A 112,869-nucleotide genomic window follows, 5' to 3' on the forward strand; every position below is an offset into this window, starting at 1 on the left:
ACGGGATGACCCTATGGTCGACACCGCTTGAGCCGCGTATTGCCATGTCGCCGGTAACGTGACTCCCACTCGCGAGAGAGGGGAGCTCGCCATGTCCGATGCCGAGACTGTCGTGGGCCGGATGATAAACGCGCTCAACGAACACGACCTCGACCGGGCCATGCGGTTCTTCAGTGGTGACGTCGTCGGCGTGGGCCCAGGAGGCCAGGCCGAGGGCCACGCGGAGGTCGCCTCCTACTACACCGCTTTCGTCGACGCCTTCCCCGACGTACGGATGACCGTCTGGAGCACCGTGGCCCGTGACGACCTCGTGGTGGTCGAAGGGATGTACACCGGGACCCATCGGGGACCCGTGCTGCTGCCCGGAGGCGGAAGCATCGAGGCGACCGGCCAGGGCATCAGCCTGCGCGCCTGCGTGGCCTTCACCGTGAAAGACGACCAGATCGTGAGCTACCAGAGCTACTACGACCAGTTGGAGCTGTTCGCCCGCCTCGGCGCGAAGCTCGTTCCCGCTATTGACGGACCCTGCTGCAACACTTCCCCGCATGGGAGTGTTCTGCGACTATTTCAGCGCCGCCGCCGATGAGGACGCCGCCGCTGTCCACGCCTGGCCCGCCGGTCCCACCTGCCCGCCCGACAACGTCGGCGCCAAGGACACCGTGGAGCTCAAAGGCATCGACCCGGTCGTCATGATGGGAACCCTTGAGGCGCTTCTCACCGGTCTCCCCTACGACCAACTCGTCGACCGGCCGAGACACGGCGCGGTGCTGAGAGACAACGAAGACGGTGGTGGCGGCATCCTGACCATCACCGACGAGTTCACCGCCGCTCTTGCCGCGGCGACCGATGAGCGAATCCGCACGGTAGCGGAGCCATGGTCCCAGACGGAGGAGTTCTGGGGGCGCGGCGATCCCGCCGAGCTGGCTGAGCTGCTCCAGGACCTGCGTGATCTGGCCGTACGGACCATCCGGGACGGCCACCGCCTGTACTGCTGGTGGTCCCTCTAAGACGGATCGCCGACGAGCGTCTCCCGCAGGTGGTCGGTCACCTCCGCAGCACGCGCCCGCGTGAATCCCCAGCGTATGACGTACGGCTCGGCGGGATGATTTCTAGCGGAGGGTGGCGAAAGCGACGGACGCGGCTGCGGCGATCATGGTGGAGAGGATGACCATCACGACCACGGTGGCCAGGGGGTTGCGCCGCCGTCGGACCGGGTGCGCCGCCTGAGGGGCGCGCAGGCGGTGGGCGGGCATGATCGACGGGGACGGCCGGTGCACCTCCATGGGCGGTCGGGGCTCGTGCCGGACCGGCGGGGCGGGCCGGGCCGACGGAGGAGGCGGCGCCGGGGGCCGTACGGGTTGCGGCGGCCGTGGCGCCCTGGGCGGCCGATGCGGCTTCGGGGGCGCCGCTTTCGGCGGCGGCACGGCCTTCGGAGGCGCGCAGAGCGGCCGGCAACCACAGGGACGGGCCCCGATGCCGATCCCGGCTTTGACGCCCACCAGCGTGGACAGGTCCACGCAGATGGTGATCTCCAGCCCGTGATCGTGGTCTCGGGGGCGCGCCTCCAGTGCGGCGTCAGCGGCGCCCGAGGCGGGCATGGCGATCCCCGCGCCGACGAGCGCGAACCCCGCGAGCGCTCCCGCCAGCAGCACGGCCATGCGTTGGACTGCCATGGTCATCGACCCTCGGGGATCCGCTGGAACTCCTGGAGAGCGCTCAGGAAGGCGTCGGGCTTGACCGCCAGGCCGCCCCTGAACACATGGGAGATGTCCCAGGTCAGGTAGATGCCGACGCCAAGAAGAGCCGCCATCGCCACCAGCGGCACGATGGCCTGCCCACGGGGCCGGGCTCCGGCCAGGAACGGGAAGACGAGCACGATGATCCCGGTCACGATGGTCAGGATCAGCACGCCCGGGGGCGGTGCGGCCGCGGCGTCCGCCGCTCGCTGGCGGCGGGCGGCCGACAGATCGGCCACCCGGTCGAGGACCGCGCTCTTGGCGCTCCGCGCGTCGTCACCGGTCACGCTCAGGGCGGTGACCTGCGTGCGCAAGGTGTCGAGGCGTGCGGAACCCTCCGGGCTGAGCCTGCCCGTCGCCATCACCGGCCATTCCTTGTCGAGCACGAAGCTGACGTAGTCGCGGAGTTCCCTCTGCACCTCGCCGCCCGCGGGGGCGGGAAGCTCGGCCGCCGACCAGTAGGTCTCGACGGCCGCCTGGCCCTCGGCGTAGGTGTTCTGCCGGGCGGAGTCGGCCGTCGTCCACGGAACGACGATCGCGATGGCGAAGACCAGCAGGAACAGGGAGGACAGCATCGCTCCCGAGTGCCCCGCCGAGGTGCCACGGGGCTCGCGGTCGTCGGTGCCGAAGTCCAGTTTCCGGAACAGGAAAGCGGCCAGGGCCACCAGGCCGATCGCCGCGGTAACAGCCAGTACGCAGACGAGCATGAACCATCCTCATGGACAAGTTGCGATATGGACAGAGTGCGAGATGGACAGAGTACGATCACTTACCGTCACATGACTATCACATAAGGTGAGCTTGAGGGGGGCGGTACGGAGAAGTGGAAGGATCGTCAGCGGGGGTGAGGCCACATGCGCGTGGTGATCGCGGGCGGGCACGGCAAGATCGCTCTGCTGCTGGAAAGGCTGCTCGCGGAGCGGGGCGACCAGCCGGTGGGCCTGGTCCGCAACACCGGCCACGAGGCGGACGTCCGGGCGACGGGCGCGGAGGCCGTGCTGTGCGATCTGGAGCGGGCCGCGGCCGGCGAGGTGGCGGAGATCCTCGTAGGGGCGGGGGCCGTGGTGTTCGCCGCGGGCGCCGGGGCCGGCAGCGGAGTGGCCCGTAAGTACACCGTCGATCAGGGGGCGTCGGTCCTGCTGGCCGACGCGGCCGAGCGGGCCGGGGTGCCGGGCTTCGTCCAGATCTCCTCCATGGGCGCGGGCTCCGTCCTGGTCTTCCGCTGACGCGCCCGGGGATGAGGCCGGCCATGGCTTTGGGGGAGGCGCGCCCCGGCGAGCAGCTTCGGCCTCGCCCGCGATGACGCTCGGTTAGGAAATCCTGACGGATTGGAGTGTTGACCGGGCGGTCAATCAGGCCGACCGTCGAGATCAAAGGTCACCTCTCCCTATGTCCGGAGGCACCGATGGATCTCACGAGATCGTTGTCCGACGTCGTCGCCCTGCTCGCGGGCCTGGTCGCGGTGCTCGCGCCGTTCTTCTGGGCCGGTGACGTCAACGCGGCCAACCTGCCGCTGCTCATCCTCGGGGCGCTCCTCGTCGTGTCCGCCCTGTGGGCGATCCTCGGCGCCGGGGGCGCCGGCTCCTGGGTCACCGCCGCGTTCGGGGCGCTGCTGTTCGTGTCGCCGTGGGCGTTCAACTTCGACGGTCACTCGTCCGCCGCGTGGACCGCGTGGATCGCCGGCGCCGTCACGGTCGTCGTCGGCCTGCTGACCACCCTCCAGGCACGCACCGCCGCACCCACGCGCGCCTGATCCGGCACACACTCATCGGTACGGCCCCGCCCGGCCCTCGCCCTCCGGCGACCGTCGGGCGGGGCCTTGACATTGGACACGTACAGGCCCAGGCTGTTGCGCATAGCGCTGCTCGTTCCGCCTGACGAAACCGGGTCTGCCGCATGATCCCTGCGTGCCCGCTGGCCGCCCTCCCCCGGGGCGAAGCCTTCCGCCTCGACGCCGTCGAACCCCCCATCGCGGTCTTCCACACCGACGACGGCGAGCTGTACGCGGTGGACGACACCTGCACCCACCAGGACGCCTCGCTCGCCGACGGCTGGCTGGAGGGCTGCGAGGTCGAGTGCCCGCTGCACGCCTCGCGGTTCGACCTGCGCACGGGGCAGGTCGACGCCCCACCGGCCAAGCTGCCCGTCCGGACGCACGGCGTGGTGGTCGAGGAGGGCACCGTCTACGTCGTGCCGTCGGGGGAGGCCGCGTGACCACGAGCAGCCTGCCCCCGAGCGTCATCGCGACCCTGCCCGGCGGCTACTACACCCATGAGAACATCTTCGCGCTGGAGCAGGCGCGGATCTTCGAGTCGATGTGGTTCTGCGTCGTCCGCGCCGCCGACCTGGCCAAGCCCGGCGCGTTCAGGACGGTGCAGGTCGGCCGGGAGAGCGTGCTCGTCACCCGGGCCAGGGACCAGTCGATCCGCGCCTTCCTCAACGTCTGCCGCCACCGCGGCGCCCGGATCAAGACGGAGGAGTCCGGCGAGGTCAGGCGGGCCTTCCAGTGCCCCTACCACGCGTGGACGTACGACCTCGAGGGCAAGCTGATCGCCGCGCCCAACCTCACGAAGATGCCCGACATCGACCGGGTGGAATACGGCCTGGTCAACGTGCACGTGCGGGAGTGGCTGGGCTACGTGTGGGTCTGCCTCGCCGACGAGCCCGAGCCCTTCGAGGAGGAGGTGCAGGGCCAGGTCGTGAGCCGCCTCGGCGACCTGGACTCGATCCACAACTACGGCATCGAGAGCCTGGAGGTCGCCCGCCGGATCGTCTACGACGTGAAGGCGAACTGGAAGCTCATCATTGAGAACTTCATGGAGTGCTACCACTGCGCGACGATCCACCCGGAGCTCGTCGAGGTGCTGCCGGAGTTCGCCGAGGGGCTCGCCACGCAGCTCTACGTCGGGCACGGCGCCGAGTTCGGCGAGGGCGTCGAGGGCTTCACGGTGGACGGCTCGCCGGGAGCGGACCGGATCCCCGGGGTCAGCGAGACGCAGGACCGCCGGTATTACGGCCTCACGGTCAGGCCGCTGATGTTCATCAACCTCGTGCCAGACCACGTCGTCATCCACCGGATCTTCCCGCTCGCAGCGGACCACACGGTCCTCGAGTGCGACTGGCTGTTCCGTGCGGACGTGGTGCGGAGCGGGCGCGACCTGGAGCCGTCGATCGAGCTGTTCCACCGGGTCAACGTGCAGGACTTCGAGGCCTGCGAGAGGTGCCAGCCCGCGATGAACTCCCGCGCGTACGCCAGGGGCGGGGTCCTCGTGCCGACGGAGCACCACATCGCCGGCTTCCACGAGTGGGTGCTCGACCGGCTCGGCACCGGTCAGCTCGGCACCGGTCAGCCGACGTAGCCCAGGCGGTGGCTGATGTCGTCGGCGCCCGCGATCAGGACGGGGGCGAGCTCGTGCATCCGCTTCTCGCCGAAGCGGTAGGCGGGGCCGGACGCGCTGACCGCGGCCACGACCTCGCCCTCGTAGGACCGGATGGGCGCGGCGATGGCGTTCAGCCCGATCTCGTACTCCTCGACGGTCACCGCGTACCCCCGCTGGCGGGCCTCGCCGAGCTGCACCCGGAGGACGTCGGCCGAGGTGATGGTGGCCGGTGTGTAGCTTTCGAGGCCCGCCGCGGCGATGAGCCGGTCGCGGTGGCGTTCGTCCAGGTAGGCCAAGAGGACCTTGCCGCTCGACGTGGCGTGCAGGGGCGTGAGCTGCCCGACCCAGTTGTGCGCGGTGACCGCCGAGGGACCGCGCACCTGGTCGAGGTTGACCGCGTAGTGCGAGCGGACGACCGCGAGGTTCACCGTCTCGCCGATCTCCTCGGCGAGACGGCGGCAGACGGGACGGCTCTGCTGGGTGAGGTCGAGCCGGGCGGCCACGCCGCCGGCCAGGCGGACGATGCCGAAGCTGAGCCGGTACTTGCCCCGGTCCTCGGCCTGCTCGACGAGGCCGCGGGACTCCAGCGCGCCGAGCAGCCGGAAGGCGGTCGACTTGTGCACCTCGATCTCGGCCGCGATCTCGCTCACGCCGGCCTCGCGTCGCCGCGAAAGGATCTCCAGGATGCTGATGGCCCGATCGACGGACTGGACGCCGCCGCCGGCGCTGGTGGAGTCATCGGCCATAGCGCGACTGTACAGGCCGACCTCACAGCCCTGATCAACATCATCCTGCGCGGGAGGCAGACATGTACGACTTTGTCATAGTCGGCGGTGGATCGGCCGGCAGTGCACTGGCGAACCGGCTGTCCGCCGACCCCGCCAACCGGGTGCTGGTGCTGGAGGCGGGCCGTCCCGACTATTTCTGGGACGTCTTCATCCACATGCCGGCGGCGCTGACCTTCCCCATCGGCAGCCGTTTCTATGACTGGAAGTACGAGTCCGAGCCGGAGCCGTGCATGAACGGCCGCCGGATCTACCACGCCCGGGGGAAGGTCCTGGGCGGGTCGAGCAGCATCAACGGGATGATCTTCCAGCGTGGCAACCCTCTCGACTACGAGCGCTGGGCGGCCGGCCCCGGCATGGAGACCTGGGACTTCGCGCACTGCCTGCCGTACTTCAAGCGGATGGAGACCTGTCTCGCGGCCGAGCCGGGCGACCCGATGCGCGGGCACGACGGGCCGTTGGTGCTGGAGCGCGGGCCGGGGGGAAATCCGCTGTTCACGGCGTTCTTCGAGGCCGTGCAGCAGGCCGGCTATCCGCTGACCGACGACGTGAACGGGTTCCAGCAGGAGGGCTTCGCCCGCTTCGACCGGAACATCCGCCGGGGGCGCCGCCTGTCCGCGGCCAGGGCGTACCTGCACCCGGTGAAGAAGCGCCCCAACCTGGAGATCAGGACGCGGGCGTTCGTCAGCAGGATCCTGTTCGAGGGGAAGCGGGCGGTCGGCGTCGAGTACAACGGCCGGACCGTCCGGGCGGGCGAGGTGATCCTCTGCGGCGGCGCGATCAACTCGCCGCAGGTGCTCCAGGTCTCGGGCGTCGGCGACGCCGCCGAGCTCAAGGCGCTCGGCGTGGACGTCGTCCACGACCTGCCCGGCGTCGGGGAGAACCTGCAGGACCACCTCGAGGTCTACATCCAGTACGGCTCGAAGCAGCCCGTCTCCCTCCAGCCGGCCATGAAGTGGCGCAACCGGCCATGGATCGGGGCGCGGTGGCTGTTCCTGCGCGAGGGCCCCGGAGCCACCAACCACTTCGAGGCGGGCGGCTTCACCCGGAGCAACGACGACGTGGCCTACCCGAACCTGATGTTCCACTTTCTGCCCCTGGCGGTCCGCTACGACGGCAGCTCGCCTGCTGGCGGGCACGGCTACCAGGTGCACATCGGGCCGATGTACTCCGACGCCCGCGGCTCGGTGAAGATCAAGAGCGCCGATCCCCGGGTGCGTCCCGCGCTGCGGTTCAACTACCTGTCCACCGCGCAGGACCGGCGCGAGTGGGTGGAAGCCGTCCGGGTCGCCCGCCGCATCCTCAACCAGCCCGCGATGGATCCGTACAACGCCGGAGAGCTGTCGCCGGGGCCGGGCGTGGAGACCGACCAGGAGATCCTCGACTGGGTGGCCAGGGACGGGGAGACCGCCCTGCATCCGTCGTGCACAGCGCGCATGGGCGTCGACGAGCTGTCCGTCGTTGATCCGCTGACCATGAGGGTGCACGGCCTCGAAGGGCTCCGGGTGGTCGACGCGTCGGTCATGCCGTACGTGACGAACGGCAACATCTACGCGCCGGTGATGATGATCGCGGAGAAGGCGGCCGACCTCATCCTGGGCAACACCCCCCTGCCCGCCGAGCGGGTCGAGTTCTACCGTCACCACAAATGAAGATCGCCATGCCCTCCGGATGTTCTTGACAGTGGGATGGGGCTGGGGGACGCTGTTGCGGAGAGCGCATACTGTTTCGGGATGCGCAACGACGGAGGTGTGCATGGCTGGCCCACGCGTCGTCATCATCGGGGCTGGTGTCGTCGGGGCCGCCCTCGCCGAGGAGCTCTCCGCCAGAGGCTGGAACGCCATCACCGTCGTCGACCAGGGTCCCGTGCCGGCCACGGGCGGCTCGTCGTCCCACGCCCCCGGGCTCGTGTTCCAGACCAACGCCTCGAAGACGATGACCGAGATGGCCCGCTACACGGTCGAGAAGCTCAGCGCGCTCGGCTGCTTCCTCCAGGTCGGCGGGCTCGAGGTGGCCACCACGCCGGAACGGCTCACGGAGCTGCGCCGCCGCCACGGCTGGGCGACCGCGTGGGGGGTCGAGGCCCACCTGCTCGGCCCCGAGGAGTGCGCGGCACGCCACTCGCTGCTGGGCCCCGTGCTCGGCGGCCTCTTCGTCCCGACCGACGGCCTCGCCAAGGCCGTGCGGGCCGTGGACGTCCAGCTCAGACGGGCACGGGACCGGGGCGTCCGCGTTCTGGAGCGGCACGAGGTCCTCGGCATCCTGGTGGTGGACGACCGGGTCGCCTCCGTCCTGACCAGCGGCGGCGAGATCCCCGCCGACATCGTCGTGTGCTGCGCGGGCATCTGGGGGCCCCGGATCGCGCGCATGGCCGGGATGACCCTGCCGCTCACGCCGCTGGCCCACCAGCTCGCCTGGACGGGGCCGGTCCCCGGGCTGGCCGGCCAGGCCGACGAGGCCGTCCGGCCGATCCTCCGCCACCAGGACGCCGACCTCTACTTCCGCGAACGGTTCGACCGGCTCGGCATCGGCTACTACGGCCACCGCCCCATGCCCATCAGCGCCGACGAGATCCTCTCGGTCGACGCCGCCGAGGTCATGCCGTCGGTCCTGCGATTCACCGAGGACGACTTCGCCCCCGCCTGGGCCGAGACCCGTTCGCTGCTGCCGTCCACCCGGGAGACGAAGATCGAGGAGGGCATCAACGGCCTCTTCTCGTTCACGACCGACAACATGCCGCTGCTCGGGGAGTCCGCCGAGGTCAAGGGCTTCTGGGTGGCCGAGGCCGTCTGGGTGACGCACTCGGCCGGCGTGGGCCGGGCCATGGCCGAGTGGCTGGCCGACGGACACTGCTCGTCGTTCGACCTGCACGAGTGCGACGTCAACCGGTTCGAGCCCCACCAGCTCGCGCCCGGCTACGTCCTGGCCCGCGACTGCCAGAACTACGCCGAGGTCTACGACGTCATCCACCCACTGGAGCCGCCGGCCGACCTGCGGCCGCTGCGGACCAGCCCGTTCTACGCCAGGGAGCGCGAGCTGGGGGCCTACTTCCTGGAGGCCGGCGGCTGGGAGCGGCCCCAGTGGTACGACGCGAACGCCCGCCTCCTGGAGGGCAGGGACATCCCGCATCCGGGCGACTGGGCGGCCCGCCACTGGTCGCCCATCGTCGGCGCGGAGGCCCAGGCGTCCCGCGAGTCGGTCGCGATGTACGACATGACGGCTCTCAAGCGCATCGAGGTCAGCGGGCCGGGGGCCACGGCCTTCCTCCAGCGGCTCTCGACCGGCGACGTGGACAAGCCCGTCGGCTCGGTGACCTACTGCCTGCTCCTCGGCGAGGACGGCGGCATCCGTAGCGACATCACCGTGGCGAGGCTCGGCCGGGATCTCTACCAGGTGGGCGCCAACGGCAACCTCGACCTCGACTGGTTCCACCGCCACGCGGGCGACGAGCCGGTCGTCATCCGCGACATCACGGCCGGGACGTGCTGCGTCGGCGTCTGGGGGCCGCGCGCCCGCGAGGTCCTGGAGCCGCTGGCCGGTCCCGGTTTCGGCGCGAACGGCTTCCGCTACTTCCGGGGGAAGAAGGCCCACGTCGGCACCGTGCCCGTCACCGCGCTCCGGCTCTCCTACATCGGTGAGCTCGGGTGGGAGCTCTACACGACGGCGGACCTGGGCGCCAAGCTCTGGGACACCGTGTGGGCCGCGGGCGAGCCGTACGGAATCATCGCGGGCGGCCGGGGGGCCTTCAACAGCCTGCGGCTGGAGAAGGGCTACCGGTCCTTCGGCACGGACATGACCTACGAGCACGACCCCTACGAGGCGGGCCTCGGCTTCGCCGTCAAGGGGGGCGCCTCATCGACCAAGGGCGACTTCATCGGCCGGGAGGCGCTGCTCGAACGCCGCCAGGCCGTACGGCGGCGCCTGACCTGCCTGACGATCGACGGCCCCGAGGCCGTGGTCATGGGCAAGGAGCCCGTCTACGACGGCGAGCACTGCGCCGGGTACGTCACCAGTGCGGCCTACGGCTACACCGTCGGCAGGGGCATCGCCTACGCCTGGCTTCCGGTGGAGCTGTCGGCGCCGGGTCAGGTGCTGCACATCGGATATTTCGACCGGCGAATCCGCGCGGTGGTCGCCGAAGAGCCGCTGTTCGACCCCGCCATGGAACGCCTGCGCGGCTAGCGAAGGATCGAGATGCGCGACTTCCCGGAGCATCCGGACTGGCTGTGGAGCAGCCCCCAGCCGAAACGGTCCTACGACGTGGTGATCGTCGGAGGCGGGGGCCACGGCCTGGCGACAGCCTACTACCTGGCCAAGAACCATGGGATCACCGACGTGGCCGTGCTGGAGCGCGGCTGGCTCGCGGGCGGCAACATGGCCCGCAACACGACGATCATCCGGTCCAACTACCTGTGGGACGAGAGCGCGGGCATCTACGAGCACGCGCTGAAGCTGTGGGAGGGACTGGAGGAGGACCTCGGCTACCCCATCCTGTTCAGCCGGCGCGGCGTGCTGAATCTCGCGCACAGCCTCCAGGACGTCCGCGAAAGCGTGCGCCGGGTTCACGCCAACCGGCTCAACGGTATCGACGCCGAATGGCTCGGCCCGGAGGAGGTCAAGGAGGTCTGCCCGATCGTCAACGTCTCGCCCGGCGTGCGCTATCCGGTGCTCGGCGCGACCTACCAGCCGCGCGCCGGGATCGCCAAGCACGACTACGTGGCGTGGGGCTACGCCCGCGCCGCGGCGGCGATGGGCGTCCATCTGGTCGAGAACTGCGAGGTCACCGGCATCGAGGTGACCGGCGGGCGGGTGCGGGCCGTGGAGACGGCCCAGGGCCGGATCGCGGCGGGCACGGTGGCGCTGTGCGCCGCCGGGCACTCGTCCGTGGTCGGCGCGATGGCCGGGGTGAAGCTGCCGCTGCAGAGCCACCCCCTCCAGGCGCTCGTCTCCGAACTGCTCGAGCCGGTGCACCCGACCGTCGTCATGTCGAACGCCGTACACGTCTACGTCAGCCAGGCCCACAAGGGCGAGCTCGTCATGGGCGCGGGCATCGACGCGTACAACTCCTACCGGCAGCGCGGCGCCTTCCACATCATCGAGCGGCAGATGTCGGCGGCCCTGGAGCTCTTCCCGATCTTCGCGCGGGCGCACGTCCTGCGGACATGGGGCGGGGTGGTGGACGTCAGCCCGGACGCCTCGCCCATCGTCGGGCCGACCCCCGTCGAGAACCTGTACGTCAACTGCGGCTGGGGCACCGGCGGCTTCAAGGCCACACCGGGAGTGGGGTGGTGCTACGCGCACACCATCGCCCACGGGGAGCCCCACCCGCTCAACGCCCCCTTCTCGCTCGAACGGTTCACCACCGGCGCGCTCGTGGACGAGCACGGCGCCGCCGCCGTCGCCCACTGAAACGGCCCACTGAAAACGGCCCACTGAAAACGGCCGACTGAAGGGAACGCCTCATCGATGCTGCTGATCCCCTGTCCCTGGTGCGGGCCGCGTGACGAGGCCGAGTTCCGTTACGGCGGGCAGGCGCACGTCGCCTACCCCGAGGACCCTGCGGCGCTCTCCGACGAGGAGTGGGCGCGGTACCTGTTCTTCCGCGACAACCCCAAGGGCCGGTTCGCCGAGCGGTGGAACCACACGGCGGGTTGCCGCCGCTGGTTCAACGTGGTCCGCGACACGGCCACCAACGAGTGGGTGAGCGCATGACGTCCCATCATCGGCGACATCGGCGGCCGGGGTTCGGGGGCGAGCCGCTGCGGTTCCGCTTCGACGGGCAGGACTACGAGGGCCTCCGCGGCGACACCCTGGCCTCCGCGCTCCTCGCCAACGGCGTGCGGACGGTCGCGACCAGCGCCGCGCTCGGCCGCCCAAGGGGGATCTACGCCTCCTGGACCGAGGAGCCGAACGCGATCGTCCAGATCGAGCACCCCTTCCCCGAGCCGATGCTGCAGGCCACGACCGTCGAGCTGTACGACGGGCTGGTGGCCACCGGCCTGACGGGGAGGGGCCGGCTGAGCGACCGGCCCGACCCGGCGCGCCACGACGCGGTCCACGCGCACTGCGACGTGCTGGTGGTCGGCGCCGGACCGGCCGGGCTGGCGGCCGCGCGGGCCGCTGCCGGCTCGGGCGCACGGGTGATCCTCGCCGACGACCGGCCCATCGCGGGCGGCAGCCTGCCGGACACGGCCGAGACCGTTGACGGCGTGCCCGGAGCGGCGTGGGCCTCGGCCGTGGCCGCCGACCTGGCGGGCCGTCCCGACGTGCGGGTGCTCAGCCGCACCAGCGTGTTCGGCTACTACGACGACAACTACCTGGTCGCGGTCGAACGCCGCGGCGAGTGGGGTGGTCAGGGACGGGCGCGGGAGCGGGTCTGGCGCATCAGGGCCGGTCGGGTCGTGCTGGCCACGGGAGCGCACGAGCGGCCGATCGCCTTCGCCGACAACGACCGGCCCGGTGTCATGCTCGCCGGGGCCGCCCGCGCCTACGCCAACCGCTACGGCGTCCTTCCGGGCCGCCGTGCGGTCGTGTTCACCGCCGGCGACAGCGCCTACGCCGCCGCCCGCGACCTCGCGTCCGCCGGCGTGGAGATCGCCGCCATCGTGGACGTACGGCAGGCGCCCGGCGCTCGCTGGGACGGTGCGGAGATCCTCTCCGGGCACGTCGTCACCGGCGTGGGCGGCGACGGGGCCGTCTCCTCGGTGAGCGTTTCGGACGGGCGGGAGATCCAGGCCGACCTGCTTCTCGTGTCGGGCGGCTGGAACCCGGTGGTCCACCTGTTCGGCCAGGCGGGCGGGGAACTGCGCTACGACGAGGGAATCGGCTCTTTCGTCCCCCGCTCCGCCCGGCAGGCCCTGGAGGTCGCCGGGGCCGCTCGCGGGGTGTTCAGCCTGTCCGGTTGTCTGGAGGACGGCGCCGCCGCCGGGGCGCGCGCCGCCGAGGCGGCCGGGTTCCGCGCACCGCCGCGGCACCCGGCCCCCCGCGCTTCAGACGACGGCGCCTCAGACAACGGCGCCTCAGACAACGGCGCCTCAGACAACGGCGCCCCGGATGCGGATGAGCCGGTCGCCTTCTGGCTGGTGCCCTCGGGTGACTACCGGAGCCACTTCGTGGATCTCCAGCGCGACGTGACCGTGGCCGACGTCGTCCGGGCGACAGGGGCCGGGCTGCGCTCGGTCGAGCACGTGAAGCGCTACACCACGGCCGGAACGGCACACGACCAGGGCAAACTCTCCGGCGTGCTCACCAGCGCGATCGTCGCCCATGCCATCGGGGCCGATATCGCGCAGCTCGGCACCACGACGTTCCGCGCGCCGTACATGCCGGTCAGCTTCGCGACGCTCGCCGGACGGGACAGAGGAGCGCTGCACGACCCGGTGCGGGTGACCTCGCTCCACGATTGGCACGTCGCGCACGGCGCGCTGTTCGAGAACGTCGGCCAGTGGAAACGGCCCTGGTACTACCCGCGTCCCGGCGAGGACATGGAGGCCGCGGTCCTCCGGGAGTGCCGGGCAGTACGGCAGAGCGTGGGCGCGATGGACGCCTCCACGCTCGGCAAGATCGACGTGCAGGGGCCCGATGCCGCCGAGTTCCTGGACCGGCTCTACACGAACATGATGAGCACCCTCAAGGTGGGCGCGATCCGCTACGGGGTCATGTGCCGGGCCGACGGGATGGTGTTCGACGACGGCACGGTGATCCGGCTGGCCGACGACCGCTTCCTGGTCACGACCACCACGGGCAACGCCGCCGCCGTCCTCGACTGGATGGAGGAGTGGCTGCAGACCGAGTGGCCCTCGCTGAGGGTCTACTGCACCTCGGTGACCGAGCACTGGGCGACCGTCGCGCTCGCCGGGCCGGGCTCCCGCGACGTGCTGGCCGGCCTCGCGCCGGGGCCGGCCGTGGACGCGGCGAGCTTCCCCTTCATGACCTGGCGGGACGCCGAGGTGGCGGGCATCGCGGCGCGGGTGTGCCGGATCAGCTTCTCCGGCGAACTGGCCTACGAGATCAACGTCAACGCGTGGGACGGCCTCGCCCTCTGGGAGGCGCTCCACGCCACCGGGGCGGTCACACCGTACGGAACCGAGACGATGCACGTGCTGCGGGCCGAGAAGGGTTATCCGATCGTCGGCCAGGACACCGACGGCACCGTCACCCCCGCCGACCTGGGCATGGACTGGGTGGTTTCCAAGAAGAAGGCCGGCTTCATCGGCAAGCGGTCCTTCGCCAGGTCCGACACCGCCAGGCCGGACCGCAGGCACCTGGTCGGCCTGCTGCCCGCCGACCCGGACTTCCTGCTGCCCGAAGGGGCCCACCTCGTGGAGTCGAGCACGCTGCCCGAGCCGCCCGTGCCGACCCTGGGCCACGTGACCTCCAGCTATCGCAGCGCCGCCCTCGGCCGCACCTTCGCGCTCGCCCTCGTCAGCGGCGGGCGCGAGCGGGTGGGCGAGCGGCTGTACGTCCCCCTTGGCGGCGAACCGGTCCCCGTGACCGTCACCCATCACGTCCTCTACGACCCCGAGGGAGCCCGCCGCGATGGCTGAGCGACTGAGCCCGCTGGCCCGGTTCGAGCCCGTCTCCACGGACGACCTGCGAATCGCGGAGATTCCCTTCCTCACCCAGGTCAACCTGCGGGTGGATCCGAAGAGCCGGGCCGCCGCCGACATCGGCCTCGCCCTCGGCGCGCCGCTCCCGACCGAGCCGAACACCTATGCGAGCGCGGATTCCGACGTCTTCTGGCTGGGCCCGGACGAATGGCTCATCGTCGGCGCGGGCGCCCGAGCCGACCTCGAACCCCGCCTCCGCGCCGCGGCGACGGGCGCGGTGGAAGCCGGCCGGGTACACGTCGGGATCACCGATGTCTCGGCGCAGCGCACGGCCCTGGTCGTGGGCGGGCCCAAGGCTCGCGACCTGCTGGCCCACGGCTGCGCACTCGACCTGCATCCTCGGACGTTCGGGCCGGGGCGGTGCGCGCAGACCATGCTGGCCCGGGCCCAGGTCCTGCTCGCCGCCAGGGAAGGTGGCGAGTTCCGGGTCTTCGTACGGTCGTCCTTCGCGGGCTACCTCGCCGCCTGGCTCCTCGACGCCGCCGTCGAGTACCTCCCCTGACCTCAGCGGCTGCTGGCATGCTGGATGCGTGGACAGGCGCGAGTTGTGCGTGCGCTTCGCGGCGGAGTTGTGGCTGTTCCTGCCGCCCCGCGACCGGCATGCCGATCTGCGTATCCCCTATGACGGCACGTCGTCGCTCGGGCACGTGGTCGAGTCGGCCGGCGTCCCGCTCCCGGAGGTCGGCTCACTCCTTGTGGACGGCCGGCCCGTCACGCCGTCGTACCGTCCTGTGACGGCAGACCCGATCCACGTGCTGGCGGTGCGGAGGCCACAGCAGGTCCCGTCGTCCCGGTTCGTCCTCGACGTCCACCTCGGCACGCTCGCCCGGCGGCTGCGGCTCGTGGGTGTCGACGTGGCCTATCGCAACGACCTCGACGACGACGCGCTGATCGCCCAGGCGAACACCGACGAGAGGGTCCTGCTGACCCAGGATCGCGGGCTGCTGCGCCGCAGAGGACTCTGGCTCGGCGCCTACGTCCGGGGCGCGCGCCCCGACGACCAGTTCCGCGACGTGCTCGACCGCTTCGCTCCACCCCTCGCGCCCTGGACCAGGTGTACGGCATGCAACGGCATGCTGTCCCCGGTCGGCAAGGCCGAGGTCGAGAAGCTCCTGCTGCCGGGGACCCGGCGCAGCTACGACACGTTCGCCCGCTGCCTCACCTGCGGGCGCGTCTACTGGCATGGCGCACACGGAAGCCATCTGGACGAGATCGTGGACAAGGCGTCAAGGATCGTCGCCGCTCAGTCAGAGAACGCGACCTGACCCGTGAGGCCGGGGGCCTCCTCCTGGCCGAAGGTGATCACGATGTACCTGCCGTTGGCGTAGCTGACCACAGGCCGCTGGAGCATGTCACCCACCCTGCGGGCGACCCTCTGGAACAACTCCACCATCTCCGGGGTGTCGGCGCTGACCCTGAACCGACCGCTGGCGGCGAGGTGCTCGGCGACGAGGGGAACGAAGCCCGCTTCGGCCCGGGCCTTCTCATCCGCGCTGAGAGGGGTGCGCCGGGGCGCGGGCTGCGTGCCGAGAGGGTGGTTCATCACTGATCTCCTCGTGATCGCCGTCCCCCTAGCATGCCATCCGCACCTCCCCGCTGGACCACTACCGAGCAGTCGTCCTGGGCCTCAATAGGCGTGATCGCGCTGACCACGACCCGGAAGTCGTTGTCCTGAGCTTCCCGGACGATGGCCGTGACCCTCTTGTCCGACCACGCATGCCGTACCGGCGGAGCCGGGTCAGGCGGGTCTTTCCGGCTCGTAAGGCATGCGGCGCTGGAGGAGGAACAGCCAGGCGATGGACGGGAGAACGAGGAGCGCCCCGACCGCCGCGACAGCGAGGGTCGTCGTGAGCACCACGGGCTGCGCGGCGGCGTCCAGGTAGGTGAGCGAGGGCGGCAGCATGGCCGGATACTGGGCGACCGGCCAGCCCCACATGACCGCGGCGACGGCCAGTACGGCGGTGCCGCGCACGAGCAGGTAGCGCCGCCACCAGAGCAGTGCGATGGAGACGAGCCCGAGAACGGCGCTGGCGACGATGAGCGGCAGCGCCCGGCCGGTCAGTCCGCGGAAGAGCAGCGGAGCGTCCCAGCGCAGTACGGCGATGCCGCCGAGCGCGACGGCGCCGACCAGGACGGCCGTGGCGAGCGCCCTCCGGCGGAAGCCCTCGGCCATGTCCGGTGACCGGGCCCGCACGGCGTCGTCGCACAGGTAGGTCGCCGCGAGATAGGCGCAGACGCCCACGGCGAGCACTCCGCCGAGCAGGGACGTCGGGTTGACCCAGCTCCTCACCAGGTCTCCCGCGGCCAGGCCGGGCGGGACGCGTCCCGAGGCGATGCCCCCGGCGACCGTGCCCAGGAAGAACGGCGTGAAGACCGACGACAGCGCGAAGGCGCCGCCGAAGAGGCGCTGCTGCCACAGCTCCGTGCTGGTCTTGCGGAAGGCGAAGGCGGCGCCTCTCGCGATGATGCCGAGCGCGGCCAGCGTGAGCGGGATGTAGAGCGTGGACATCACCGAGGCGAAGGCCAGCGGGAAGCCGGTCCACAGGACCACCAGCACGAAGATCAGCCAGACGTGGTTGGCCTCCCAGACCGGCCCGATCGAGTGCTCGATGAGCCGCCTCTGCGGCATGCCGGCACGGCTGCGGCCGGCCAGCAGATCCCAGACGCCGCCGCCGAAGTCCGCCCCGCCCAGCAGCGCGTAGAGGGTGAGCCCCAGCCACATGGCGGCGAGCAGGGCCTGCGCCGCGTCCATCACGTCACCACCGGTTCCTGGGGGGCGACCTGCCTGCCCCGGGTCATGTGCCGCAGCACGTAGACGGTGGCCACCGTGAGCACAACGTAGACGAGGGAGACGACCACGAACCCGGCCCACAGGCCCGGCACGGGGTTGACCGCCTGGAGAGTACGCATCCTGCCGTACACCACCCAGGGCTGCCGGCCGACCTCGGTCGCCGTCCAGCCGGCCTCGACCGCCACCACGGCGAGCACCCCGGCGATCGCCGCCAGCCGCAGGAACCACGGCGTGCGGGGCAGGTCGCGCCGCCGCCACCAGCTCCACGCCAGCCACGCCGACAGCAGCAGCAGGAGGAACCCGATGCCGACCATGGTCTCGAACGCCCAGTGGACGGGCGTGACCGGCGGCCGGTCCGCGGGGGGCGTGCGGTCCAGACCCTGGACGACCGCGCTCGGACGGTAGCCCACCAGCAGGGACAGCGCGCTGGGGATCTCCACGGCGTACCGCATCCGGTCGTCCACGAAGACCCCGCCGAGGCTCAGCGGCGCGTACGGGCCGGTCCGGTAGACCCCTTCGAAGGCGGCCAGCTTGGCCGGCTGATATTCGGACAGGAACCGCGCGGCGTAGTCGCCCACCACGATCTGCACCGGCGTGAGCACCGCCGCCATCGTGAACGGAACCACGAAACCGAGCCGGTGATAACGGTCGCGGTGTCCACGCAGCAGGGCCACCGCGTACACCCCCGCGGTGCCGAACCCGGACACCATGAAGGCGGCGAGGATCATGTGAAGGGTCTGCGGCGGCGTCGCGGGGTTGAACATCGCCGCCCAGGGCGACACATGCGTGATCCGGCCGCTCTCCAGGTCGAAGCCGCGCGGCTGGTTCATCCACGCGTTGGCCGAGACGATGAAGAACGCCGAGGCCACACCGGCCACCAGGATCGGCACGCCGCTGAGGAGGTGGGCGCGGGGAGACAGCCTGCCCCATGCGTAGAGCCAGATCCCGAGGAAGATGGCCTCGATGAAGAAGGCGATGCCCTCCAACGCGAACGGCAGCCCGACGACCTGGCCGTAGACGCCCATCAGCCCCGGCCACAGCAGGCCCATCTCGAAGCTGAGAATGGTGCCGGAGACGGCGCCCACGGCGAACAGCACGCCGACCGCCTTGGCCCACCGCCTGGCCAGTCGGTGAAAGTCCTCGTCTCCGGTCCGTACGGCCCGCCACTCCGCGAACAGCAGAAGGGCGGGCATGCCGACGCCCAGGCAGGCCAGCACGATGTGCCAGCCGAGGGACAGCGCCATCTGCATCCGGGCCGCGGCGAGGTCGGCCGGGCTCGCCGGACCCGCGAGGACGGTGAGCGACGTCATGGTCCGGACACCCCCGTGTGCAGGCCGGTCATGAGCAGGTCAGTGCCCCGGCCCCGATCGCGAGAACCGCGCGGAGAGGTATCGGGCTAGGAAACGACCGCGCGGTAAGAGGAGCCGTCGGCCGTGCCGAGCTCCTCCTCGAACCAGGCGATGGTGCGGCGGAGCCCGCTGACGGGGTCCACGCGAGGCCGCCAGCCGAGCCGCTCCGCGGCGAGCGAGGCATCCGGCCGCCGGACCGCCGGGTCATCGACGGGCCGCTCCACGAACGTGACGGGAGACGACGAGCCGGCCAGCCGGCGGATCGTCTCAGCCAGCTCGATCACGGACATCTCCGTGGGGTTGCCGATGTTGACCGGCCCCTCGAAGTCGCTCTCCGCCAGGGCCAGGACGCCCTCGACGGTGTCGGCGACGTAGCAGATCGACCGGGTCTGGCTGCCGTCGCCCGCGACGGTGATGGGCTCCCCGGTGAGGGCCTGCCGGATGAACGTCGGAATGGCCCGCCCGTCGTGCGGCCGCATCCGCGGGCCGTACGTGTTGAAGATCCGCACGATGCCCGTGTCCGTGCCGTGGGAGTTGCGGTAGGCCGTGGTGAGCGACTCGGCGAAGCGCTTGGCCTCGTCGTAGACGCTGCGCGGCCCGACCGGGTTGACGTTGCCCCAGTAGCTCTCCCGCTGCGGGTGCTCCAGCGGGTCGCCGTACACCTCGCTGGTGGAGGCGAGGACGAAACGCGCGCCCTTCTCCTTGGCGAGCCCGAGGGCGTGCAGCGTGCCGATGCTGCCGACCTTGAGCGTCTCGATCGGGTGCCGCAGGTAGTCGACCGGCGACGCGGCCGACGCGAAGTGGAGCACCAGGTCGACCTGCCCCGGCACATGGACGAACCCGGTGAGGTCGCACTCCAGCAGCCGGAAGGCCGGCCGTCCGATCAGGTGCTCGACGTTGCGGGGCGACCCGGTGAGGAAGTTGTCCATGCAGATCACCTCGGCGCCGCGGTCGAGGAGCCGCTCGCACAGGTACGAGCCGAGGAACCCGGCGCCGCCGGTGACCACCACGCGAAGACCGTTCACCGCACACTCACCTCCAGCAGCCCGCGGGCCGCGTCGAGAACCTCCGGGACGTCGATTTCGAGCAGCCCAGGGTCGGGCCGGTCACCGTGGGGGTCGCCCGTCCGTCCCGTCCAGAGCGCGACATGACGGGGACTGCGGGGTGGCCCCCAGAGCTCGGGCGACACCGGCCCGCAGAGCACGACCGACGGCGTGCCGAGCCCGGCGGCCAGGTGAGACATCCCGGTGTCGCCGCAGATGACCAGCGCGGCGCGGGAGACCAGCGCGGCGAGGTCGGGCAGGTCCGTCCGCCCCGCGAGCACGCACGCGTCCGGCAGGCCGGCGAGCGCGGCCGTCTGACGCGCCAGCGCGCCCTCGGCGGGGGTTCCCGTGATCACCACCTGATGGCCGAGGCGGCTCAGCTCGGCGGCCACCCGGGCGAACCGGTCCGGAGGCCACCGCCTGGCCTCGGAGGCGGCTCCCGGGTGGACCACCACCTCGCCCCCGCCGTACGCGCCGGGTCCCCGATCGCTCAGGGGTGCGTCGCGCAGATGGAGGTCCTCGGGGTCCGCGGCGATGCCGTACCACTCGAGGAGGGCGCACCACCGGCGCACCTCGTGCACGTCCGCGGGCCACGGCGGACCGTCCGCGCCGGGCACGGCGGGGTGCGCGTGGGTGAGCAGCCGCCCCGGCCGGATGCGGCGCAGCGCCATGATGCTCTGCGGGCCGCTCCCGTGCAGGTTGACCGCCACGTCGGGCGTCGAAAACGGCACCGGTCCCGGCCCGGACACGTCGAGCAGCTCGTCCACCGCGCCGATGAGTGGCAGCAGCCCGGCCAGATGCGCGGGCGTGGCAAGCACGATCCGGTGGTCCGGGTGGGCCCGGCGCAGCGCCCGCAGCGCCGGAACCCCGGTCAGCAGGTCGCCCAGCCCGAGCCCCCGGAGAACGAGCAGCACGGGTCTCGCTAGGGCCATGAGGTCTCCGTGGAGGGGCAGACGACGAGCTCCCGGACCTCGCACCCCTGGGGCTGGCTCAGCGCGAAGACGATCGTCGCGGCGACGTCCTCGGGCTGGTTGAGCCGGGCGTCCGGCCCCGGCTTGTACTGCTCGTCACGTCCCTCGAAGAAGTTCGTGTGCATGCCGCCCGGGATGAGCAGCGTCACCCCGACCTGGCCGGCGAGCTCCGCGGCGAGCGCCCGGGTGAAGCCGACCACGCCGAACTTGGCGGCGCAGTACGCCGTCGCGTCGCTCACGGCCCGGATACCCAGGGTGGAGGCGCAGGTCACGACCTTGCCCCCCGATGGGCCCCCCGCTGGGCCCCGCGATTCCCGCAGGTACGGCAGGGCCGCCCGGACCACGGAGGCGGTGCCGAGCAGGTTGACCTGGATCACCCGGTCCCAGGCGTCGGCGGGGACGTCCTCCAGCCGCCCGCAGGCGTCGATGCCGGCCGCCGTCACGACGCCGTCGAGGCCGCCCGCCCGCTCGGCCAGCTCGCGGACCGCCCGCTCGGCCTGCTCCCGGTCGGACAGGTCGGCCCGCGCGAAGTCCTTGACCTGGTCCGCGTCACCGTCCGGCGCGTTGACGTCGATCAGGAGGGGCCGTCCCCCCGCCTTGGCGACCGCGGCGGCGGTGGCCCGGCCGAGACCGGACGCGCCTCCGGTGATCAGGATGTTCCCGACCATGTGCTGTCTCCTGTCAGATTGTCGGATCATGAGGCCGCCTGGACGGCGGCGATGAGTCCGGTCGTCGAATAGCCCGGCACGCTCGGAAGGATGACGATCTCGCCACCGGCCCGGCGGACGGCCTCCGCCTCCGGCATCGCCCGGCCGGTGTAGTCGCCGCCCTTCACCCACACGTCGGGGCCGAGACGCTCGATCAGCCCCGAAGGGGTGTCCTCGTCGAAGACCGCCACGGCGTCCACGCAGCCGAGCGCGCGCAGCACCTCCACGCGGTCGCGCTCGCCGACGACCGGGCGGGCCGGCCCCTTCAGACGGCGGATCGAGTCGTCGCTGTTCAGGCAGACGATCAGCGCGTCGCCGAGCGCCCTGGCCCTGCGGAGAAGGCTCACGTGGCCGGCGTGGAGCAGGTCGAAGCAGCCTCCCGTGGCGATGAGCCGTCCGCCTGCGGCTCGGACGGCGGCGGTCACCTCGAAGGCCGAGCCCCCCGCCAGGGTCGGGGTCCTGGCCTCCGGCGCGGTCAGGCGGATCGCCGCCGCCCCGCCTTCCTCGACGAACCGGGTGGCCTCGCCGACCGCCGTCACGACCGCGTCCTCGGTGGACGCGCCCTCCGCCAGAGCGACCGTCGCCGCCGCGGCGAACCTGTCCCCCGCGCCGCACGCGTCCCGGCCGACGGCCACCTCGGGCGGCGGCATCCGCACGAAACGGCCGCCCCGGAACGCCAGCACCGCGCCGCGCTCCCCCAGCGTGACGGCCACGGCCTCGGCGCCGAGGTCGCGGACCAGGCGGCGGGCCGCCCGGTCCGGCGTCGTGTACGGCTCCGCGCACAGCAGCCGGGCCTCCGCCTCGCTGGGCGTGACGAGCGCGCAGCCCGGCACGGGCAGTGAGCCGCGCGGATGCGGATCCCAGACGATCGGCGTCCCACGATCAGCGCCGAGATGAGAGCGGTACGGCTCGGCCACGCCGCCGCCGTAGTCGGCCACCAGGATCGCGCTCGCGCTCCTCAGGGCGGCGACGGCCCGCGCCATCGCCGAGCCGTCGGGGCGGCCGTCTCCGGTGTCGATCCTGAGCAGGGTCTGCCCCTTCGCGCGGATCCGCGTCTTGCGGACGGTGGTGCCCCGCAGCGGCAGCCGTACCACCTCGACCGACGTCGAGAGCAGGCTCTCCAGGAGTCGTCCGGACGGGTCGTCGCCGATCGCGGTGATCAGGACCACCTCGGTGCCGTCCCGCGCGGCGAGGAGCGCGGCGAGGCCCGCGCCTCCCGGCCGGTGGTGTTCGGCCCGGCCGTCGACCACGGGCACGGGAGCGTCCGGGCACAGGCGGCTCGCGTCACCCTCGACGTCGACGTCGAGCAGCGAGTCCCCCAGAACGACGACGGGTCCGGTCACGCGCAGGCCTCCTCGATCACGTCGCAGAGCATGTGAATGATGGTGAGATGCACCTCCTGCACGGTCGCCGTGTCCCCGGCGGGCACGGCGAGGACCTCGTCGCAGAGGTCGGCCAGCGGGTTGGGCGCGGGACCGGTCAGCGCCCAGGTCGTGAGCCCGCACTCGCGCGCGGCCTCGGCCGCCGCCGTGACGTTGGGGCTCGCTCCGCTTGTCGACAAGCAGATGAGCACGTCCCCGGGGCGGCCGTGGGCGCGCACCTGCCGGGCGTACACCTCGTCCATGCCGAAGTCGTTGCCGATCGCGGTCATCGACGAGGTGTCGGCGTGTAACGGGATCGCCGCGTAGGGCCGCCTGTCGGTGCGGTAGCGCCCCACCAGCTCGGCCGTCAGGTGCTGCGCCTCCGCCGCCGAGCCCCCGTTGCCGCAGGCCAGCAGCCGTCCCCCGCCGGTCAGCACGGCGGCCAGCTTGAGGCCCCAGGCGTAGATCCTGGGCGTGTCCGGGTCCACCGCCGCCAGGGCGGTGCTCAGCCGGGCCAGATGAGGATGCATGGCTCAGCCTCCCGCTGCGGCGAGCCGGCCGAGCCGGCCGCGTGCCAGATTTCGGTAAACGGACTCGGTCTGGGCGGCCACCCTCGGCCAGCCGTACCTGGCCCGGGCTCTGCGGACGCCGGCCGCCGACATCGCGGCCCGCAGGTCCGGCCGGGCCAGGACGTCGCGGAGCGCCCGCGACAGGGCGCGCGGCTTACGGGGCGGGACGAGCAGCCCGCACCCGGCGACCGTGTCGAGATGGCCGCCGACGGCCGACGCGATCACCGGCACCCCGCACGCCAGGGCTTCGAGCGGCACCATGCCGAACGGCTCGTACCAGGGCACGGTCGCCAGCACGTCGGCGGACCGCATCAGCGCGGGCACCTCGGTCCGGCCCACGCTGCCGATCAGCCGCACCCGGCCGCCCAGGCCGTAGCCCGTCGCCAGCGTGCGCAGCCGTACGGTCTCCTCGTCGCCGGGCGCGCCGCCCGCGATGACCAGCTCGGCGTCCGGGACCTGGCGCATCGCGCGGACGACCGTGTCGACGCCCTTTCGGGGCACCATCCGGCCGATGCTGAGCACACGCGGCCGCCGTGACGTCCGGGGCGCGACCGGACCGTCGGGACGGAACAGGTCGAGGTCGACCCCGCACGGCACGACCGCCACCCGGTCACTGGACACGCCCATGGCCGCCAGCTCCCTCACCTCGTCGGCGCAGGTGGCGATGACCGCGTCCGCCCGCCGTCCCACGTCACGCTCGATGGCGATCCGCGTCGACGGGCTGGTGTCCGACGTGCCCTGCCAGCGCCGCTTGACCGTGCCGAGCGCGTGGAACGTCTGCACCACCGGGATGCCGAGGTCCTCGGCCGCCATCAGCGTGGCCAGCCCGCTCATCCAGAAGTGCGCGTGCGCGACTTCCGGCCTGCTCTCCGCCCATCTCCGCGCGAGGTGCTCGGCGAAGGCCGGCATGTACGGCAGGAGCTCATCCTTGGGCAGCGGCTCCGGGGGCCCGGCGGGCACGTGGTCCACCGTCACGCCGGGCGCCATGGCGACGGTGTCCGGCTGGTCCTCGCCGGTGCGCCTGGTGTGAACGACGACCTCGTTGCCCCGCTGGGCCAGGGCGACCGCGAGCGCCGCGACGTGGACGTTCTGCCCGCCCGCGTCGACGCCGCCGAGGGCCGCCAGCGGGCTCGCGTGCTCCGATATCAGGGCGATCCTCATGGAACTCCCTCCCTCACGACGGCGAGGCGGCGGACCGCTTCGACGACCTGTTCACCGGTGACCGAAGACAGGCAGGGGTGGCCGGGAACCGGGCAGTTCCTCGCCCTCGTCCCCCGGCACGGCGCGTCCTGGTCGCCCAGGAGCACGGACGGCACGCGGTACGGCGCCCAGCGCGCGGCGGGCACGACGGGGGCGAACAGGCTGACCACCGGAGCGCCCACCGCCGCCGCGAGATGCGCCGGACCGGTGTTGGCCACCACGACGGCGGACGCTCCCCCGAGCACCGCGGCCAGCTCCGCGAAGGTCGTCGCCCCGCCCAGGTCGGCCGCGTGCGATCCGGCCACCCGGGCGGTGAGCCCGCGCTCGCCGGGGCCGCCCGTGACGACGACCCGCTCGCCCGCCGCGGCGAGGTCGCCCACGGCGGCGGCCCAGTGGTCCGGCTGCCAGGCCCGCGCGGGGGCGGTGGTCCCCGGATGCACCACCACGTAGCCGGGCGGCCCGGTGAGGTGTTCCATGTCCGGCAGGGGTCGCCGCACGGCGAGCGACCCGTCGTCGCCCGGGGGAAGCTCGAATCCGGCGGCCCGGGCGAGGCCGAGCATCCGTTCGGCCTCGGGGACGTCCACGGTCTCGTCCACCACATGGCGCAGATCGAGGAGCGATCCCGGATAGTCGGCGCTGATCGCCGCGATCCTCGGCGTCCCCGCCAGCCGCAGCAGCAGCGCCGTCGGCAGGGCCGACTGGTGGAACGAGGTGAAGATCAACGCCATGTCCGGGGCGATCTCCCGCACGTCCTGGATCAGCCGTACGGCATGCGTGTTCGTCACCGGAAGCGGCTCGGCGTCGATCCACGGCGTCCGCCACTGCAGCACCCGGTCCACACCGGGAAGCAACTCGCCGGCGGCCCGCCCATGCGGCCCGGCCAGCAGCACGACCTCCCTCGACTGCGCGGCCACGGCACGGATCGCCGGGCCGGCGAGCAGGACGTCGCCCGCGTTGTCGGGTCGCACCACCAGCACGGTCCCGATCACAGGCGCCCCCGAACGCGCGCTTCGCCGCGGAGCCGGTGGGCGCACGCGACCGGTGGGATGACGACGCTCGTGACGGCCATGCGGGCGACCTCTTCCGGCGTATGCGGCCCCGGGGCGATCCGCGCCCAGGCGAACTCCGCGGTGAGGCCGAGCCACGCCAGACCCGCCGCGCAGGCCGCGCCCCGGAGTCCCACTGGCCATGCAGCCACCGTCAGGGACCCCAGCCCCGCGCGGGCTCTCTTCCCGGCTCTCTTGCCGGTGTGATCCCCCGGCCGTTGAGTGGCGGCGGCGAGGGCTATCGCAAGCAGGCCGGCGGCCGTGGTGAGGGCATGCCGTCTGAGGCGGCCGGGATGGCCTCCGATCAGGGCACGCCAGCCGGGGCCGTGCAGGTGGCGCATCAGCGCGTCGGCGGCGTTGCCCCTCTGGAAGCGGACGCTCGACCAGAACCCGTCGTCGCGGACCGGGTGACGGGTGACCCGCCGCCCTCTCACGAGCGAGAACCCCTCCCGCTCGACGCGTAAGGCGAGGTCGCCGTCCTCGCGGTAGGCGCCGGTGAACCGTTCGTCGAAGCCGCCCGTGGCCTCCAGCGCCGTCCGCCGGTAGGCCATGTCCGCGGTGATCCACCGGGCCCCGGCGAGGCCCGCCGTGTTGCGCTCGGCGTCGGTGGGCCGGCGGCCGGCCGGCAAGGGGACCTCCAGGCGGCCCTGGCTGCCGCCCACGTGCTCGGACAGGCCCGTGAGATCCTCCCTGAGGGTCTCCAGCCATCCGGCGCCCGGCACGACGTCGTCGTCCAGGAACGCGATCCAGGGCGTCGTCGCCGCCCTCCACCCGGCATTGCGGGCGGCGGCGGGCCCGCGACCCCCTGAGCGAAGCACGCGCACGCCTTCCGGGACGGCCAGCGTCGACAGCCCGGCGGAAGGCCCCGGTCTGTCGTCCACGACGACGATCTCGGGTCCCGGGCCGATGGCGGCGATCGTCGCGGCCAGGCTCGGACGGCCCACGGTCGGAATCACCACGGTGAACAGCCCCGTCGGTCTGAACTTCCGGACCCCGGACGCGAGATCAGGCCGGGCATGGGCCGTCGTGCTGCCCGCCACCAGGCCGTTCGCCGTCATGTCGTCCGTCATCCGGCGAACACCGCCCCTCGGCGGACCACGTACGGCCCGAGCACCAGGACGTCCACGGGGGCGGAGCCGAAGCACTCCAGGGCGTCCCGGGGGTCGTCCACCATGGGCCGGCCGGCCGTGTTGAGGCTCGTGTTGACCACCACCGGCAGTCCGGTCCTGGTCTCGAACTCCTCGAGCATCCGGGCCAGCAGAGGATCCCGGCCGCGCTCCACCGTCTGAACCCTGGCGGTGCCGTCCACGTGGACGACGGCGGGGATGCGGTCGCGCCAGCCGGGCCGTACGTCGTGGACGAACAGCATGTACGGGCTCGACATGGGTCCACGCTCGAAGATCTCGGGTGCCCGCTCCGCGAGCACCATCGGGGCGATCGGGCGGAACTGCTCGCGGCCCTTCACGTCGTTCAGCCGCTCGGTGTTGGCCGGCCTGCCGGGATGGGCGAGCAGCGAACGGCGGCCGAGGGCCCGCGGGCCATACTCGCTGCGTCCCTGGAACCAGGCCACGATGCGGTCGCCGGCCAGCTCGGCGGCGACGGTCGCGGCCAGGTCGGCGGGCCGCTCGTACGGCACGCGCGCGACGTCGAGCCACGCGGCCAGCTCCTCGTCGCTCCAGCCGCGCCCGAGGTCGGCGCCTGGCATGGGGGCGACCGTGTCACCGTGGGCCTGGGCCAGGTGGAGTGCGCCGCCGAGCGCGGTGCCGGAGTCCCCGGCGGCGGGCTGGATCCAGATGTCCTCGTAGGGCCCCTCGGCCAGCAGCCGCGTGTTGGCGACGCAGTTGAGCGCCACTCCGCCGGCCATCGTGAGGTAGCGCGCGGCCGTCCGCCCGTGCAGCCAGCGCGCGAGGTCCAGGAGGACCTCTTCCAGGCGGACCTGCACGCTCGCCGCGAGATCGGCGTGGTCGGCCGTCCACCGCTCGCCCTTGGCCAGGGCCTTGGCGTAGACACTCCAGTCGATGGGCTCGACGCGGAAGCCCCCGTCCCCGGTCGGGTAGATGAGCTCGCGCAGTTCCCTCAGAAATCGCGGCTCACCGTACGACGCGAGCGCCATGACCTTGTATTCGTCGCTGGACCGGAGGAAGCCCAGGTGCTGGGTGACCTCCTCGTACATGAGGCCCAGCGAGTGCGGCAGGCTCTGGCTGGCCAGGACGGTCAGCTCACCGTCGCGGTAGTGGCCGGCCAGGTGCGACACCGCCTCCCCGCGCCCGTCGCAGACCAGCACGGCCGACTCGCGGTACGGCGCGGCCAGGCCGGCCGAGGCCGCGTGGGCGATGTGGTGCGGCACGTACCGCACCTGGGCGGAGTCGAGCCCCGGAAGCGCCGTGGCGAGGAAGTTGGGCGCGCGCCGGGCGTAGGTGGTGCGCAAGTCCTCCCACCGCTCGTCGAGCCCTTCCCCGCCGACCAGATCGGGGTCGTAGGAGTAGGCGACGGCGTCAAGATCCTCGGGGCGCAGCCCCGCCTGCTCCAGACACCACGCGGCGGCCTGCTCGGGCAGCTCCCAGGCCGAGAAGGGCACCGGACGCTTGCCGTGCTTACGTCGGCTGAACCGCTCCTCCTCGGCGGCGGCGACCACCTCACCGTCCACAACCAAAGCAGCAGCTGGATCATGGAAGATCGCGTTTATCCCCAGGAATCGCATCGGTTTACCTCCGTTGCGCGTGGGTGTCTGGTTACCGAGAGAAGCGCTTCTAAACGCTCTTTTGCGGAGAAGTCAACGTGAATAGGGCACGTTCTCAACGATCGTCACGCTAGGTAATCAACCAGGGTGTTTGCCCTCGTACCCGGCGGGTAGCCGGGGCGGCGAAGCGAAAGAGAGGAAGGTGCCGTGTCACGCCACCTCGACCGCCCGGCCCGGCCCGCCGCCGTGCTGTTCGATCGTGACGGAACCTTGATCCACGACGTTCCGTACAACGCGGACCCCGGCAAGGTCGAGCCGGTGCCGGGGGCACGGGCGGCGCTGGACCGGCTCCGCCGGGCGGGCGTGCCGGTGGGCGTGGTCAGCAACCAGTCGGGCGTCGCCAAGGGCCTCATCAGCCCCGCCGCTCTGAACGAGGTCAACGCCCGCGTCGAGGAGTTGCTCGGCCGTTTCGACGTATGGGCCGTGTGCCCCCACGACGACGCGGACGGCTGCGACTGCCGCAAACCGGCCCCCGGACTGGTCCTCCGAGCCGCGGCGGCGCTCGGCGTGAGCCCCCGGGACTGCGTGGTGATCGGGGACATCGGCCGCGACATCGAGGCCGCGGGGGCGGCCGGGGCACGGGGCATCCTCGTGCCCACCCCCATGACGCTGCCCACGGAGGTGGCGGCGGCCCCCGAGGTGGCGCCGGACCTCGCCGCCGCGGTGGACCGGCTGATCGCCACGAGCTGAAACGTGCCGACACGATCACGGGGCATAAGGCCGCCGAACGAGGACAGAGGTCCTGGGGACAGGCGAAACACCGGGAGACGGGAATACGGGGAGATGGAACGGGGAGCGGTGATCCGATGAGAATCCTGGTCTGGCACGTTCACGGGTCGTGGACCACCTCGTTCGTGCAGGGGGGTCACGACTACCTCGTGCCCCTCACACCCGACCGTGGGCCCGACGGGCGGGGGCGTGCGCTGACCTACCCCTGGCCGGCCAACGTGCACGAGGTGCCCCACGACCGGTTGTCCGGCGAGGATGTGGACGTGGTGGTCTACCAGCGGCCCCACGAGATCGAGCTCGCGCGGCGCTGGCTCGGGCGTGACGTGCCCGGGGTCTACGTGGAGCACAACACCCCGGCCGGCGACGTCCCCAAGACCCGGCACCACCTTGCCGGCCGGGACGACATCCCGCTCGTTCACGTGACGAACTTCAACGAGCTGTTCTGGGACTCGGGACGGGCGCCGGCCCGGGTCATCGAGCACGGCGTCGTCGACCCCGGCTGCCTCTACACCGGCGAGCTGCCCAGGGCGGGCGTCGTCGTGAACGAGCCGATCCGGCGGTGGCGGGTCGCCGGGACCGACCTGCTTCCCGCGTTCGCCGCCGCCGCTCCTCTCGACGTGTACGGCATGCGGGTCGGCGGCCTGCCCGCGAAGCTGGGCGTGGTGGACCGGATGGACGCCTTCGAGGATCCGCCCCAGAGCGCGATGCACGCCGAGCTCGCCCGCCGGCGGGTCTACCTGCACCCGTATCGATGGACCTCGCTCGGGCTCGCGCTCATCGAGGCCATGATGCTCGGCATGCCGGTCGTGGCCCTGGCCACCACGGAGGCCGTGGAGGCGGTGCCGCCGGAGGCGGGCGTCGTGTCGACCAAGGTCACCACGCTGATCGATGCCCTGGGGGCCTTCGCGGCCGACCCCGAGCTGGCGGCCCGGGCCGGCAAGGCGGCACGGGCAGCGGCCCTCGCCCGCTACGACCTCGGCCGATTCCTCTCGGACTGGGACCGGCTGCTGCGCGACGTCGTGTGAGAGCCGCTCCGAGGTCGAGGTGAGGTGTTTACCCGAAACGTGCCAGGCTCGGGGGGCATCGACCATGAGGGGAGGGAATGTGTCCACCATGATGCGCAACCTGGTGAACGGCGCAGTCGGCGGCGCCCTCGGGACCGCCGTGATGAGCGCGGTGATGATGGCGGGAGACCGAGCCGGCGTGATGGGGACGCCCCCACCCAAACGGATCATGCGGGTGACGCTGCCCGGCCAGAAACACCGGCCCAAGCCAGGCGAGGACGTGCTGGCGACGATCGCCCACTACGCGTTCGGCAGCACGGCCGGCGCCGTGCTCGGCCTGGTGACGGGCGGCAGGCGGATCCCGCTCCCGCTCGGAGCGGCGTACGGCCTGGCGATCTACATCGCGAGCTACCAGGGCTGGGTGCCGCGCATGGGCGCCCTTCCGCCGGCGACCCGGGACAACTTCGGCCGCCAGGCGATCCTCGCCCTGGGGCACATCATGTACGGCACGTCGCTCGCGATCTCGATGAACCGGCTCAAGACCGAGAAGATCGCCGGTATGCGGATGCCGACCCGCGGTTACGAGGCCGAGCGCGTCGAGCGGGTGGCCCGGCGTCCCCAGCCCGCGTACTGAGCCCGCGTACTGAGCGCCGCCAGCCCGGCCGCGAGGCATGCCAAGGGCACGACGGGCAGGACGTACCGGTGGTCGAAGTCCAGCACGGCGACCGGCCCGGCCAGGAGTGTGACGGCGGCCCCCCACGGCAGCGCCACCGTCCCCGGCCGCAGCACGGCGCCCGCTGCTCCCAGGAGGAGGATCGCGGCCAGCACCGGCCCGCGCAGGTAGGCCACGTGCTGGTAGGCGACGAGCAGACCGGCGTACGGCCGGACCGACCGCATGCCGGTGATATCCGGGTCGTACTCCCGTCTCACCTGGTCGACGAGCGGCTGCCCGCTGGGAAGCGGCCAGGTTCCGTGCGCGAAGCCGAACGCGGGAACGGTCCGCGCCGGGTGGGCGATCGGGGTCCAGGCGAACGCGAGCGCGGTGTCCTTCGCCACGTCAAGAAGATAGTCCAGCGGCTGGGCGGCGATGGCGCGCAGCGCGAAGGTCCGAGCCAAGTCGTTGTGGGCGAACCGGTCACCGGGCAGCCGGTTGATCGGGGCCTCGGGCGCCCAGACGTATTCGGAGGCGGCGTCGAGGACGGTCCCGTTCGGGCAGAACGGGACCAGGGCGGGCGCGGGCCGGATGACCGCGCAGTCCGCGAAGGTCATGGTGCGGGCCCACAGCGCCACCCCGTCCGCGCCGCTGAGCGTGAACTCGCCGTAGCGCTCGCCGTACCAGGCCGCGTAACCCGCCAGTGGCAGCAGTCCGGCCACGGCCAGCACCGCCAGGCGTCGCCAGGAGACTCGGCGTACGGCGAGCACGAGCAGGGCGAGCACGATCAGCGGCAGCGCGATCGTCCGGGTCAGCGCGGCTCCCGCGAGTAGCAGGCCCGCGACGGCGACCGCGCGCGCCGACGGCGCCGGCCACCAGGTCAGCGCGGCTGTCGCGGAGACGACGAGCAGGATGAAAAGGGTGTCGGACAGCACGGCGTGCTCCAGCCTGAGGAACGACGCGTCGAACAGCACCGGCGCGGCGGCGAGCAGAGCGCCCCAGCCGGGCAGCCCCTTACGGCGCAGCAGCGCATAGACGATGACGCCCGTCGCCAACCCCATGGCGTGCTGGACGGCGACGACCACGCCCACGCTGTGGAACGGCAGCAGGGCCCGTAACAGCAGCGGGTAGCCGAGCGGATGGAACGCCCGCGCCGGGCCCAGGTGGACGGCGTTGTCCAGGTAGGTGAACGAGTCGTACCAGTACAGCCGGGCAGGCGGATAACCGAGCATGACCACGGCCCGGAGCGCGGCGGCGGCCGCGAGCGCGATCGTGAAGGCGCGATGGCGCCCGGGAACGGCCCGGAGAGAGCGGGCCGAGGCCATGGGACGGGCGTGGGTGAGCATGGCGAATCCGATCGTCGGAGGAAGACCCGCGCAGGCCGGCAGTGGCATGCGGCGGTAAGAGAAGGGGTCCGGCGGGGAACGAACAACGGAGCGAGCCAGAGCTCCAGAGGTCAGCGCCCCGGAACCCGCCGTGGCCAACTCGGAGCCCTGCGAAGAACCGCCGATCCTTCGAGCCGAGTGAGCTCAGGCCCTGTAGGTCAGCACTCGCGGATCAGCACTCGCGGATCAGCGACGCGGGAATCCGCGGACCTCTCGGGATCACGAACCGGAATCGTCGAACCGGCCGGAATCAGCCTGCCCCCGGGGGCAGAAGGCGTCCTTCGGCCGGGGTGAGGGATTCGGGGTGCGGTTGACGGTTATGACCGCCTGTCCCGCCGCGGTCATGAACCCCCCATAGACGTACCAGTCTCCGGGGGCCGAAGGCCGGGTGCCGCGGGTGGCGTAGGACGTGAACTCCGGTCGCACACCTCGGGCGACCAGCATGGGCATCACCTCGGTGACGGTCTTGTTGACGTAGTCCACACAGTGGAAGGGCTCGCCAGGCAGGTCGATGGCGGTCAGGATGCCGTAACGCTCCCCCGGACGGGCCATGCGGCCGAGGTAGACGGTCGCGTGCCCGCGAAAGGTCACCGGGATGCGGAAGCCGATCGCACAGCTCGCGAAGGGCCTGCACGTGCCGGGAGCCGCGATGGCGGTGATGAGGTGTCCGTCTCGGGTGCCGTCGAAGGCGTGGGCCTCTCCCACTGAGGGCGGCGCCACCGGCTCAACGCGCACCTCGACGTCCAGGCCCCGCTCGCGCAGTTCCCGCTGGTACATCGCGGGGTCGGCGGACAGGTCCTTCACCATGACGACGTAATGGTCGCCCTGCCGCTTGATGTCGAGCGCCGCGGACGCGGGCGCCGCGCCGAGCCCCGCCGTTCCGGGGAGCAACCAGCCGACGACGAGCAGGACGGGGGTGAGCGGGGCGGCCGCCACCGCCAGCCGGGGACGGCTCCTCAAGAAACCCTTGAGCCGCGACATCAGGGGATTGCGCGGAGCTGGAGCAGAGACGATCTCCTCCAGGAGTTCCCGGGCGATCGGCGTCAGACCGGGGCCGGGGTCCGGCGCGATGCGGGCCACAAGTCGATAGAGGTCGTCGCGGTGGTTCATCAGACCTCTCCCCCCGCCAGCGCCAGCATGCGAGCGCCGAATCTGGCCATGTCGACGCCCGCGGAGCTCAACTGCCTTGCCAGGCGCTTGCGGGCACGGTGCAGCCGGAGGCGGGCGGCCCCGCGTGAGCACCCCAGCACCGCGGCGACCTCCGCCGAGCTCAGCCCCTCCCAGCTGACCAGCGCGAGCACCTCCCGGTCGTCCGGATTGAGCCGCCGGAACGCCGCGCGGACCGCGTCGAAATCATCCCGGTCGTACGGGGCCGCCCCTTCGGCCCACCGGGCGAGTTCCTCTCCGAGCCGCTCGACGAGCGCGCTCCTGCGCGTCTCAGCCCTGCGGCCGTTGGCCAGCACCCGCCGGGCCACGCCGTACAGCCATAATCGGGCCGCCGGGCCGTCCGGGACGTCGGAGATGCGGCGCCAGGCCGTGGTGAAGGTCTCGGCGAGGGCGTCGGCGGCGTCCTCGGGGGATTCGGTACGCCGCCGGACGTAGGCGAGGAGATCCGCGAAGTGCGCCAGGTAGATCTCCTCGAAGCGCTGTCTTATGTCCGAATGGCCCACGCTTGCCCCCTATCGCCGCGATCTCCCCGCCATTCCGTACGTGTCCGGAAGGGCGAGAACCGTTTCAGGCAGAGTCCGCGGGGGCGCCGCATTCAGTGACGTAACGATCCGAAAATAGCGCGGCGTGAGGATGGAGGTCCGCTGAGTCCGCCCAAAAATCTTTCGCTGGGCAGCCGTTATGTGCGGCATACGGCATTTATTCGTTCGCATTTTCGAATGCGGTGGGGCATCATTGAGGCAGGTCAGAGGCGCGAAAGACGCCGAGGTCGGGGTTCAGCCGACATCGTGACAGTGCGAGGGGAGGCGCGTGATGAGCGGGCCGTACAACGACGATCCGTCGTCGCCGTCGCCCTCGTCATGGCAGGCGTCGGTGACTGCCGGGTTGTCCGTTGATGTGCCGTGGTGGGCGGATGTCGAGTTGCTGGATGAGGCGGCGTCGTCTGCGCCTGAGGTCTCCGAGGCCGTTGATGAGTCCGGTGATCCACTTGATGGTGCGCCGATGTGGCCGCTGGCGGTGGCTGAGTCGGCTGGTTCAGCAGAGTCCCCCGGTGCTGCGGGGGGCGCCGGTGACGGCGCCACTGCGCGAGAGGTGCCGCCGTTGCAGTTGTACGGCGAGCCGTTCGCCGAGGTGGCGGGGGTGGCGCCGGGCGGGCAGGCCGCCGCCGGGATCGAGCGGGCGCTGCCGCGTCTTTCCGCGTTGCCTGATTCACAGGTGCTGGATGTTTTGGCGGCGGCGCGGCGGATGGCCTGCTGGGCTGAGGCGGTGCAGCTGAGCGCGGCGGTGGAGTTGCATGGGCGGCCCGTCCGGGACGAACACGGCGCGCCGCTGGGGGCGTCGAGGGATCTGGTGGAGCTGACCCAGGCGTGTGTGGTGGAGGAGATCGCGGCGAAGGTGCGGGTCAACTCCGGCACGGCCGCTCATCTGGTTTCGCTTGGCACCACGCTGACCACGCGGTTTCCGGAGATGTTGGCGTTGTTGCGGTGCGGGATGGTGGACGTGCCGAAGGTGTTGGCCCTGGTGAACGGCACGGCGCTGCTGGAGGAGGAGCAGGCCAGGGCGGTGCAGGCGGCGGTGCTGGGGGTGGCTGGGGAGCTGACGTCCGCGCAGTTGCGGGCGCGGGTCAACCGCCTGGCCTTGGAGGCTGATCCGGAGCTGGCCGAGCGGAAGCGCCGGGAGGCCGAGAACCGGGCCGAGCTGCGGGTGTGGCGCAACAGCGAGAACGGCACGGCGACTTTGGCGTTGATCGGTTCTCCGGTGGCGTGGGCGCTGGCGGCCTCCGACCGGGTGGATGCGCTGGCGCGGGCGGCCAAGGACGCCGGTGATCAGCGTCCGCTGCCGCAGCTACGGCTGCTCGTGACCTACACCCTCATCCTTGGCCACGATCCCCGCGCCCTGGCCCCCATCGCCACCCACAAACACCACGACCACGACCACGATGATGAGCGCCGTGATTCCATGCCCGCTCCCGGTACGGGCGGCGATCCACTGGCGGGAGCGCCCGTCGCGGACGGCACCAGCAGGCATAGCGGGTCCTCCCAAGAGCAGCGTTCCTCTGGAGGGCGTGGGGGCGTCCTCGGCGAGGACGAGATCCCCTGGCCTTCTGCTCCCATGCCCGACCACGCCGACGCCTCCAAGAGCACCTCCACCCGGCAGGCCACGGAGGACGGGGACACAAAGACGGCCGAAGACGCCGGGGAGGCCGGGAAGGCCGGGAAGGCCGGGGAGGCCGACGGGCAGAAGTGGACGGAGGTCGAGGAGATCGTCGCCTCGGCGGACAGTCTCACAGTCCGGCGGACACACTGGCTGTCAGTGCCCTATGCCACCTGGAACGGCGACGCCGAGCTTCCCGGAGAGCTACAGCACTTCGGGTTGGTCACCGCCGCCCAGGCTCGCGACCTCGCCGCGCGCGCCCGCCGCTGGGTCGCCACCCGCGATCGCAACGGTCACATCGTCCTGCATGGCGAAATAGCCATCAAGGGACCGGCCCGCCCACAGCTCGTGCGGATCATGAAAGCCGTCCGGGCAGTGGACCAACCGCCTCCGCCCGAACCGGGCTACCGCCCCTCGGCAGCCTTGGACGCCAAGGTCAGAGCCCGCGACCGGACATGCCGAGCCCCATCATGCAACCACTCGGCCTGGAGCGCCGATCTGGATCACACGCGTGCCCACGAGCGCGGCGGACCCACTGCCTACGGCAACCTCGCCGCGCTGCACCGCCGCCACCACCGGATCAAAGGCAGCGTCCCCGGGGTCCACGTTGAGCAAGTCCGCCCCGGCCAACTGCTCTGGCGCACCCGCACCGGCGACACCTACCACACCCGCCCCGCCTAACGCGCGGCCAGGGTGAGCGCGAAGTCCTCGGCCGGGTCCGTGTACCAGTGGAGGACGTCGAAGCCGGCCTTGGTGAGCTCGTCGAGGACGCCTTCCTCGCGGAACTTCGCGCTGATCTCGGTGCGCATCTCCTCGCCGGGCTCGAAGGAGATCGACAGGCCGAGGCCGCGGACCTGGACGCGCATGGCCCGGGTGGCCCGAAGCCGCATCTCGATCCAGTCGTTGTCCTCGTCGTAGAGGGCGACGTGCTCGAACGCGCCGGGTTCGAAGTCGGCGTCCAGCTCCCGGTTGATCACACGGAGGACGTTGCGGTTGAACTCGGCCGTCACGCCCAGGGCGTCGTCGTAGGCCGCGACGAGCCGCCGGCGGTCCTTCACCAGGTCGGTCCCCAGGAGCAGGGTGTCTCCCGGCTTGAGGGTGGACCGCAGTTCCTTCAGGAACACCTCTCTGGCGGCGGGCGGCAGGTTCCCGATGGTCCCGCCGAGGAAGGCGACCAGCCGGCGGCCCGTCCCGGGGAGCAGCGACAGGTGGTGCTCGAAGTCCGCGCGGACCGGCCGTACGGCCAGGCGGGGATAGCGGGCGGCGAGCCGTTCGGCGGCGGCCTCCAGGGTGACGGCGTCGACGTCGACGGGCGTGTAGGTCCGCAGCGTCCCGGCGGCGGTGAGCGCGTCGAGCAGCAGAACGGTCTTCTCGCTGGTGCCGGAGCCGAGCTCGACGAGGGTGTCGGCGCCGCTCCTGGCGGCGATGTCCCCGGCGCGCTCGCGGAGGATGGCCAGCTCGCGCCTGGTCGGGTAATACTCCTCCAGCCGGGTGATCTGGGAGAACAGCTCACTGCCGACCGCGTCGTAGAACCACTTCGGGGGCAGCCACTTGGGCACCGAGGTGAGCCCGGTGCGGACGTCCTGCTCCAGTGCCTGCCGCAGGTAGTCGCCGTCGAGATGGTCGGTCACCGCGTGGGTTACAGCCATGGGTCGCTCCTCAGTCGATGGGTGTGATCAGCACGCCGTCGGGGGATGCGAGCAGAAGGTTCCTGTCGGGTACGGCCTGCCAGCCTGGGCGGTCGTCGAGCGGCTCGCTTGCCACGAGCACGCCCTCGTCGAGATGGGCGAAGAGGGTGTCGCCCCAGGCGATGGCGGCGATCTCGGTGCCGCCGCAGACGAGCAGGTTCAGCCGGGCCACGGGGTCGGCCTTCCCCACCTCCCGCACGACGAGGGGCGCCGCCTCGGCGAGCGGAATGCCGGTGCGGAGGCGTGCGAACACGGCGGAGGCGAGCCACGCGGAGTCGCACGCGCTCTCGGGGTCGGACGCCAGAGGGCGGAGGGCCTCCCGGTCGACCCGGCCGTTGTGGCTGAGCAGCCACCGCCCGTCGGTGAAAGGGGCGGTGGCGGTCTCCTCGATGGGCATGCCGACGGTCGCCGACCGTACGGCGGCCATCAGGCATGACGAGCGCGCGACCTCGGCGAGCCCGGGCAGGTTGGCGTCGGTCCAGATCGGGACGCTCCGGCGGTAGCGGACGGGCTCGGGGCGGTACGGGTCGTACCACCCCACCCCGAACCCGTCGGCGTTGACCTTCCCATAGGCCTGCATACGGGGGGCGTACGACTGCCGCAGCAGGCCGCACTCCGGATCGAAGATCAACGATGAGAGCGCCCTGGACGGGCCGAGCCACGCCGCGTGGCGGCACATTCAGTCCTCCGAGCGGGCGCAGCGGAACCCGGCGAAGATCTGCCGCCGGATCGGGTAGTCCCAGTTGCGGAAGGTCGTCCTGACGGCCGTGGGATGGGTGGCCCAGGAGCCGCCGCGGAGCACGCGGTAGGTCTCCGTCTCCCCGAAGAAGACTTCGCTGTACTCCTTGTACGGGAAGCTCCGGAAGCCGGGATAGGGCAGGAACCACGAGTCGGTCCACTCCCAGACGTCGCCGATGAGCTGCTCGGCCCCGTAGGGGCTGGCTCCCTCGGGGAACGCCCCGATCGGCGCGGGGCGGGCGGCGCGGTGGCCGAGGTTGGCGTGTGCGAGTCCGGGGTCGCCGTCGCCCCACGGGTAGGTGCGGCCGCCGCAGGCCTTCTCCCATTCGGCCTCGGTGGGCAGCCGCTTCCCTGCCCAGCGTGCGTAGGCGTCGGCCTCGTACCAGGACACGTGCTGCACCGGCTCGTCCATGGGGACGGGTTCCTCACGGCCGAACCGGGTCCGCCACCAGGTGTCGCCGTCCCTCTGCCAGAAGAGCGGCGCGTGGACGCCGGTCGTCTCGACCCACTCCCACCCCTTGGGCATCCACCAGCGAGGGTCGTCGTAGCCGCCGGCGGCGATGAACTCGGCGTAGGCGGCGTTGCTCACGGGGAACCGGTCGATCCAGTAGCCGGGGAGGTACATGCGGTGGGCGGGGCGCTCGTTGTCGTACGCCCAGGGCAGGGTGTCGGTTCCCATGGTGAAGATCCCGCCGGGGACGTGGACCTCCGGGGCCGCCCGGCCCAGGTTCGACGCCGCGCCTTTGAGGTTCAGAGAACGGGCCGGGGGCAGCTCGCCGTCGCGGACCAGCCCCGGTTCCTTGGAGAGCTGGAGCGTCGCGAGCATCGTCTCGTCGTGCTGATGCTCATGCTGGAGGATCAGCCCGAAGACGAAACCCCCGGCGCGCAGGGGGTCGGGGTCGTCCAACTGGATCTTGTCGAGCACGTCGAGGACCCGGCCGCGGACCCCCGAAATGTACCGCCTGGCCTCGGCGGGTCCGAGCAGCGGAAGGGCCGGGCGGTTGGTCCGAGGGTGCTTGAACGCGTCGTAGAGGTCGTCGATCTCCGGGCGCAGCGGGGTGATCCCCCCGACCTCGCGCAGGACCCAGAGCTCCTCGTAGTTGCCCACGTGGGCGAGGTCCCACACCAGGGGGGACATCAGGGGTGAGTGCTGGCGGACCAGCAGGTCGTCGTCGGCGTCGGTGTAGGTCAGCGAGCGGTCGCGGACAGCGGCCAGCTCAGCGGCGATCTTCTCCTTCAGCGGATCAGTCACGAGCGTACCTCCAGCGTGGGAGCCCCGGCCTTCGGCTGGGAAAGGGCGACGGCCGGAGAGCGGCCGGATTCGATGTGCTCGGCGGCGAAGGCGGAGACGCGGTCGACCAGCCAAGGCTCGGCCCCGAGCCTCGGCAGCGCCTCCACCGCCGCGCGGAAGTAGGTCGTCGCGGCCCGTCGCAGGGCCGGGTCCGCCAGCCCGGCACGGGCGGCCCGCGCCCATCGGCCGCTCACCGGCTCGGCCGCGGCGAGCGCGGTATCGGCGGCCCGGTCGTCCATGACGAGAGCGTGGACCACGGCGGCGCAGACCGGCCAGTCGTCGACTGCCTGCGCGTCGAGGTAGCGGACCTCGAGCCAGCCGCGGGGCCGTACGGGCGGGAAGAGGGTGGTCGCGTGGTAGGCCAGGTCCTCCTCGGTGGGCGGTCTCCCGGCCACGGCGGCGAAGTCGCGGAACGCCGAGCCGTCCAGCACGGGGCGGAAGCCGTCGCCCTCCTCCCTCACCATCATGAGACGGGCGTCCAGGAGGTAGCGCGCCCAGTCGTCCGCCGGGTCGCCGCCCATGGCCACGGACGCGGTCCTGCTGGGGTCGAGGTTGAGCCAGACGGCCTGCCGGCCGGAGACCCAGCCCGGGGCGGGCGAGTTGGCGAAGGCCGCGACGAGCACCGGGCCCAGCAGGTGCGAGCGGGCCCACCGCACCGCCGGGTCGGCGCTGAAATCCAGGTTGACCTGCACCGACGCCGTCGAGCACATCATCATCGGCCCGTACGGCACGCCGAGGAAGGCCGCCATGGCGTCGTATCGGGGCTCCCTGAGCTGCCGCCGGGGCGGCCGGAGCGGGTCGAGGCCCGTGCCGCCGAGCGTCAGCCCGGCCTCGCCGAGCGCCAGCCGTACCGCGTCGACGTCGGCGACTAGGCCGGCCACGGCGTCCGGGAGGAGACCCGGCGGCGCGGAGAGCTCTAATTGCCCGCCGGGCTCGAACGTGATCCGGCTCCCTCCCGGCATCGGCGGGAGGGCGTCAGCGATCCGGGCGATGGGCACCGGCGCCGCGGGGACGTCCGCGTCGAACACCAGGAACTCCAGCTCGACGCCGACTCGATCCGTGGTGGTTCCGCGAAAACACCTCTGGGCGTACGCCTGTACGTCGGTCATTCGCCCTCCATCGGCGTCCACACGGAGATGAGCACGGCTCCGCGAATGGCGCAGAACTTTCAGGGGAAGGAGTCCTCCCCAGGAAAGAGCGACCTTTAACCCAGAAAGCCCTAAAAACAAGCAGTTTGAACCGGAAAAGCATGCGGCACCCCTACGAGAACGGGGTCGTCCGCCCCGGCTCGGACTCCGGCTGACCCTCCGGCGTACAGCCGTGATGCCGGTAGCGTTGGGTGCCATGACAGCTATCGACCCCACCGCCTCGGGCGCCCACGGCATCGGCCTCGCGACGATCGCCGCCGACGGCACCGTCCTGGACACCTGGTACCCCTCTCCCGCGCTGGGCGAGCCGCCCTTCCCGGGCACGGAGCCGCTGGCCGTCTCGGGCCTCGACGAGGAGGTGGCGGCCCTGGTCGGGCCCGACCCCGCGCGGGGTGTGGAGGTCGTGGCGGTGCGCACCGGCATCGTGAGCCTGTCCGAGCCGCCCGCCGACGCGTACGACGTCTACCTCAGGCTGCACCTGCTGTCCGCCCGGCTCGTCCGGCCGCACGGGCTGAACCTCGACGGCATCTTCGGACTGCTGGCCAACGTCGTGTGGACGAACCATGGCCCGTGCGCCGTGGAGGGTTTCGAGACCGTACGGCTCCGCCTGCGCGCCAGTGGGCCGGTGACCGTTTACGGTGTGGACAAGTTCCCCCGGATGGTCGATTACGTGCTGCCCTCGGGGGTCCGGATCGCCGACGCCGACCGTGTGCGGCTCGGGGCGCACCTGGCCGCCGGCACGACCGTCATGCATGAGGGCTTCGTGAACTTCAACGCGGGCACGCTCGGCGCATCCATGGTGGAGGGCCGGATCTCGGCGGGGGTGGTCGTCGGAGACGGCTCCGACGTCGGCGGAGGGGCCTCGATCATGGGCACCCTGTCCGGCGGCGGCAAGGAGGTCATCTCCGTGGGCGAGCGCTGCCTGCTGGGCGCCAACTCGGGTATCGGCATCTCCCTCGGTGACGACTGTGTCGTCGAGGCGGGGCTGTACGTCACGGCCGGAACCAAGATCGCCCTTCCGGACGGCGGCGTCGTCAAGGGCCGGGACCTGTCCGGCAAGTCGGGGCTGCTGCTGCGTCGCAACTCGACCACCGGCGCGGTCGAGGCCGTGCCCCGGGCGGGCACCGGCATCGAACTGAACGCCGCGCTCCACACCAACGACTGATCTGCGACGGACGTCGGCGGACGCCCCTGAGATGTCCCTGAGTCAGCCCTGAACTTGGCCGCCCACCCTGTGATTGCGGGGTGGGCGGCTCGTACGGTGAAGACATGGGACGCATTCTTCTAATCGCAGCGGCCGTCATCGTCGGCCTCTTCCTGCTCGGCTCCGTCATCGGGCTCATCTTCGGAGCGCTGAAGTGGCTTCTGATCATCGGCGCCATCGCCCTGATCGTGTCCGTCGTCTTCAAGCTCACCCGCTCCCGTGGGGGCAGGGACCACTACGCCTGACCCTCCAGACGGCTGCATATCATTGCTCATATGAGCGTGTATTCACATGAGCCTCCGATGGACGCCGACCGGGTCAGTTCGGTCATGGCATCGCTGCCTCCGCAGGCCGCGATCGAGGGCCTGGCCGAGGTCTTCGGGCTCCTCGCCGATCCGGGGCGGCTCCGGCTCATGGCCGCGCTCCTCGAAGGCGGCGAGATGTGCGTCCGCGACCTGGCGGCCGCATGCGGCCAGAGCGAGTCGGCCGTCTCCCACGCATTGCGGCTGCTCCGGCTGAACCGGGTCGTGAAGGTGCGCCGGTCCGGCCGGATGGCCTACTACCGGCTGGCCGACTCGCACGTGCGGATGCTCTTCGACCTGGCCCTCACCCACGTCACCCACGACGACGGCGGCCACAGTGAGTGACCCCCAGCACGGGCAGGAGCACGGGCACGGGCATGGGCACCGGGTGAGGGCGGACGCCGATCGGCGCTCCCTCGCCTGGGCGCTGGCGCTGATCCTGGGCTTCATGGCGGCGGAGGTCGTGACCGGCCTCATGGCCGGCTCCCTCGCGCTGCTGTCCGACGCCGGGCACATGCTGACCGACGCGGCGGCCATCGGGCTCGCCCTCGTCGCCATGCGGATCGCCGCCCGGCCGCCCCAGGGCGGCTTCACCTACGGGCTCAAGCGCGTGGAGATCATCAGCGCGCAGATCAACGGCATCACGCTGCTGCTGCTCACCGCGTTCTTCATCGGCGAGGGCGTCCGCAGGATGATCTCCCCCTCCGAGGTCGAGGGCGTCCTCGTGCTGGTCACCGGTCTCGCCGGCATCGTCGTCAACGTGGGCGCCGCGTGGCTGATCAGCAAGGCCAACCGGTCGAGCCTCAACGTCGAGGGCGCCTTCCAGCACATCGTCAGCGACCTCTACGCGTTCATCGCCACCACGGTCGCCGGGCTCGTGGTGTGGCTGACGGGCTGGGCCCGCGCCGACGCCATCGCCGCCCTGGTCGTGGCCGCGCTGATGCTCAAGGCGGGCTGGGGGCTCGTCCGCGACGCCGGCCGTGTCTTCCTCGAGGCGGCCCCGGCGGGGATGGCGCCCGCCGAGATCGGCGCCCAGATGGCGGCGATGGACAACGTCGTCGAGGTCCACGACCTGCACGTCTGGGAGGTCACCTCCGGCTACGCCGCGCTCTCCGCCCACGTGCTCGTCGCCCCCGGCGCCGACTGCCACGCCGTACGGCAGGCCACCGAGGTGATGCTGCGGGAGGGTTACGGCATCGAGCACACCACCCTCCAGGTGGACCACGCCTCCCCCCGGCTGCTGGTCATCGGGGAGGACGGCCCGCACTGCCGCGACCCCCACGGCCCCTCCCACCCCGGAGCGGCATAGGTCCTGTCCGCGGCCCGCCGCGGCTCAAGGGCTTTCAGCCGAACGGCGGCTTCCCCGCGGACCTCGTCGTTTCACAGCGAGCGACGGAGACGGCCGCTAGCGTGCCGATGTGACCGCCTCCCTTAAGCCCGATCCCCCGCGTGATGAGTACTGGAATCACAACGTGCACTACCACCGCGTGGTGCTCGACGCGGTGCCGTACGGCTGCGACACGGCGCTCGACGTCGGGTGCGGCGACGGCCTCCTGGCGGCCAAGCTGGCATCCCGCGTCGGGCACGTCACGGGGATCGACCGATCGGCCGAGATGATCCGGCTGGCGGAGCGGCGCGCCGAGGACGCCACCTTCGTGGAGGGCGACTTCCTCACCTGGGATCCCGGGCGGACCTACGACTTCGTCAGCTGTGTGACCGTGATCCACCACATGGACTTCGGCGCGGCCGTCACGAAGATGGCCGGCCTGCTCCGCCCCGGCGGCACGCTAGTGATCATCGGCCTGCCCAGGTTCGCGACGCTCGCCGACCATGCCTTCGCCGCGCTCGCGCTGCCGGTCTCCTTGCTCTACCGCTCGCTGAAGGGCGGCAAGGGCGCCCCCTTCGGGATGCCGATGATGGACGCGGAGATGAAGTATCCGGAGATACGGCAGGCCGCCCGGCGCCTTCTCCCCGGGGCGCACGTCCGCCGCCTGCTCCTGCTGCGCTACTCGATCGTCTGGCACAAGCTCCCTGCTCCCGGCGGCGACTCCGGGGCACCTGTTTGACCTTGTCGTAGCGTCAACGTTTCCGATGAACAGCATGCGGACGGACCCCGGGCAGGCGTGTGAAACGCGGATGTCAGGCGGCGGTCAGGCGTTGTCCGCTCGATCGACGTTGCCGGCGGGACTCGCGAAGGATCGCCCGCAGCCGATCCCGTACGGCTGCCGCCTGTGGACGCAGGGCAGGATCGGCCGCCGCCTTCTCGGAGCGGATGAGCTCAATCTCCAGATTGTGGACATGGCACAGCGGCTTCCCCTTGTCGATGTCGGTATTGCCGCCGGCCCACCAAGAGACCTCGTGATCGATATCGGTCCAGGGCAGCGGCACGTCGCAGCCACCGTGCCACTGGCAGGTTCGGTACTGGGCCGAAAGGGCCACCCGCTGCCGAGTCGAGAACAGGCGGCGGGCCCGCCCGGCGTTCAGCGGCTCCCCTGTCATGGCGTCGGCGATGATCGCCGTAACCGTCGCGTCCTTGGCCAGTGCCCGGGCAGCGGCGGGCGGCAGCAACTGCCCCCAGTCGGTTTCCGCTGGAGGAGACTCCGGATCGCCGGTCAGCGTGCTCCACGGCACGATCAAGCGCACCTGGCACCGCGCGCCGCCCCGTATCACCGGCTGTGAATCGCCGGCCACAGAACCCCCCGGCGGCGGACCACCTATGGGATCGGCTTCGGGATCGCACGCGGTCTCGTGATGGAGAACACCACCCTGGTCCTCGGGAGAGTGGATGGTGGGTGCCGCCCGGATGCCGGTGAAGGCGGACATGGCTGTCTGCACACCGCGTATGAAAGCGTCGTAGCGGCGGCGTTCGGCGGGTTGCCCGTCGCCCGCGGACGGGGCGATGGAATGGCCCTCCAGCAGCTCCTTAAGCAGGGCGCCGCCCGCGCCCTCTCCTCTGACGTGGAACTCGAACCCCGCTCCCCCATCAACGAATCGGAACGAGGCGGCACGGTGGCGGTGGTGCTTCGCCAGCAGCCGATCGGGCAGGGTGGGGTCCAGATTCCACGCCTCACGTCGCGCCTGCGTGTGCAGCCGACGGGGAGACATGCCTGCTCCGGACAGACCGGCGTGATCGAGCAGGGCCACCTGCATTCGCCTGATCACGTCGCCCTTCGGCACGCGAGCGCTGTCCACGCTCTGAACCGCGTGCTCCACCCCATCGGCGATCTCCAAAAGGTGACCGAGCCCGATCCGCCGTCGCGAGAGCGCCTCCAGAGAAGGCTCCAGCCGTTCAAACCACTCGGCCACACGTGCCCGGGCCACCGATTCTCCATCGCGGAGGCCGCAGACCTGCTGCAGGAACGAGGCGCTGGAACGCTGGCCGACCAGGCGAACGCCGTCCATCTCGGAAAAGCGGTGCAGACGCCGGGCGGACTCGACCTCAAGGTCGGCGACCAGCTCCTGCAACGCCTGAACCTGTCCCGCCAGCACCTGAGCTCTCGCCTTGGCCAGCATCTCGGCCCGCTCGATGTCCTTGCCGCCATTCGGATCACCGATGGTTTCGAAAGGGTCGGCGAGAAGCGGCTCGGCCGCCAGGATCTCCAGACCCTGCCGGATCAGCTTCAAGCCATCCATCATCACCGCCACACCGACACTCTATACGAACTCATGTTCGCAACACCTGAAACGATCTTCCCTTCTTAAAGATCTACCTTCAGCTCGGTTGGCCAGGGACACAAACGCGGCGAAGTTGAGCTTTTCGCCCGTGACGAACCTCGCCGCGCGGCGACCGCAGGAACGCCTAGCGTGGCCGGATGAGCGATCTCCACTTCGCCGAGGTGAACGGTGTACGGCTGGCATACCAGGTCTCCGGGGACGCGGACGCGCCGCCGTTGCTCCTGCTGCACGGGCGCGGCGCGGATCACTCCGGTTGGAAGGGCGTCATCGACCGCCTCGCCGGTTCCTGGCGGGTCTACGCCCCGGACCTGCGAGGCCATGGCCGGAGCGACTGGCCGGGCGCCTACGACCTGGAACTGATGCGCGATGACATGGTCGCCCTGCTCGGCCACGCCGGCGTGGCGCGCACGGCGATCGTGGCCCATTCCCTCGGCGGCTTCGTCGGCTTCCTGATCGCCGAGGAGCATCCCGGCCTGGTCGACCGGCTGGTGCTGGAGGACGTGCCCGCGCCGCATCCGGCCGGGGTATCGCTGCCCGATCGGCCGGAGAGCCCGCTCTCCTTTGACTGGGCCATGGTCGAGCAGACCACCCACCAGCGGAACCACCCCGACCCCGCGTGGCTCGACCGGCTCGCCGACATAACGGCCCCGACGCTGGTCATCGCCGGAGGCGCGACGAGCCACCTCCCGCAGGACCAGGTCGCCGATCTCGCCTCGCGCATCCCGGGCTGCCGCATCGTCACGATCGAGGGCGGTCACGACATCCACACGACGCGCCCGGATGAGTTCCTCGACGCCGTGACGACGTTTCTCCGGCGCTGACACAGGTACAGCTGACGGCGGCAGGTACAGCTGACACAGGGACGACTACGCCGGGTCCGTCAAGAGGGGATCATTCGAGACAGGTAGCATCCGTGAGTCACACCTATCGCGAATGGGGATCGTCATGACCGTCAAAGTGACCGTCACCGGCGCGGCCGGCCAGATCGGTTACGCGCTGCTCTTCCGCATCGCCTCGGGCCAGCTCCTGGGCGCGGACACCCCGGTGAAGCTCAGCCTGCTGGAGATCCCGCAGGCGGTCAAGGCCGCCGAAGGCACCGCGATGGAGCTCGACGACTGCGCGTTCCCGCTGCTGCGCGGCATCGAGATCTCCGACGACCCCGCCAAGGCGTTCGACGGCGCCAACGTCGCGCTCCTCGTGGGCGCGCGTCCCCGTACGGCCGGCATGGAGCGGGGCGACCTCCTCCAGGCCAACGGCGGCATCTTCGGCCCGCAGGGCAAGGCCATCAACGACCACGCGGCCGGCGACATCCGCGTGCTGGTCGTGGGCAACCCGGCCAACACGAACGCGCTCATCGCGCAGTCGTCCGCGCCGGACGTCCCGGCCGAGCGCTTCACGGCCATGACCCGGCTCGACCACAACCGCGCGCTCTCGCAGCTCGCGGCGAAGCTGCGCGTCCCGGTGACCGAGATCAAGAAGATGACGATCTGGGGCAACCACTCCGCGACGCAGTACCCCGACCTCTTCCACGCCGAGGTCGGCGGCAAGATCGCCGCTGAGCAGGTCGAGGAGGCGTGGCTGCGCGACACCTTCATCCCGACGGTCGCCAAGCGCGGCGCCGCGATCATCGAGGCCCGTGGCGCCTCGTCGGCCGCCTCCGCCGCCAACGCCGCCATCGACCACGTGTACGACTGGGTGAACGGCACGCCCGAGGGCGACTGGACCTCGGCCGCCATCCCCTCCGACGGCTCGTACGGCGTGCCGGAGGGCATCATCTCCTCCTTCCCCGTCGTGTCGAAGGACGGCAAGTGGGAGATCGTCCAGGGCCTGGAGATCGACGCGTTCTCCCGCGAGCGCATCGACGCCTCGGTGAACGAGCTGATCGAGGAGCGCGACGCCGTCAGGGAGCTCGGCCTCATCTGACACCGGCCTCATCTGACACCGGTCTCATCTGATACCGGCTTCATCTAACGCGTCGGGGCGGATGCCTCGCAGCCGTACCTCGCAGCCGTACCTCACAGCCGTGCGGTACGGCTTTCGCTGGGCAGATAACCGCCATGACCGAATACGACACAGAGTTTGACATCGTGGTCCTAGGCATGGGACCCGGCGGCGAGGACGTGTCGGGACGGCTCGCGGAGGCGGGCCTCAGCGTGGCTGGAGTGGAAGCGGGCCTGGTCGGCGGCGAATGCGCCTACTGGGCCTGCGTGCCGTCCAAGATGATGATCCGCGCGTCCGGCCTGCTCGCCGAGGGACGGCGGATCAGCGGCATGGCGGGCTCGGCCGACGTTCGTCCCGACTGGGCGCCGGTGGCGCGCAGGATCAGGGACGAGGCCACCGACGACTGGAGCGACAAGGTCCCGGCGGAGCGCTTCGAGAGCAAGGGCGGCGACCTCGTCCGCGGTCACGGACGGATCACCGGGCCCAGAGAGGTCACCGTCGGCGGCCGGGTGCTGCGCGCCCGGCGCGGCATCGTCATCGCCACCGGCACCGAGCCCGCCATCCCTCCCATCGAGGGGCTTAACGGCACGCCGTACTGGACGAACCGGGAGGCGGTCGCCGCCGAGGAGGCGCCGGAGTCGCTGATCGTCCTCGGCGGTGGCTCGGTCGGCTCCGAGCTGGCCCAGGTCTTCAGCCGCTTCGGCACGCGCGTCACGCTGGTGGAGGCGGCCGACCGGCTGCTGCCCCAGGAGGAGCCGGAGGCGGGCAGGCTGCTGGCCGACGTGTTCACCCGGGAGGGCATCGCCGTACGGACCGGGACCAAGGCCGAGAGGGTCGCGCACGACGGCGGGCGGTTCACGCTGACGCTGGAGGGCGGCGAGACGGTTCGCGGGACGAGGCTGCTCGTCGCCACCGGCCGCCGCACCGACCTGACGGCCATCGGCGCCGGGCAGGCCGGTCTCGACGAGTCGGCCGAGTTCGTCGAGGTGGACGAGCGGATGCGGGCCGCCGACGGGGTCTGGGCGGTGGGCGACGTGACCGGCCGGGCGGCGTTCACCCACGTCGCGGTCTACCAGGGCCGGATCGCCGCCAGGGACATCCTGGGCGAGGGCGGCCCGGCGGCCGACTACCGGGCCGTCCCGCGGGCCACGTTCACCGATCCCGAGGTGGCGTCGGTGGGCCTCAGCGAGCAGCAGGCCCGCGACGAGGGGCTCCAGGTGCGCGTCGGCTTAGCCGCCGTCGACGAGTCGGCCCGCGGCTGGATCCACAAGACCGGCAACGACGGCCTTCTCAAGCTGGTGGAGGACGCCGGGCGAGGCGTCCTGGTGGGTGCGACGAGCGCCGGGCCCGCCGGTGGCGAGGTCCTCGGCGCGCTGGTGGTGGCGGTGCACAACGAGGTGCCGACCGCGCGGCTCCGGCACATGATGTACGCCTATCCGACCTTTCACCGGGCGATCGAGGACGCCCTGGAAACCCTGGAGTAGCGCGCCGGCGATCTGATGCCGAGATGTGACCAACCTCATGTGCGGCAGCGGGGTCTCATTCATGGGAGAAGGAGATCGCCATGAAGAAGACCACCCCGCCGGCCGCACGGGAGCAGGCCGGCCTCGCCCGGAAGGGACTGGCCGCGCTGACGCTTTCCGCGCTTGCCCTTTCCACGCTTGCCCTTTCCACGCTGCCCGTTTCCGCGCCGGCCCTCGCGGCCACCGCGACCCCCGCCCAGGCCGAGGCGAACGGCGGCCACTCCATTCGTTACGCGTCGGTGAAGGCCTGCAAGACCAGGGACGGCGCGCAGTTCCCCTGCGGGCCGTGGCGGCTCGGCCTGCGCGGGGGCAGGCAGGTCGTGCTGAAGGACGCCCTGGTGTGGCCGCGCGCGAGCAACGGCAAGACCACCAAGAGCATGACCGCGCCGATGGCGGTGAGCGGTGACGGTGAGACCGTCGCCTACTTCCGCAAGTCGGACGGGCGGGTGGTCGTCCGCGAGCTCGGAGGCGCCGTCCACGTCATGCCGAAGATCGCGCTCCCCCGGGGCGTCGGCATGGAAGAGCTCGACCTGAAGCTCTCGCTGGACGGCGGGCACCTGGCCGTCGAGTACTACGACGAGGCCAACAGGCAGCCGACCCGCGTGTTCGACACCTCACATCCCGGCAAGCCCGGAGAGATCCCGGGGAACACGATCTTCCAGGGCTTCAGCGGCGACGGTCAGGCGGTCCTGGCCGGGGTGACGACCGACGACAACACCATCCAGCTCGTCACCTACGACACCGGCGGCAACGAGCTGAGCCGGGTGGAGCCGCCCCAGGTCGTCGCCAACAACGAGCCGCAAACCCTGTCCTCGGACGGCCGCACCGTCGCGTTCCTCACGGGCACCGGGCACAAGCCGGCGCTCAATCTCTACGACCTCGGCACCGACCAGATCGTACGGACCATCCGGTTCAAGCTCCCCCAAGAGAACCTTCCGTACATGCTCGACTGGACGGGTGATCACCAGATCACCATGCACGTCACCGGCGCCGGCGACATGGCCGGGGCGCCCATGACGATCCTGGAGCTCGACACCGACACGGGGGCCGTCAAGGTCCGGGACTCCTACAAGATGCCCAAGGACGCGTTCACCTTCATGGCCTGCGGAGGCTGAGCCGGCGGGGGCGGGGGCGGAGCCGGCGGGGGCGGAGCCGGTGGGGGCGGAGCCGGTGGGGGCGGAGAGGCTCATCGCGATCAGCGCGGCCACTTCTGAGACGACGGTGAGTCGCTGGGTCAGCCCGGCGGGCACCCACCCCGGGTCCAGGCCCAGCGCTCTGACGGCGTACGGCAGGACCACGAGGACGAGCGACCCGAGCGCGACGAGGCTGAGCGCACGGGCCGCCCTTGCGCCCCTTCCGCCGCTTCCGCGCCTTCCGCCCCCTCCGCCCCTTGCGGCCGTGATCCGGGAGAGGGTCAACCCCGCGACCGGAATGCTCAGGAAGGCAACGAACGCGGCATAACGATGGATCCCGCCTGACATCGACAGCGACACCCCCGGCCTGTCCGTGGGGAACCCGGCGACCAGCAGCAGGCAGCAGCTCCACAGGGCCGCCAGCAGCGCGACGCCGCGGTGCAGCCGTGCCAGCCGTACGGCGAGCACGGCCGAGCCGGACGCGAGAAGCACCAGCGAGACGGGCAGCAGCCAGCCATGCGGCGCGAAGGCATACTCGCTGATCATGTCCCGCAGCGGGTCGAGGCCGGACACCAGGTGCAGGAGCACCATCGCGGCCACACCCGTGCCGACGATCACGTACCCGGCCTGATCCGCGCTGTCATGCCGCCCGGTGATATCGCTGAACCGCATCCCCATGGCTCATCACTGTGGCCATGGGCCTTCGACCGGCCCATCGGAGATCGGCCCGACCCGGCCCTGAGGCGCCCCCTAGGCGCGTTGGGGTCCGTACGGCGCCGGCCCCTGGGGATCAGCGACGTGACCAGCGCGAACGATCTCAGGAGGCGTCGGCGGAGTCGGCCGGGGCGGTCTCGGGAGTGGAGACGCGGAACCAGCGGCAGCCGTACCGGCCCAGCTCGAACTCCGCGCGGCCGTCGTCGGAGATCTCGATCGTGCCGTCCACGAGCAGGTCGGTGAGGACCTTGGACGAGTCGACGCCGTCGAGCGTGATCTCGACCTTGGTCTCGGCGTCGCTGAAGTTGTGCACGGCCACGACGGTCTCGCCGTCCGCGTCGGCCCGGTGGGCGAGCACCGGATCGGCCCCGGAGTCCAGCACGGCGGACTCGCCCCACGCCAGCTCGGGACACTCGCGGTAGAGCCGGATGAGCCGGGTGATCCAGAGCAGCAACGAGTCGGGATCCCGCTGCTGGGCGCTGACATTGACCTCCTCAGGGCCGTAGTCCCCCTTGGGCATGCCATTCTGGATTTTGGAGGGGTCGGCCGTGGTGAACCCGCCGTTGCGGTTCGGGGTCCACTGCATGGGCGTGCGGACGGCCTGGCGGCCCTCCAGCTCCAGGTTCTCCCCCATGCCGATCTCCTCGCCGTAGAAGAGGACCGGAGTGCCCGGCAAGGAGAACAGCAGGCTGTAGACCATCTTGATCCGGTCCATGTCGCCGCCGAGCATCGTGGGGAGACGGCGGCGCAGGCCCCGGCCGTAGAGCTGCATGTCCTTGTCCGGGCCGAAGGCGGCGAAGACCTCCTGACGCTCGGAGTCGCTGAGCTTGTCCAGCGTGAGCTCGTCGTGGTTGCGGACGAACGTCGCCCAGTGGCTGTCCTTGGGCGGCCGGGGCCGCTCCCGCATCGCGTCGGCGAGGGGCCTGGCGTCCTGGCGGGCCAGCGAGAGGTAGGTCCGCTGCATGCCGATGAAGTCGAAGCACATCGTGATCTCGTTGCCGAGGGAGCTGCCGAAATACTTGACCAGGTCGTCGTAGGGCAGGTTCACCTCACCGAGGAGCGCGGCGCTGCCGTCCCTGCGATTCATGAAGGCCCTCAGATCGGCGAAGAACTCGTGCGGATCGGGCAACTTGTCACTGTCGGTGTCGGTGACCTGCTCGACGAGGAACGGCACGGCGTCGACGCGGAAGCCGGAGAGCCCCAGCTCCATCCAGAACCCGAGGATCCGGGCGATCTCGTCCCGCACCTCGGGATTGGCCGTGTTCAGGTCAGGCTGAAACCGGTAAAACCGGTGGAAATAATACTGTCTGGTCTTCTCGTCGTACTCCCACAGGCTGTTCTCCTTGTCGGGGAAAACGATGCCCTTGGGGTCGTCGGGCTCGGGCTTGTCCGACCAGATGTACCAGTCGCGGTAGCGGGAGTCCCTGCTGGAGCGGGCGTCCTTGAACCAGGGGTGCTCGTCGGAGGTGTGGTTGACGACAAGGTCGGCGATCACCCGGATGCCGCGGTCCCTCGCCACCCGCATGAACTCGACGAAGTCCCCGAGCGTGCCGAGGCGGGGGTCCACGCTGTAGAAATCGGTGATGTCGTAGCCGTCGTCGCGGTCGGGCGTCGGGAAGAACGGCATCAGCCAGATGCAGGTCACACCCAGTCTGTCGAGATGGTCGATGTGCTGGATGGCTCCCCGGAAGTCGCCGATCCCGTCGCCGTCGCCGTCGGCGTACGTCTCGATGTCCAGGCAGTAGACGACCGCGTTCTTCCACCACAGGTCCGACGTCATGCTCAGTCTCATGGCCCTTCCGGCTGCCCGGCAAAGGCCCGGCAAAACATCCGGGCCCGCGCCGCCGGAGCGGACGCGGGCCCGGATCTCGAACCGTTGAGCTGTTTTGACGAACCCTGCGAGCCGTCCGGGAACAGCGCCCCCGGGGCTCGTAGAGCTATGTTTCAGAGCTTAGAGCGGCGTGACCTGCTCGGCCTGCGGACCCTTGTTGCCCTGGACGGTCACGTAGCTGACGCGCTGGTTCTCGTCCAGGCTGCGGTAACCACTCGAGGTGATCGCCGAGTAGTGAACGAACACGTCAGGGGTACCGTCGTCCGGAGCGATGAACCCGAAGCCCTTTTCGGCGTTGAACCACTTGACGGTGCCTTCAGACAACTGCTTCTCCTTTTCGGGAGCCTCACCGCGTCACCAGGTCGATGACACGGGGCTGCTAGCGGACCCTACCCTGCATCCGCGAAAAACGCTGGAAAAGCAAGCACGCCCGCTGTCGGGAAATTCCCGAGTGCGCTTTTTGGAAAGAACACGTTCTTGGAAACCACCACTGCAACACCAGCAGCCTATACGCAGCCTACCCACATCTCCAAACACCTAAGCAGGCGCGGCCATATACCAGCGGGCATGGCCGTCGCCGCGGGTCAGCGAGTCGAGCCTGCGCGGCAACTCCTGCCGGGAGAACGGGTCGCCCAGCGCGTTGCGGATGTGGATCCCCACGGCGTACATGTCCCTGACCTCCATCAGCGTACTGTAGCCGGGCCATAGTCGCAGGTCAGAGCCGTATGCGTGGGCGAAGTCGTCCACGTCGGCGGCGGACAGGCCGAACCGGCGCTGCCCGTGGTAGGTGTGCACGAGGTCCCACTCCCGGGGCCCGACGGCGACGCCGTCCCAGTCGCACAGCACGACGTGGCCGTCCTGACAGCGCAGCAGGTTGTCGATCCACGCGTCGCCGTGCAGAAGGACGGCAGGGCCCGTCTCCAGGCCCTGCCAGCGGCCGGTGAGCTCCTCGATGCGGTCGCTCAGCCAGGCCCGCTGTCCGGCGGTGAGCACCTCGGCGCGGTGCTCCACGGCGTGCCGCACCTCGGCCAGCGGGTCGGTGAGCCGCCGCAGCGCCATGGGCGGCACCGGCAGCCGGTGCAGGTTGCGCAGCACCCGGCCCAGCTCGCTCGTGGTCGGACGGCCCCTCGACCGGACATACCTCCAGAACGTGACCGCCCGCCCGCCGTACACGATCGGCTGGCCGGGGATCTCGTCCACCGGCCGCACGGCCGGGAAGCCCCGGTCGGCGAGCCAGCGGGCCACCGCCAGCACGACCGGCAGCCGGGTCAGCGCGTCGGGGGCGGTCGCGATCCGCACGACCATGTCACCCAAGTCGCCCAAGTCGCCCGTGCCACCTGTGCCGCCCGTGCCGCCGCGGAGCCTGAACACCGCGTTGCTGCGCAGCCGCAGGAGCTGCGCGCCCGTGGCGTCGACCCCCAGTTGCCCGCAGACATCGCGGAGGAGCCCGAACGCCTCGTCGGCCAGCGGCCGGACTATGGTCCTCACGCGCGGCTCAGACCGGTCTCAGAAGTCGGCAGGAGACCGTCCGAACGCAGCAGGCCGTCCAGGGCCAGCCGTGGCGACGACTCCGCCAGCACCTGCCGCAGATGCCGCACGGCGGGCAGCCGCGGGTCCGCGTCGGCCAGCAGCGCCCTGGCCCGGGTGACCACGATCGAGGTGCGGTGCTCGGCCGGCACCTGCCGCAGCGCCTCGGCGGCGATCCGGCAGGCCTCCTCGTGGTCCCCCTGCCTCGCCAGGTGACTGGCCTGGTCGAGCAGGATCAGGGCGGGGTCGATCGTGTGGAAGCCGGGCGGGAACGCGTCGAGGCCGTTGATCTGCTCGGCGTCGCCCAGCTCGATCAGCGTCCCGGTCCGGTAGAACATCATCCTTTTCTCGGTGAAGACGAAGGCCAGGTCGTCCTGGCTCATGCCGCGCATGCGGGCGAAGATCTGCTCGGCCTCCGCGAGGGCGATCCTGGCCGCCTTGCCGTCCCCCATCCGGGCCAGCGCCCGCGCCTCGGCCGCCGCCGCGAGGGCCGCCGGGGAGCTCGGGGCCGACCCGGCCAGCATCCGGGCCTCCCGTGCCAGCCGTACGGTCTCGTTGAGGTCGCCGTAGTAGTAGAGCAGCATCGTCTGCTGCGCCCGGACGAGGGCGCGCAGGCGGAGGTCGCCGACGTCGTCGGAGGCGGCGCGGGCCGTGCCGTACCACGCGTGGGCCTGCCGCGTGTCGCCCAGCTTCATCAGCGCGTCGGCGGACAGCAGGGCGAGCATGGTCGTGGCCGTGAGGAGGCGGCGCTGGACCGAGGACGGCTGGCGGGCCCCGCTCAGCTTCCGCACGTCGGAGAGCTCCAGCATGACCCGGCACAGCATCGGCATCGGCGGTGTGGTCATGTACTCCCGGCGGTAACGGAGGACCTGCTCGTCCAGCCGGTCGAGCTGGTCCTCGGTCACCGTGCCCGCCGCGAGGGTCCGGTCGAGATCGTGCCGGGTGCCCTCGACCTCGGCGAAGAACCGGCCGTTCGGCGTTCCGAGAAGCATGGCCTGGTGGAAGAGCGCCCTGCGCTCGGTGTCGTCGCCGCCCGCGTCGTCGAGGTGGACGGGCTCCTCGGACTGGCCGGGGCCGACCACGACGACCTTCTGGCCGCCCGAGTCCTCGCAGTAGTCCGCGGCGAGGCCGAGCCGTACGGCGTTGGCCCTGTAGAGCCGCGCGAGCAGGTCGATGGTCTGGGGGCGGGGGCGCGCCCGGTTGTTCTCCCAGGCGTTCAGGAGGTCGATGCTGGCACGGGGCAGGCCGAGGGACTGCCGCTCACACAGTGACTCCAGCTCCTCGATCGCCTGCCTGGCCGACCAGCCGCGGCCGAGCCGATGGGCCTTGAGCATGCTCACACCGCAACATCCGTGGATCGCCTGGACCGTCTGCCAGAGCGTCCACTGCCGGGCTTCGGCCTGCTCACGCCAGCGACGAGCGCATGCGGGTGAATGTTCTCCACGGGCCATGTACGTGCCCCTCCGCAGTTGGAGTGTCGCAGTTACGGATATTTCCCCAACGTAAACCCGCATGTACCGAACCACCCCGCACCGTTATGCGTTCGTGGCCCGGGACCCGAGGCTGTTCCACGGAATACCCACGAGTTCCCTGGTTATTGCACGGTTTCGCGGAATCGCCGCGATTGCCGGTAGGACAGCACGGGTTCACCCTTTCCGGTGTTAGGTCCCAACTGATGGGCCACAACGTCCCCCGGAGGCCACCATGACGGCAGATCGCAGCGAGGCGATGGACCATCTCGAGCGGCTCGCCGCTCAACTGGAGGCCCACTCCTTCCAGGTGCGCCTGTCAGCGCCCGCCGGGCTCTACCCGCGCCTGCGCGTGGTCAACCCCATGGCCCCCGCCATGGCGGAGGACGTCCTGGCGTCGAACGCCAACGACGGCGAGTGGTGGTACTGGCTGTCGTGGGCGGGCCGCATCGGGCACGCCTCCGACGTCGTCACCGCCGCCGAGCGGATCGCCAGCGTCCTCCACGTCATCCGCAGGTAGCACCGGGTAGCGCCATGTAGCGTCAGGGCCCGTCAACGCGGCTGGAGGACGCCGTCCACGTAGAGGTCCACCTTCTCGTTGTAGAAGGCGACCAGGCCGGCGATCTTCTGGCTCTCGGGGAGGGGCGCCGGGTAGGACCAGACCAGGTCCTTGCCGCCCTCGCCCTCCCCCACGGACCAGTACTCCGCCTGGCCCTTGTACGGGCAGTGGGTCACCGTGTCCGAACGGTGCAGCAGATCGAGCCGGACGTCCGTCTTCGGCAGGTAGTAGCGCGGCCGAAGCCCCGTCTCGAACAGGATCCGCGGGCTGCGCGAGTCGGCGACCGTCACGCCGTCGACCTCCACGCGGACATGCCGGGAGCTCGCCAGGATGTCCACCCTCCGGTACGGATCACGGGGGTGGACGGTGACCTCCTCGTCCTCCTCGAACCAGTTGTCCATGGACTCCCAGTCGAGCCGGACGTGCCCGCGGATCTGCTCCAGCGGGGCGTCGTCCCCGTAGACGAGGGCGGCGTCGGGCCTCCCGGCAACGTCATGGAGCTCCCCGTCGCCGCGGCTCGGGGAGTGCTCCTTCCGGCCGGACGCCTTCAGCGACTCCATGTCGACGTCGTCGGCCGGGAAATAGTAGGTCGGGTAATACGGCAACTCCCACACCAGCAGGGCGCGGATGGTGTCGGCCACCGGCCGCCCGTTGACATAGGCCCGCACACGCTTGGCCGTCGTCTCGACGCGGACACGGCCCCGTTTGGTCGGTTCCATGCCGGTCGCAACCACCGGACGCCGGGCCCTTATTCCCGCACTTCCCGCACTTCCGCCGCACTTCCGCCGCACTTCCGGGGGGCACTTCCGTACGGCCTGCCTCACAATCCGTATTTCGCGATGTGCGGCCGCGGGCCCGGGACCGCTATCGACAGCGAGCGGATTAGTCGCTTACCCTCGGCTAGGTGGGTCTTCGCCTTTACGATACGCATGGTCGCACAGCGCGTGATTTCACCCCCCGAATTCCCGGAATGGTGTCCATTTATCTCTGCGGCCCCACCGTCGTCGTTCCGCCGCACGTCGGGCAGATCAGGTCGCAGGTGAGTTTCGACATTCTGCATCGGTGGCTGAGGACCAAGGGCTACAAAGTGCTCCTGTGCCGGAACGTCACGGACATCGAAGACAAGATAATCGGCAGGTCCCTTTCCGAGGGAAAGCCGTGGTGGCGGATCACCGACCCGGTCTACCGGTCCTTCGCCCGGACTTACGCCACGCTCGGCTGCCTTCCGCCCAGCGTGGAGCCACGGGCGACCGGCCACATCCCCGAGATGATCGAGATGATCGAGGAGCTCGTGGCCGCCGGGCACGCCTACGAGTCCGACGGGAACGTCTACTTTTCCGTCGACTCCTACGCCGATTACGGATCGCTGTCCCGGCAGCAGGCGAAGCACATGCGGATCACCGAGGAGAACGAGCGCGGAAAACGCGACCCCCGCGATTTCGCGCTCTGGAAGCGGGCCAAGCCGGGCGAGCCGTTCTGGACCGCGCCATGGGGCGAGGGACGGCCCGGGTGGCATCTGGAATGCTCGGCCATGGCCCGGAAATACCTCGGCGCGGAATTCGACATCCACGGCGGCGGGGCCAATCTGATATTTCCGCACCACGAGAACGAGATCGCCCAGTCGCGTGCGGCGGGAGACTCGTTCGCGCGTTTCTGGCTGCACAACGGGCCGGTGACGCACCGCGGTGAGAAAATCCGCAAGCACGTCCGCAACCCGCTCGCCGTCCCGGCCCTGCTCGATCGGATTCGCCCGGTGGAGCTCCGCTATTACCTCGCGGCCGCCCATTATCGCTCGCCGATGGAATTCTCGGTGGAGGCGGTCGAGGAGGCGGCCACGGCCTACCGCCGGATCGAACGGTTCGTGCTCCGGGTCGCCTCACCGGCCGGCGCGGGGACGGGTTCCGGGCTGGGCTCGGATGTGGTTCCGGGGCTGGTTACGGAGCTTCCGGCGCAGTTCAGCGGCGCCATGGACAACGACCTGAACGTCTCGCAGGCACTGTCGGCCGTCCACGCCGCCGTCGGCGAGGGCAACGCCGCGCTCGGCTCCGGAGACGAGGAAAGGGCCGCCGGCAAATGCCGCTCGGTGCGGGCGATGCTGAATGTCCTCGGCCTTGACCCGATGAGCGAGAACTGGGCACGGGAAACGCACCTCCAGGATGTCGCGGGAGCCGTACTCCGCGTCGCCAAGAATCTCGCCGCGGCCAGCGCCGCGCAGGGAGATCACGAACGCGCCCGGATCATGGAGCTCCAGATCGACATGGCCCTCAGAAAACGCCGCCAAATCAAGCACTCCGCGCTTATCAGATAGATCTCCATCCGCTGCGCACGCCCTGAACCGACAGCGGCCAGGCGCCCGCATCCATGAGCGCCGCCCACGCGCCTCCTCAGGCACACTGCCCCGCGGGGTGGACGTCCGTAGGCACGCTGCCGGGCGGATGCTCCCGGCAGCCGGCCACGCGCCCGCGCGGATCACCCAGCCGGTTCCGTGCTCGTCACCGCCGCGGGCTCATCCAGCCCCCGCACACGACCGTCGCCAGACACATGCGAACACCACGCGGCGGTGTAGCCCGGGAAGGTGGGCACCGTCACGACTCCTCGCCGGGTGATCGCAGCCCAGTCGCGTTCGGGTTACGGACCGGCCGGGTGGGGGTCGCTGCGGGGGTCGCCGTAGGCTGCCCGAGTGAGAAGGATCGTGATCGACTGCGACCCGGGGATCGACGACGCGCTGGCGATCACCCTCGCCCACGGCAGCCCCGAGCTGGAAATCCTGGGGATCACCACGGTCGGTGGCAACGTCTCCCTGGAGAAGACCACCGCCAACGCCCTGAAGCTCAGGGAGTTCCTGGGATTTCCCGAGGTTCCCGTCGTCCCCGGAAGCCCTGGTGCGCTACTTCGGAGCCGGGTCGACGCGGCGGACGTCCACGGTGACTCGGGGCTCGGGGACACCCGGCTGCCGCCGGCCACGCTCCCGCCCTCGGACGGTCACGCCGTCGACTTCATCATCGAGACGCTCGCCGCGCACCCCGGCGAGGTCACGCTCGTGGGCATCGGCCCGCTGACCAACGTGGCCCTGGCCGTCCGCAAAGAGCCGCGGGTCACCGAATGGGCCCGGGAGTTCGTAATCCTCGGAGGCTCCTACACCAGGGGCAACTTCACCCCGGCCGCCGAGTTCAACATCGCGGCCGATCCGGAGGCGGCGGCCATCGTCTTCACCGCCGGATGGACCGTCACGATGATCGGTCTCGACGTCAGCCGGTCCGCCCTGGCCACGGGGGCGGTGGTCGACCGCATGCGCGCGATGGGCCGTCTGGGCGCCGACCTGCTCGTGCCTTGCGCCGAGTTCTACGGCATGGTGACGGCGGACGACGGCCCGGCCGTACACGACGTGTGCGCGATCGCTTACCTCATCGACCCGACGCTGATCGAGATACAGCCCGCCGTGGTCGAGGTCGAGACTGTGGGCCGTTTCACGTCAGGCATGACGGTGGTCGACTTCGACCTGGGCGACCGTGCCCCCAACGCCCTGGTCGGCACCTCGATCGACGTCCCCCGGTTCTGGGAACTCACCCTGTCCGCCTACGACCAAGTCGCCCGGCAGTGTGAGGGTGTGGTCGCCCTGGAGTCCTGTCAGGAGGCGGTGGTCGAGGGTCGTTAACGAGGGACCCTTCTGGCCATCCCCGCGGGGGTCTAGCTGTTCTCCGCCAACTCCGCCGGCCGCGCCCGGGCCCTGCGGGCCTGCTGCGCCGCTGACCTCGCACACGGCTGGGGCGCCCCTGAACGCGAAGCGGCTTTACTAGCGAGTCCGTTTTGTCGACAATCGACGGAACTGACTCGACGTTGGACTGGTGAGCGTGCCGATCACGACCTTGCAGATGGCCGCCATGGCCCGGGGCTACCGGGCGGGCGAGTTCACGCCCGCCGACGTGGTGACCGAGGTCTACCGGAGGATCAAGGAACGCGGGGACGACGGCGTCTGGATCAGCCTGCGGCCCGAGGGCGAGGTCCTCGCGTCCCTCCAACGCCTGCCGCGGCCCGCGGGGCACGCCGGACACGATCGGCTTCCCCTGTACGGCATTCCGTTCGCGGTCAAGGACAACATCGACGTCGCCGGCCTGCCGACCACGGCGGCCTGCCCCGCCTACGCCTACCGGCCGTCCCGTTCGGCGCCGATCGTCGAGAGGCTTCTCGCCGCGGGAGCCGTACTGATCGGAAAGAACAACCTCGACCAGTTCGCCACGGGACTCTCCGGATCGCGCAGCCCGTACGGCTCCTGTGAGTCGCCGCTCGTGCCCGGACTGATCTCCGGGGGCTCGAGTTCGGGGTCGGCGGCGGCGGTGAGCGCGGGGCTGGTCAGTTTCTCCATCGGCACCGACACGGCCGGGTCGGGCCGGGTGCCCGCCGCCATGACGGGCACCGTCGGCCTCAAGCCCTCGCGCGGGCTGGTGAGCACGCTCGGGATCGTCCCCGCGTGCGCGTCGCTGGACTGCCCGAGCGTGTTCGCCCTGTCGGTGCCCGACGCCGCCGCCGTCCTGTCGGTCATCGCGGGGTTCGAGCCGGACGACCCGTGGTCGCGGCGGTTCCCCGCTCCGGAGCCGGTCGCCGGCGAGCGGCTCCGGATCGGAGTGCCCGAGGCGCCGGAGTTCTTCGGCGACGCGGCCGCCGAAGCGGGCTTCGCCGAGGCGGCTGTACGGCTGGCCGGTCTGGGCCATGAGATCGTCCCCGTCGACCTGGGGCCGTTCCTCGCGGCCGGGCGGCTGCTCTACGAGGGCCCGTGGGTGGCCGAGAGACTCGCGGGCGTCGGCGACTTCGTCGCGTCCCACCCCGAGGCCGTCCATCCGGTCACCGCCCAGGTCCTCGCAACAGGGCGCGACATCAAGGGGGCCGACGTGTTCCGGGGCCTCCACCGGCTTGGTGAGCTGGGCGGGCAGACCCGGCGGACATGGGCCGGGATCGACGTGCTCGTGGTCCCCACGGTGCCGACGACCTTCACCCTGGACGAGATGGCCGCCGACCCCATCGGCCGCAACACCATGCTCGGCCACTACACGACCTTCACCAACCTGCTCGACCTCGCGGCGGTGGCGGTGCCCGCCGGGATGACGTCCGCGGGCAGGCCGCACGGAGTGACCCTGCTCGCCCCCACCGGCTCCGACGGCCTGCTCGCGGGCCTGGCCACCGTGTTCCACCAGGCCGCCGGCGGCATGACCGGCGCCACGCCGTACCCGCTGCTGCCTCTGGAAAGGGACCCGGAACGAGGCTCGGAGCGGGCCCCGGCCGATGAGGTGCTGCTGGCCGTCGTCGGCGCCCACCGCACGGGCCAGCCGCTTCATCCCGAGCTGGCCGCGCTCGGCGCCGTCGGCAGGGGCCTGGCCAGTACGGCGTCCGCCTATCGCCTGTACGACCTGGGCGACCGTCCCGGCCTGATCCGGGACCAGGACGGCGGCGTGATAGAGGTGGAGCTCCACCGGGTCACCCACGAGGCGCTCGGCCGCCTCCTCGTGACGATCCCGCCTCCCCTGGGCCTCGGGACCGTCGAGCTGTCCGACGGCCGCCTCGTCACCGGTTTCCTCTGTGAACCGCACGCCCTGCCGGGCGCCGAGGACATCACCTCCTACGGCAGCTGGCCCGCGTACCTCGCTGCGGCGAACCGGACATGACTTGAAATATGACTACACATCGCAGGAAACATAGGTTTCCTACGCTCCCGACATGGCGGACATATTCGACTCATATCCCCTAGCCGATGCATGGGACGAGCTGTTCGAACGGCCGGGCGTCCCCCGTCCGCCGTGCTGGGCCGGAGAGGGTGCCGGCCCCGGCCCCACGAACAGGTCGAGGGCGGAAGAAGGACACGTCGTGGTCGCCCGCGGGAGGACTACTCGGACGTGCCGCCGCTGAAGAGGGCCCGCCGGCCATCAGAAGGTGCCGGTGAAGGTGACCCGCCTCGCCTGAAACCGGCCTCAGCACATCAGCGGAAGTGGAAGTTACCCCGCGAGGGTAATCCTGGTGATTTCGTGGGAATCATGAGGGCAACAGTTGAGAGGAGGGCCCCGATGAAGAAGGTGCAGATCGTGCCGCGACCGCGGCCACCGAAGCACCCCGAGCCCGTCGACCTGCGCACCCCTTCGGGCCGGGTCCTTCCGTTCTGAGAAGGTCACGGCCCTTCTGAGAAGGTCATGGCCTTGAGGGCGGTTCAGCTCCGGGCCAGCTCGTAGCAGCGGCCGAAGCCCTCCAGCACGGCGGGCCAGGAGCACTTCACCGGTTGCGTCTCCCGGTTGTGCTCGGCGATGGACAGCCGTAGCTCGGTGTCGCGGGTCAGCCTGACGACGGCCGAGACCAGGTCGTCGAAGGTCCTTCCCAGCAGGCCCTCCTTGCCGGGCCGTACGAAGTCGGCCACGCCGCTCTGGGCGCGGGCGACGACCGGGACTCCGGCCGAGCGGGCCTCGAGCGCGGCGAGGCCGAACGACTCGCGCGGCGCCGGGGCCACGAACACGTCGGCCGAGGCGAGCAGGTCCTTGATCTGCTCCCGGCTGAACCTGCCGGGCAACGACACCCAATCCAGCCGCCGAGCCCGCAGGTGGCGCTCCATCCGGGTCCGGGCGGGGCCGTCGCCCACGATCGTGGCCCGCATCATGACGTCCCTCGGCACCCGCGCGCGCGCCGCCTCCAGCAGCTTCAGCAGCCGCATCGGCTGCTTGCGCGGCGCCAGCCGCCCCACCGCCACTACATGGACGGCCTCGCCTCGCACCGCCGGGGCCGTGGGCCGCCAGGCCGAGACGTCGAGCCCGTTGGACACGACCTGCACCGGCACGCGGGGCCCGGCGACGGCGCGGATCGGGCGGGCGGCCGCCTCGCTCACGGCGGTCGCGACCAGCCCCCACCGCCGCCACTCGAACGCCGCCTGCAGCGCCCGGTAGACGCCCCGCGTCACGGGATCCCACATGCTGTGAACCGTCACGACGACCGGCAGCCCCGCCCGCACGGCCGCCCGCACGCCCATCCAGGCGAACGGCGAGACCGCGCCGGTGTGGACGTGGACCACCTCGGGCCGGAGGGAGGTCATGAGCCGGATCAGGTGGGAGGTGCCACGCGGGTGCACCGGCAGGTCGAACGGCAGCGCCGCCACCACGCGGTGCACGCCGGGCAGGCTCTCCCCCGGTGTCGCCGTCGCCACCTCGACGCTGTGGCCCGCCTCCCGCTGCGCTCTGACGAGGTCGGCCACCTGGACTTCGATGCCCCCGAGCCGCGGCAGGTAGCAGTCACTGACGTGAAGGATCCTCACCGAGCCAGCGTGGCAGAGTGGACGACGCCCATCAAACCGCGTCCATGCCGGGAGGGGCGGCCGCACGCCGGGAGCCCACGTGGGATCATGGGGCAGGACGAGGACGACACTTCGTGGAGCACGATGACAACGTTCGGCAGCCGGGATAAGGACGCCGGGATGAAGACGGCGGTGTTCTTCCACGCCCATCCCGATGACGAAGCGCTGCTGACCGCCGGGACCATGGCGATGCTGGCGAGCGAGGGGCACCGGGTCGTGCTGGTCGTGGCGACCGCCGGGGAGCGCGGCCTGGCCGAGCTTCCCCACGGCGACGAGCTCGCGAGGACCAGGATGGACGAGCTCCACAAGTCGGCGGCGGCGCTGGGCTGCGCCCGCGTCGTGCAGCTCGGGTACGGCGACTCCGGCCTGGCCATCGACGGCGGCGTCGCGGACGACCGCCCGGAGAACGCGTTCATCGACGTCGACATCGAGGAGGCGGCGCAGCGGCTGGCCGCGATCCTCAAGGAGGAGACCGCCGACCTGGTCACGATCTACGACCCCTCCGGCGGGTACGGCCATCCCGACCACGTCCAGGTCTACCGGGTCGGCACGCGGGCGGCCGAGATCGCCGGAACGCCGATCGTGCTGGAGGCGACGGCGAACCGGGACCCGCTCCTCAAGGGGGTGCGGCTGGCCGCCCGCTTCTATCCGTCCATCGACGTCAGAAGCTTCGAGCGCGCCTACTCCCCAAGCCAGGTGATCACCCACCGGGTGAACGTCCGGAAGTACGCCAGGGCGAAGCGGGCCGCGATGGCCGCCCACGCGAGCCAGGCCACGGGCGGCGACGGCGACCGGACGCTGGGGGCCATGCTCAAGATCCCGCGCCTGGTGTACCGCTACGTGTTCGGCACCGAGTGGTACGTACGGCGCGGCCTTCCGCCCGGCACCCGGCTGCGGCACCCGTTCGACACTCCCTGATCGACACCCCTGATCGGCGACCCCTAAGGGTTCGATCATCCCCCGGGAGGAGACCCCCACTACGATCTCCCGGCAGACTGAAGGGGACCGAGGACAAACTGGGGGCGTTGGCGAGTGAACAAGAAGTGGCTGCAGATCGCCCTCTCCACGGCGTCTCTCGCGCTGGCGGTCGCGCTCGTGGTCTATCTGCCGCAGATCGTGCACGCGCTGACCGGGGCCAAGGTGAGCTGGCATGAGATCGGCCGCGAGTTCGGCAGGCTGAGCTGGCAGACGATCGTCCTCATGACAGCGTTGTGGCTGGCCAGTCTCTGGGCGTACACCTTCGTGATGACCTCGGCGTTGCCCGGCCTCACCCACCTCCAGGCGCTGACGCTCAACGCCGCCGGGAGCGCGGTCAGCAACCTGCTGCCGTTCGGCGGAGCGGCCGGCGTCGCCGTGACGTTCGGCATGACCCGCGGCTGGGGCTTCGCCAACCGCCCGATCGTCGTCTACACCCTGGTCACCGGCATCTGGAACTCCCTGTTCCGGTTCATCCTGCCCGCCGTGGGCATCCTCGGCCTGCTCGTGGCGGGCAAGGCCACCAATCCCACGGTGGCCAAGGCCGGATGGGCCGGAGCCGTCTCGATCCTGGCGCTGGTCGCCGTCGTGGCCGCCGCGCTCTACTGGGACCGCGCCGCGGGCGCCCTGGGCCGGGCCCTCGACGGTCTCGTACGGCTCGCGCCCCGCAGGTTCCGGCCCGCCGAGCACGCCGCCTCGGCGGCCATCGAACGGCTCCGCCGGGACACCGCGGAGATCATCCACAGGAAGTGGCTCGGCCTCTCGCTCGGCATGATCAGCTTCCTCGCCCTCCAGTGCCTCATCATGGCCGCCTGTCTCGTGGCCACCGGCTCCTATCCCGGCCCGGCCGAGACGGTCGCCGTCTTCGCGCTGAGCCGGGTGCTGACCACGGCCCTCGTCACGCCGAGCGGCGCGGGGATCATGGAGGGCGGGGTGGCCGCCCTGCTGATCGGCGCGTTCGGGCAGCACGCGAGCGGGGCGACCGCGGCCGCCATCCTCTTCGGCTTCTGGACGTACACGATCGAGATCCCCTGGGGCGGGCTGGCGCTGGGCGGGTGGGCGCTGCTCCGCAGGCGCGACGGCCGGGCCGCCCAGGCCAGGTCCGAGTCCGAGGCCGCGCTCGCCGTTTCTCCCGACCCGGGCCACGTGATCACCTAGGATCACAGTCTGGGAGAGTGAGGGTGTCGGCGTTGGCAAAGACCTTGTGCCCGCTTCGCGGGCGCGCATACCGTTGCGGCTGACATGGAGCGGCAAGCAGGAGCGGGCGAGCACGGCGCGCGGCGATCGCCCGGCGGCGACCACATGCGCATGACGACACGCACGACCACGGGCATGACCACGAGCACGATCACAGGCGTGAGCACGGGCATGAGCACGGGCATGAGCACGGGCACGGCGCGGCGGCGGATGAGCGTCCGATGAGCCCTGTGCCGACCAGTTCAGGGCCCGCCAGTTCAGGGCCCGCCACGAGTGGCGTGGCGTTCCGGGTCCTCGGCCCGGTCGAGGCGTACGACGGCGCCGGGGAGCTCGATCTCGGCGGCCTGCGGCAGCGTGCGGTGCTGGCCCGCCTGCTCGTGGCGCGCGGCCAGGTCGTCCCCGTGGACACCCTGTTATTCGACCTGTGGGACGACGACGCGGCCAAGGGCGCGCAGTCGGGGCTCCAGGTCTACATCTCCCGGCTGCGCCGGGTCCTCGAGCCCAACCGGCCACGCGGGGGGCCGAACCGGCTGCTCGTGACGGTGGCGTCCGGCTACGCCCTGCGGGCCGCGCCCGAGCAGGTGGACGCCCTGCGCTTCGAGGCGACCGTCCGGTCGGCCGGAGAGCGGCTGGACGACAACCCCCAGGCCGCGCGGGCGAGGCTCGAATCGGCGCTCGGTCTCTGGCAGGGCACGCCGTACTCCGACTTCGCGGACCAGCCGTGGGCAGAGGCCGAGGTCGCGCGGCTGAGCGAGCTGCGGCTGGTCGCCCGTGAGCGGCACGCCGACGCGGGTCTGCGGATGGGCCTGCACGCCGAGACCGTGCCCGACCTGGAGGCGCTGACCACCCAGCACGCGCTGCGGGAGGAGGGCTGGCGGCTGCTCGCGCTGGGCCTCTACCGCTGCGGACGGCAGGGCGACGCGCTGGCCGCGCTCCGCAAGGCCCGCACGATCCTGGACGACGAGCTGGGCATCGACCCCGGGCCCGCGCTGCGGAAGCTGGAGTCCGACATCCTGTCCCAGGATCCCGGGCTCGACCTCGTCCTCCCGGCCGCCCGGCGCGCCGTGGAGATCACGGCGACGTGGCCGCCCCGGCCGGTCGAGACGGGAGCGTTGCCGCCCCTGGAGCCCGAGCCGTTCGTGGGGCGCGACGCCGAGCTGACCACGCTGGCGGCCGCCGCGCCGCGCGCGCAGGCGGGCCGTTTCACGGTCGCCGTGATCGGCGGAGACCCGGGCGCGGGCAAGACCACGCTGGTGCGGCAGCTGTCCGGCCGGCTCGAAACCGAGGGATGGGTGGCGGCGGCAGGCGGCTGCCCGGACAGCAGCGCGACGCCGCCGGGCTGGGCGTGGGTCGAGGTGCTGCGGACGCTCATCGCGAGGAGGGGCGCGGGCGAGTACGCCGCGCTGCTGGCCCCGCTGCTCGACGACGCCGCGCCGGACGCCGGAGACGACGAGGCGTCGGGCGGCTTCCGGCTGCACCGGGCCGTCGGCGGCTACCTGTCGGCCGTCGCCCGCGAGGCCCCGCTGCTGATCCTCCTCGAGGACCTGCACTGGGCCGACGACCAGACGCTCGCCCTGCTCCGCGCGCTGCCCAGCCTGCTCGCCGCCAGCCGGGTGCTGATGGTCGTCACCTGCCGCGACGGCGAGCTGAACGACCAGCAGCAGGACGTGCTGGCCGCGCTCGCCCGGCTCCAGCCGGTGCGGGTGGGCCTCGACGGGCTCGACGACGCGTCGGTGGCCGAGCTGGTCCGCGCGACCTGCGTGCGCGACGTGGACGACGAGGTCGTCAGCACGATCGTCGAGCGGGCCGGGGGCAACCCGTTCTTCATCAAGGAGACCGTCCGCCTGTTCGAGGCCGAGGCGGACATCTCGGAGGTGCCCTCCGGGGTCCGCGACGTCCTGCGGCGGCGGATCGCCCGGCTGCCCGAGCGGGCCCAGCAGGTGCTCCTGCAGGCCGCGGTGATCGGCCGCGACGTGGACGTGGACGTTCTCGTGGACGTGTCCGGCGACGAGGACGCCGTGGTGGACGCGGTGGAGGCGGCGCTGCTGGCCGGGCTCGTGACGGAGCCGGGCCCCGGGCTGCTCCGGTTCGACCACGACCTCGTCAGGGACACGATCTACTCCGACGCCTCCCGGCTGCGCAGGTCGCGCCTGCACGGGGCGGTGGCCTCGGTGATCGAGCGGCGCGCCCCGGGCGACGTGGCCGCGCTGGCCCACCACTACGACGCGGCCGGGACGGTGGAGACGGCGGCGAAAGCCGTACGGTATGCGGGGCTGGCGGCCGAGCAGGCCGAGCGGCGGTTCGCGCACCGGGAGGCGGCCTCACTGTGGCAGCAGGCCATCGCGGCCTTCGACCGCGCCCACGCCGGTGGCGGCGGCGTGAAGGACCGGCTGGAGCTACAGCTCCGCCTCATCCGCGCGCTAGCCCTGTGCGGTGACATGACCGCCGCCCGCGCGCACCGGCGCGACGCCATGGACGTGGCCCTGCCGCTGGGCGACCTGGAGCTCACCGCGCGGGTCGCCGCTGCCCTGGCGGTCCCGCACAAGGGCATCGCCCGCGACTTCACGCGTACGGCGTGGGAGATCGTCGACGTGACCGAGAAGGCCCTCGTCGAGTTGCCGGCGGGCGAGCAGTCGCTGCGGGCGAGCCTGCTGGCCACGCTCGCGCTGGAGCTGGAGGGGTCCGCCACGCAGCGCGGTTACCAGGCGTCCCTGGAGGCCGAGGAGCTGGCCCGGTCGAGCGGAGACCCCGCCCTGCTGGCGATGGCGCTCAGCGGGCGGCTCCGCCAGTCGTACACGCTCACGCAGGTGGACGAGCGCGAGACCATCGGCCGCGAACTGCTGGGGGTCGGCGCGGAGTCGGGGCAGATCGCGGTGCAGACGCTCGCCCATCTGGTGCTGCTGGAGTGCGCGGCGGCCCGGGGCGACTTCGCCGAGGCCGACGAGCATCTCGCACAGGCCGAGCGGCTCGGCCGGCAGTACGACCTGCCCGCCCCCGCCGCCGTGGGGGCCTGGTACGCCGGGCAGCGGCTGATGATCACCGGTGATTACGCGGGGGCCGAGCACGCCTACCGGAACGCGGCCAGGCTGACCGCCAGGGCCGGGATGCTGGAGGGCCGGCAGGACCTGCCGCTGATCGCCACGTTCTGCCTGCATCTGGTGGACGGCCGCGCGGCCGAGATGGTTGAGCCGCTCGGAGAGGCGCACCAGCGCGGGGCCAAGTGGACGCTGGACCCCTACGCCGTCGCGCTGGCCTCCGCCGGCCACGACAGGGACGCGCGGGTGATCGCCACCACGCGGGAGCCGGTGCGGACGGACTTCCTCTACGAGCTGGGCCTGATCTGGCGGGCGCTGGCCGGCATGCTGCTCGACGACACCGACCGGATGCGGGAGGCGTACGAGAAGCTCGCGCCCTTCCACGACCGGATCGGCGGCGCGGGCACGGGCGTGGTCGCCCTCTGGCCGGTGGCCAAGACGCTCGGCGATCTCGCCGTACGGCTCGGCCTGCCCGCCCGCGACCACTACGACAAGGCGCTGGCCGTGGCCGAACGGGTGGGCGTGCCGCGCTGGGTCGAGGACGCCCGCCAGGCCCTCAGCGGGCACGGGTAACCGACGAACGGACGGCAAGGGCAAGGTAAGGCTGGCCTTAGGAATGGCCTAATTTAGGAACGTCCTAGGAACAGCTCAGGAACTCTGTGACCGGCGGTGACACAGGTGCGGATACCCGACCCCACGTCCGCCTCGATCCTCGGCCTGCCGCTGTGGCTCGTGGTCGCGATCGGAGCGGTGGCGCTGTTCGGCGCGTTCCAGGTCTACTACTGGGTCGGCCGCAAGCTTGGCGAGGCGCTCTACCGGTCGCGGGTCGGCAGGAGGCTCGGGCGGCAGCGGATCGTCCAGGTCGAGAACGTCGTGCGCAGGTGGGGCTCACTCGCCGTGTACGGCTGCTTCTGGGTGCCGGGCCTGCGGCACACGCTGCCCTGGGTCGCCGGGGCGCTGCGGGTCGACTACCGGTGGTATCTCGTGGCCAGCGCCCTCGGCTGCCTGACGTGGGTGCCGATCACGGCGTTCGGGCTCTACTCCCTTCTGTGGGCCTGGGCCGGGCTCGCCCTGCGGTCGCCCGCGCTGGCCGTGGCGGTCCTCGCGGTCATCGCCGCGGCGGTCGCGGGCTGCCTCGTGTGGCGGCGAAGGGGCCGGAAGGCGCCCGCGGCCTCCTGACCGTCCGGGCCATGCGATCATGTCGGGATGCGTATCGGGCTACTCGGCGTGCTGGCGGCGGCCTTCCTCACCCCTTCCCTGGTCGGCACGACGGCGGCCGCGGCGGACGCTCCTCCGGTCACCGCCCGCGAGGCCTACCTGGTGGACGCCACGGCGGGAACGATCCAGTTCGCCAAGCGGGACACGCGACGCGTGCCGGTCGCGAGCCTCACCAAGGTCATGACCGCTTACGTCGTGCGGAAGCAGGCCAGGCTGGACGACGTCATCACGATCACCAAGGCGGACGTACGGCACGCCGCCACGAGCGGGGCGACCCAGGCCGGCCTGCGGGCGGGCGAGCGGCTGACGGTCCGCGACCTGCTCTACGGGCTCATGCTCCCCTCCGGGGCCGACGCCGCCCACGCGCTGGCCGAGCGGTACGGCCCGGGCACGCCGAGGTTCGTGGCCAAGATGAACGCGGCGGCCCGGTCCCTCGGGCTGGCCGACACGCGTTACGCCAACCCCGACGGCATGCCGTCCAGCGCGTACTCGACGGCGCGCGACCAGGCGGCTCTGGCCGGGCTGGCGCTGAAGGACCCGGTCATCGCGACGATCGCGAAGAGCCGTGAGCAGGTCCTGAGGAAGACGGGCCTTCATCGGGCGCACGTCTGGCACAACACCAACAAACTGCTGGGCGACGACGGCACCCTCGGGCTGAAGACGGGATACACGCAGAAGGCCGGATACTGTCTCACCTTCGCGGCGGTGCGGAACGGCCACACGTTCATCGGCGTCGTGCTGGGCGACGTGAGCGACGCCGGCCGCTTCGCGACCGCCCGCAAGCTCCTGCGCTGGGCGGGCGACGAGATGTCCGGCGACGACGACACGGCCGACAACCCCGCGGCGTGATCATGCGCATGTTCCCGCATGCACCGTCCCACCTGGCGCTTCCCGCGGCGTGATCATGCATGACGCGGGTACGCCCACCGGGCGGACACTGCATGATCACCGACAGTGTCGGCGCTGATCAGACCACGTGCGGCGGAATTCACGCATGATCACGATCCGGGAAAGTCCACATCCCCGCCCTTCCCGGGAAACCGTGCATGATCACGGCGACGGGGGGATGGGTCTCTAGGCGCGCGTCAGGCCGTGGCAGGCGATGGCGGCGGCGGCCACGACGTTGAGGGAGTCGACGCCCAGGTCCATGGCGGCGCGGCTCATCGGGATGCAGACCGGATGGTCGGCCTCGTGCAGCCAGTGGGAGGACAGGCCGTCACCCTCCGAGCCGAGCATCAGCGCGACCCGGTCCGCGAGCGGGACCTCGTCCAGCGGCACGGCCGACTGGTCCGGCGTGAGGGCGAGGAGCTGGAACCCCGCCTCGCGGATCTCGGCCAGGCCGCCGTGCCAGTCCGGCATGCGTGCGTACGGGATGGCGAACACCGCGCCCATGGAGACCTTCACGGACCTCCGGTAGAGGGGGTCGGCGCAGCGTGGCGACAGGATCACGGCATCGACGCCCAGCGCCGCCGCGCAGCGGAAGATCGCCCCGACGTTCCCATGGTCGACGAGGTCCTCCAGCACGACGATGCGGCGGGGCTGCCGGGCGCCGGGCAGGGCGCCGGACAGGAGGCCGGAGACCGGCGGCAGCGGGAGCCGTTCCATCGAGGCGAGCGCGCCCCGGTGCACCTGGAAGCCGGTGATCCCCTCCATGACCTCGTCGGAGACCACGTAGACGGTGACGCCCCCGATCACGTCGGCGAGCTGGTCCAGCCACTTGGCGGTCGTCAGCACCGACCGGACCGGGTGCCCGGCCGAGACGGCACGCCGGATGACCTTCTCCCCCTCAGCCACGAAAAGCCCGCGCTCGCCCTCAAGGCTCTTGCGCAGGTCCACGTCGCGCAGGCGCACGTAGTCCGCGAGGCGGGGATCGGCGGCGTCTTCGACTCCGATGACCACCCGCCAAGGGTACGGCCTGCGCGGCATGCGCCCCGATCCGGCGACCGGCGGAGCCTACCGGCCCCGGCGAGCACCCCCGGGTCGGTCGTGACGACGATCGGCTTGGTCAAGACATATCGCAACAGGCATCACAGCTTGCGCAGATTTCATAGCCTTTGGTAATCACAGCACCAAAACCAGCGTTTTGCCGCCGTTCGCCTTGCCAGTATCGTTCCGTAAGCATTACGCAGAAACTCCCCATATGGTCCCGCAGAGGCGCGCACTGTCGGGGGCCACTCGACACCGAAGAGGACACCGTGGGCGGACGGCACCGCACAGACGAACTCGAGGGCGGCTTCAACCCCTACAACGAGCCGCCACCGCGCCGGCGTGCCAGCCGGGGCAAGGTGTTCGTCCCGCTGGCCGGCGCGGTCGCCCTGGCCGTGCTCCTCGGCGTCGCGGCCTACGTGGTCGTGAACAAGAACCCGAGCTGCGGCAGCGACAAGATCGCCCTGTCGGTGGTCGCCTCGCCGGACATCCAGCCCGCCGTCCAGAAGGTCGCGGGCAGGTTCACCCAGGCGGGCAAGGCGATCGACGGCAAATGCGTGGCGGTCACGGTGAAGGCCGCCGACTCCGCCGACGTGGCCAACGCGATGTCGGGCAGCGGCCCCACCAACGCCAAGGTGAACCCGGACATCTGGGTGCCCGACTCCAGCCTGTGGCTGGCCGGTCTGGCGAAGGACGGGTCCGGGAAGCCGACGGGCAGCGCCGCCCACTCCCCCATCGTCCTGACGGCGTCGAAGGCCGGGGCCGAGAAGCTCCAGGCGGCCTTCAGCCCGGCCAGCTGGACCGGCCTCATGAGCGCCGCCAACGCCGGAAACCCCGACGGCCTCGCCAAGAAGGTGCGGGTGCTGGCGCTCGACCCGACCCAGAACGCCGCCGGGCTGGGCGCCCTCCTCGCGGGGGCCAACGTCCTCAAGGCGGCGGGCGGCGGCGAGGAGGTCCTCGTCGGCGTCCTGCGGCAACTGTCGGAGTCCACGGTGTCCTCCCCCGACAGCCTGTTCGCCACCCTCACGAAGGCCGCCGCGCGCATCCCGGTCGGCATCGCCTCCGAGCAGTCGGTCTGGGCGTTCAACACCAAGACGACCCCGTCGAACCCGGCCGTCGCGCTCTACCCGGCGGAGGGCACGGTCAGCCTCGACTATCCGATCGTGATCACGGCCAAGAGCGACGAGGTCCGCAAGGCGGCCGAGTCGTTCGCGGCCGAGCTGACCTCGGCCTCGGGGCGCAAGACGGTGCAGGACTACGGCTTCCGCACGCCGGACGGCAAGGGCGGCGGGCTGCTCAAGGCCGAGAACGGCGTGAGCGCCAAGAAGCCGGTCGAGCTCCCGCTCCCCGACGCCGCGACCGTCACGAAGCTCGCCCAGGCATGGCGCCAGATCAAGCTGGGCACCAAGCTGCTGGCCCTGCTCGACATCTCCGGCACCATGGCGGATCCCGCCGACAGCACGGGCGTCAGCCGCATGCGCGCCATCTCCGGCGTCGCACAGGAGGGCCTGAAGCTGTTCCCGGAGAAGACCGAGATCGGCACCTGGGTCTTCTCCGACAACCTGCGCGGCCAGGGGGTCGACTGGAAGGAAGTCGTGCCGATGGGCCCGCTGGCCCAGCAGATCAACGGGGTGACCCGTCGCGACCTCATCGCGCAGGGGCTGCGACAGCTGCGGGCCATCAAGACCGGCAACACCGGCCTGAACGACACGCTCTGGGCGGCCTACCAGAAGATGACCCACGACTACGAGGCCGACAAGGTCAACACGATCATTCTGTTCACCGACGGAGTCGGCAACGACGACCCCAACGGCGGCATCTCAAACGCGCAGATCCTGCGGAAGCTGAAGCAGGCGTACGACCCCAAGAGGCCGGTCAACATCCTGATCATCTCGTTCAACACCACGAAGGACGAGAACCGCGCGCAGATGACCTCGATCGCCAAGGCCACCGGAGGCGCGGCGTTCTTCCCGCAGACGGTGCTGGAGATCCGCAACATCTTCCTGAAGGGCATCGCCCGGCGCCTCTGCGCGCCGGACTGCGGGGCCACCGGGCAGCAGTAGCCGGCCCCTCTGGGACCGCCTGTCACAGCGGTCCCAGAGGACGGCTCGCGCATCAGTTTTCGCAGGTCATGCCCGTTGAGCATGGTCGGCGGCGGGGTAAACGAGGCCCGCGGAGGCGGCGTCCTTCTCGTGTGGGGACTGGCGAGATCTGGTTCCGTCGCACGGGGAGGAATGTTCGTTGCCCGGATGGCCGGACGTCGGTCGTGCCGACGATCATCAACTGCTGGAGGCGCTTCGGCGCGCGGACACGCACGCGCCCGCCAGTCTCTACGACGCGTACGCCGACCGGCTCAGTGACTACGCCCACTCGCTGCTCCACGACCAGGAGCTGGCCGCGGAAGCCGTACACGACGCGCTGGTGACGGCCCACGGGTCCGCGCACCGGCTGAAGGAGCCGGTGCGGCTGCGGGCCTGGCTGTACGCGCTGACCCGGTTCCAGTGCGCGGCGCGCTCGGGCGGGCGGACGCCGACCGGCGGCACCGGGCCGACCGCCGTGCTCGAGGACTCGGCGGACCCGGAGCTCAGCGCGCTGGTGTCCGAGGCGCTCTCCGAGCTGAGCCGGCACGAGCGCGAGGCGCTGGAGCTGTCCGCCAGGCACGAGCTCTCCCCCGCCGAAGTGGGGACGGTGCTCGGCCTCACCTCGCGGCAGGCGTCCGCCCGCCTCGCGAGGGCCCGCGACCAGCTGGAGAACTCCGCGGCCGCCATCATCCTGGCTCGGACGGGGCGCGCCCACTGCCCGGACCTGTCCGCCCTGGTGGACATCGGCGTCGGCGCCTCGTGGCAGGACGGCCCGCTCAGCCCGATGCTCCGCAAGCGGCTGAGCAGGCACATCAGCGGCTGCAAGGTCTGCACGGAGGGCCGTCACCGGCACGTCTCCGCTGGCCGGCTGCTCGACATGATCCCCATCGCCTTCCCGCCCCTGTCGCTGCGCCGCCGGGTCATCGACACGTGCGTCAATCCCGAACGCGACACGACCAGGACGGCCATCACCGAGCAGGGGAGCCACCTCGACCGCCAGGGCTTCCCGGTGGTGACCGAGGGGCGGTCCCGCCGGGACAGGGGACGGACCCGTGGGCGGCGCGGTTCCCGCGACCGGCGGGGGGAGCGGCGGACGCGGCGCGCGACGCCGATCCTGCTGGCGGCGGCCTGCGTGTTCGGTACGGCAGGCGCGCTGGCGCTGGTCTCCGGCCAGGCGCCCGCCAGCCATCTGGAGGCGATGGACCCCGCGCCGGCCCCGCCCGGCACACTGATGCCCGGCCCGTCGGAGGACGACACGACCGACCCGGCCGAGGCGGCCGGCCCGAGCGAATCGGCCGACCCGGCGGACCCGGCGGACCCGGGCGAGCAGGCCACGCCGTCGCCCTCGCCGAAGGCCGGACCGGCGACTGGGCCGGCGACTGGGCCCACCGCCACCACCCGGCCGGTCCGGCGACCGCTCCGGACCCCGCACGCCAGGCCCGGCGGCGTGGCGGCGCTGTCGGCGAGCTGCCCCGGGAGCCTTGGCCAGGCCGCCGGAGGCGTGATCACCCTCTCCGCCCGCAACGCCGACGTGGAGTGGACGGCGACCACCTCCGAAGGGGTGATCGTCGCGCCGAGCCGGGGCCGGCTCAGGGCGGGGGCGAACGGCCGGATCATGCTCGCCGTCGAGGACCCCGGTTCGCCGGGCCGCGGCCTGATCACCTTCCGGTCGGCCGCGGGCAACCCGTCCTGCCGGGTCTCCTGGGACGGACGGGACCAGGGAGACGGCGGGGACGGAGGCACGGACACGCCGTCGGATCCCCCGACCAGCCCTCCCGTGGACGACCCGTCGGCCTCCCCCTCGTCGCTGGCCTCGTCGGCCTCAGCCACGCCCTGACCGGCTCGGGTAAATCACGGCCCGAATTTTCGGCTTTTCTCCTGATTAACGCCGGAGTGACCTATTTGACCCTTGACTGATCACTTTACTGTCCAGCCGAACCTGTGCCCGAGCGTGAGCGTCCTACAACATGTCGGATAACATCACGGCTCTCCCCAGTGATCCGGTAAACCCGTGACTCACCTAAGGCGTCGCCATTGACGTCCGGTGACGCCGGTTGGTCCCATGAACGGGCCGCCATCCGAGGTCACAGTGGCCCCCAGGGCCTCTACCAGCCAGGAGTCAGGAAGCATGGGCAGGAACGGCACCGTCGCGAAGGTCGTGCTCGCCGTGGCGTGCGCAGCCGGCGCGGTGCTCGCGCTGGCGGACGTCCAGACCCCGGCCCGCGTCTTCCTCACGCCGCTCTTTCTCCTGGTCGTTCCCGGCGCCGCGGTCGCGGGACTGTTGCGTGATCGTGACCCACTCGCCACTTTTACGGTGGGCGCAGCGGCAAGTCTGACAATCAACGTCCTACTCGCCGAAGCCATGCTTCTCTTCGACGCGTGGTCTCCCCGTGCCGGGGTGGCCACCATCGGAGTGCTCGGCTTCTTTCTGCTCGTCATCCGGTTGCTCTACCGGAGACAGGCACCAGTCGAACAGGGGGCAGGCTCCAGGTGATCATCACGACGATCCATGCCGGGGGGCTCGAAACCCTGAAGCTCGTCCGGCGACGTACGGCACCCCGGCCGGAGTCATCCGTGAAGCCCCTCCACGGGCACTGACCGGCTCGCGTTCCCGTCTCCCTCCACCCCCCGAGTTCCTGCCCCAAGACCGGGATGGACCGCCTCTCCATCCAGTCGCGCCGGTCCGTTGGCAGTCTCCGCTCATGACAGACCGCCCGGAAGGACATTTCAGTCACCATGAGTCCCGAGATCACCGAGCAGAGCGTCAAGTCTCAGTTCGCCACTCTGCGGTCGCTGCCGGCTGCGGACCGCTACACCGCGCTTGGTCCCCACCTCGCCGTCGCCCCCACCGTGAGCGTCGTCATCCCGGCGATGAACGAGGCGGAGAACCTGCCTCACGTGTTCGCCACGCTGCCGCAGTGGGTGCACGAGGTGGTGCTGGTCGACGGCCATTCCACCGATGAGACGGTCGCGGTCGCGCGCAGGCTGCGCCCGAACCTCCGGGTGGTGCACCAGCGCGGCCGGGGCAAGGGAGACGCTCTGGCCGCCGGGTTCGCCGCGTGCACCGGTGAGATCATCGTCATGATCGACGCCGACGGCTCCACCGACGGCCGCGAGATCATCCAGTTCGTCAGCACGCTGGTGAGCGGCGCCGACTTCGCGAAGGGGTCCCGGTACATCCCGGGAGGCGGCAGCGACGACCTCACCTTCAGCCGCAGGCTGGGCAACACCGTGCTCCGCACGCTCGTGAACTGGATCTACGGCACCCGCTACACCGACCTGTGCTACGGCTACAACGCCTTCTGGGCCCGCCACCTCCCCGTGCTCGACCTCGACTGCGAGGGGTTCGAGGTGGAGACGCTGATGAACATCCGCGCGGCGCAGGCCGGCCTGCGCATCCACGAGGTGCCGAGCCACGAGCGCTGCCGCATCCACGGGGAGAGCAACCTGCGGGCCGTCCGCGACGGGCTGCGGGTCCTGCGGACGATCGTGAAGGAGTGGCGGCGTTCGGCCCGCCCGGAGCCGGCTCCCACGCCCGCCGCGGCGGCCGACCAGGGCGCGGCATGACCCTGCCGACGGCTCTGAGGACGTCCGTCGTCATCTGCGTCTACACCGAGGATCGCTGGGACGACATCAGGGCGGCGGTGGACTCGGTGCGCGCACAGCGGCGGCAGCCGCATGAGCTGATCATCGTGGTGGACCACAATCCCGGCCTGCACCTCAAGCTGAAGCGGGAGCATCCCGACGCCATCGTGATCGAGAACGCCCACGAGCGGGGGCTGTCGGGCGGCAAGAACACGGGGGTTGAGGCGGCGACCGGCGACGTGGTGGCCTTCCTCGACGACGACGCCGTGGCCGACCCGGGCTGGCTGGCCGCCTTCGAGACCGGCTTCGCCGATCCGGCCGTCGTCGGCGTGGGCGGCCTGACGAGGCCGCTGTGGGTCACGGGCCGCCGCCCGCGCTGGTTCCCGGAGGAGTTCGACTGGACGGTGGGCTGCACCTACCGGGGAATGCCCGACCGGCGCGCCCGGATCCGCAACGTGATGGGCGGCAACGCGGCCTTCCGCAGGGAGGTCGTCGGCGAGGTCGGCGGCTTCCACACCGGGATCGGGCGCAACGTGCAGGGGCGCAGGAGCCTCCCACTGGGCTGCGAGGAGACCGAGTTCTGCATCCGGCTGTCGCAGCGGCGCCCCGGCTCGGTGATGCTGTTCGAGCCGGGCGCGGCAATCGGCCACAAGGTGCCGGAGGCGCGCGCCACGCTCGCCTACTTCCGGTCGAGGTGCTACGCCGAGGGGCTGTCCAAGGCGCTGGTCACGCACAGCGTGGGCGCGGGCGACGGGCTCTCCAGCGAGCGCGACTACACGTTCAAGACGCTGCCCATGGGCGTGCTCCGCGGGCTCGGCCACGCCGTACGCGGTGACCTCGCGGGGCTGGGCCGCGCGGCGGCGATCGTCATCGGCCTCGCCTGGACGACCTGGGGTTACGTGGTCGGCACCGTGCGGCTGAAGGTCCGTTCATGACCCGGGTGCCCATCCTGATGTACCACTCGGTGACGGACCGCCCGAACGGGGACACCCGCCCGCATGCCGTACGGCCGGGGGACTTCGCCGAGCAGATGGGCTACCTGAAGGACGCCGGGTTCACGCCCCTGACGGTCGGTGAGCTGGTGGCCTCCCTGAACCGCCCGGGGCGGGAGGTGCCGGCCCGGCCGGTGGTGGTCACCTTCGACGACGGCTACGCCGACTTCCACGCGCAGGCGCTGCCCGTCCTCGACCGCCTCGGCATCCCGTCCACGGTGTTCCTGACCAGCGGATGGGTCCACGACGCCGGGACCGAGGCCGCGGGCCGGCCGCTCGACCGCATGCTGTCGTGGAGTCAGGCCCGCGAGGCCGCCGAGCACGGCGTGGAGATCGCCGGGCACAGCCACAGCCACCCCCAGCTCGACCAGCTCCGCGACCACGAGCTCCGCCAGGAGCTGCGGCGCAACAAGGCGCTGCTGGAGGACCGGATCGGCCGCCCGGTGACGACCATGGCCTACCCGTACGGCTACTCCAGCGCGCGGGTGCGCCGCGAGGTCCGGAAGGCGGGCTACTGGGCGGCGTGCGCCGTGAGCAACGCGATCGCGGCCGACCGCCACGACCTGCTCGCCATCCCCCGGCTGACGGTCGGGCGGAGCACCACGATGGCCCGCTTCCGGCTGGCCGTGGAAGGGCGTGGCGTCCCTCTCCTCTATCTCAAGGAACGCATCCTCACCAGCGGTTACGCCGTCGTCCGCCGGACCCGGCGGGGCCTCGGCCGGATGGCCACCGGCCAGTAACAATCAGGCTTCGCGAGGTGTCAGCGGAAGCGCGAAAGGGGAGGAACCACGCGACCGAGGATTTGAGGGGGCATTGTGGCCCAAGCATGGCTGCCCGGCGCCAGTCGACTTCCCTCCCCCGAGGACTCCGGCCGGATGTACGGCGGAGCTCCGCGGGCTGTCTGGTTCATCTGGCCGGCTGACCCCCACGGGGTCTCGGCGCGGTCGGTGGCCCAGCGGCTGATCCAGCTCAAACGCCCCTCCCACCTGGTGTGGAACCCGGTGGCCGGAGAGATCGTCCAACTGCTCCCGCCCATGCGGGCCGCGAGCGGCCTGCCCCCCGAGCGGGGCCGCAACGGACGGGTCTGCGTGCAGATCCGGGTCATCGGCTCGACGCACGAACCGTTCACCGACACCAAGCTCGACGGCCTCGACGAGATTCTTGCCTGGCTCGACTCGTGGGACGTGCCGCGCCGCTGGCCGGCCGGGCCGCCCCTGCCGTTCCCGCACTCGCTCGCCGCCGAGCGGAGCGCCCGCCTGTGGGCGCGCGGGGGACACTACGGCCACTCCCAGGTGCCGGGGGAGTGCGAGGGCGATCCGGGCTCGATTGACATCACCCGGATCGTCGGCGACGTGCCGCCGGAGTTCGCGCTCCCCCATCCGCGCGAGGACTTCCGGCTCCTGGAGCGCGTGATTTAGAGCAACTCCCTGATCACGGCGCAGCCGCGTTTCACCTCGGCCAGCGAGGCCGAGCCGTACCCGAGCACGATGCCGTGCACCCGGGGCGGGCCGTGGTGGTGACGCTCGGTCGTGTCCAACAGCACGCCGCGCTCCTCGGCGCGCTTCACCAGTTCGGGGACGACCTCCGCCGGAAGCTCGATCATGACGTGCAGCCCGGCGGTGTCCCCCTGAACGAGCGAGCCGAGGGGGCCCAGCGCCTCCACGATGGCGGCGCGGCGGCGGGCGTACTCCAGCCGCATCCTGCGCAGGTGCCGGTCGAGGTCGCCGCGCTCCAGAAGGGTGGCGACCGCCTTCTGGACCGGCCCGGAGGTGCGGTCGGACAGATCGTGCCGCCGCCGGGCGATCTCGTCCAGCAGGTCCTCGGAGGCCACCAGCCAGCCGAGGCCGACGTCCGGGCTGAGCGACTTCGACAGCGTGCCGAGGAGCACCACCCGGCCGGGGTCCAGGCCGTAGAGGGCGGGCAATGGCGCGACGTCGTAGCGGAACTCGGCGTCGTAGTCGTCCTCGATCACGATCGCGCCGGTGCGGCGGGCCCACGCGAGGAGCCGCTCCCTGCGCGCGATCGGCAGCCGCCCCCCGCAGGGATACTGATGGGCCGGAGTCGTGTAGATGACGCGCAGATCATCGGGAAGCTCCTCGACCATGACTCCCTGGCGGTCCACAGGACACGGGACGATCTCGGCGCCCCGGGCGGCCAGGACGTTCCTGGCCTTCCCGTATCCCGGCTCCTCCACTCCCACTCTGTCGCCGGGCCTGATGAGGGTCGCCGCGATGAGGTCGAGCCCGTGGCCGGTTCCCCGGGTGACCATCACGTTCGGCGCCCCTGCGGGGACGGCCCGCGCCCGCCGGAGATGCCCGGCCAACAGCTCCCGGAGCTCGGGATGACCGTAGGGGTCGGGCCAGGCGGACGGTGGAAGCTCCCCGGCGCTCCGCCACGCCCGCCGCCAGGCCGCCGCGTCGTATCCGGAAACCCACGGCCGCCCCGGCCGCAGATCCACATGGGCATGACCACCTTGGAGGTGATGACCTTGGAGGTGATGACCTTGGAGGTGATGACCTTGGAGGTGATGACCTTGGGCGTGATCATGCACGGATTCCCGGACATCGGCGCCCACCTGCGCGTCCCCTGTTCGTGATCTTGCAGGGTTTCCCCGCGACCGCCTCTGACCGGCCACGGCATCATTGGTGATCATGCTGTCGCCAATCGTCGCCACGTAGGTGCCGGACCCGTGCCGCCCGTCGAGCCAGCCCTCGGCGTAGAGCTGCTGGTAGGCCTCGGTCACGACGGTGCGGCTGACGCCCAGCACTCCCGCGAGCCCCCGGGTGGACGGCAGCCGCTCCCCGGCCTTCAGCGCCCCGCCGCGCATGGCCTCCCGGAGCTGGTCCCCGAGTTGTACGGCCAGCGGCGCCGGCGCCAGCCGGTCCACGACCAGCGGAAGGTCGATGTGCGTGCGCAAAGTGGTCTCCCATTAGCGGCCGTAAGTGGACATGTTCCACCAGTCCACTTCGGCCTAACGTAACGGACATGCTCTCCACTACCGCACGTACCACCCTGAATCGAGGCAAGGACCGGGGCCGCACGGACCGCGCCGACCTCTACGCCGTGCTGGACGCCGGGCTGATCTGCCACCTCGGAGTGGTGGCCGGCGGCTGCCCCCGAGTGATCCCGACCGGCTACGGGAGGGTCGGCGACACCCTCTACCTGCACGGCTCGACGGGAGCGGCCTCGCTCCGCACGGCTCTCACCGGGCCGGTGTGCGTCACCGTGACCCACGTGGACGGCGTCGTGCTGGCGCGCTCGGCCTTCCACCACTCGGTGAACTACCGCTCGGCCATGATCTACGGCGAGGCCCGCCTGGTGGAGGAGGACGGAGAGCGCCTCGACGCCCTCCGCGCGATCACCGAGCAGCTCGCCCCCGGGCAGTGGGACGCGGTGCGGCCGCCGGACCGGAAGGAGCTCGCGGCCACGGCCGTGGTGGCCCTCTCACTGGAGGAGGCGTCAGTCAAGATCCGGGTGGGCCCGCCGAAGGACGACGAGGAGGACTACGAGCTGCCCGTATGGGCGGGCGTGCTGCCGCTCGTCGTGTCGTGGGGCGAGCCCCTGCCCGACCCGCTCCTGCCCGCGGGCGTCCCCGTACCCGACCACATTCGGCACAGGGATGGCGCGGCTCCCCACTGATTGGGCACACTTTGGCCAACCTGTTCACTCGACGGGACGCCGGTCAGCCGGGCGGACCGCCGCATCCCAGGAGGCCGCATGACCGCCCCCGGCGACTGGAACGTGCCGGGCTACGCCGTGATGCGCCAGCTCGGCGCGGGGGGCGGGGGCCGGGTCGTGCTGGCGGTGCACGAGGCGTCCGGCGCCCACGTGGCCGTCAAGTATCTCTCCGAGGACCTACGCGGGCAGCCCGGCTTCCTCTCGCGGTTCCGTGAAGAGGCCCGCCTGCTGGTGGAGCTCGACGACCCCCACGTGGCCCAGCTCTACGAGTACGTCGAGACCCACCAGGGCGCGGCCATCGTCATGGAGCTCGTCAACGGCGCCTCGCTGCGGGCGCTGCTGCGCCAGGAGGGCTCGACCGGGCCCGAGGCGGCCCTGGCCGTGCTCAAGGGATCGCTGCTCGGGCTCGCCGCCGCGCATGAGACGGGCGTGGTCCACCGCGACTACAAGCCGGAGAACGTGCTGGTCCAGGGCGACGGCGCGAGCAAGCTCGTCGACTTCGGCATCGCCGTGCGCGCCGGGGACGCCATGGCCCCCGCCGGGACGCCGCCGTACATGGCGCCCGAGCAGTGGACCGGCCTGGCCGCCTCTCCGGCGTCCGACGTGTACGCCGCGACAGCCGTCTTCTTCGAATGCCTCACCGGGCACCGCCCCTACCAGGCCACCGACAACGTGGTGCTGCGGCACCAGCACCAGACCGCGCCCGTCCCGGCCGGGGAGGTGCCGGAACCGGTGCGCGGCCTGGTCGGGCGGGGCATGGCGAAGGACCCGGCGATGCGGCCGGCGAGCGCCGCGATGTTCGTCGCGGAGCTGGAGGAGGTCGCCGCCGCGGCGTACGGCGCCGACTGGGAGGAGCGGGGCAGGCGCAAGCTGGCCGCGATCGCCGCCGTGCTGGCCGCGACGTTCCCCCTCAACCGGCCCGCCCTTGACCGGCAGCCCGCCGAGATCGGCACCTCGCTCTTCCGGACCGTCCTGCGGGCCGTCAAGCGGCACCGGGTCCGGCTCGCCGCCGGGGCGGGGATCCTGGTGCTGGCGGCCGGGGGCGTGACCGCGTTCGCCCTCACCGGGCAGTCCCGGGCGCATCGCACGACCCCTGTGGCCGCGCCGTCGGTCAGCGCGGCACCGTCAGCTGCGCCGCCGCCCACACCCAGCGAGACGCCCCCGGCGACGGCGACACCCCCAGAGACGCCCACACCGGCACCCTCAGAGACACCCTCAGCGGCACCGAGCGAAAGCCCGAGCGAGACGCCGACCACTCCCACGCCGACCGTGACGAAGACCTCGAAGCCCTCGCCCAAGCCGTCGCCCAAGCCGTCGCCCTCCGTCACGCCTCCGCCGCCGACCAAGGTGGTCAGCGTGCAGGTGAGCGGTCTCACGCTCGGCCCGGGCGGCGGTCCCGCCGCCGCCGCGCTCTCCCTCCGCCCTTTCACGTACGGCACGGCGAGCCGTACGGCCGCCGCCGCGCCGACGGCGAGCGGGACGGTCGCCATCGTGACGAGCGGAACCGCGAAAGTCACGCTGACCGTGCGCTTCACCGTGAACGGCAAGGCGGCCGGCACGCGGGAGCTGACGCTCAAGGGCGCCAAGAAGTACGTCAAGACGGTCAGCCAGGACCTCGGCAGCCGCCCCTGCGGCGGCACCTTGGAGATGACGGCGACGACCACGCCGGCGGCGGGCGGCGGCACGGGGAGCGCAAGCGTCAGGACACCGGAGTGCCCCACCTCCGTCACGGGCGTCAAGGTGCTGTCGCTCGCCATGACGGACCCGCGCGTGGCCACCGCCAAGGTGGAGGTCACCACCGACGGCACCGGGCAGGTCGCGCTGACCGGCGACTTCGCGTCCTCCGACGGCCAGTCCGGCCAGCGGACCGCGACGCTGTCCGGGAAGAAGACCTACACCCGGACGCTGTCGTTCACGTTCGGCCGGCGGCCCTGCGAGGCCGTCACCTTCACCGCCACGACCGACCCGGACGCGCCCTCGGGCGGCGCGTCCCGGACGGTCAAGGTCGACTGCCCGGCGGCGGTCACGGGCGTCACGGTGAACCGCCTTACCCGGGTCACGACGGCGGCGACGACCACGGTGACCGTGACGACGGAGAACGCCAAGCCGGTGCAGCTCACCGTGGCGTGGCTGCTCCGGGGCAAAGCCGTCGGCTCGCAGTCGGTCACCCTGTCGGGCCGGACCAGCTACACCGTCACGATGAAGTTCACCTACTCGCGCCTGCCATGCGGCACCGGCTGGGGCGTGACGGCCGCGACGGCGCCGAACGCGGCGAGCGGCGTGGCCACCCGCACCAAGAAGACCGGAGCCTGCGCCGTCACACCCGCATGAGACACACCCGCATCAGACACACCCGCATCAGACACGCCCGCATCAGACACGCCCGTATCAGACACGCCCGCATCAGACACGCCCGTATGAGACACGCCTGCGTGGAACCGGCACACAGGCACACGTGGTTACAGAGCGCATTTGGCCGTCATACAGTGCGATGTCCTGGCTTGCACCAACTTGACCTTGCCTGACAGAGATCCACGACTATTTCATGACTTTTCGTCTCACTGGGCTGGTCGTCACCTAAGCTACGGTCTCGTCATGGCGGGGGCCCCAGGCGATGAGGAGACCGTATGTACGGCCAGACGGGCGCCTGGCGCGTCCCCGGCTATACCGAGATCCGCGAGCTTGGCACGGGGGGCGCCGGCCAGGTCGTGCTCGCGCGGCACGACGCCAACGACATCCTGGTGGCGATCAAGTACCTTTCCGACGAGCTCCAGGCCGACCTCCACTTCGTCGCCCGGTTCCGGCACGAGGCCCGGCTGCTCGCGGCGATGAAGCCGAACCCGCACGCCGCGCGGTTCTACGAGTACTACGAGACGCCCCAGGGCGCCGCCATCGTCATGGAGCTGATCGACGGCGTCTCGCTGCGCGCGATGCTGCGCTCCGAGGGCCCGACCGGCCCAGAGGCCGCGCTGGCCGTGCTCAAGGGATCGCTGCTCGGCCTGGCGGCCGCCCATTCCATCGGCGTGGTCCACCGCGACTACAAGCCCGAGAACGTCATGGTCGAGGCCGACGGCAGGAGCAAGCTCGTCGACTTCGGCATCGCCGCGCGCGCCGGAGAGGGCGTGAGCGCGTCCGGCACGCCGCCGTACATGGCTCCCGAGCAGTGGATGGGCGCTCCGGCCGGACCGGCCACCGACGTCTACGCCGCGACCGTCGTCTTCTTCGAGTGCCTGACCGGCACCCGCCCCTTCCGGGCGCAGAACATGGCCGCCCTCGCCCGGCAGCACCAGACCACGCCTCCCCCCGTGGAGGAGGTGCCGCCCCCGCTGCGGGGCCTCATCGAGCGCGGCATGGCCAAGAACGCGCCGGAGCGGCCGCAGTCGGCCGAGGCGTTCGTCCAGGAGCTCGAGGCCGTCGCGGCCGAGGCGTACGGCCCGGCCTGGGAGGAGCGGGGACGGCGGCGGCTGGCCGCGCTCGCCGGCCTGCTGCTCCCGTTCTTCCCGCTCACCGAGGAGGCCCCCGAGGTCGGCACCTCGCTCGCCGAGACGAAGCTGGGCGCCGGTCTCCTCGGCAGGGCGGGCATGAAGATCGGCCTGACCCTGGTCGGCATGGCGGTGATCGCCGGAGGGACGGCGGCGCTGGTCGGCTCCATGAGCAGCGGCACGACGACGCTCCAGGCGGGCACGTCGGTCGAGACGCCGCCCGCGTCCATCCCGGCCGTCCCGGCGACCGCCGCGCCCGACGACACGCCCTCGGACGACCCCGGCGACACGCCCTCCCCGAAGGCCACGCACGCCACCGCGACCCCGACCGTCCGCGTCACCCCGAGGCCGACGACGGGTGTGCGGCCCCCGGTCAAGCCCACCCCGAAGCCCACGAAGAAACCCACTCCGAAGCCGACGAAGAAGCCGACGCCCAAGCCGACCAAGTCGCAGCCGGATCCCGACCCCACCGTCACGGCCCATCTGCCGGGGGATCCGCCGAGCTCGCCGACGCCGCCCCCGGCGCCGTCGCCGTCACCCACGCCGACGACGGACCCGCCCAGCACCAGCCCCACCCCGACCGGCCGGGTGCCCGGGGTGGCGCCCGCGTCGTCGGAGTCCTCGTCGGCTGATCCGACGGCTGATCCGTCGGCGGTCCCGATGGGGGCTCTCGCGGTCGGCCTGGTGACGACTGGTCTCGTTCCCGCCACACTGGGTGTACGCAGAATGACCGGAAGGCATCGGAGGCGGCGGTAGATGCACGACGGCGCGACGATCGCGGGCCACCGCCTCACCGGCCGCACCCGAGTCAGCGAGGTCGGCACGTGGAGTGACGCGGTCTCCCCCGAGGGCGCGCTGTCAGGGGTCCTGCGGTTCGACACGCGTGCGGTGTCCGGGCCGGAGGCCCGCGAACGGCTGGTCGCCGCGGTCACCGCCGACCGGCGGCTGTCACACAGCGGGATGTCCGCGCTCCTTCCCGTGGCCGACCTGGTGACGGCGCGCGGCGAGGTCTGGCTGATCACGACTCGCAGGGCCATGCCCACGGTCGCCGACCTGCTCGCCGGCTCCGCGACGGCCCCGGACGGCCGGCGGCCCGACGCGGGCAGCGTCGGCACGATCCTCGTGGAGACGGCCCAGGCACTGCTGGCCGTGCACGCCGCGGGGCTGGCCCACGGCGCCCTGCACCCCGGCACCGTGGTGATCGGGGAGGACGGGTCGGCGATGCTGGCCGAGCGGGGCCTGCTGGAGGCGCTCCGGGGCGAGCCCGCGTCCCCGCAGCGCGACATCGCGGCCTGGGCGGCGCTCGCCCGGGGCCTCTCGGCGAACTGGGCGCACGGCGACGCGGCGGCGCTCTTCGACCGGGCCGCCACCGCGGCGTCCACCGATGGCCTCGGCGCCGCCCGCGACACGCTCCTCGCCGGGCGCGACGTGCTTCCCGCCGGGTTCACGACGCGGGAGCGGCTGGTCGAGACCCTCCACGTCTGGGCCGCCGCCGACGTGCGGACCTCTCCCCCGCCCCCCACGCCGGACACCGGCGAGATCGTCACGCTGCTGCACGTGCCGACGGAAGGCGTGGCCTCCTCAGGCGGCCCGGGCCGTACGGCGCCTCCGCCCGCGGGTGACGACGTGATGATGCGCTTCGGGCCGGGGGTCCCGACCGAGACCACCGCGGCGCAGATCTGGCGATCCGGGCGGGACCAGATGGCGACGCTGCAGGCGCAGGAGGGCGTCGACGGGCCCAGGCCGAGGTCGCGGCGACGGCGGCGGAAGACGGCCTGGGCCGGGACCCTGCTGCTCGCCATCCTGATCACGGTCGTGATCCTTTGGCTGCGCCAGTCGCCCGGCCTCGGCGTCGCCGTGGAGAAGGTGGACGTCCGCGCCCCCAAGAAGACGGTGCGCTGCGACGGCACGGCCAACTTCGCCGGGGTTGTGACGACCAACGGCGGGTCGGGGGCCATCCGTTTCGTCTGGCTCCGCAGCGACGGGGAGAAGCTGCCCGAGCAGGAGCAGATCGTGCGCTCCGGCACCACGTCGGTGGATCTTCCGCTGCATTGGCATGTGACCGGGCAGGGGGCCTTCAAGGGCACGGCCACCCTGCGCGTCCTGTCCCCGACTACCACAGGGCAGCCAATACAGGACAAAGCGAGTTTCTCGTATGAATGCTGATTTCACTAATGTGGCCCGCATGACGACGACCCCTGCGGGCTGGTACCCCGACCCGTACGGCTCCCCGCTACTGCGTTGGTGGGACGGCTCCCAGTGGACCGACGCGACGCACCCGCGCGAGGCGCCCTCCCAGCAGCCGCCGCAGCCCGGCCAGCAGCCCCTTCAGCAGGCCCTTCAGCAGGACACTGCGCAGCCCCTTCAGCAGGACACTGGGCAACCCATCGAGCAACCGCTTGAGCAACCGCCGTCCCAGAACACGGACCCGCGGACGGGGCCGCAGACCGGGCCGAACGCCGCTCCGCAGTTCCCGCCGCACTTCCCGCCGCAGGCCGGGCAGCCGGCGGAGGGCCGGCTCCCGTGGGGTCATCCCGGGCAGGGCGCGTACCCGGGACAGAGCGCGTACCCGGGACAGGGGGGTTACCCCGGTCAGGGCGGTTACCCCGGTCCCGCGGGCTACCCGGGACAGGGGGCGTATCCGGGCAACACGGCCCAGTTCCCCATGCCGGACTTCGGGGCGCAGCCGCCCCGGCCCACGCCGGTCTGGGCGTGGGTCGCCGGGGGCGTGGCGGTCGTGGTGGCGATCGCCCTGGTGATCGGCGGGGCGGTGTTCCTTGTGCACAACCGCGCGAGCACCACGATCGCCAGTCCCGACACGGTCGCCCCCACGCCTCCGCTGGACTCCACCGTCCCGCCCGAGCCGAGCCCCGAGCCCTCCCCACCCCCGCTGCAGGAGCTTCCCCAGCCGTCGGACGGCCGCATCACCGACACCTCGGCCGGGCTCTCCTACGCCTTCCCGGGCGACCCATGGATCGTCCCCAAGGCGACCGAGGTCTACAACCCGCGCCAGCCCGCCGAGCTGCCCGTGTGGACCAGCGGCTACACGGCCATCTCCCAGCAGAACTACGACGGCAAGAACGGCGACTGGGTGGGCTCGGTCTTCGCCGGGAAGCTCCCGCAGGTCGTGCCGTACGGCGGGCCGCAGGACCTGCGCAACCTCACGGGCGCGCTGCTGGTGAACTACGAGCCGGTGTTCTACTCGCCCCCGCACGAGCGCAAGGTCCTGCGCAACCAGGCGATCAAGGTCAGCGGCCACCAGGCGTGGCTGGTCGAGTTCGAGATGGACTTCTCGAAGCAGTCGAAGGCCAACCACTGGAAGTGGAAGACCGAGAAGGGGGCGTTCGTCCTGGTTGACCTGGGTCAGGGGCAGCGTCCCGCTCTGCTCTACATCTCCGTCCCCGACAATCTGGACCAGTCCGTGCTGAAGCGGGTGCTGGACTCGCTCGAAGCGCGATGACCGCCCTACTACGCTTGTTGCATGACTGACCTGCTGGTCTGGATCGACTGTGAGATGACCGGGCTCGACCTCGGCCGTGATGCGCTCGTCGAGGTCGCCTGTGTGGTGACCGACGGCGAGCTGAACCAGCTGGACGAGGGTGTGGACGTCGTCATCAAACCTCCGCCGGAGGCGCTGGCGCAGATGTCCGAGGTGGTGCGCGAGATGCACACCGCCTCCGGGCTGCTGCGAGCGCTGGCGAGCGGGGTGACGCTCGCCGAGGCCGAGTCCATCGTGCTCGACTACATCCGCGCCCACGTGCCCGAGCCCAAGAAGGCCCCGCTGTGCGGGAACTCCATCGCGACGGACCGCTCGTTCCTCGCTCGGGACATGCCGGCCGTGGACGCCTTCCTGCACTACCGCATGATCGACGTCTCCTCGATCAAGGAGCTGGCCCGCCGGTGGTATCCGCGGGTCTACTTCGCCTCCCCCGAGAAGCAGGGCGGCCACCGGGCCCTGGCCGACATCACCGAGAGCATCCGGGAGCTCCGCTACTACCGGGCCGCCGTCTTCGTGCCCCAGCCGGGCCCCGACTCGGCGACCGCCCGGGAAGTCGCCGAAGCGATCTCCGGATCCTGACGGCAGGGTGGAGCGGACACCTCCCGAATGCCGCTACACTTCTTTCGTACGCCGCTTCAAGCGGCGGACATGGTGGGTGTAGCTCAGCTGGCAGAGCGCCAGGTTGTGGTCCTGGATGTCGTGGGTTCAAGTCCCATCACTCACCCCAAGCGGCGACGGCCGGTCCATTCGGACCGGCCGTTTCTGGTTGCGGCCCTGCTTGTTGCGGATTTTGCGGGCAAATCATGGTGCTGACGCAAGCAAGTCAGCCCACATTGCCCCCAAAGGTTGATATTGCGGGTTATGCTCGCTGACAACCGCTACGCCGGATGCGCGGGGGCCTCGGCGATCTTTGACTCTTCGACGGAGGCCGGATGAGAGTCGACGAACGCACTGGAATGGGGCTGAGCAAACGGGAGACCGAAGTCATGGAGCTGATCGCGACAGGTCACTCCAATGGCGAGATCGCCCAGCGTCTGTTCCTGAGTGAGAAGACCGTCAAAAACCACGTCAACCGCATCTACGCCAAGCTCGGCGTCGAATCGCGCGTCACCGCGATCGGCCGCTGGCTCGGCGGAGCCGACCCGGGCACCTAGGGAAACCCCCTGGGTCCCACCCGCAGATCCGCTCCTCGTCCCGGTGGTCACCGCACCGGGGTCAGGGAGTGGCGAGCACACCGGCCAGGGCCTGACGCAGACCGGCCACGCCGTGCTCCAACTCCTCCGGCTGCACGGACAGGGCCGGGCGCAGCCGTACGGACCGCTCCCCGCAGGGCAGAACGAGAACGCCATGCTCCTCGCGGAGCCGGGAGACCAGCCAGGACTGGTCCGGGACGTCGAAGGCGCACATCAGCCCCCGGCCCCTGGCGTTACACACGAGGCCCTCGGCCTCCAGCGCCCGGAGGGCGCCCAGCAGCTTCTCCCCCAGGATCGCGGCTCTGGGGATCAGCTCGTCCCGCTCGATGATCTCCAGCATGCGGCGGGCGCGGACCATGTCGACCAGGCCGCCGCCCCACGTGGAGTTGATCCGGCCGCTGACCGTGAAGACGTTGTCGGGCACCAGGTCCACCCTGCGGCCCGCCATGATGCCGCCCACCTGCACCTTCTTGGCGAAGGCCACGATGTCGGGCGCCAGGCCGAGCTGCTGGTGGGCCCAGGGCGTGCCGGTGATGCCGACCCCGGTCTGCACCTCGTCCATGACGAACAGGGCCTCGTGCTCGTGACAGAGCGCCTGCATGGCCTGGAGAAACTCGGGGCGCATGTGGTTGTCGCCGCCCTCCCCCTGGATGGGCTCGGCGATGAAGCAGGCGATGTCGTGGCGGAACCGGCCGAACGCCTCGCGAGCCTGGGCCAGGGCGCGCTCCTCGGCCTGCTCCACGTCGCCGAAGTGGACGGCGGGGACGTCGATCCTGGGCCAGCCGAACTTGGGGAACCGGTCGGTCTTCACGGGGTCCGTGTTGGTCAGTGAGAGGGTGTAGCCGCTGCGGCCGTGGAAGGCGCGGGTGAGGTGGAGAACCTTGGTGCCGAGGCCCGGATGGCGGCCGTTGGCCTCGTTCCACCGGCTCTTCCAGTCGAAGGCGCACTTGAGCGCGTTCTCCACGGCGAGCGCGCCGCCCTCGACGAAGAACAGGTGCGGCAACTCCGGGTCGCCCAGGACCCGCCGGAAGGTCTCGACGAACTCGGCCAGGTGGACGGTGTAGATGTCGGAGTTGGCGGGTTTGTTGGCCGCCACCCGGCCGAGCAGGGCCATGAACTCGGGATCGTCGGCGAAGGGGTTCATCCCCAGCGGGGACGAGCCGAAGAACGTGTAGAAGTCCAGGTATCTCCTGCCGTCCCGGACGTCGACCAGCCAGGAGCCGGAGCTCCTGTCGAGATCGAGCACCAGCCGGAAGCCGTCGACGAGGAGATGCCGGGCGAGGCCGTCGTGCACAGCGCTGGGGTCCATGTCGCCTCCGATAACGCCGGGAACAACATGATTCCCTCACAGACGGCATTCGTTGTGAATACTTTCCGCTGGAATGTGTCTAGCGAAGGACATTTTTCAGACCGCCGGGGCAGGCCCCTCATGCCGCCCACCCGCGTAGGCGGAGCCGCCCAGACCTCGGACGCGGAAGGCCAGGATCAACAGGGAGACGCCGAAGACGATGGCGGACACGCCGATCAGCCAGACGAGCGCCAGGGCGCCGGAGGCCGGCCAGATGAACAGCAGGACGCCGAAGACGACCAAGACCGCCCCGCTGAGGACCAGCAGCCATTCCCCCTCGATCTGCCTGCGCATGGCGATCGCACCGGCGATCTCGAAGATCCCGGTCACGACGAACCAGGCGGCGATCACGAACAGCAGCGCCAGTGTGGTGATCCCGGGCCAGACGAACGCCAGGATGCCCGCGATGATGCTGATGACGCCCGAGAAGACGAGCCAGCCCCGTGACTGGCCGGTGGTGCCGCGGATCGCATGGGCGAGCTCGAAGACGCCGTTCACGATGGCATAGGCGCCGAAAAGGATCACCAGTGCCAGGAGCGTGATCCCGGGCCAGACGAGGGCGACGATCCCGAACAGGATCGCCAGCGCTCCCCTGAGGGCCAGGAGCCACCAGTTGCTGGAAAGTAGTTCCCTCATCGGCCCACTTCCTCCCGTTATGGAAGATGGTTATTTCCGCTCAGGCGGCGGCGTACACGACCAGGGACACGGCGACGTACTGGACGACGTAGGCGGCCAGCGTGAACGCGTGGAAGACCTCGTGGAAGCCGAACCACCGGGGCGAGGGGTCCGGGCGGCGCAGGCCGTACACGACGGCTCCCGCGCTGTACAGCAGGCCGCCCACGAGGACGAGGATCCCGGCGGCCAGACCGGCGCCCGAGAAGAGCTGCGGCATGACGAACACGGCGGTCCAGCCGAGGCCGAGGTAGAGAGCGGTGTAGAGCCAGCGCGGCGCGCGCAGCCACAGCACCCGGAACAGCACCCCGGCGAGCGCGCCGGTCCAGATGACCGACAGCACCGCCACCCGGGCGATCCCGTCCAGCGCGAGCACCGCGAACGGCGTGTAGGTGCCCGCGATCACGAGGTAGATGTTGGCGTGGTCGAGACGGCGCAGCACTTCGGCGACCCGCGGCGACAGCCTGCCGCGGTGGTAGGCCGCCGAGACGCCGAAGAGGAGACCGGAGGTGATCGCGTAGACCACAGAGGCGAGCCGGGCCTGCAGGGTCGGCCCGAGCGCCACCAGCAGGAACCCGCCCAGCAGTGTCGCGGGCACCGCGCCCGCGTGTAACCATCCACGGAGCTTCGGCTTGGTGACCCGCTCCACGGCCATCCGCTCCACAGTGAACGTCGTCATGCAACCTACGATACCGTAAGTTACGCAACCGTAGGTTGCGGCCGGTTGCTCTTCTGAGGCCAACCCGTGTGCGAGGGGCGCGGCCGTGTCTGGACTGAGGAGTCGAGTGGGGAGCGAGGAACGAGCGACTTCCGAGCGACGAGGGAAGAGCTTATTGCGCGCCTCCGGCACGACCTCACGGCCTCAAGGGCGCCCGGAGCCCGCGCGAGCGGAGCGAGCGCAATCAAACACAGCCGTCGTTACAGAGCGCGGAGGAAGCGGGCGGCGATGGGGACGGCGGCGTTGCGTCCGGTCCCTCCGTGCTCGACGAACACGGCGAACGCGAGATCGCCCCGGTAGCCGATGAACCAGGCGTGGTCGGCCCCGTGCTGCCAGTCCTCGGCGGTGCCGGTCTTGCCGGAGACCCCATCCGGCAGCCCCGCCCCGGCCGCCGTGCCTTCGGTGGTCACCGCGCTCATCAGTCCGCGCAGCCCGTCCGCCACTCCCTGGGGCAGCGTCACGCTCTCGGGCTGCGGATCGTCGCCAGGCACGTCACCCGCACCGGCCGGCATTAGGTGGGGAGGCCGCCAGACGCCGCTCTCGACGGCGGCCGCGACCAGCGCCATGCACAGCGGGGTCGCCTCGACCGTCCCCTGGCCGAACGAGTCCTCGGCGAGCCCGTCGTTGTTCTCCGGCCGGGTCAGGCTGCCGCAGGTGCCTCCCGCGCCGGTCGCCAGGGGCACGCCGAACCCGAACGCCCTGGCCTCGTCGACGAGGACGTCCGGGTTCAGCCGCTCCACCGCCAGCCGGGCGAACGTGGTGTTGCAGGACAGCGCGTAGGCCTCGCGCAGGGAGATGGTGCCGTGGTCCTCGCCCCGGAAGTTGTCGATTCCCCGGCCGTTCGGGATGGTGTAGGTCGCGGGGCACTCTACGGAGGTGTCGGGGGACATCCCGGCGTTGAGCAGCGCCGCCGCGGTGATCGTCTTGAACGTCGAGCCGGGGGCGTACTTCTGCTCGAACGCCTTGCGGTCGCCCAGGCGGTCGGCCACGGCGACGATCTCGCCGGTCGACGGCCGCACCGCCACGACCGCAGCGGGGTTCTGAACGCCGTCCAGCGCCCGCGCCGCCGACGCCTGCACCGGCCACTCGATCGTCGTCCTGACCCCCTTCGGCGGCTCGACGGCGTGGTCGAGAAGCGGGACCTCGGGCTGGCCGGGGTTCGCGACCACGATCGCCCACCCGACGGGCGTGCCCGCCTCCGGCGGCGGCAGTTTCCGGTTGAGGCTCGCGAGGTACGGCTCGGCGTCGTTCGCCTCGGGGAACTCGCGTCCCTCGCGGGTGACGAGACGTGAGGGAGGAGCGGTGGGCGTGGACCTGACGATGTGGCCGCCCTCGGCCAGGCTGGGATGCAGGACGGAGGGACTCCAGACGACCTTCCAGGTGAGATCCCGCACGGCGAGATGCAGCATGGAGTCGAACGCCCAGGGACCGTGGCCCTTCATATCCCGAGATTCCGTGAAGGGAACGTCGGCCGTCTCGTCCCCGGTCTTCACGGCCTGGCCCGGCGTCAGCCGTACGGACTCGGCGTCCAGGGCCTCCTCGAACTCCCGGTGCTGGTCGACGAAGTCCGCGGGCGGCTCGTCGGTCATCTCCCGCATGCTCTCGTAGTCGCCGGCCGCCCATGCCCGTAGGTAGCTCGCGGCGGTCTCCTCCGGCGAGCCCTCGACGCGCAGCGTCAGCGTCCTCGTCGGCGTGGCCGCCGGCGCGGCGGAGGGCGCGGAGGGCGTGGCCTCGAACGGCACGGCGGCCGGGGTCTGCCTCCCGGACACGATGAGGCCGAGCACCCCGGAGAGGAAGATCGTGGCCGCGACCGTCATGAGCGCGAGTAGAGCCCGCTTGCGCATACGGTTTGTCATCGGGGGGCTGGACCTCTCGTGGAGGGTACGAGTGCCTTATATCACGCCAAAGGAGACTCAAGGGTGCCAAAGGAGAGACAGCCGGTGCCGGGCCGCTACCCTGTGACCTCCGGAGAGGTGGAGCTCCTGAGAGACCTCGACCGGCCGGCCGGGTGGATGCTGAGCGTGGAGGGCGTCCCCCAGTCCTATGTCGACCTGGCCGACCCGACCTACCTCGAGTTCTCCTACGTGCAGCTCGCCGCCCTCGTCATCGACTGCCTGCCCGACGGTCCGCTCGACGCCGTGCACGTCGGCGGCGGCGCCTGCACGATCCCGCGCTACATCTCCGCCAAGCGGCCGGGCTCCCGGCACATCGTCGTCGAGCCCGACGCGGGGCTGGTGCAGCTCGTGCGCGACCAACTCCGGCTCAAGTCCGTCCCCCGGCTGAAGGTCCGCGTCCTCGACGGCCGTACGGCCGCGGCCGGGCTGGCGGACGAGTCGGCCGACCTCTTCGTGCTGGACGCCTTCTCCGGCGCCACGATGCCGGTGGAGCTGGCCACGGCGGAGTACATGGCGGAGATCGCCCGGATCCTGCGGCCCACCGGAACGCTCCTGATCAATGTGGCGGACGGGAGGGGCCTGCCCTTCGCCAGGCGCCTCCTCTCCACCGTCGCGGGGGCCTTCCGGCACGTCGCCCTGCTGGGCGAGCCGGGCGTCCTGCGGAGCCGCCGCTTCGGCAACCTGATCGTCGCCGCCTCACCGGCGGAGCTGCCGGTGGGCCCGCTGACGAGAAAGGCCGCGGGCGGTCTCACCCAGGCGAGGTGCGTGTCGGACGAGGACCTGGTGAAGTTCGTCGCCGGAGCGGCGCCCATCAGGGACGGCGACGCGGTCCTCTCCCCCGTCCCGCCCCCGGCACTTTTCAGCTGACCGAGCGGCTACGCCTGGTGGTCGGCCACGATGGCGTCGATGCGGGCCGCCAGCTTGTAGTCCAGGTCGGTGAGGCCGCCCGCGTCGTGCGTGGTGAGCGCCAGGTGCAGGGTCCGCCAGCGGATGTCGATGTCGGGGTGGTGGTTCAGCGCCTCGGCCTGCTCGGCGATGTCGTTGACGATCGCGATAGCCGTACGGAAGTCGGGGGCGGCCACGGTCCGGCGGATGGTGTCCCCGTCGCGGCGCCACTCGGAAGCCCACTTTGAAGGCTCGTGCATATCCTCAGGACATCACGAAAGGCGGAGGCTTCGCCATAAGGCGGGCCCAGTTATCGAGCCGGGTTACTTGAGGGCTCCCGTGGTCAGGCCGGACTGGATCTGGCGCTGGAAGATGACGTAGACGATCAGCACCGGGATGATCGCCATGCTGAGGGCGGCGAACAGCCCGGCCCAGTCGGCCTCGTAGCCGGCGCTGGTCGAGATGTTCGCGATGCCCTGTGTGATCAGCCACTTGTCCTCGGCGTCACCGGGCAGCAGCACGATCGGCAGAAGGTACTGGTTCCACTGGCCCAGCACGTTGAAGATCGTGATGCTGATCAGGCCGGGCTTGGCCATCGGCAGCATGATCTGGAAGAACGTGCGGGTGTGCGAGCAGCCGTCCATCATCGCGGCCTCGCCGACCGAGGTCGGCAGCGTTTTGAAGAACGCGGTGAGGAAGAAGACCGTGAACGGCAACGAGTACGCCACGTAGACGAGGATCACGCCGGTGTGCGTGCCGAGCAGGCCGAGGTTCTTCATCGTCAGCCACAGCGGGGCGAGGGCGAGGAACACTGGGAACGACAGGCCGGAGACGAACAGCAGATAGATCAGCCGGTTGCCACGGAACGTGTACCTCGCCAGCACGTAGGCGGCCATCGACCCGAACAGCATCGTGAGGAACGTGGAGATCGCCACGACCTTGATGGTGTTCACCATGTAAAGCCCGATGTGGGCCTTCGCCCACGCCCGGCCCCAGGCGTCCCACCCGAAGTGCTGCGGCAGCGCCAGCGGGTTGTCGCCGAAGAGTTCGGTGTTGGTCTTGAAGGCCCCCAGGAACGTCCAGACGATCGGGTAGATCACCAGGATCGACCAGATCACCAGCGCCACGTGGGAGAGCCCCCCGAAGACGTTCCCGCCGCCGGTGCGGCGCGGCTTCGGGCGGGTCGAGGTCTCGCTTGAGGCCACGGGCATCACGTCGGTCGCCATGGCTAGAACTCGATCCTCTCGCGCCGGGTCACCCGGAGGGTGAGCACCGCGAACGTCAGGGTCATGAAGAAGAGCGCGACGCCCCACGCGGACGCGACGCCGTACTTCGAGTAGGTGAAGGCCGTGCGCCAGATCTCCAGAGGGAGCACGGTCGTGGCGTTGTCGGGGCCCCCGCGGTCCACCGACAACACCTGGACCAGGGCGAAGCCGTCGAAGGCGGCGATGCCCAGGTAGACCCAGCCGACCTGCAGGGTGTCCCACAGGAGCGGCAGGGTGATCCGGAAGAACAGCGTGAACCGGCCGGCGCCGTCGAGCGCGGCGGCCTCGAAGACGTCCTTGGGAATCGACGACATGCCCGCCGAGAACAGGACGACGTAGAAGCCGACCGCCTGCCAGACCATGACGCCGATGATCGTCCACAGGGCCAGGTTGGGCTCGACCAGCCAGCCCACGGGATCGACGCCCACCGCGTGGAGGGCGCTGTTGATGACGCCGCTCCCGTCCGGCCGCAGGATCGCCTGGAACAACACGCCGACGATGGCGACGGCCAGGACCTGCGGGAAGAAGAAGACGACCTTGTAGAAGCCCGAGCCGGGCACACCGGCCATCCGCCCGTTCTTCTGGCCGCCGCCCAGGTTGAGCAGGAAGGAGAAGAAGAGCGCGATGGCGATGGTGGCCAGCGGCATGGCAAGCAGGATCAGCCCGTGGTGCCGGACCGCCGCCCAGAAGACGTCGTTGTCGAACAGGCCGGTGAAGTTCTCCAGCCCGACGTACTTGAAGTTGGGCGAGATGCCTCTCGAGTTGGTCAACGAGATCTGGAACGCCTGAATGTACTGCGCGACCACGAAGTACCCGTAGAGGATCAGCGGCACCGCGAGGAAGGAGGCGATGAAGCCGTACTTCCTCAGCACCGCCGGCGACAGCCTGCCATGCCGCATTGGATCACACGCTCCGGCTCTGCTTGTTGATGGAGGAGTCGGCCTTCGTCTTGTCCGCCGCCTTCTGCATCTTGTCGGCGAACTCGTCGGCGCTGATCCGGCCGAACATGAGAGCGTTGGTCTGCTTGCGCAGCTCGGTCTCGAGCTCCTTGTACCAGGTCTCGAACAGGTTGTAGGTCACCACGTTGGCGCCGGCGGCCTTCTGCGCGGCGGCGACGCTGGTGAGGCCGGGCGACAGCGTCAGGCCCTCGGTGGAGTCGAGGACGACCGTGAGGCTCTTGGTCTTCTCGGTGAAGGCCTTGGCGGCCTCCTTCGACAGCATGATGCGGAGGTACTCCAGGCCGCCCTGCGGGTTCTTGCCCTTGGACGGGACGACGAAGGGCTCACCGGCGGCGGCGCGGATCGCCTCGTACGGCAGCTTGTCGCTCGCGGACACGGAGGGGGTCGGTGCGAGGGCGTACTCGAAGCCGGCCGGGGTGTCCTTGGCCTGCTCCGACTCCAGCCACGAGCCGGACGGGTAGAGGGCGATCTTGCCCTGGTTCTGCTTGGTCTGGACCTCGGTGTGGATCAGGCCCTCGAAGGACTTGTCCATGTACTTGCCGATCTCCGCCCAGGCGGCGGCGGCCTGCTTCACCGCGTCGTTCTTCCAGGCGTTGTCGACGAGGTTGTCGATGTCGATCAGGACCTGGTTGCCGCCGATCTTGGCAGCGGAGATCAGGATCATCCAGTACGCGTAGTACGACGCGTTCTTGCCGGCGTACGCGAACGGGGTGATGCCCTTGGCCTTGGCGGCCTCGGCGAAGGTCTTGAACTCGTCGAAGGTCTTCGGCGGGGTCCAGCCGTTCTTCTCGAACAGCTTCGCGTCATACCAGAGGCCGTAGGCCGTGTAGACGTAGTTCAGCGTGTACGGCTTGGCCGGGTCGCCACCGAAGCCGGACTCGATGGTGCCCGGGACGATGGTGTCCTTGACCTTCTTGCTCGGGTCGTCGATCGAGGGGGCCTCGAACAGCGGCGTCAGGTCCAGCAGCTGGCCCGCGCCGATCAGCGCGCCGCCGTCCAGGTTGTCGGTGCCGGAGTTGTTGACGACGTCGGGCGCGTCGTTGCTGGCGAACCGCGGCGTCAGGGTCTGGCTGATCGTCTGGATGCCCTGGTGCTTGATCGTCGCCTGGGGGAACTCCTTCTTGTACAGCGGCTCGTGCGACTGGGTCGCGTACTCGTCGCTGTAACCACCCTTGAAGATCACAACCTCGAGGGGCGCGTCGGCCTTGACGCCGAACGGGTTGCTGGCCGAAGTCGCGGCAGCGCTGGTGGGCGCGGCGGACGGAGTCGACGAGTCGCCACCCGAGGTGGCACACGAGCTAAGGAAACCGGCGGCGGGGCCGGCGACGAGCGCGGTGAGGCCGACGCGGCGCATCATCTGACGGCGCGTGATCTCCCGGGGGGTGTTGGTCATCAACTCTCCTGTGGCGGGGTCAATTAGGAAAGTTTCCTAAACGTTTGGTGGAACGTACGGCCTGCCCAGGAGGGCGTCAAGATGCTCCGGTCGGTCTAGACCAACCCGTAACCCGACTGGGATGAATCCGCGCCAGCGATCAGAGGATATATCGATGTTTGTCCAGGTTAAAGACCTAGTTAAAGATGGGATGACCCTGTCATTGGAGGCGGCCATGACTCGGCCCTCGACTTGCTGGTATAGACCAGACTGGAGTTATTTCGGGCGATCGTCTAGATTCGCCCGCATGGAGGAGCTGCGCCGGCAACTGTGCGAGTACGGCAGGCGTGCCGCGGATCTCGGCCTCGTCATCGGGACCTCGGGAAACCTCAGCGCGAGGGACGGCGACCTGGTCGCTGTGACGCCCTCCGGCGTGCCGCTCGACCGGCTCAGGCCGGAGGACTGCCCCGTCCTGGACCTCGAGGGCTTCATCGTCGAGGGCGACCTGGCGCCGTCGTCGGAGACCCCGACGCACCTTGCCGTGTACGCCGCGACCGGGGCCCAGGCCGTGGTCCACACCCACTCCGTCTTCGCGACCGTGGTCGCCTCCACCATGACGGAGCTGCCGCCGATCCACTACAACTCCCTGCTGCTCGGCGGCGCCGTCCGCGTGGCCGCGTACGCCACGTACGGCACGCCCGAGCTGGCCGCCGCCGTCCGGGAGGCGCTGACGGGGAAGCAGGCCGCGCTGATGGCCAACCACGGCGGCATCACGATCGGGACGAGCCTGGAGAAGGCGTTCGAGGCCACCCGGCTGCTGGAGTGGCTCTGCGAGGTCTATGTCCGGGCCCTCGGCGTGGGAACGCCGGCCGTGCTGACCGAGGCCCAGCTGGCCGACGTCATCACCCGGGCCTTCACCCCACCAGAACACCCCCGCCGCCCCCCTTTCGCGTGATCATGCATAGGTTCCCGCACCCGCCCACTGACCCGCCCCACCCCTCGCCGTGATCATGCACAGATTCCTGCGTAACCCAGATGACCTGCGAAAACCCTTCGCGTGATCATGCGCGAATTCCTCCGCACGCCTGTCGACCTGCGGCCATCCTCTACGTGATCATGCGAACAGAAGGCCACGGCGAGCCGAGCCGTTAAATCTAATCTTGATCACACGTCTGGCTCTTGATCACACGTCGCCGTGACCAAGCCGACCAACGAAGCCCGTGCATGATCACACAACCGCCTCGGGCAGGTCACCCGTACCATGCAGGAACCCGTGCATGATCACGCAACGGGCTCGGGCAGGTCACCCCCACCATTCGGGAACCCGTGCATGATCACGCGGACGGGGGGAGGATGGCTTTGCTGGCAAGGCCGAGGGGGAGGCCGCCGGAACCGGCGATCGTGTCATGAAAAGTCCGAAGATCGCCCTGGTACTCGTCCCGGATCCGCTCGATCTCCAGCGCGCCCGTCAGGTACGACGGAGCCTGAGTCGGCCACGCGCAGTAGCGGCTCACCTCGCCCACGGCCGTCCCCGGTGACAGCGACGCCTTGGTGGCCATGAACTCCTCGGCCTCCTCGATCGTCATCTCACCGCAGTGGAGGGCCGTGTCCACCACCATCCGGGCGGCGCGGAAGATCCGGCAGTCCAGGTGGGCCAGCTCGGTCTCCGGCGTGTCGAAGTACCCCTGCTCGTGCATCATCTTCTCGACGTAGAGCGCCCAGCCCTCCACGAAGTACGGCGTGCGGAAGACCTTCCGGACGGTCCGGGGGCTGCCCGCCATCCAGGCCAGATGCCAGTGGTGCCCCGGGTAGGCCTCGTGCACGGCGATCGACGGCATCTGGGCGCGGGAGTTCGTCCGCAGGCGCTGCCGCACCTGCTCGCCGGTGAAGCCGTCCGGTGTGAACGGCACGAAGAACACGCCGCTGCGCGACGTTGTCAGGGGCGGCGGCGCGAGGTAGCTCGCCACGGCGAGGATGGGCCGCTGGAACTCCGGCGACGGGAGGACCTGGCACTCCTCCCCCTCCGGGAAGGTCACCAGGCCCCGGTCGCGGACGAAGTCGCGGGCCCGGAGCGTCTCGGCCGCGTATTCGGCCCGCATCGCCTCCAGGGTCGGCGGGTGGTCGTCCATCAGGGCCTCCATGGCGGCCCGCCAGTCATCCGGGGACTCTCTCGGCCCCGACCCCTGCCCTGGCCCCGACGCCGAGCCGAGCCGCGCGGCGACCTCCCGCATCCGGGCGTCGAGCTCGTCCCAGGCCTTGCGGCCCTTCTCGTGCAGTTCGGACGCGCCGTAACCGAGCATCTCCCGCTCGCGCAGCAGCGTGGAGTAGAGCTCCTCCCCCATCCGCCAGCTTCCGCTCGCCGTGAAGCTTTCCAGGAACGTGACAAGCTCGTCGAAGGCGTCGGCGGCGGGCTCGGCGGCCCGCGCGAGCCGTACCCGCAGATCGGCGTCCCGGACCTCGCCCGGCAACGTCGAGGTCAGGAAACGCCGGGCCGTACGCGCCTGGTCGAGACCGCGCTTGACGAGCAGGTCGGCCGCGAGGGCGGGATCGAGGTTCGCCCGGCAGGCGGCGAGGACGGCGGGCACCTCGGCCAGCCGCGCGACGGCGGCCTCGACGAGCTCCACCTCCGGCTTGAGCCGCTGCTGGAACGGCGTGAACATCGAGCCGAAGATCGCCCCGAGATAGGGCGCCGGGTCGCGCCGCCAGTCCGGCCAGCGGGCGCTGGCGACGGATCCGCGCAGGAAGGAGACGACGAGCTCCCTGTCGATCTCATCCGCGAGCTCGTCCGGCCCCGCCGGGCTGGGCATGGCGGGCTCTGCCGACAGGCGGAGCAGCCACTGTTCGGCGGCTCGTTCCCTGGCCGTGAACCCGGCTTCGCTGAAATCCCCAAGAGTGTGGTCGTATCCATCGGCCCCGAGAAGGGCGGCTCTGACCGGATGCTCGGCCAGGTACCAGGCGAGGAAGTCGTCGAGCGGCGTCATAGCGCTCGACTCTATCCGGGACACTGGTCAGGAAGACCTCGAAAATAGGAGCAATCGGTGCCCCTGCAGATGATCGGCGCCCCCAGCGACCCCGACCTCATCCGGCTGCCCTGGGACGTCCCCCTCGAAGACTGGCCCGTCCACCACCTGGTGACGCTGCCGCGCGGCATCTCCCGGCACGTCGTCCGCTTCGCCCGCCTCTCTGGCCGCGTCTACGCGATCAAGGAGATCAGCGCGCGGTACGCCAAGCGGGAGTACCAGTTGCTGTGGGACCTGGCGCGGCATGACACCCCGGCCGTGGAGCCGGTCGCCGTCGTCACCGGGCGGACCGGCAAGGACGGCTCCGAACTGGACTCCGCGCTGATCACGCGGCACCTGCAGTTCTCGCTGCCCTATCGGGCCGTGCTGTCCGGCTCCCTGCGGCCCGACACGCTCACCCGCCTGCTGGACGCGCTGGCCGTCCTGCTCGTACGGCTGCACCTGACCGGGTTCTACTGGGGCGACTGCTCGCTGTCGAACACCCTTTTCCGGCGGGACGCGGGCGCCTTCGCGGCGTACCTGGTCGACGCGGAGACCGGCGAGCTCCACCCCGCCATCAGCGAGGGCCAGCGGTCGCACGACATCGAGGTCGCGCACATGAACATCTACGGCGAGATGCTCGACCTGGAGGCGGGCGGGCTGCTCCACCCGACGATCGACCCGCTGGCCTTCTCCGAGCAGCTCGTCGAGCGCTACAACCGGCTATGGACCGAGCTGACCGAGGACGAGCTCATCGACGAGCTCGACTGGCACCGGGTCGACCAGCGGATCCGCAGGCTCAACTCGCTGGGCTTCGACGTCGCCGAGATGATGATCCGCCGCAAGGCCGGCACGTCGCGGCTGTTCGTGCGGCCCAAGGTCGTCGACGCCGGGCATCACCAGCGCCGCCTGCTCCGGCTGACCGGCCTCGACGTCGAGGAGAACCAGGCCAGGCGGCTGCTCAACGACCTCGACTCCTTCCGTGTCTCGAACGGCCTGCGCCACGAGGACGAGGCCATCGTGGCGCACCGCTGGCTGGCCGAGGTCTTCCAGCCGGTCGTCAACGCGATCCCCGCCGAGCTGCGGCGCAAGCTGGAGCCCGCCCAGCTCTTCCACGAGGTGCTCGACCACCGCTGGTACATGTCGGAGGCGGCGGGCAAGGACGTCGGCCTCGACGCGGCCGTGCGGTCCTACGTGGACAACGTCCTGGTGTACAAGCCCGACGAGAAGGCCATCATCACCGCTCAGGACCCGGAGCTCGCGGTCCCCGATCCGCTGTCTCCCTGACGAGAGCTGAGGAGACCCGCCAGGTGGTCGGCGGCGTCCGGGATGCGGTCCTCGCCGAAGACCCGGATGCCGTTCAGCTCCAGGAGCGCGGCCGTGACGCCCCGGCCCGGGGTGAGCCGGCCCCGGAAGGTGCCGTCGTAGATCCGCAGGGACCCGCACGACGGGCTGCCCTCCTTCAGGATGGCCAGCCGTACGCCGAAGGACTGGGCCACGGCCAGCGCCCGCTGCGCCCCGGACAGGAAGGCGTTCGTCACGTCCTCGCCGTCCGGCGTGAGGATTCGGGCGGCTCCCGTCAGGACGGCCGCGCCGCCGACGCCGCCCTCGATCTCGGCCGGCGGCCGTGGAACGGGCAGCCCGCCCTCAACCTCCGGGCAGAACGGGACCAGCCGCCCCTCGGCCCTCCAGGCGGCGAGCAGCTCGTCGTCGCTGGTCTTGGCGCCCCCGTCGTACCGCACGCGGCTACCAAGGAGGCATGCGCTGACCAGAATCCGTTCCACACCTCCCATTCTGTACGGCTGTCGCGCCCGCCCGGCCGTCAGTAGGCGAGCGTGACCCGCTGACGGATGTGGCCGCCCTTCTCCAGCTCGTCGACGACCAGGACCGCGCAGTCCTCGGCCGAGACGAAGCTTCTCCCCTCGTCGTCGGTCAGCAGCCGGTCGCCGCCGACCTGGAAGGAGCCCGTACGCTCACCGGGCGCGATCTCCGCGGCGGGGGCGACGTAGGTCCAGTCGAGGTCCTGGGTGCCGCGGTACACCTCCAGGGCCTCGGCCTGGGCGAGCGACTCCTTCTTGTAGATCTCGGGGAAGTCGGGCGTGTCGACGAGCCGGGTCCCCGGCGCGACCTCCAGCCCGCCCGCGCCGCCCAGCGCGATCAGCCGCCGGACGCCGCCCTGCCGTACACCCTCGATGAGCGCGCGGGTGACGGCGAGCAGCGGGCCCTCGGGATCGGAGCCGTCACGCGGCGGCGCGACCGCGCTGATCACGGCGTCGTGCCCCTCGGTGGCCCTCGCGACGGACGAGGCGTCCGACGCGTCGAGGCCGGTCGCCCGGGACGCCGGGGTGACCTCGTGCCCCCGGCTCGCCAGCTCGGCGGCGATCCGTGAGCCGATCATCCCGGTAGCGCCGATCAACAAGACTTTCACGATTGTTCTCCCTCGATGAGATGCCGTTCCGCGTGATGGTACCCATTGGATACTGGTTACTTCATAGTGCCCTAAGTACCTGATGGATACCTTGGGCAAAGGTGACATTCGACCCCGAACCGATCACGGAGGCCCGCAGGGGCGCCTGCGGGTGGTCCAGTTCTCGACGGCCGGGCGAGCAAAACGAATAATTCTCGCGAAAGCCGATATTTCCAGTCACGGAAGAAGAATCCTTATTCTCTGTGACGGAATTGTTTATCTCGTCCTAGCTGAATACCCCGCACCGCGGATTGGGCATGCGCCGGTATCTCTAACCTTGGCCAGGTTGTGTCGGCTACGTGGCGAGGAGTTGCCGGTGATCGGGATCGAGGACTGCCTCTCCGAGGCCATGTCCATTCCCGGCGCGCTCGACGCGATTCTGGTGGACCACACCAGTGGAATGGCGGTGGCGGGGGAAGGCGTGCAGGATCCGGCGAGATCGGCCCTCGGGCTGACCGAGGCCTTCCGCGCCACGCTCGACGGGATCGCGTTGTCGTCGGCGGACGGGACCGCCGCGCGCATCGAGGACGTGATCATCACCACGGACACGAGCTACCACCTCATCAGGCCCATGGAGATGATGTTCGACGGCCCGCTGCTGATCTGCTTGAGGCTCGACCTGGAGCACTCGAACCTCGCCCTGGCGCGCCGGCGGCTGCGCACCATCACCCACCAGCTCATCGCCCATTGAGCCCATGGCCGCCCCTACTCTCGACGCGGTGCTCACCGGCCTGGCCCAGAAGGGCGCCACAGGCTCCCTGCGAGTGGGCAAGGACGGGATCCTCTACCTCACCCGGGGCCGCGTGTCGTATGCCGAATGCGCCGACACGCCGGGCGTGGAGGACCTCCTGGCGGCCTCCGGCCGGATCAGCCCCACCCGTGTGCGCGAAGCGCGGCAGTCCGCCGGCACCGGAGGCGAGGGCGGCGACCTCCTGGTGCGGGAGGGCGTGCTCAGCCGGGGGGAGCTGCAGTTCTGCGTCCTCGGCGCGACTCTAGACGCGTCGTTCTTCCTGCTCGAGTCCGCCTTGCCGCATCAGCAGGCGGCCCCCCGGACGCGTTATCGCGACGGCGACACGCACTGGCTCGGCACCCACTGGTTCTTCGACGTTCCCGGCCTGTTCCGGGAGTGCGGGCGGAGGCGGTCGCGGCTGGACGGCGTGTGGCCGTCGGCGGAGCTCGACACCCGGCCGGTCGTCCCGCTCCCGCGCATCCCCGGCAAGCACGTCGTCCTCACCGCCGCGCAGTGGGAGGTGCTGCTCGCGGCCGACGCCACGGCCACCCCGGTGGAGCTCGCCCGCCGTCTCGGGCGTCCTGCCTACTCGACGCTGCTGGCCGTACGGGAGCTCGCGTCCGCGGGGCTGCTCGCCACGGGACCCGAGCCGGGAGCCCCCGCGCCGCCAGAGGGACCGCCGGGATCGGGAGCCCCGCCACCGCCCGAGGAGTCGCCGGGATCGGGAACCTCCGCGCCGGCCGGGAGATCGCAGGGAGCCTCCGCATTGCCCAAGCGGGCCTCGAACGCGGCGCCGCGCGTGGTCGTACGGCATCCGGAAGCCGGTCAGAGCGCCGGGCAAGGGGCCGGCCAGGGAGCCGGACCGGCCGGGACGAGCGCCGGTCTGCCGGAGGTCAGCGGGGACCCGGCCGACATGAACCTGCTCATCAGGCTGCGTGACGCGCTGGAGGCACTGCAGTGATCACGCGCACGTGGCTCAAGCGGGCCGGAAAGGCGATCCCGATGGATCTGCGCCGCGAAATTTACGAGGAGCTCGTCCTCCTCAGGACCCGCGCGCCGGAGATCACCGGGGCGCTCACCTGCACGGTGGACGGCATGCTCGTGACGACCGACCTCGCCGCCAACACCGAGCAGACGGCCGCGCTCACGTCGGCGCTGCTGTCGATGAGCCGCCGGATGACCGATCTCGCCCAGGTCGGCCGGCTCGAGGAGACCCTGATCTCCGGCACCCGGGGACACACCGCGAGCTACGCCGCGGGGCCCAAGCTCGTCCTCACCGTTCTCGCGGGCCCGGGCGCCAACCTCGGCCTGCTCCGGATCGAGGGACGCAAGACGGCGGCCAAGCTCGCCGCCATCGTCGAACGCGAAATAGCCACAAATAACCGCGAATAGCCGCGAATAGGAGAACAAGCACATGGCGAACATGGACGTCTCTCTCAAGGAGATGCTGGCCATCGACGGCTCGATCGGCGCCGCCGTGGTCGACTACGGGAGCGGGATGGCGCTGGGCACGCTCGGCGGCTCCAAGGAGCTCGACCTCCAGGTCGCGGCGGCGGCCAACACCGAGGTGGTCAAGGCCAAGCTGCGGGCGATGGACGCCTTGCAGCTCAAGGACGCCATCGAGGACATCCTCATCACGCTGGGCGGCCAGTATCACATCATCCGCCCGCTCACCGGGCGCGGCGGCAAGGGCCTGTTCCTCTACCTGGCCCTGGACCGCGGCCGTGCCAACCTCGCGATGGCCCGGCACCAGCTGCGCACGATCGAGGACAAGCTTGAGGTGTGACCGTATCTTGGGAGGCCGTCAGACGGCGGCCTCCCGGCCGGTGAGCTCGCTGATGGCCTCCACGATCTCCGGCCAGAGCTCGCGGGGCAGATCGTGCCCCATGCCGGGGAAGGTCAGGAGCTTGGCCCCTGGGATGGCGTCGGCGGTGGCGGCGCCGCCCGGCGGCGTGACCAGCGGGTCGTCCTCGCCGTGGATCACCAGCGCGGGGATCGTGAGCCCGCGCAGGCCTGCCGTACGGTCTTTGGCGGCGAGGATCGCGACGAGCTGGCGGGCCGCCCCGGCGGGGTCGTAGGCCCGGTCGTAGCTCTCGCGGGCCACCTGGGCGACGCGCTCGGTGTCCATCGCATACCCCGGCGAGCCGACGACGCGCCACGTCGCCAGCGCCCGCTCGACGGCGTTCTCACGGCCCGGCGCGGGAGGGACCAGCAGCGCGGCCATGGCCGCCTCGGTCGGACCGCCGACCTCGGGGCCGGTCGTGGACATGATCGAGGTGAGGCTGCGGACGCGGCCCGGATGCCGGATGGCGAGGGCCTGCGCGATCATGCCGCCCATCGAGGCGCCTGCGACGTGCGCGCTCTCCCAGCCGAGGGCGTCCAGCAGACCGGCGGTGTCGTCCGCCATGTCGTCCACCGTGTACGGCGCGCCGGACGTGTTCCCGCCAAGGGCCGCGAGCAGGTCGGGGTCGTGGGTGAGATGGGTGGACAGGCCGATGTCGCGGTTGTCGAACCGGACGACCTCGTGACCCTTGTTCACCAGCAGTCCGATGAACTCCTCGTCCCAGCCGATCATCTGCATGCCGAGCCCCATGACGAGCAGGAGCGGGCGGCCCCCGGGCTCGCCGAACGCCTCGTAGTAGATCTCGATCCCGTTCGCCGTCGCACGCATGCCGAACAGAATCCCATTCTGTTCAGCCGTACGGCAAGGCGTGGGGACGGAGTTGTACCGTTTCCTTAGTACAACTAACGAGGTGTCGCTGCATGAGCCACCGAAGGCGGATTTCGGTTCTGCTCATCTGCTGCATGAGCCTGCTGATCGTCTCGCTGGACAACACGATCGTGAACGTGGCGCTGCCGGCGCTCGGGCGCGAGTTGCGCGCCCCGGTCTCCGGCCTCCAGTGGACGGTCGACGCGTACACGCTCACGCTGGCGAGCCTGCTCATGCTGTCCGGCTCGACGGCGGACCGGATCGGGCGGCGGCGCGTCTTCCAAATCGGCCTGGCCGTCTTCACGACCGGCTCGCTGCTCTGCAGCGTCGCGCCGAGCCTCCTGTGGCTCGTGATCTTCCGGGCGGTCCAGGCGATCGGCGGCTCGATGCTCAACCCGGTGGCCATGTCGATCATCACGAACACCTTCACCGACCGGCGCGAGCGCGCGCAGGCCATCGGCGTATGGGGCGGCGTCGTCGGCATCAGCATGGCGCTGGGACCGGTCGTCGGCGGGCTGCTCACCGACACGGTCAACTGGCGGGCCATCTTCTGGATCAACGTGCCGATCGGCCTGCTCGCGATCGCGCTGACCTGGCGGTTCGTCCCGGAGTCCAAGGCGCCGAAGGCACGCCGGATCGACCCCGTCGGGCAGATCCTGGTCATCGCGCTGCTGGGGCCGCTGACCTACGGGATCATCGAAGGCCCGGAGGCCGGCTGGACATCTCCGCTGATCATGGGATGCTTCGCCGTCGCGGTGCTCGCCCTGGTGGCGCTGCTCGTGTACGAGCCGCGCCGGGACGAGCCGCTCATCGACGTGCGGTTCTTCCGGAGCGCGCCGTTCTCCGGAGCGGCGGCCATCGCCGTGTCGGGCTTCGCCGCCCTCGGCTCCTTCCTGTTCCTCAACACGCTCTATCTCCAGAGCCACCGGGGGCTGTCCGCCCTGGAGGCCGGGCTGTACACGCTGCCGATCGCGCTGATCTCGCTCGTCTTCGGGCCGGTGTCGGGAAGGCTGGTCGGGACCCGCGGGCCGCGGCCGTCACTCGTCGTGGCCGGCGGCTGCGTCGCGGCCGCGGGCGCGCTGCTCACTCAGATCACGCTGACCACGCCCATCCCGGTGCTGCTGGCGATCTACGTGGTCTTCGGGCTGGGGTTCGCCATGCTCAACCCGCCCATCACCACGACGGCCGTGTCCGGGATGCCGCTGGCCCAGGCGGGGGTCGCCGCCGCCGTCGCCTCCACCAGCCGCCAGGTCGGCCAGTCCCTCGGCGTGGCGATCGCCGGGTCCGTCGTCGCCGCGTCCGCGCACGGCTCGGGCTTCGTCCGCGCCGCCCACGTGGGCTGGTGGATCATGGCGCTGTACGGCGTGCTCGTCCTGTGCGTCGGCGTCGCGACCACGGGCCGGTGGGCCAGGGAAACCGCCGAGCGAACCGCGCGGCGCCTCACGGCCCGGGAGGCGGTGGAGGCCCGATGAGTCACCTTGGGCGCGGAGCTCAGACCCGCCTCCGCCCAAGGGCGCGATTCTCATTGGCATCTCCTTCACCATCCGAGAAATCTATTCTAGGCTCCAGAGATCCGATGTCTCCTTACTCCGGTGGTGACGATGCCATCACGACGATCTTTACTAAAAGCAGGGGGCGTGCTCGCCGCCGCCGTCCTCGCGCCTGGAACGGCCCTGGCACAGGCAGAACCCGGATCGGCGGACCCGTGGCACCGGGTCCCGGAGATCCTGCGAAAGATTCGGCCCCCGCGCTTCCCAGACAAATGGTGGGATGTCACGGACTTCGGAGGAGTCGGGGACGGCACCACCGACTGCACCGAAGCGTTCAAGGCGGCGATAGCCGCGTGCCACGAGGCGGGCGGGGGGCACGTCGTGGTGCCGCCGGGACGGTTACTGACCGGCGCCATCCATTTGCTCAGCAATGTCGATCTGCACGTCTCCGAGGGCGGTGTGATCGCCTTCAGCACCGACCCGAACGCCTACCTGCCGGTCGTCTTCACCCGCTGGGAAGGCACCGAGTGCTACAACTACTCCCCCTTTATCTACGCCCATGGCCAGAGCGACATCGCCGTCACGGGCAAAGGGACACTGGACGGCCAGGCGGGGAAAGGCCCGTGGGAGAGCTGGTACGCCAAGGGTGGCCCCCAGGGAGCCGACCAGCGGGCCCTGCGCAAGATGGGCGACGACGGCGTGCCGGTGGAGCAGCGCGTGTTCGGCGCGGGCCACTACCTGCGCCCCGCCATGGTCCAGTTCCTGAAATGTCAGAACATCCTGGTCAGCGACGTCACGATCCTCGAGCCGCCCATGTGGACGGTCAACCCGGTCCTGTCGACGAACGTCACCGTGCGCGGCATCACCGTGGTCAGCACGCTGTACAACACGGACGGCTGCGACGTCGAGGCGTCCTCCTACGTGCACATCCGCGACTGCCGGTTCAATACCAACGACGACTGCGTGGCGGTCAAGTCGGGGCGTGACGCCGACGGCCGCAGGGTGGGCGTGCCCAGCGAGAACGTCGTCGTCCAGGACTGCTACTTCTCCGGCCGCTGGGGCGGCATCACGGTGGGCAGCGAGATGTCGGGCGGGGTGCGGAACGTCTTCGCCGAGCGCTGCCTGATCAACTCGCCGGACTTCCCCGGCAACTATCCGGTGAAATATCCGGTCTACATCAAGGCGAACAGGAAACGCGGCAGCTTCGTCGAGGGCGTATACGTCCGCAAGTTCACCGGCCAGAAGGTGGACCGGGAGATCGTCTTCATCAACATGAGCTACAACAACGAGCCCGGCACGCTGCCCGTGTCGGTGCGCGACATCCGGCTGGAGAAGTTCAGGATCGACGGCGCGGACGCGGTGCTCAACCTCGTCGGCCTGGAGACCGACCACCTGGTCGGCGTGCACCTGGAGAAGTGCGAGTTCACCGGCATCACCGGCCCCGACAAGATCGTGTTCACCGACGACCTGACCATGCGGAAGGTCGTCGTCAACGGAGTCGAGCGGGGTCAGGCCGGGTAGGCGTGGGTCTCCGTGGCTTTGACGGCGACCCAGACCTCTTGGCCGGGGAGGAGATCAAGCTCGGCGACCGCGGCGGCGGTGACGTCGGCGGAGACACTGATCGGACCGTCCAGGCCGACGCGGAACTGGTCGCCGTGCCGTTCGATGCCGGCGATCCTGGCCGCCCACAGGTTGCGGGGCGTTCCGTCGGGCCTGCCCCGGAAGAGCGCCACGGCCGAAGGCGGGAAGGCCACGAACACGGGCCCCTCCAGTTCCTCGGCCACGCTGAGGGTCAGGCCGTCGATCGTCACCTGATGCCCGGCGGCGGTCCCCCGGTAGAGGTTGAGGCCCACCAGTCGCGCGACGTAGTCCGTGCGCGGGTGGCGGGCGACCTCGGCGGGGGTGCCCTCCTGGACGATTGAACCATTCTCGACCACGACCAGGCGGTCGGCGAGCACCATCGCGTCGAGCGGGTCATGCGTGACCAGCACGGCCGCCCCGTCGAACTCCTCCAGGTGGCGGCGCAGCCCGGCCCGGATCTCCAGCCGTGTGTGCGCGTCGAGTGCCGCCAGCGGCTCGTCGAGGAGCAGAAGCCTAGGCCGTACGGCAAGGGCCCGCGCCAGGGCGACCCGCTGCGCCTGGCCGCCGGACAGCTCATGCGGCCTGGCGTGGAGGTGGTCCTTGAGCCCGATCCGTTCGAGCCATTCCCTGGCTCCCACCCGTGCCCGGGCCTTCGGCGTCCCTTGGCAGCGCGGCCCGAACGCCACGTTGTCGAGCGCGGACAGGTGCGGAAAGAGCAGATAGTCCTGGAACACCATGCCGATGGAGCGCCGCTCCGCGGGCCGCTCGTGAATGGGCTCACCGTCCAGGACGATCTCGCCGTGCGAGAGCCGTACGAGACCGGCGAGCGCGCGCAGCGCGGTGGTCTTGCCCGCGCCGTTGGGCCCCAGCAGCGCGACGACCTCCCCGGCGGCCGCGTCGATCACGATGTCGAGCCGGAACCGCTCGCGCTCCACGACCAGACGGGCGCTGAGCATCACGCGCACCTCACGCCTTGATCCACCGGTCGCGGAGCACGGCGAGGACGGCGACGCAGACGGCGAGCAGGACCAGGCTGAGCACGATCGCGGCCTCCGGATCAGTCTCCAGAGCCAGATAGACAGCGAGCGGCATCGTCTGGGTGGTGCCGGGGAGGTTCCCGGCAAAGGTGATCGTCGCGCCGAACTCGCCCAGCGCCCTCGCCCAGCACAGCACGGCCCCCGCGACGACTCCCGGAGCGACCAGCGGCAGCGTGACCCTTCGGAAGACGGTCCAGCGGGAAGCCCCGAGGGTGGCGGCGGCCTCCTCGTAGCGCGGATCGGCGGCCCGCAGCGTCCCCTCGACGCTGATGACGAGGAACGGCATCGCCACGAACGCCTCGGCCATGACCACCCCGGCGGTCGTGAACGGCAGCGTGAAGGCGCCGCTGAACCACCGGCCGATCAGCCCGTTCCGCCCGAACACCAGGAGCAATGCCACGCCCCCGACGACGGGCGGCAGCACCAGCGGCACCGTGA

The 112,869-nt window shown here is 71.0% G+C and carries 104 protein-coding genes, 1 tRNA gene and 1 pseudogene (1 of these 106 running past the window's edge); 60 read left to right on the plus strand and 46 right to left on the minus strand.

Features of this window, described 5'->3' with window-relative positions; all coding sequences use genetic code 11:
* Positions 1 to 91 precede the first annotated feature (91 nt).
* Positions 92 to 586, plus strand: coding sequence for an ester cyclase (locus N5079_RS11395; RefSeq protein WP_261583598.1), 495 nt, complete (start codon positions 92 to 94; stop codon positions 584 to 586).
* Positions 546 to 1,007 carry a hypothetical protein gene (locus N5079_RS11400; protein WP_261583599.1) on the plus strand — a complete coding sequence of 154 codons (462 nt, stop codon included), beginning with the start codon at positions 546 to 548 and terminating at the stop codon, positions 1,005 to 1,007. Before N5079_RS11395 ends, N5079_RS11400 begins: the two co-directional genes overlap by 41 nt.
* Positions 1,008 to 1,109: 102 nt before the next feature.
* Here N5079_RS11400 and N5079_RS11405 read toward each other — a convergent pair whose 3' ends face one another.
* A complete protein-coding gene (locus tag N5079_RS11405; protein ID WP_261583600.1) occupies positions 1,110 to 1,673 on the minus strand; it encodes a hypothetical protein in 564 nt (187 codons plus the stop codon).
* Between the two features lie 2 nt (positions 1,674 to 1,675).
* Positions 1,676 to 2,443 carry a DUF4239 domain-containing protein gene (locus tag N5079_RS11410; RefSeq protein ID WP_261583601.1) on the minus strand — a complete coding sequence of 256 codons (768 nt, stop codon included), beginning with the start codon at positions 2,441 to 2,443 and terminating at the stop codon, positions 1,676 to 1,678.
* Positions 2,444 to 2,590: 147 nt separating this feature from the next.
* Here N5079_RS11410 and N5079_RS11415 point away from each other — a divergent pair, with 147 nt between their 5' ends.
* The 4 genes from N5079_RS11415 to N5079_RS11430 all read left to right on the plus strand — a co-directional run bounded on the left by N5079_RS11415 (position 2,591) and on the right by N5079_RS11430 (position 5,095).
* The gene (locus N5079_RS11415; RefSeq protein WP_410007770.1) at positions 2,591 to 2,962 is read left to right on the plus strand and encodes an NAD(P)H-binding protein; all 372 of its coding nucleotides are present in this window, start codon (positions 2,591 to 2,593) and stop codon (positions 2,960 to 2,962) included.
* Between the two features lie 179 nt (positions 2,963 to 3,141).
* Positions 3,142 to 3,489, plus strand: a complete 348-nt coding sequence (locus N5079_RS11420) for an SPW repeat protein (RefSeq protein ID WP_261583602.1) — start codon at positions 3,142 to 3,144, stop codon at positions 3,487 to 3,489.
* 143 nt (positions 3,490 to 3,632) lie between these two features.
* The gene (locus N5079_RS11425; protein WP_261583603.1) at positions 3,633 to 3,950 is read left to right on the plus strand and encodes a bifunctional 3-phenylpropionate/cinnamic acid dioxygenase ferredoxin subunit; all 318 of its coding nucleotides are present in this window, start codon (positions 3,633 to 3,635) and stop codon (positions 3,948 to 3,950) included.
* Complete coding sequence (locus N5079_RS11430) at positions 3,947 to 5,095, plus strand: aromatic ring-hydroxylating oxygenase subunit alpha (protein WP_261583604.1); 1,149 nt, start codon at positions 3,947 to 3,949, stop codon at positions 5,093 to 5,095. Before N5079_RS11425 ends, N5079_RS11430 begins: the two co-directional genes overlap by 4 nt.
* Here the strand turns inward: N5079_RS11430 and N5079_RS11435 are convergent.
* Entirely contained in the window at positions 5,083 to 5,862 is a 780-nt protein-coding gene (locus N5079_RS11435) for an IclR family transcriptional regulator (protein ID WP_261583605.1), read from the minus strand. The genes N5079_RS11430 and N5079_RS11435 overlap by 13 nt on opposite strands.
* Positions 5,863 to 5,924: 62 nt before the next feature.
* Here N5079_RS11435 and betA point away from each other — a divergent pair, with 62 nt between their 5' ends.
* From betA to N5079_RS11470, 7 genes are all read left to right on the plus strand, one after another.
* On the plus strand, positions 5,925 to 7,553 hold the full coding sequence (gene betA / locus N5079_RS11440; protein ID WP_261583606.1) for a choline dehydrogenase: 1,629 nt from the start codon (positions 5,925 to 5,927) through the stop codon (positions 7,551 to 7,553).
* A gap of 103 nt (positions 7,554 to 7,656) precedes the next feature.
* On the plus strand, positions 7,657 to 10,083 hold the full coding sequence (locus N5079_RS11445; protein WP_261583607.1) for an FAD-dependent oxidoreductase: 2,427 nt from the start codon (positions 7,657 to 7,659) through the stop codon (positions 10,081 to 10,083).
* A gap of 12 nt (positions 10,084 to 10,095) precedes the next feature.
* Positions 10,096 to 11,310 carry a sarcosine oxidase subunit beta family protein gene (locus N5079_RS11450; protein WP_261583608.1) on the plus strand — a complete coding sequence of 405 codons (1,215 nt, stop codon included), beginning with the start codon at positions 10,096 to 10,098 and terminating at the stop codon, positions 11,308 to 11,310.
* Positions 11,311 to 11,367: 57 nt separating this feature from the next.
* The gene (locus N5079_RS11455) at positions 11,368 to 11,613 is read left to right on the plus strand and encodes a sarcosine oxidase subunit delta (RefSeq protein ID WP_261583609.1); all 246 of its coding nucleotides are present in this window, start codon (positions 11,368 to 11,370) and stop codon (positions 11,611 to 11,613) included.
* Positions 11,610 to 14,447: a 2Fe-2S iron-sulfur cluster-binding protein gene (locus N5079_RS11460; protein WP_261583610.1), complete on the plus strand. Its 2,838-nt coding sequence runs from the start codon at positions 11,610 to 11,612 to the stop codon at positions 14,445 to 14,447. Before N5079_RS11455 ends, N5079_RS11460 begins: the two co-directional genes overlap by 4 nt.
* Complete coding sequence (locus tag N5079_RS11465; protein WP_261583611.1) at positions 14,440 to 15,012, plus strand: sarcosine oxidase subunit gamma; 573 nt, start codon at positions 14,440 to 14,442, stop codon at positions 15,010 to 15,012. The genes N5079_RS11460 and N5079_RS11465 overlap by 8 nt, the downstream gene beginning before the upstream one ends.
* 28 nt (positions 15,013 to 15,040) lie before the next feature.
* Positions 15,041 to 15,775 carry a Mut7-C ubiquitin/RNAse domain-containing protein gene (locus N5079_RS11470; protein ID WP_261583612.1) on the plus strand — a complete coding sequence of 245 codons (735 nt, stop codon included), beginning with the start codon at positions 15,041 to 15,043 and terminating at the stop codon, positions 15,773 to 15,775.
* Here the strand turns inward: N5079_RS11470 and N5079_RS11475 are convergent.
* The 12 genes from N5079_RS11475 to N5079_RS11530 all read right to left on the minus strand — a co-directional run bounded on the left by N5079_RS11475 (position 15,754) and on the right by N5079_RS11530 (position 28,248).
* Positions 15,754 to 16,053: a hypothetical protein gene (locus tag N5079_RS11475; protein WP_261583613.1), complete on the minus strand. Its 300-nt coding sequence runs from the start codon at positions 16,051 to 16,053 to the stop codon at positions 15,754 to 15,756. The genes N5079_RS11470 and N5079_RS11475 overlap by 22 nt on opposite strands.
* A 195-nt stretch (positions 16,054 to 16,248) precedes the next feature.
* Entirely contained in the window at positions 16,249 to 17,262 is a 1,014-nt protein-coding gene (locus tag N5079_RS11480) for a cytochrome d ubiquinol oxidase subunit II (protein WP_261583614.1), read from the minus strand.
* Positions 17,262 to 18,611, minus strand: a complete 1,350-nt coding sequence (locus N5079_RS11485; RefSeq protein ID WP_261583615.1) for a cytochrome ubiquinol oxidase subunit I — start codon at positions 18,609 to 18,611, stop codon at positions 17,262 to 17,264. The genes N5079_RS11480 and N5079_RS11485 overlap by 1 nt, the downstream gene beginning before the upstream one ends.
* Before the next feature lie 86 nt (positions 18,612 to 18,697).
* Positions 18,698 to 19,675 carry a UDP-glucuronic acid decarboxylase family protein gene (locus N5079_RS11490; RefSeq protein WP_261583616.1) on the minus strand — a complete coding sequence of 326 codons (978 nt, stop codon included), beginning with the start codon at positions 19,673 to 19,675 and terminating at the stop codon, positions 18,698 to 18,700.
* Entirely contained in the window at positions 19,672 to 20,625 is a 954-nt protein-coding gene (locus N5079_RS11495; RefSeq protein WP_261583617.1) for a glycosyltransferase family 9 protein, read from the minus strand. Before N5079_RS11495 ends, N5079_RS11490 begins: the two co-directional genes overlap by 4 nt.
* On the minus strand, positions 20,616 to 21,332 hold the full coding sequence (locus N5079_RS11500; protein ID WP_261583618.1) for an SDR family oxidoreductase: 717 nt from the start codon (positions 21,330 to 21,332) through the stop codon (positions 20,616 to 20,618). The genes N5079_RS11495 and N5079_RS11500 overlap by 10 nt, the downstream gene beginning before the upstream one ends.
* Before the next feature lie 26 nt (positions 21,333 to 21,358).
* A complete protein-coding gene (locus tag N5079_RS11505; RefSeq protein ID WP_261583619.1) occupies positions 21,359 to 22,714 on the minus strand; it encodes a PfkB family carbohydrate kinase in 1,356 nt (451 codons plus the stop codon).
* Positions 22,711 to 23,262, minus strand: a complete 552-nt coding sequence (locus N5079_RS11510; RefSeq protein ID WP_261583620.1) for an SIS domain-containing protein — start codon at positions 23,260 to 23,262, stop codon at positions 22,711 to 22,713. The genes N5079_RS11505 and N5079_RS11510 overlap by 4 nt, the downstream gene beginning before the upstream one ends.
* 3 nt (positions 23,263 to 23,265) lie before the next feature.
* Positions 23,266 to 24,462 carry a glycosyltransferase gene (locus N5079_RS11515; protein ID WP_261583621.1) on the minus strand — a complete coding sequence of 399 codons (1,197 nt, stop codon included), beginning with the start codon at positions 24,460 to 24,462 and terminating at the stop codon, positions 23,266 to 23,268.
* Complete coding sequence (locus N5079_RS11520; protein ID WP_315967822.1) at positions 24,459 to 25,487, minus strand: glycosyltransferase family 9 protein; 1,029 nt, start codon at positions 25,485 to 25,487, stop codon at positions 24,459 to 24,461. Before N5079_RS11520 ends, N5079_RS11515 begins: the two co-directional genes overlap by 4 nt.
* Complete coding sequence (locus tag N5079_RS11525; RefSeq protein ID WP_261583623.1) at positions 25,487 to 26,617, minus strand: glycosyltransferase family 2 protein; 1,131 nt, start codon at positions 26,615 to 26,617, stop codon at positions 25,487 to 25,489. The genes N5079_RS11520 and N5079_RS11525 overlap by 1 nt, the downstream gene beginning before the upstream one ends.
* A complete protein-coding gene (locus tag N5079_RS11530; protein ID WP_261583624.1) occupies positions 26,614 to 28,248 on the minus strand; it encodes a carbamoyltransferase in 1,635 nt (544 codons plus the stop codon). Before N5079_RS11530 ends, N5079_RS11525 begins: the two co-directional genes overlap by 4 nt.
* Before the next feature lie 186 nt (positions 28,249 to 28,434).
* Here N5079_RS11530 and N5079_RS11535 point away from each other — a divergent pair, with 186 nt between their 5' ends.
* The 3 genes from N5079_RS11535 (at position 28,435) to N5079_RS11545 (ending at position 30,654) form a co-directional block, all read left to right on the plus strand.
* Positions 28,435 to 28,977 carry a D-glycero-alpha-D-manno-heptose-1,7-bisphosphate 7-phosphatase gene (locus tag N5079_RS11535; RefSeq protein WP_261583625.1) on the plus strand — a complete coding sequence of 181 codons (543 nt, stop codon included), beginning with the start codon at positions 28,435 to 28,437 and terminating at the stop codon, positions 28,975 to 28,977.
* Positions 28,978 to 29,093: 116 nt separating this feature from the next.
* A complete protein-coding gene (locus tag N5079_RS11540; RefSeq protein ID WP_261583626.1) occupies positions 29,094 to 30,041 on the plus strand; it encodes a glycosyltransferase in 948 nt (315 codons plus the stop codon).
* 88 nt (positions 30,042 to 30,129) lie between these two features.
* Positions 30,130 to 30,654, plus strand: coding sequence for a DUF1440 domain-containing protein (locus tag N5079_RS11545; RefSeq protein WP_261583758.1), 525 nt, complete (start codon positions 30,130 to 30,132; stop codon positions 30,652 to 30,654).
* Here N5079_RS11545 and N5079_RS11550 read toward each other — a convergent pair.
* From N5079_RS11550 to N5079_RS11560, 3 genes are all read right to left on the minus strand, one after another.
* Positions 30,600 to 32,066: a hypothetical protein gene (locus tag N5079_RS11550; RefSeq protein ID WP_261583627.1), complete on the minus strand. Its 1,467-nt coding sequence runs from the start codon at positions 32,064 to 32,066 to the stop codon at positions 30,600 to 30,602. The two genes, N5079_RS11545 and N5079_RS11550, sit on opposite strands and share 55 nt — an antisense overlap.
* A 210-nt stretch (positions 32,067 to 32,276) precedes the next feature.
* Entirely contained in the window at positions 32,277 to 33,167 is an 891-nt protein-coding gene (locus tag N5079_RS11555; protein ID WP_261583628.1) for a hypothetical protein, read from the minus strand.
* Positions 33,167 to 33,727, minus strand: coding sequence for an RNA polymerase sigma factor (locus N5079_RS11560; RefSeq protein ID WP_261583629.1), 561 nt, complete (start codon positions 33,725 to 33,727; stop codon positions 33,167 to 33,169). Before N5079_RS11560 ends, N5079_RS11555 begins: the two co-directional genes overlap by 1 nt.
* 598 nt (positions 33,728 to 34,325) lie before the next feature.
* Between N5079_RS11560 and N5079_RS11565 the strand changes: the two genes are divergently transcribed.
* Positions 34,326 to 36,059, plus strand: coding sequence for an HNH endonuclease signature motif containing protein (locus N5079_RS11565; protein WP_261583630.1), 1,734 nt, complete (start codon positions 34,326 to 34,328; stop codon positions 36,057 to 36,059).
* Here N5079_RS11565 and egtD read toward each other — a convergent pair.
* Genes egtD through N5079_RS11585 form a run of 4 tightly spaced genes read right to left on the minus strand, consistent with a single transcriptional unit; the run spans position 36,056 to position 40,204 of the window.
* Complete coding sequence (gene egtD / locus N5079_RS11570) at positions 36,056 to 37,027, minus strand: L-histidine N(alpha)-methyltransferase (RefSeq protein WP_261583631.1); 972 nt, start codon at positions 37,025 to 37,027, stop codon at positions 36,056 to 36,058. The two genes, N5079_RS11565 and egtD, sit on opposite strands and share 4 nt — an antisense overlap.
* Positions 37,028 to 37,037: 10 nt before the next feature.
* Complete coding sequence (gene egtC / locus N5079_RS11575; protein ID WP_261583632.1) at positions 37,038 to 37,745, minus strand: ergothioneine biosynthesis protein EgtC; 708 nt, start codon at positions 37,743 to 37,745, stop codon at positions 37,038 to 37,040.
* The gene (egtB, locus tag N5079_RS11580; RefSeq protein ID WP_261583633.1) at positions 37,746 to 39,056 is read right to left on the minus strand and encodes an ergothioneine biosynthesis protein EgtB; all 1,311 of its coding nucleotides are present in this window, start codon (positions 39,054 to 39,056) and stop codon (positions 37,746 to 37,748) included. It lies immediately after the preceding gene.
* Complete coding sequence (locus tag N5079_RS11585) at positions 39,053 to 40,204, minus strand: glutamate-cysteine ligase family protein (RefSeq protein ID WP_261583634.1); 1,152 nt, start codon at positions 40,202 to 40,204, stop codon at positions 39,053 to 39,055. The genes egtB and N5079_RS11585 overlap by 4 nt, the downstream gene beginning before the upstream one ends.
* 235 nt (positions 40,205 to 40,439) lie before the next feature.
* On the opposite strand from N5079_RS11585, the gene dapD reads away from it, so the two are divergent.
* From dapD to N5079_RS11610, 5 genes are all read left to right on the plus strand, one after another.
* Positions 40,440 to 41,408 carry a 2,3,4,5-tetrahydropyridine-2,6-dicarboxylate N-succinyltransferase gene (dapD, locus tag N5079_RS11590; protein WP_261583635.1) on the plus strand — a complete coding sequence of 323 codons (969 nt, stop codon included), beginning with the start codon at positions 40,440 to 40,442 and terminating at the stop codon, positions 41,406 to 41,408.
* Between the two features lie 104 nt (positions 41,409 to 41,512).
* Positions 41,513 to 41,692: a hypothetical protein gene (locus N5079_RS11595; RefSeq protein WP_261583636.1), complete on the plus strand. Its 180-nt coding sequence runs from the start codon at positions 41,513 to 41,515 to the stop codon at positions 41,690 to 41,692.
* A gap of 30 nt (positions 41,693 to 41,722) precedes the next feature.
* On the plus strand, positions 41,723 to 42,094 hold the full coding sequence (locus N5079_RS11600; RefSeq protein ID WP_315967818.1) for a metalloregulator ArsR/SmtB family transcription factor: 372 nt from the start codon (positions 41,723 to 41,725) through the stop codon (positions 42,092 to 42,094).
* Entirely contained in the window at positions 42,087 to 43,058 is a 972-nt protein-coding gene (locus N5079_RS11605; protein ID WP_261583637.1) for a cation diffusion facilitator family transporter, read from the plus strand. Before N5079_RS11600 ends, N5079_RS11605 begins: the two co-directional genes overlap by 8 nt.
* A 109-nt stretch (positions 43,059 to 43,167) precedes the next feature.
* Entirely contained in the window at positions 43,168 to 43,815 is a 648-nt protein-coding gene (locus N5079_RS11610; protein WP_261583638.1) for a class I SAM-dependent methyltransferase, read from the plus strand.
* A gap of 73 nt (positions 43,816 to 43,888) precedes the next feature.
* On the opposite strand, the gene N5079_RS11615 is transcribed toward N5079_RS11610, so the two are convergent.
* Positions 43,889 to 45,394, minus strand: coding sequence for an HNH endonuclease signature motif containing protein (locus N5079_RS11615; protein WP_410007771.1), 1,506 nt, complete (start codon positions 45,392 to 45,394; stop codon positions 43,889 to 43,891).
* A gap of 167 nt (positions 45,395 to 45,561) precedes the next feature.
* On the opposite strand from N5079_RS11615, the gene N5079_RS11620 reads away from it, so the two are divergent.
* The 4 genes from N5079_RS11620 (at position 45,562) to N5079_RS11635 (ending at position 50,003) form a co-directional block, all read left to right on the plus strand.
* The gene (locus N5079_RS11620; RefSeq protein ID WP_261583639.1) at positions 45,562 to 46,245 is read left to right on the plus strand and encodes an alpha/beta fold hydrolase; all 684 of its coding nucleotides are present in this window, start codon (positions 45,562 to 45,564) and stop codon (positions 46,243 to 46,245) included.
* A 124-nt stretch (positions 46,246 to 46,369) separates the two neighbouring features.
* Positions 46,370 to 47,347 carry a malate dehydrogenase gene (locus N5079_RS11625; RefSeq protein ID WP_261583640.1) on the plus strand — a complete coding sequence of 326 codons (978 nt, stop codon included), beginning with the start codon at positions 46,370 to 46,372 and terminating at the stop codon, positions 47,345 to 47,347.
* A 134-nt stretch (positions 47,348 to 47,481) separates the two neighbouring features.
* Positions 47,482 to 48,849, plus strand: coding sequence for a dihydrolipoyl dehydrogenase family protein (locus N5079_RS11630; RefSeq protein WP_261583641.1), 1,368 nt, complete (start codon positions 47,482 to 47,484; stop codon positions 48,847 to 48,849).
* Between the two features lie 80 nt (positions 48,850 to 48,929).
* Positions 48,930 to 50,003, plus strand: coding sequence for a hypothetical protein (locus N5079_RS11635; protein WP_261583642.1), 1,074 nt, complete (start codon positions 48,930 to 48,932; stop codon positions 50,001 to 50,003).
* A gap of 78 nt (positions 50,004 to 50,081) precedes the next feature.
* Here N5079_RS11635 and N5079_RS35515 read toward each other — a convergent pair.
* The 5 genes and pseudogenes from N5079_RS35515 to N5079_RS11655 form a co-directional block, all read right to left on the minus strand.
* Positions 50,082 to 50,699, minus strand: a pseudogene (locus tag N5079_RS35515) (DUF998 domain-containing protein); the annotation flags it as partial.
* Positions 50,700 to 50,838: 139 nt separating this feature from the next.
* Positions 50,839 to 52,515 carry an alpha-amylase family protein gene (locus N5079_RS11640; protein ID WP_261583643.1) on the minus strand — a complete coding sequence of 559 codons (1,677 nt, stop codon included), beginning with the start codon at positions 52,513 to 52,515 and terminating at the stop codon, positions 50,839 to 50,841.
* A 171-nt stretch (positions 52,516 to 52,686) separates the two neighbouring features.
* Entirely contained in the window at positions 52,687 to 52,890 is a 204-nt protein-coding gene (locus N5079_RS11645) for a cold-shock protein (protein ID WP_261583644.1), read from the minus strand.
* Positions 52,891 to 53,103: 213 nt separating this feature from the next.
* Positions 53,104 to 54,054 carry a phosphotransferase enzyme family protein gene (locus N5079_RS11650; RefSeq protein WP_261583645.1) on the minus strand — a complete coding sequence of 317 codons (951 nt, stop codon included), beginning with the start codon at positions 54,052 to 54,054 and terminating at the stop codon, positions 53,104 to 53,106.
* Positions 54,051 to 55,427 carry an XRE family transcriptional regulator gene (locus tag N5079_RS11655; protein WP_261583646.1) on the minus strand — a complete coding sequence of 459 codons (1,377 nt, stop codon included), beginning with the start codon at positions 55,425 to 55,427 and terminating at the stop codon, positions 54,051 to 54,053. The genes N5079_RS11650 and N5079_RS11655 overlap by 4 nt, the downstream gene beginning before the upstream one ends.
* 370 nt (positions 55,428 to 55,797) lie before the next feature.
* On the opposite strand from N5079_RS11655, the gene N5079_RS11660 reads away from it, so the two are divergent.
* Positions 55,798 to 56,082, plus strand: a complete 285-nt coding sequence (locus N5079_RS11660) for a hypothetical protein (RefSeq protein ID WP_261583647.1) — start codon at positions 55,798 to 55,800, stop codon at positions 56,080 to 56,082.
* 32 nt (positions 56,083 to 56,114) lie between these two features.
* On the opposite strand, the gene N5079_RS11665 is transcribed toward N5079_RS11660, so the two are convergent.
* Positions 56,115 to 56,840, minus strand: coding sequence for a DUF427 domain-containing protein (locus tag N5079_RS11665; protein WP_261583648.1), 726 nt, complete (start codon positions 56,838 to 56,840; stop codon positions 56,115 to 56,117).
* A 185-nt stretch (positions 56,841 to 57,025) separates the two neighbouring features.
* Here N5079_RS11665 and cysS point away from each other — a divergent pair, with 185 nt between their 5' ends.
* The 3 genes from cysS (at position 57,026) to atzF (ending at position 61,778) form a co-directional block, all read left to right on the plus strand.
* Entirely contained in the window at positions 57,026 to 58,429 is a 1,404-nt protein-coding gene (gene cysS / locus N5079_RS11670) for a cysteine--tRNA ligase (protein ID WP_261583649.1), read from the plus strand.
* A 372-nt stretch (positions 58,430 to 58,801) separates the two neighbouring features.
* Positions 58,802 to 59,776: a nucleoside hydrolase gene (locus N5079_RS11675; RefSeq protein ID WP_261583650.1), complete on the plus strand. Its 975-nt coding sequence runs from the start codon at positions 58,802 to 58,804 to the stop codon at positions 59,774 to 59,776.
* Between the two features lie 196 nt (positions 59,777 to 59,972).
* Positions 59,973 to 61,778: an allophanate hydrolase gene (gene atzF / locus N5079_RS11680; protein WP_261583651.1), complete on the plus strand. Its 1,806-nt coding sequence runs from the start codon at positions 59,973 to 59,975 to the stop codon at positions 61,776 to 61,778.
* A gap of 536 nt (positions 61,779 to 62,314) precedes the next feature.
* Here the strand turns inward: atzF and N5079_RS11685 are convergent.
* Positions 62,315 to 63,403: a glycosyltransferase family 4 protein gene (locus N5079_RS11685; RefSeq protein WP_261583652.1), complete on the minus strand. Its 1,089-nt coding sequence runs from the start codon at positions 63,401 to 63,403 to the stop codon at positions 62,315 to 62,317.
* Positions 63,404 to 63,526: 123 nt separating this feature from the next.
* On the opposite strand from N5079_RS11685, the gene N5079_RS11690 reads away from it, so the two are divergent.
* From N5079_RS11690 to N5079_RS11715, 6 genes are all read left to right on the plus strand, one after another.
* The gene (locus tag N5079_RS11690) at positions 63,527 to 64,360 is read left to right on the plus strand and encodes a PIG-L deacetylase family protein (protein ID WP_261583653.1); all 834 of its coding nucleotides are present in this window, start codon (positions 63,527 to 63,529) and stop codon (positions 64,358 to 64,360) included.
* Between the two features lie 114 nt (positions 64,361 to 64,474).
* Positions 64,475 to 65,575 (plus strand): YbhN family protein, encoded by a 1,101-nt coding sequence (locus N5079_RS11695; RefSeq protein ID WP_261583654.1) that lies wholly within the window; start codon positions 64,475 to 64,477, stop codon positions 65,573 to 65,575.
* 84 nt (positions 65,576 to 65,659) lie between these two features.
* Positions 65,660 to 65,839 (plus strand): hypothetical protein, encoded by a 180-nt coding sequence (locus tag N5079_RS11700; RefSeq protein WP_261583655.1) that lies wholly within the window; start codon positions 65,660 to 65,662, stop codon positions 65,837 to 65,839.
* Positions 65,840 to 65,892: 53 nt separating this feature from the next.
* Positions 65,893 to 69,222: an AfsR/SARP family transcriptional regulator gene (locus N5079_RS11705; protein ID WP_261583656.1), complete on the plus strand. Its 3,330-nt coding sequence runs from the start codon at positions 65,893 to 65,895 to the stop codon at positions 69,220 to 69,222.
* 105 nt (positions 69,223 to 69,327) lie between these two features.
* Complete coding sequence (locus tag N5079_RS11710) at positions 69,328 to 69,828, plus strand: DedA family protein (protein ID WP_261583657.1); 501 nt, start codon at positions 69,328 to 69,330, stop codon at positions 69,826 to 69,828.
* Positions 69,829 to 69,855: 27 nt separating this feature from the next.
* Entirely contained in the window at positions 69,856 to 70,716 is an 861-nt protein-coding gene (locus tag N5079_RS11715; protein WP_261583658.1) for a D-alanyl-D-alanine carboxypeptidase family protein, read from the plus strand.
* Positions 70,717 to 70,941: 225 nt separating this feature from the next.
* Here N5079_RS11715 and N5079_RS11720 read toward each other — a convergent pair whose 3' ends face one another.
* The gene (locus N5079_RS11720) at positions 70,942 to 71,793 is read right to left on the minus strand and encodes a TrmH family RNA methyltransferase (protein ID WP_410007772.1); all 852 of its coding nucleotides are present in this window, start codon (positions 71,791 to 71,793) and stop codon (positions 70,942 to 70,944) included.
* Positions 71,794 to 72,062: 269 nt separating this feature from the next.
* Here N5079_RS11720 and N5079_RS11725 point away from each other — a divergent pair, with 269 nt between their 5' ends.
* From N5079_RS11725 to N5079_RS11755, 7 genes are all read left to right on the plus strand, one after another.
* On the plus strand, positions 72,063 to 73,856 hold the full coding sequence (locus N5079_RS11725) for a substrate-binding and VWA domain-containing protein (RefSeq protein ID WP_261583660.1): 1,794 nt from the start codon (positions 72,063 to 72,065) through the stop codon (positions 73,854 to 73,856).
* A 178-nt stretch (positions 73,857 to 74,034) separates the two neighbouring features.
* Positions 74,035 to 75,711 carry a sigma-70 family RNA polymerase sigma factor gene (locus N5079_RS11730; protein WP_261583661.1) on the plus strand — a complete coding sequence of 559 codons (1,677 nt, stop codon included), beginning with the start codon at positions 74,035 to 74,037 and terminating at the stop codon, positions 75,709 to 75,711.
* Between the two features lie 291 nt (positions 75,712 to 76,002).
* Positions 76,003 to 76,368, plus strand: a complete 366-nt coding sequence (locus N5079_RS11735) for a hypothetical protein (RefSeq protein WP_261583662.1) — start codon at positions 76,003 to 76,005, stop codon at positions 76,366 to 76,368.
* 242 nt (positions 76,369 to 76,610) lie between these two features.
* A complete protein-coding gene (locus N5079_RS11740) occupies positions 76,611 to 77,441 on the plus strand; it encodes a glycosyltransferase family 2 protein (RefSeq protein WP_261583663.1) in 831 nt (276 codons plus the stop codon).
* Positions 77,438 to 78,394 (plus strand): glycosyltransferase family 2 protein, encoded by a 957-nt coding sequence (locus tag N5079_RS11745; RefSeq protein ID WP_261583664.1) that lies wholly within the window; start codon positions 77,438 to 77,440, stop codon positions 78,392 to 78,394. The genes N5079_RS11740 and N5079_RS11745 overlap by 4 nt, the downstream gene beginning before the upstream one ends.
* Entirely contained in the window at positions 78,391 to 79,191 is an 801-nt protein-coding gene (locus N5079_RS11750; RefSeq protein ID WP_261583665.1) for a polysaccharide deacetylase family protein, read from the plus strand. Before N5079_RS11745 ends, N5079_RS11750 begins: the two co-directional genes overlap by 4 nt.
* A 75-nt stretch (positions 79,192 to 79,266) precedes the next feature.
* Positions 79,267 to 79,869 (plus strand): hypothetical protein, encoded by a 603-nt coding sequence (locus N5079_RS11755; RefSeq protein WP_261583666.1) that lies wholly within the window; start codon positions 79,267 to 79,269, stop codon positions 79,867 to 79,869.
* Here N5079_RS11755 and N5079_RS11760 read toward each other — a convergent pair.
* Positions 79,866 to 81,368, minus strand: a complete 1,503-nt coding sequence (locus N5079_RS11760) for a PLP-dependent aminotransferase family protein (protein WP_261583667.1) — start codon at positions 81,366 to 81,368, stop codon at positions 79,866 to 79,868. The genes N5079_RS11755 and N5079_RS11760 overlap by 4 nt on opposite strands.
* 68 nt (positions 81,369 to 81,436) lie before the next feature.
* Between N5079_RS11760 and N5079_RS11765 the strand changes: the two genes are divergently transcribed.
* From N5079_RS11765 to N5079_RS11800, 8 genes are all read left to right on the plus strand, one after another.
* Positions 81,437 to 82,090: a pyridoxamine 5'-phosphate oxidase family protein gene (locus tag N5079_RS11765; protein ID WP_261583668.1), complete on the plus strand. Its 654-nt coding sequence runs from the start codon at positions 81,437 to 81,439 to the stop codon at positions 82,088 to 82,090.
* Between the two features lie 78 nt (positions 82,091 to 82,168).
* The gene (locus N5079_RS11770) at positions 82,169 to 84,460 is read left to right on the plus strand and encodes a serine/threonine-protein kinase (RefSeq protein ID WP_261583669.1); all 2,292 of its coding nucleotides are present in this window, start codon (positions 82,169 to 82,171) and stop codon (positions 84,458 to 84,460) included.
* A gap of 296 nt (positions 84,461 to 84,756) precedes the next feature.
* Positions 84,757 to 86,367 (plus strand): serine/threonine-protein kinase, encoded by a 1,611-nt coding sequence (locus tag N5079_RS11775; protein ID WP_261583670.1) that lies wholly within the window; start codon positions 84,757 to 84,759, stop codon positions 86,365 to 86,367.
* Entirely contained in the window at positions 86,368 to 87,777 is a 1,410-nt protein-coding gene (locus N5079_RS11780) for a hypothetical protein (RefSeq protein WP_261583671.1), read from the plus strand. It begins immediately after the preceding gene.
* A gap of 19 nt (positions 87,778 to 87,796) precedes the next feature.
* Positions 87,797 to 89,071, plus strand: coding sequence for a DUF2510 domain-containing protein (locus N5079_RS11785; RefSeq protein ID WP_261583672.1), 1,275 nt, complete (start codon positions 87,797 to 87,799; stop codon positions 89,069 to 89,071).
* Between the two features lie 21 nt (positions 89,072 to 89,092).
* Entirely contained in the window at positions 89,093 to 89,689 is a 597-nt protein-coding gene (orn, locus tag N5079_RS11790; protein WP_261583673.1) for an oligoribonuclease, read from the plus strand.
* A gap of 72 nt (positions 89,690 to 89,761) precedes the next feature.
* Positions 89,762 to 89,837 (plus strand) — tRNA-His (locus tag N5079_RS11795).
* Between the two features lie 205 nt (positions 89,838 to 90,042).
* The gene (locus N5079_RS11800) at positions 90,043 to 90,264 is read left to right on the plus strand and encodes a helix-turn-helix domain-containing protein (protein WP_261583674.1); all 222 of its coding nucleotides are present in this window, start codon (positions 90,043 to 90,045) and stop codon (positions 90,262 to 90,264) included.
* A gap of 61 nt (positions 90,265 to 90,325) precedes the next feature.
* Here N5079_RS11800 and lat read toward each other — a convergent pair whose 3' ends face one another.
* The 4 genes from lat to N5079_RS11820 form a co-directional block, all read right to left on the minus strand.
* Positions 90,326 to 91,612, minus strand: coding sequence for an L-lysine 6-transaminase (gene lat / locus N5079_RS11805; RefSeq protein ID WP_261583675.1), 1,287 nt, complete (start codon positions 91,610 to 91,612; stop codon positions 90,326 to 90,328).
* A gap of 96 nt (positions 91,613 to 91,708) precedes the next feature.
* The gene (locus N5079_RS11810) at positions 91,709 to 92,287 is read right to left on the minus strand and encodes an HdeD family acid-resistance protein (RefSeq protein ID WP_261583676.1); all 579 of its coding nucleotides are present in this window, start codon (positions 92,285 to 92,287) and stop codon (positions 91,709 to 91,711) included.
* Positions 92,288 to 92,327: 40 nt separating this feature from the next.
* Positions 92,328 to 93,002 (minus strand): PAQR family membrane homeostasis protein TrhA, encoded by a 675-nt coding sequence (trhA, locus tag N5079_RS11815; RefSeq protein ID WP_261583677.1) that lies wholly within the window; start codon positions 93,000 to 93,002, stop codon positions 92,328 to 92,330.
* A 239-nt stretch (positions 93,003 to 93,241) separates the two neighbouring features.
* Positions 93,242 to 94,897 (minus strand): penicillin-binding transpeptidase domain-containing protein, encoded by a 1,656-nt coding sequence (locus tag N5079_RS11820; protein ID WP_261583678.1) that lies wholly within the window; start codon positions 94,895 to 94,897, stop codon positions 93,242 to 93,244.
* A 63-nt stretch (positions 94,898 to 94,960) separates the two neighbouring features.
* Between N5079_RS11820 and N5079_RS11825 the strand changes: the two genes are divergently transcribed.
* Positions 94,961 to 95,803: a spermidine synthase gene (locus tag N5079_RS11825; RefSeq protein ID WP_261583679.1), complete on the plus strand. Its 843-nt coding sequence runs from the start codon at positions 94,961 to 94,963 to the stop codon at positions 95,801 to 95,803.
* Positions 95,804 to 95,811: 8 nt separating this feature from the next.
* On the opposite strand, the gene N5079_RS11830 is transcribed toward N5079_RS11825, so the two are convergent.
* The 4 genes from N5079_RS11830 to ngcE all read right to left on the minus strand — a co-directional run bounded on the left by N5079_RS11830 (position 95,812) and on the right by ngcE (position 99,438).
* Positions 95,812 to 96,081, minus strand: coding sequence for a 4a-hydroxytetrahydrobiopterin dehydratase (locus tag N5079_RS11830; RefSeq protein WP_261583680.1), 270 nt, complete (start codon positions 96,079 to 96,081; stop codon positions 95,812 to 95,814).
* A 63-nt stretch (positions 96,082 to 96,144) separates the two neighbouring features.
* On the minus strand, positions 96,145 to 97,047 hold the full coding sequence (locus N5079_RS11835; RefSeq protein ID WP_261583681.1) for a carbohydrate ABC transporter permease: 903 nt from the start codon (positions 97,045 to 97,047) through the stop codon (positions 96,145 to 96,147).
* Between the two features lie 2 nt (positions 97,048 to 97,049).
* Positions 97,050 to 97,985 carry a carbohydrate ABC transporter permease gene (locus N5079_RS11840; RefSeq protein WP_261583682.1) on the minus strand — a complete coding sequence of 312 codons (936 nt, stop codon included), beginning with the start codon at positions 97,983 to 97,985 and terminating at the stop codon, positions 97,050 to 97,052.
* A 4-nt stretch (positions 97,986 to 97,989) separates the two neighbouring features.
* Entirely contained in the window at positions 97,990 to 99,438 is a 1,449-nt protein-coding gene (ngcE, locus tag N5079_RS11845; protein WP_261583683.1) for an N-acetylglucosamine/diacetylchitobiose ABC transporter substrate-binding protein, read from the minus strand.
* A 286-nt stretch (positions 99,439 to 99,724) separates the two neighbouring features.
* Here ngcE and N5079_RS11850 point away from each other — a divergent pair, with 286 nt between their 5' ends.
* On the plus strand, positions 99,725 to 100,372 hold the full coding sequence (locus tag N5079_RS11850) for a class II aldolase/adducin family protein (RefSeq protein WP_261583684.1): 648 nt from the start codon (positions 99,725 to 99,727) through the stop codon (positions 100,370 to 100,372).
* A gap of 379 nt (positions 100,373 to 100,751) precedes the next feature.
* Here the strand turns inward: N5079_RS11850 and N5079_RS11855 are convergent, their stop codons facing one another.
* Complete coding sequence (locus N5079_RS11855; RefSeq protein ID WP_261583685.1) at positions 100,752 to 102,398, minus strand: DUF885 domain-containing protein; 1,647 nt, start codon at positions 102,396 to 102,398, stop codon at positions 100,752 to 100,754.
* A 57-nt stretch (positions 102,399 to 102,455) separates the two neighbouring features.
* Between N5079_RS11855 and N5079_RS11860 the strand changes: the two genes are divergently transcribed.
* On the plus strand, positions 102,456 to 103,703 hold the full coding sequence (locus N5079_RS11860; RefSeq protein ID WP_261583686.1) for a DUF4032 domain-containing protein: 1,248 nt from the start codon (positions 102,456 to 102,458) through the stop codon (positions 103,701 to 103,703).
* Here the strand turns inward: N5079_RS11860 and N5079_RS11865 are convergent.
* On the minus strand, positions 103,661 to 104,200 hold the full coding sequence (locus tag N5079_RS11865; protein ID WP_261583687.1) for a DUF523 domain-containing protein: 540 nt from the start codon (positions 104,198 to 104,200) through the stop codon (positions 103,661 to 103,663). The two genes, N5079_RS11860 and N5079_RS11865, sit on opposite strands and share 43 nt — an antisense overlap.
* A gap of 38 nt (positions 104,201 to 104,238) precedes the next feature.
* Positions 104,239 to 104,844, minus strand: a complete 606-nt coding sequence (locus N5079_RS11870) for an NAD(P)-dependent oxidoreductase (protein WP_261583688.1) — start codon at positions 104,842 to 104,844, stop codon at positions 104,239 to 104,241.
* 355 nt (positions 104,845 to 105,199) lie between these two features.
* Between N5079_RS11870 and N5079_RS11875 the strand changes: the two genes are divergently transcribed.
* The 4 genes from N5079_RS11875 to N5079_RS11890 are packed head-to-tail and all read left to right on the plus strand — an operon-like array spanning position 105,200 to position 107,399.
* Entirely contained in the window at positions 105,200 to 105,574 is a 375-nt protein-coding gene (locus N5079_RS11875) for a roadblock/LC7 domain-containing protein (protein WP_261583689.1), read from the plus strand.
* A gap of 4 nt (positions 105,575 to 105,578) precedes the next feature.
* Entirely contained in the window at positions 105,579 to 106,574 is a 996-nt protein-coding gene (locus N5079_RS11880) for a hypothetical protein (protein WP_261583690.1), read from the plus strand.
* Positions 106,571 to 107,005 carry a roadblock/LC7 domain-containing protein gene (locus tag N5079_RS11885; protein WP_261583691.1) on the plus strand — a complete coding sequence of 145 codons (435 nt, stop codon included), beginning with the start codon at positions 106,571 to 106,573 and terminating at the stop codon, positions 107,003 to 107,005. Before N5079_RS11880 ends, N5079_RS11885 begins: the two co-directional genes overlap by 4 nt.
* 22 nt (positions 107,006 to 107,027) lie before the next feature.
* Positions 107,028 to 107,399, plus strand: a complete 372-nt coding sequence (locus N5079_RS11890; protein WP_261583692.1) for a hypothetical protein — start codon at positions 107,028 to 107,030, stop codon at positions 107,397 to 107,399.
* A gap of 18 nt (positions 107,400 to 107,417) precedes the next feature.
* Here N5079_RS11890 and N5079_RS11895 read toward each other — a convergent pair whose 3' ends face one another.
* Positions 107,418 to 108,284 (minus strand): alpha/beta fold hydrolase, encoded by an 867-nt coding sequence (locus N5079_RS11895; RefSeq protein WP_261583693.1) that lies wholly within the window; start codon positions 108,282 to 108,284, stop codon positions 107,418 to 107,420.
* 92 nt (positions 108,285 to 108,376) lie between these two features.
* Between N5079_RS11895 and N5079_RS11900 the strand changes: the two genes are divergently transcribed.
* The gene (locus N5079_RS11900) at positions 108,377 to 109,795 is read left to right on the plus strand and encodes an MFS transporter (protein WP_261583694.1); all 1,419 of its coding nucleotides are present in this window, start codon (positions 108,377 to 108,379) and stop codon (positions 109,793 to 109,795) included.
* Positions 109,796 to 109,960: 165 nt separating this feature from the next.
* Positions 109,961 to 111,334 (plus strand): glycoside hydrolase family 28 protein, encoded by a 1,374-nt coding sequence (locus N5079_RS11905; protein ID WP_410007773.1) that lies wholly within the window; start codon positions 109,961 to 109,963, stop codon positions 111,332 to 111,334.
* Here the strand turns inward: N5079_RS11905 and N5079_RS11910 are convergent.
* Positions 111,322 to 112,350 (minus strand): ABC transporter ATP-binding protein, encoded by a 1,029-nt coding sequence (locus N5079_RS11910; protein WP_261583695.1) that lies wholly within the window; start codon positions 112,348 to 112,350, stop codon positions 111,322 to 111,324. The genes N5079_RS11905 and N5079_RS11910 overlap by 13 nt on opposite strands.
* A gap of 10 nt (positions 112,351 to 112,360) precedes the next feature.
* Positions 112,361 to 112,869: the 3' portion of a molybdate ABC transporter permease subunit gene (gene modB, locus N5079_RS11915; protein ID WP_261583696.1), read on the minus strand. Its footprint extends 286 nt past the window's final position; only the last 509 of its 795 coding nucleotides appear in the window; its start codon lies off the right edge, out of view — the gene reads right to left on this strand; its stop codon occupies positions 112,361 to 112,363.

The organism is Planotetraspora sp. A-T 1434 (assembly GCF_025420585.1).
Lineage (GTDB): Bacteria > Actinomycetota > Actinomycetes > Streptosporangiales > Streptosporangiaceae > JAOEGB01.

Excerpts from the sequence above, each read along its gene's own strand:
- N5079_RS11395 (WP_261583598.1), top strand. The coding sequence starts at position 92 with ATGTCCGATGCCGAGACTGTCGTGGGCCGGATGATAAACGCGCTCAAC.
- N5079_RS11400 (WP_261583599.1), top strand. The coding sequence starts at position 546 with ATGGGAGTGTTCTGCGACTATTTCAGCGCCGCCGCCGATGAGGACGCC.
- N5079_RS11405 (WP_261583600.1), bottom strand. The coding sequence starts at position 1,673 with ATGGCAGTCCAACGCATGGCCGTGCTGCTGGCGGGAGCGCTCGCGGGG.
- N5079_RS11410 (WP_261583601.1), bottom strand. The coding sequence starts at position 2,443 with ATGCTCGTCTGCGTACTGGCTGTTACCGCGGCGATCGGCCTGGTGGCC.
- N5079_RS11415 (WP_410007770.1), top strand. The coding sequence starts at position 2,591 with ATGCGCGTGGTGATCGCGGGCGGGCACGGCAAGATCGCTCTGCTGCTG.
- N5079_RS11420 (WP_261583602.1), top strand. The coding sequence starts at position 3,142 with ATGGATCTCACGAGATCGTTGTCCGACGTCGTCGCCCTGCTCGCGGGC.
- N5079_RS11425 (WP_261583603.1), top strand. The coding sequence starts at position 3,633 with ATGATCCCTGCGTGCCCGCTGGCCGCCCTCCCCCGGGGCGAAGCCTTC.
- N5079_RS11435 (WP_261583605.1), bottom strand. The coding sequence starts at position 5,862 with ATGGCCGATGACTCCACCAGCGCCGGCGGCGGCGTCCAGTCCGTCGAT.
- betA (WP_261583606.1), top strand. The coding sequence starts at position 5,925 with ATGTACGACTTTGTCATAGTCGGCGGTGGATCGGCCGGCAGTGCACTG.
- N5079_RS11445 (WP_261583607.1), top strand. The coding sequence starts at position 7,657 with ATGGCTGGCCCACGCGTCGTCATCATCGGGGCTGGTGTCGTCGGGGCC.
- N5079_RS11450 (WP_261583608.1), top strand. The coding sequence starts at position 10,096 with ATGCGCGACTTCCCGGAGCATCCGGACTGGCTGTGGAGCAGCCCCCAG.
- N5079_RS11455 (WP_261583609.1), top strand. The coding sequence starts at position 11,368 with ATGCTGCTGATCCCCTGTCCCTGGTGCGGGCCGCGTGACGAGGCCGAG.
- N5079_RS11460 (WP_261583610.1), top strand. The coding sequence starts at position 11,610 with ATGACGTCCCATCATCGGCGACATCGGCGGCCGGGGTTCGGGGGCGAG.
- N5079_RS11465 (WP_261583611.1), top strand. The coding sequence starts at position 14,440 with ATGGCTGAGCGACTGAGCCCGCTGGCCCGGTTCGAGCCCGTCTCCACG.
- N5079_RS11475 (WP_261583613.1), bottom strand. The coding sequence starts at position 16,053 with ATGAACCACCCTCTCGGCACGCAGCCCGCGCCCCGGCGCACCCCTCTC.
- N5079_RS11480 (WP_261583614.1), bottom strand. The coding sequence starts at position 17,262 with ATGGACGCGGCGCAGGCCCTGCTCGCCGCCATGTGGCTGGGGCTCACC.
- N5079_RS11485 (WP_261583615.1), bottom strand. The coding sequence starts at position 18,611 with ATGACGTCGCTCACCGTCCTCGCGGGTCCGGCGAGCCCGGCCGACCTC.
- N5079_RS11495 (WP_261583617.1), bottom strand. The coding sequence starts at position 20,625 with ATGGCCCTAGCGAGACCCGTGCTGCTCGTTCTCCGGGGGCTCGGGCTG.
- N5079_RS11500 (WP_261583618.1), bottom strand. The coding sequence starts at position 21,332 with ATGGTCGGGAACATCCTGATCACCGGAGGCGCGTCCGGTCTCGGCCGG.
- N5079_RS11510 (WP_261583620.1), bottom strand. The coding sequence starts at position 23,262 with ATGCATCCTCATCTGGCCCGGCTGAGCACCGCCCTGGCGGCGGTGGAC.
- N5079_RS11515 (WP_261583621.1), bottom strand. The coding sequence starts at position 24,462 with ATGAGGATCGCCCTGATATCGGAGCACGCGAGCCCGCTGGCGGCCCTC.
- N5079_RS11525 (WP_261583623.1), bottom strand. The coding sequence starts at position 26,617 with ATGACGGACGACATGACGGCGAACGGCCTGGTGGCGGGCAGCACGACG.
- N5079_RS11530 (WP_261583624.1), bottom strand. The coding sequence starts at position 28,248 with ATGCGATTCCTGGGGATAAACGCGATCTTCCATGATCCAGCTGCTGCT.
- N5079_RS11540 (WP_261583626.1), top strand. The coding sequence starts at position 29,094 with ATGAGAATCCTGGTCTGGCACGTTCACGGGTCGTGGACCACCTCGTTC.
- N5079_RS11545 (WP_261583758.1), top strand. The coding sequence starts at position 30,130 with ATGATGCGCAACCTGGTGAACGGCGCAGTCGGCGGCGCCCTCGGGACC.
- N5079_RS11550 (WP_261583627.1), bottom strand. The coding sequence starts at position 32,066 with ATGCCACTGCCGGCCTGCGCGGGTCTTCCTCCGACGATCGGATTCGCC.
- N5079_RS11555 (WP_261583628.1), bottom strand. The coding sequence starts at position 33,167 with ATGAACCACCGCGACGACCTCTATCGACTTGTGGCCCGCATCGCGCCG.
- egtD (WP_261583631.1), bottom strand. The coding sequence starts at position 37,027 with ATGGCTGTAACCCACGCGGTGACCGACCATCTCGACGGCGACTACCTG.
- egtC (WP_261583632.1), bottom strand. The coding sequence starts at position 37,745 with ATGTGCCGCCACGCGGCGTGGCTCGGCCCGTCCAGGGCGCTCTCATCG.
- N5079_RS11585 (WP_261583634.1), bottom strand. The coding sequence starts at position 40,204 with ATGACCGACGTACAGGCGTACGCCCAGAGGTGTTTTCGCGGAACCACC.
- dapD (WP_261583635.1), top strand. The coding sequence starts at position 40,440 with ATGACAGCTATCGACCCCACCGCCTCGGGCGCCCACGGCATCGGCCTC.
- N5079_RS11595 (WP_261583636.1), top strand. The coding sequence starts at position 41,513 with ATGGGACGCATTCTTCTAATCGCAGCGGCCGTCATCGTCGGCCTCTTC.
- N5079_RS11600 (WP_315967818.1), top strand. The coding sequence starts at position 41,723 with ATGAGCGTGTATTCACATGAGCCTCCGATGGACGCCGACCGGGTCAGT.
- N5079_RS11620 (WP_261583639.1), top strand. The coding sequence starts at position 45,562 with ATGAGCGATCTCCACTTCGCCGAGGTGAACGGTGTACGGCTGGCATAC.
- N5079_RS11625 (WP_261583640.1), top strand. The coding sequence starts at position 46,370 with ATGACCGTCAAAGTGACCGTCACCGGCGCGGCCGGCCAGATCGGTTAC.
- N5079_RS11630 (WP_261583641.1), top strand. The coding sequence starts at position 47,482 with ATGACCGAATACGACACAGAGTTTGACATCGTGGTCCTAGGCATGGGA.
- N5079_RS11635 (WP_261583642.1), top strand. The coding sequence starts at position 48,930 with ATGAAGAAGACCACCCCGCCGGCCGCACGGGAGCAGGCCGGCCTCGCC.
- N5079_RS11640 (WP_261583643.1), bottom strand. The coding sequence starts at position 52,515 with ATGACGTCGGACCTGTGGTGGAAGAACGCGGTCGTCTACTGCCTGGAC.
- N5079_RS11655 (WP_261583646.1), bottom strand. The coding sequence starts at position 55,427 with ATGCTCAAGGCCCATCGGCTCGGCCGCGGCTGGTCGGCCAGGCAGGCG.
- N5079_RS11660 (WP_261583647.1), top strand. The coding sequence starts at position 55,798 with ATGACGGCAGATCGCAGCGAGGCGATGGACCATCTCGAGCGGCTCGCC.
- N5079_RS11665 (WP_261583648.1), bottom strand. The coding sequence starts at position 56,840 with ATGGAACCGACCAAACGGGGCCGTGTCCGCGTCGAGACGACGGCCAAG.
- N5079_RS11690 (WP_261583653.1), top strand. The coding sequence starts at position 63,527 with ATGACAACGTTCGGCAGCCGGGATAAGGACGCCGGGATGAAGACGGCG.
- N5079_RS11700 (WP_261583655.1), top strand. The coding sequence starts at position 65,660 with ATGGAGCGGCAAGCAGGAGCGGGCGAGCACGGCGCGCGGCGATCGCCC.
- N5079_RS11715 (WP_261583658.1), top strand. The coding sequence starts at position 69,856 with ATGCGTATCGGGCTACTCGGCGTGCTGGCGGCGGCCTTCCTCACCCCT.
- N5079_RS11720 (WP_410007772.1), bottom strand. The coding sequence starts at position 71,793 with ATGCCGCGCAGGCCGTACCCTTGGCGGGTGGTCATCGGAGTCGAAGAC.
- N5079_RS11735 (WP_261583662.1), top strand. The coding sequence starts at position 76,003 with ATGGGCAGGAACGGCACCGTCGCGAAGGTCGTGCTCGCCGTGGCGTGC.
- N5079_RS11740 (WP_261583663.1), top strand. The coding sequence starts at position 76,611 with ATGAGTCCCGAGATCACCGAGCAGAGCGTCAAGTCTCAGTTCGCCACT.
- N5079_RS11745 (WP_261583664.1), top strand. The coding sequence starts at position 77,438 with ATGACCCTGCCGACGGCTCTGAGGACGTCCGTCGTCATCTGCGTCTAC.
- N5079_RS11750 (WP_261583665.1), top strand. The coding sequence starts at position 78,391 with ATGACCCGGGTGCCCATCCTGATGTACCACTCGGTGACGGACCGCCCG.
- N5079_RS11765 (WP_261583668.1), top strand. The coding sequence starts at position 81,437 with ATGCTCTCCACTACCGCACGTACCACCCTGAATCGAGGCAAGGACCGG.
- N5079_RS11770 (WP_261583669.1), top strand. The coding sequence starts at position 82,169 with ATGACCGCCCCCGGCGACTGGAACGTGCCGGGCTACGCCGTGATGCGC.
- N5079_RS11775 (WP_261583670.1), top strand. The coding sequence starts at position 84,757 with ATGTACGGCCAGACGGGCGCCTGGCGCGTCCCCGGCTATACCGAGATC.
- N5079_RS11780 (WP_261583671.1), top strand. The coding sequence starts at position 86,368 with ATGCACGACGGCGCGACGATCGCGGGCCACCGCCTCACCGGCCGCACC.
- N5079_RS11785 (WP_261583672.1), top strand. The coding sequence starts at position 87,797 with ATGACGACGACCCCTGCGGGCTGGTACCCCGACCCGTACGGCTCCCCG.
- orn (WP_261583673.1), top strand. The coding sequence starts at position 89,093 with ATGACTGACCTGCTGGTCTGGATCGACTGTGAGATGACCGGGCTCGAC.
- N5079_RS11800 (WP_261583674.1), top strand. The coding sequence starts at position 90,043 with ATGAGAGTCGACGAACGCACTGGAATGGGGCTGAGCAAACGGGAGACC.
- lat (WP_261583675.1), bottom strand. The coding sequence starts at position 91,612 with ATGGACCCCAGCGCTGTGCACGACGGCCTCGCCCGGCATCTCCTCGTC.
- N5079_RS11810 (WP_261583676.1), bottom strand. The coding sequence starts at position 92,287 with ATGAGGGAACTACTTTCCAGCAACTGGTGGCTCCTGGCCCTCAGGGGA.
- trhA (WP_261583677.1), bottom strand. The coding sequence starts at position 93,002 with ATGACGACGTTCACTGTGGAGCGGATGGCCGTGGAGCGGGTCACCAAG.
- N5079_RS11820 (WP_261583678.1), bottom strand. The coding sequence starts at position 94,897 with ATGACAAACCGTATGCGCAAGCGGGCTCTACTCGCGCTCATGACGGTC.
- N5079_RS11830 (WP_261583680.1), bottom strand. The coding sequence starts at position 96,081 with ATGCACGAGCCTTCAAAGTGGGCTTCCGAGTGGCGCCGCGACGGGGAC.
- N5079_RS11835 (WP_261583681.1), bottom strand. The coding sequence starts at position 97,047 with ATGGCGACCGACGTGATGCCCGTGGCCTCAAGCGAGACCTCGACCCGC.
- N5079_RS11840 (WP_261583682.1), bottom strand. The coding sequence starts at position 97,985 with ATGCGGCATGGCAGGCTGTCGCCGGCGGTGCTGAGGAAGTACGGCTTC.
- ngcE (WP_261583683.1), bottom strand. The coding sequence starts at position 99,438 with ATGACCAACACCCCCCGGGAGATCACGCGCCGTCAGATGATGCGCCGC.
- N5079_RS11850 (WP_261583684.1), top strand. The coding sequence starts at position 99,725 with ATGGAGGAGCTGCGCCGGCAACTGTGCGAGTACGGCAGGCGTGCCGCG.
- N5079_RS11855 (WP_261583685.1), bottom strand. The coding sequence starts at position 102,398 with ATGACGCCGCTCGACGACTTCCTCGCCTGGTACCTGGCCGAGCATCCG.
- N5079_RS11880 (WP_261583690.1), top strand. The coding sequence starts at position 105,579 with ATGGCCGCCCCTACTCTCGACGCGGTGCTCACCGGCCTGGCCCAGAAG.
- N5079_RS11890 (WP_261583692.1), top strand. The coding sequence starts at position 107,028 with ATGGCGAACATGGACGTCTCTCTCAAGGAGATGCTGGCCATCGACGGC.
- N5079_RS11895 (WP_261583693.1), bottom strand. The coding sequence starts at position 108,284 with ATGCGTGCGACGGCGAACGGGATCGAGATCTACTACGAGGCGTTCGGC.
- N5079_RS11900 (WP_261583694.1), top strand. The coding sequence starts at position 108,377 with ATGAGCCACCGAAGGCGGATTTCGGTTCTGCTCATCTGCTGCATGAGC.
- N5079_RS11910 (WP_261583695.1), bottom strand. The coding sequence starts at position 112,350 with ATGCTCAGCGCCCGTCTGGTCGTGGAGCGCGAGCGGTTCCGGCTCGAC.